Here is a 115,343-nt window from a genome sequence, read left to right on the forward strand (position 1 = left end):
GATGGCCGCACTGCAGGAATCGGTGTCGAAGGCCAGGGCGTCCCGGGGTGACGACGCCGGGCCTGCCGAAGTGCACGAGCTGCCGAAGCCGAAGAAGAAGGCGGCCGCGAAGAAGCAGCCGGCCAAGAAGACCGCGGCGAAGAAGACGACTGGACGCCGTCCGAGGAGTAGTGCCTGAGGTGCGGCAGGCGTAGGGATATCTCCCACCCGCCCGAGAGGCGTGGATGACGCGCCTGCCGCGGACCGGATCCTAGCGGGGATGGCTCCGGTGCCCCAGTGCTTTGTCCGGCCGGCAGTGCGGGCAGGGAGGAACCCCTTCAGCGAGCGTCCGCAGCGCGGCGTCCTGGTCGACGCCTCGGCTTCGTCTGCCCCCGTTCCAGCAGCCACCGGCGTGGACATACACCGAGGGCGACTCCTTGTTGAGGCCCGGTTCCAGGAGCCACTGCGGTGCCGGTGGCCGAGCCTGCTCGCCTCGCTGCCGCTCGGCCTGACGCCGCTCTTCCTCGGCGATCCCTCGGTCGGTGAGGTCCAGCTGCCGCGCGGTGTGCTGCTCGACGACGGGGGCGGGTAAAGCACAGCGCGTCCAGGCGCGACATGGGCCCCTGATCCGTCACCATCCCGCTTCTGTCCTCGCTGTTTGTGTCCGTGCTGTGTCTAGCTTGCCTAGAAAATCGAACAAGCGATCTAATCGGGGTATGTATCGCGTCGACTACCTCACCGACACCTGTGACTGAGCACGATAGGTGGCCCGGGTGGACAACTGCGATGCACAGTTCGGGCCCGGCTCATCGCGCTGGCGAAGTGGCCCCAGTGCACGCCGGCCCATCGGCAGGAGGCCGTCATGGCGCAGGCGCGGTGGCAGTCGTGATGCGCAGCGCACGACCTCCGGAGCGGTGCGTGCCCGCACACGAAGGTGGGTGGAAGGCTTGGGGCATGGCCTTGCGAACGTGGCGGGTGTTCCGACGTTCTTGGCGGCCGGGTCACGCACCCGCGTTGATGGTGATCCCTCTGGGGCTGATCGTCGCGGTCTGTGTGGTGGACGTGCTGGCTCCGCCGCACATTCACCTCGGGCCTCTGCTCGTGGCGGCACCGGCGATCACCGTGGCGTTCGCGGGCGCCCGCCTGACGGCGCTGATGGGAGCGCTCGCCGTAGCGGCGCAGGTGCTGATCGGTGTGCTGGGAGAGGGCCTGTCCTCCGCCAATATCCAGGCTCAGATCGCCGCTCTGGTCGTCGTCTCGGCCGTCTGTGTCGGCATCTGCGTGCTACGGGACCGGCGTGAGCGCCAGCTGCACCTGGTGCGGTCGGTCGCCGAGGCGGCGCAGAGCGTGCTGCTGCAGCCCTTGCCCGGCCGCGCCGGCCCGCTGCGGATCGCCGGCCTGTACATCCCCGCCGAGGAGGAAGCCGATCTGGGCGGGGACCTGTACGCGGCCGCGCGGACCGACCACGACAGCACCCGGCTCCTCATCGGCGACGTCCGCGGCAACGGCCTAGCCTCGATCAACAACACCGCCCTGCTGCTCGGTGCCTTCCGTGCGGCCGCCCATCGGCAGGCCACGCTGCCCCGCCTCGCCGTCCATCTGGACGCCGCGTTCCGCTGGGACAGTAGCCAGTGGCGGTCGCCGTCGGAGCAGGATACCGGCGAGGACTTCGCCACGGCGATCCTGCTTGACATCCCCGACCACGAGCCGGTCGTCCACCTGGTCAACTGCGGCCACCCACCGCCGCTGCTCCTGCGCGGCACTCACGTCACCGCCCTCACGCCGGAGGCGAGCCACCTTCCGATCGGACTCGGCGGCGCCTTCGGCATCAACGCCTACGACGTCCAGACGTTTCCGTTCGAGGTCGGCGACCTGCTCCTCCTCTACACGGACGGCGTCATGGAGGCACGCGACACCGACCACCTCTTCTATCCGCTCGCCGAACGGGCGCCCGCGTGGACCAAGGACGACCCCGGCGAACTCCTGCGCGCTCTCCACGACGACCTTCTGGCCCACGTCCAAGGCCACCTGAACGACGACGCGGCCGCAGTCGCGATCCGCCGCCTGGCCCTCTGATTTTCGGTCCTGCTCAACCCCTGGGGGTATGACTTTCGAAGGATGTCGGCCGCCGGGAATCTTTCGGGGGGCGGGCGTAGCGTGGAGTGACGGAGTCAGGGTGGTGCGCTGCGGCGAACGATCCTGATCACGCTCCTCCGAGGCCGCCGACGCCAGCACGCCGAGCTGTCTCGGGCGCGGTGAGACGGAGGGCCACACATGCCTCGATCGATGCGCGCGCTCGTAGCCCTGGAGGCCGGTGAACCCACCGATGTACTGCGGCTGGAATCCCGGCCTGTGCCGACGCCGAAAGCCGGTCAGGCATTGATTCGAGTGAAGGCGACTCCTGTTCACGCGAGTGATCTGCACGTGCTGCGCGGCCGCTACGGGTTCTCCCCCGAGTTCCCCGCTGTCGGGGGCTACATGGAATGTGTGGGTCACATCGAAACCCTGGGCCCGGACACCGAAGGACTGAAGGCCGGTGAGCGCGTGGTGGCCGCCGCGATCCCGGCTGTACCCGGGCCCCCCGTCGCCGGCACCTGGCAGGAATACCTCGTGGCCGACGCCCGAAGGCTCCTGCCGGTACCCGACCACCTGAACGACTCCACCGCCTGCCAACTCGCCGTCAACCCGCTGACCGCGCTGCTCCTCGTGACGCGCGAACTCGACGCGCAGGCCGGCGAATGGCTGCTGCAGACGGCCGCAGGCTCCACCGTCGGGCGGCTCGTCATCCAGCTGTGCCGGCATCTGGGTATCCGCACGATCAACGTCGTACGGCGACGCAGCGCCGTCGAGGAGATCACAGCACTCGGCGGTGACGAGGCCATCTGCACCGAGGACGAGGACCTGATGCAGCGTGTGGCCGAGATCGCCGGACCGGCCGGCGTGCGCAAGGCCGTCGACTGCGTTGCGGGCCCCGTCGGCGCCCAGGTGTCCCAGGCACTGGCTCCAGGAGGAGAGCTGGTGGTCTACGGCGCGCTCTCCACCCACCGGCAGACCGACCCCGCGGCACTGACGATCCCGCTGCAGGCCCGCTCGGTCATCTACGAAACCAAGACAGTCCGTGGCTTCTGGCTGAACCGCTGGTTCGGCACCGCCTCACCCGAGATCGCGCTGCACGCGCTGGCCCGAGTTCGCGATCTCGTCGCCGACGAGGTGCTGAGCATCCCCCAGGGGCGCCCCTTCCCGCTCGAACGCTTCGCCGAAGCCGTCGCGCTCGCCGAAGCACCTGCCCACGGCACCAAGCCCCTGTTCGTCTTCGAAGACGCCCGGGACGAGGACGACGGGTAGGAAGCGACCCCCGATGCCGCCACGGTGTTCCGGAGCCGCCGGATGAAGCTCCCGCCTTTGGCCGGCACATGCGCAAGTGTCGACTCATCACGAAAGGGTGCAAGCCGGCAGTGGGACTACACGCATCTCAAGGAAACCGCACAGAACATCGCGAACACAGCAGAACTCGTAGAACGCCTGCCGGGGATAATTCAGGCGCTGCCCTGCGGGCCAACTAGCGCACACATGGGCCAACTAGCGTGCTCAGTCACAACCCAGGAGCGCGTCCTGCGCTGCATCCGCCGGCACATCGCCGAGCACGGCGAGGCACCCACCTACGCCCAGATCGGCGAGGAAGTCGGCATGCGCAGCCGTGCCTTCGTCCACTACCAGGTCGCCGAGCTGGCGACGAAGGGCGCGATCGTGCGCGAGCCGGGCCGGTCCAGAGGAATCCGTCTCGCATGATCGATCCCGGCCGCTATCACCTGCTGCTCGAAGCCGGCGGCCGGCCGGTGCAGCACGGCTGGTGGGGAAGTGCGGAAGTTGCGCGGGACAAGTTCCGGCGCTGGGTCGGGGAGTACGGTTCTATGCCCGGTGCCCGCATCACTCTTACCGACGAGGAGAGCGTGGAGGTGCTGGCCGTGTGGCCCGACCCGCGGTACGTCCGGCTACTCGGCGGTGGGCTCTTGCTGGGCGTGCCGGACCGCCCTCTTCACAGCTTGTTCCACCTCGTACCGGTTGGCGCCGGTGGCCTCGGCGTGAGCGGTGATGGCCACCTGAGCCCTTTCGGCGGCCTTGCGCCACCGTCGCCACTGGGCGTCGTGCTCATCGTCGGTGAGGTCGGCGAGCTTTGATCGTTCTTCCTCGGCGGATCGTTCCAGCTTGATCAACTCATCGAGGCCCTCTGTCACGGACAGGGATCCTAAGCTGCCGGACCCGCGCACCGGGGTCCCGGACCTACCTCTGATCAGGTAGAGCCGAGGCCGGCCCAGGGGGCACGAAGCGTTGCTTCGTCGGCCAGTACCCGTGGCCTTGATCCACGATTGAACTTGACGCAACTGTTCCGATACCGACCGTAACTTTTTCCGATGGGCGGGTTGGCTTCGTTCACGAGAATGGACAGCAGAGGTTCACCACTTCGGGAGGCGCCACAGCAACACCGGGAATTCGAACACTGAGTGAGTCGCGTGCCGTAGTCACAGGCGGCGGCCGGCACTTGCTCGCGCTGCGTTGACTCCACGGAGGTGGCAGGTGCGATTGCCGCAACGGAGGAGAAATCCTGTTGGTTGGCTGCAAGCGAGCTGCGACGATGCGTCTGTTTCTCAGGCGGAGGACGTTTGTTCGTTTTCGTGTGTGCGGGATGTGGCGCCGAGTTGACCACCCCGCTGTCCCAGGTCTCACTTCCAGTCCACGCCCGTCAGAAGTACGGGAACGGGGCCCGGCTTCCGGTGCTCATGGAGTCCGGAACGTTTGCCGTGGACCCGGGCCCTTGGGGAGGGCCGTGGCGGATGTGGGACGAGATCGATCCGGGCGAGGCGGAGGCGCGCGGCATCTACGCGCCGGTCTACGCCCTGTCCGACAGCACGCCCGGGGCGAGTGTCATCGCGCCCGGTGATATCCGTGGAACCCGGCTGATTCCCGAGGAACGCGGCGGTGCCTGCTGCGGCCTGGACGGAGCCGACGGGCCCAACATGGCCTGCGAGGCATGCGACCTCCCCGTGGCGACCAGGGTCGACGACTGCTCGCTCTGGCAGGCAGTGCGGCTCAGCTCGGACGCCGTGCACCGCGTCCCCGTTGACGGTATCCACGCTGCGCCCCTCTCGTGGGCGGAGCTGGCAGATAGGGGGGAGAAAACGCCCCGTTCGAGCCGATTGCCGCGTGGGGAGGAAGGCCGGGGCCGAACCACTACTGGTCGTGGAGCCCGCAGTGGGAGGCGGCAGCCGGCCAGGCGCTCGCCCACCTGCTGGTTGCCTCCCAAGGGCAGCTGGTGAAGGTTCCGGGCGGTCTGACCGCGGACGTCTTTCAACGCGCGCTCGAGGCCCTGCTGCCGGCAGGCCCCCCCGGAGCGGCGCGCCGTCCTGGCTGGACCGGGACAGCCTTCCCCGGGCGCGGGCGTCGACATCCTCCTCGTACCGGTCCATCCCCAGACAGGTCAGACCTGGACCCCCGCCAGCCCGACTGCGTCGGCATACCTGGTGCCCCTGCCGCTCGGGGTGTGGCTGTGGCTGATCTCTCCCCAGCCGTACTTGCCGGTTCCCGCGTCAGGCCGCATACCCCAAGACGTACTCCGCGACGACCCGCTCCCGCTGCTCCCCAACTACCTGTTCCGGGCCGACCGGGGAACGTTCCAGCACACCTTGGTCCGGCTACCAGCCGTGCGCAGCCTATGGCTGCGCACGATCCTCGAGAACCTCACGGAGGGCACCTCGACCGACCTCTTCTAGCCGTCTGGCGATCGAACAGCGCCAGACTCTTGAGCCGCCCAAAGTGGTCGGTATCTGCTGTCCAATCTCGTGACATAGCCAGACGGTGCACGTTTTGGGCCGCTGAGGCGCTTGAAGGGGTGGAGGCGGTTGGCGCCTCTGGTGCCGGAGCGGGGAGGGGGCGGCTCCTGGAATGGAACAGGTACAGGGGAGGACTCGCGCAGCACGACGCTGCAGCGTGGATGTTCGAGACCGCGCGCTTTCTGAAAGAGCAAGCGGCCAACCGGCAGCAGGTCGTCGGCCTGTCCACCCGGGGCGGGTCCACCTGCTGGTCAGCAACGCCGGCTTCGCGGTGACCGGCAGGTTCGCCACCGTTCCGTTGAAGCAGAGCCTGGAGATGATGGGGTTGAACTGTGATGCCTTGGTCGCTCTCGCCCACGCGTTCTGACACGTGCCCGCCCCGGGGACACCCTGCTGAACGTGTCCTAGACCCTCGCTCCGGCAGCCCTCTCCCCGGGTGGGCGAGGGCTGCCGGCGGTACGGGGGAGTTGTCGTGTGTGGTCGACGCCCGTGCACCCGTGCGCCCCTGGATGCCTCTGTGGTGCGGCCGTGGCCGGGGCACGCTGGGCGGTCGTTGCCAGTGGGCTGGGCTACCGTCGAAAGGCCCTTGCGGGCGGCTCCGCTCTCGCCTGGCCGTCAGCTGCGGCCAGGCGAGAGCAGTCAGCACGCCCCCAGAAAATCTCGGCACGGGGGCGGGCTCTTCCGGATGGAAGGCCGACACCCAGTGGATGCCTTGTCTCCATTGACGCGGCTGAGCGCGCCGAATGCAAGGAAAACCGGGAACTTCCCCCCGGACGCGCCGTATTTGTGCGGTTCCTTTGCCCGCAGCGCACCGGGCGACGGCGCCTGCGATGTGGATCTCATTGTTCCGCGATTCCTTGATCACATTGTGTATCAACTGCTGTGGCTCACATGCTGGTTGGCCAGCAACCCGGATGGACGGCGGCCGGCACCCGCCGTCCCTTCCCGGGCACGTACGGGACTCCTTCCCGGATGAGGGGTCTCCCTGTACCGGCCGACACCCAAGGCTTGCCTACCCAAGGAGCGTGCATGCCGCTCAAGCAGATACTGATCATCACGGTGACCGTGACCGGACTCGTCCTCGCGTGGAGTGCGGTCATGGCCTGGCTGGGCCAGACGGTCGCCATCGCCTCCCTGGCACCTGTTCTCGGGCTGACCGTTGTCCAGATCGTCCGCGCGGTACGCGCCCACGCACCGGCCTCCGGTCACCGCGTGGCAGCCGTCCCTGAAGAAGAGGACGACGCCAACCGATGATGCCGCCCGACCCCTCCCAGCCACCTCCCGGACGGCCGGGCCGCAAACTCGGCCCGATCACCGAATCCGCCGGCAGTATCCACCGCGCATGGCTCGAGCCCATGCGCGAGGCGTACTTCGCCAGCGGCCGCACTTTAGGCGACCTCAGCGTCGAGGTGCCCCTGGCGAAGTCGAAGCTTTCCGAACTGCTCCGTGGAGCCAACCTCTACCCCCGCTGGGAGATCGTCTCCCGCCTCGCCACCCTGCTCGGCCTGCCCTACGTCCCACTGCACCGGCTGTGGAAGCAGGCCGCCCTCGAGGCCCACAAGAGCCGCGACTGGGTCGACCGCTCCACCGACAACACCACCGCGCTGACGACCACGCACGCCGCACCCCCGATCGACCACCGGGCATTCTGCGAAGACGTCGAGCAGGACTACCTCCTGTACGCCCAGGCCTTCATCCCCGACGACTGCCAGTGTGAAGCCGCCGTCACCGACACCTTCGACATCCTCTGGCTGTCCTGGAACGACGCCCTGGCCAGCGCCGACACCCGCCGCTTCGCCTGGGAGGTACTGCGCCGCACCGTCATGTCCCGCACCCCCCACATCGACGGCCGCCCCTGCTTCAGCCAGGCCGCCTTCGACACCGTCGAGCTCACCTATCTCACCGATGAGGAAGCACGAACCCGCCAGCTCACCGAGACCATCGCACTGTTCCAGGTGATGAGCCGGCTGCCCGTCAACCAGTTCGACGTGATGGCACTGCGCATCCTGTGGCGCATGCCCACCGAGCGCGTTTCCGAGCTGCTGGGCCTCGCACCGGCCCTGGTGCGCTCCAGCCAGCGCCATGCCGAGCACTTCCTGAAGAGCACCCTCTATCCGCTCGAGAACGACGAAGGGACAACTCCGTGACACGCTTCGACGACCTGCTCTCCAGGGCCTGCCTCGTCAGGGAACGCACCGTGCCCAAGGACGTCGTCCCCCTCTGCTCCTCGGGCGCCTCCAGCCCGGCCCGCCCCTACGCGTACCACACCGACGCCGACTCCAATGAAGCCGCCGAGGACCTCAAAGCCCTGTGCGAGACCGTCCTCACCCATACCCCGCCCACTACTCTCGCCGACTTCCTGACCGAACAAGTGCCCCAGCCACGCGGCGCCCTGGCCCTTGCCTGCATCCTGCAGCTCACCGACACCGACGACGGTGCACGCATGTGGTGGCAGTTCGCCGCCGGCGCAGGCCAGCCCGCCGCTGCCTACTGCCTCTACCTCCACCACCTCGCCCAGGGCGAGCAGGTCACCGCCCAGTGGTGGCACCAGCAGACCGACGACCTGGAACCACCGCCCGAGCCGCCCACCTGCCACAAGCATCACGAGCGCCGGCCGGCCACGGCGTGGCACCCCGCTGCCAACACCGTTACCAGCACATCCACCACGACCCTCCTGCGAGTCCTGCGGCACCTGGCCAAGCACACCGTGCGCCCCCGGACAGCCGCCGTCACCGAGCTCATGACCTACGTCACCACAGCTGTCACTGCAGGGTGGCTCCGCGAACCTGACTCCGACATCCCCCTGCCCGGCCCGGACTTCGCCGACCGCATCACCGCGCTCTTCAAAGCGGCCGAGAAAACGCCGGACATCTCCGACACCCTCCCAGCACGCTCCGCCGCCCGAGAACAAGCCCCCGACCCGGACCAGGCCACTCTCACCGTGTCTGCCGCGCGGCAGCACATCCAAGAGCCCGCACAACGATGATCGGCCGCCCCCGGTCGAACTACTGATCTCAACGGGCTGAGACTGCTTTGACGCCGGGGCACCGCTCACCGCAGCGCAACGGGCAAGCGGTGCCCTCGGAAGTTGACCGCCGAAGATCTGCCGGTGTCACTGTCCCTTGCATACAGGACCGCGCCATGCCCTCTGGTCCGTTGGCATCACGGTGCACCTGACACTCACTTTCGGGTGAGCTTCCGGAGTGCTGGGGTGGCGTGTGCTGGCGGTCCGCTGCCGCAGGCCGGTGTTCCCAAGGGGGCGGCTTGGCGAGTCACACCACCTGCCCGCCCAACGTGGTGCTTCTCCGTTGCACTGCGAGGCAGACCTCGGAGGTCGGTGGGGCGAACGGGCCCGGGGCCCCCGTCCCCGGGCATGGACGCTCAGAGTGACCTGAACTGGGGGTGACCCTTCCGCAGCCCGCCCTTGCCAGCGCAGTAGGCGTAGGACCAGCTGCCATTTTTGACGGAACGCCAAGGCCCCGTGTCCGAATAGCCGTTATTGCACTCGGCCACTGCCTGTACTTGCACGTAGCTGGATCCGCCCGAGCAGGCCACACCGTACGAGTTCTCGTCTTTCCAGTCGCCGCAAGTCGGCGTGGGTGCAGCCATCGCGGCTGGCGCCGCCGGGAGTCCACCGAGCACGAGCGCGGCGCCGACCCCGAAGCCCGCTAGTGCATGCCGAATTCTCATGGGTATGCCCTCACCCTCTTGATTCAGGGAGCACGGAGCGCCCTTTGGCGGGACGCACCGAAGTCCTGCTGGATTGCGGCCTCGTGAGGCCTGTGACATCGATGTTCAGGGGGCGATGGATTGTTCGGCTGGGCCTTGCTCGGTGCAAACAATGGCCGGTCGTGATCCTTTTCGCCGCGGTGGTGGTGCATAGCTTGGCCGCCGGGTTGTCAGGCCGGCTCGGGGGAGGGGCAGGGGCGGCCGCTCGTCTGGCTGTGCTCAGCACGGTCGGCGACGCCAAGAGCTTGCAGGACTCGTTGTGCAGGCGCAGGCTCTCGGCGGTCAAGGAGCTGATCGCCGAAAGCCCATGTCTTCGATGGCCCGGACTCCGGGGCGGCTACGTAGAACCGTGACGGCGGACCCACTGCCGTCGCGGGGCGCGCCCATGGTCGGTGGGCGAGGCCGTTACTCACTTTCGGGTGAGGGTCTCTGCTGTGGTGGGGTGGCGTGTGCTGGCGGTCCGCTGCCGCGGGCCGGTGTTCCCAAGAGCCCGGTACCCGACGAGTCGTCAAATTCGTGCATCAACGCCATAAATGGACGATGCAGGCGAGGGTCATGGAAATATGTTGAAACAGTAACGGTCTTCGCGTTTCTCTCAGAGTGGTGAAGGTGCGGGTTGCAGGGTGTGGGTGTGCGGCCGGCCGGCCGCACACCGGCACAACGCACCAGGCCGAACCGGGGGAACCTCCGTGGGCTCGGCCAGGGTGCGCACCTGAAGGGGGACCTTCGTGTCCGTTTCTTCTTCCGTCCGTCGTCTGACCGCCGCGGCTGCCGTGGCCGCCGCTGTCGTGGGAGCGGCGGCGCTGCCGGCGTCGGCCGCCGACCACCACCCGGGCCGCCACCACTCGGCGGTGTTCATCAGCGACGTGCAGTACGACTCCCCGGGCCGGGACGACCGGTCCAACCGCTCCCTGAACAAGGAGTGGGTGGAGATCACCAACGACAGCCGGCGGGCGGTGAACCTGGACGACTGGACCCTCGAGGACGAGGACGGCCACACCTACACCTTCGACCACTACCGCCTGGACGGCCGCGCAACCGTCCGCATCCACACCGGCAAGGGCCGCGACACCAAGACGGACCTGTACCAGGACCGCCGCCACTACGTGTGGGACAACCGCTCCGACACCGCGACCCTGCGCGACGACCGCGACCGGTTCGTGGACGAGGAGTCCTGGGGCCACCACCGTCGCGGCGGCGACGACCGGCATCACGGAGGCGACCGTCGCGGCTGACCCCCGCAGCCGGCGGTAGATGACGCCGACCGGTGACACGGCTTTGCAGGGTGGGCTGCCCCAGAGCGGGGCAGCCCACCCTGTCGTGTCCTGGGCCCTGACGGTGACCTGTGTGGGGTGCCGGGCCGGTCCGGACAGGGGTCCGGGCTCGGTGGGCGTGGGGTGGTGGTGAAGGCGGGGTGGGGGAGTTGTCGTAGCTGGTCCACGCGCGTAGCGATGGCGGCTGCGGCTGCGGTTTTCTCGTGTGTGCATCTCCAACCCCCCACACTCTTTGGAGACTTCATGCGCCGCGCCGCCTTCGGCCTGCCCGCAACCACCCTTGTGCTGCTCGGTGTCAGTGCCGCACCGGCCCTGGCCGAGCCGCCCGCACCACCGTCCACGACGACCGCCCGGCAGGAGCTGGCCGCTCTGACCGTCGCCGCGCCGCATTCGATGGAGGGCTACGCCCGCGACAAGTTCGACATCTGGTCCAGCCAGCCCGGCGGCTGCACCACCCGCCAGGCGGTCCTGGCCCGCGACGGCAAGGACGTCCAGGACAAGCCCGGCAGCTGCCAGCCGGCATCCGGCTCCTGGTACTCGATCTATGACGACACCACCGTCACCGACGTCACCAAGGCCACCATCGACCACATGGTCCCCCTTGCCGAAGCCTGGCGCTCCGGCGCCGACGACTGGAACGCCGACCAGCGCAAAGCGTTCGGCAACGACCTGAAGGACCCTCAGTTGCTGATCGCCTCGGAAGCGTCCAACACCTCCAAGTCCGACAGCGGGCCGGCGGAGTGGAAGCCGACCAACCACGCCTTCTGGTGCACGTATGCCAAGGACTACACGCACATCAAATCCGTCTGGAAGCTGACCACCACAGACGAGGAGAAGACGGCCCTGTCGTCCATGCTCGACACCTGCACCGGCTGACTTTCGCCGTATTCCAGCCTCCGTCGGCCGGACGTATCCGGTGCCGGCGGGTATGCAGGCGGGGGCGGTAGTGCTGGCTCTTGCCCCGCAGACAGTACGGTTCGGCGTCTCAGGTGCGTTGATGGATGTCGTGGCGCGGTGCAGCCGGGCCCGGGGCAGACCCGGGCCCGGCTATGCGCTCTGCGGCGGCCGTCGGCCCCGTATCGCGGGTCACGAGGCGGCGTGGTGGTGCCGGCGGGCCCCTGCCCAACTGCTGGCTACTCGTCGAATGACCCGAAGAGGCCGAGGCTCCCCCCGACTACAGGTTTCCCAGCCTGCCGGACCCACGGCGACATTGCTGCCATGACTCTTGCTCCGGCGCGGGGAGCACGACGCAATCAACGTGGGAAATCCCGTTCGATCGGCATGACCGAACGGGATTTCTTAGTTCCCATGCGCACCGCCAGTGCCGTGCCGTGTGCGAGCTGGGTAGTGACTGCTCAGACCAAGTGCGGCTCAGCCACCCACGCGACGCTCTGCGGCGTGAGCATTGTCCTCCTTCGCCTGGGCGCGAGTACCGGGGGTGACACAGACGAGGTCACTGGGTTGAGCCTCACGCCACACGAACCCCTGCTTGCACGTGGGGTCGTCCTCGCTGATCCGTCGCTCCGCGGCGTGAGCGTTGTCGTCCCTGACTTGGGCGCGAGTGCCAGGGGTGACGCAGACCAGGTCGTTGGGGGTGACCTCACGCCACACGAACCCCTGCTTGCACCTGAGCGACAGTGAAGGAAGTTCCGGAACCGCCCCCGACGCAGTTGACAGCCCGATGCTCCCTGTCACTGCAACTAGAACAGCTGACACGACGGTGATCCTGCGAGAACGCTCGCGGATATTTGCCATGCTCTTACACTCCCTCGTGAGATTGCCGGACTTTTTCTGTAATCAAAGTGCGCACCGACTTGAGAAAACCATAACAGGGCCAGAATTATCGAGGCTCGATATGAGAGCGTGGCCCGGCCACGGAACCGGAGTGCACACCGGGCGCAGGGCTTCCGATTGCCTGGTGCCCTGTTGAACGCAGCGCCCAGGCATCAAATTCTCGACATGCCTCCCACGCTCGGGACCTCGGCTTGAGCAGCGGCGTCCGTTCTGCGTGCCCATTGAGCGCAGCCGCCTTGCCGGTGTCTCCGCAGGTCAGAAGGTTTCTGACGGCCCATTGTGAAAAATCAAAGCCCGAGGGCGGCGCCTCGGTGAGGGGCCGCCCCTTCGCTCGTCCGTCTCAATCGAGGCGAGCAATCCGCGGAGAAGCCCTCAGTGAGGATGGCCGGCGTCTCCCGCGTCCGATCCCGCGTCCCCCGTGCCGTCAGGACAGCCACATCGGGGAGTCCTCACTGCGTCCGGGTTATCAGCCTCCCTTTGAAGCTGGCGGCCCTTCGCCGCCACAAAGTTGCTGATAACGCGAACTGCCTGAATACTCATTGGGGTCGTACTAATTCCGGCTTCCTTCAAAGCGTCAGTAACTTCCCCCCACAAGTTGTGATGCTGAATGAACCGTATGTGACTGTGGAAAGTTTCGACGGGGACGTCAACAAGACCCTCGGTGTAAACGCCCACAGTGAAGCCGTCTTCAGCCTGATCGGCCGGCGTTGCACGGATTATCACCCCGTTACGACCAGTAGTTACCGTCAGGTTTTTGATGCCCTTGTTTGCTACCCTTTTCTGCATCGAAAATCTCCAACCTTTCAAACTCATGCTGCGTTTATGGCAGGGCGCTCGGGGTGCCCAGTGGTTCCGTAGAGTGTCCACCTCTCTGCTGCACTCGCGAGGGACCAAGATTTTTTCTTCCCAGCCCTAGTACGCCACTGCGGACTTACACAGTACTAGTTCACCTGGGACAGCTTCACGCCACCCAAGACCCAACACACAGGTATAGGGGCCGTATTGGGCTCGAGTAGACGGCGCCAAGGCGGGAGATCCCGTGACAACAGCGGCAGTTGCTACTCCTTCACGGGAGAAGTAGCAAAGCTTTCGTGCTGTAGAATTTCTTACTCACGGAAACCTCCGCACCTAACACATAGATCAGGCTCTTATCGAAGGAGAGGAGGTGTTTCTCCGGTACCACTTTAGGGCTTCACTCCGGTGGCGACCACAGCTCCCATTACACCCCCTCTCAGCCTGATGAGCATCCGGAAGTACTCGCGACTTCAACTGATTTGGGTTCCACATCGGACACTGGGAGGACACGGTGATGTGGGTGTGGGAGCTGACCTACCAGGCGCTCCCGAGAGCCAAAGCCCAGAAGGGCGGTGCTGCTGGCCAGGAGACGGTACGAGGGCGCCGAGGCGGACAGGCTGGCCCCCACACGGCGCCCGTCCCCCGGATCAGACCGGGCGTGTGTTGTGGGGTCGACCAGGGCTTGCGATGCCGCCCGGTCCCTCGTGCCATTGGCGACCGCGATGGCGGCGGCTTGCTTCTGCGACGTAGGGGGCCGGCGCAGGTTGAGCATCTGGCAGGCGGCGGCGTAGTTGCCAGCGTGTGACGGGTTGCTATGCGTAACCGTCCCACTGCCCGGGGGTTGGGCCGCCCCCACGCCGGGGGTGGCCCTGCGGCACCGTCCCGGTCACGGGAGGATGATTACCTCGAAGGCCTCGCTGTCGATGATGCGGTCGGACTGCACCGCCCGTCCGAACTCGCCACCTGCTTCCTCGTTGTCGCCATCGTCTACATGAGCCCGGATGCAGGGCGCGTTGTAGGGCGCGTTGGGCTGGGTGGCCCGGTCGACGGTGACACCCGAGATGTCCCACACGCCACCGACCTGGCGGGGGGTGATGTCCACACACTGGTCCCCGTCGTTGCCGCCCTGCCAGGACGCGGCGAAGGGGTACTCGTCACAGGAATCGTTGGGGACACCGGTGGCGCCCCGCACGAAGGGGATAGGCCCACGGTCGCAGGTCTTCTCACGCCGCTTCTTGTTCTTCGGGTCCAGCGGGTCGACGAACCGGTTCAACGGGTGGTCGTGGTCGCCGTAGTGGCCCGTGAGGTTCTTCTGCGCCCACTCATAGGCGACGGCCGCCCCACGGTACACCGACTTGTGCAGGGTCACGTTCGCCAGGTGGCCCGGGACGATGCAGCCGGGCCAGCGGCCCGTCTCATCGTCACAGCGAACCTCGGTGCCGTTCCACTCCGGGCGGATGTGCCGGGGCGGCCCCGACCCGTTGAGGATGGCCCCCTCCACGCGGTAGGTGGGCTGGATCGTCGAGTGGAATCCCTTGCCAACGGACGAGCTGTAGCTCAGGGTGCCATCCTTGCCCTCGTGGAGGCGGCGGAAGCGTACGGCCGCTCCGTCCCAGGCCGCCGACCCGGGCGTGCACTGGCCACTGCAGGTCGAGCTCAGGGCCAGCGTCACGGGGGGCATGGTCGGCGTCATCTCGACGACCTCGGTGATGATGTCCTCCTGCCATGCCGCCTGGGGCAGGGAGTCCATGGACGCCGCCGCCGCGACGAAGACCGTGGCGTGATCGGCTACCTGCCCGTCCTTGCCGAGGGCCTCATAGATGACCCAGTGGCGTACGCAGTAGGCCTTGCGGGTGGACTGGATGGCCGCATCCCCGGTGCACAGCCCCAGCCCGGGGTTTGTTTTGGGATCGGCGGCCTGGGTGCGGCCCGGCGGTGCGGGGGCGTCGGCGGGGGCGGATTCGGTCCTGATGCACGTCCAGGCCGTGCCCTGGCGCTGGAGCGGGGTACCGGGTGCGGTGGCCACGCACGTTCCGTGACCGGGCGGGGCCGCGCTGGCGGGCGGCGCGGCGGTAGCGGGGGCTGCGCCTGCGGCGCACACGGATGCGGTGAAGACCAGTGCGGCTAACGCGGACAGGCCGCGTCTGAAGTATCTCAACGGGCGTTCCCTCACATCGAGTTGACATGGTCTGGCCTATAGGGGACATCGGCACGCTATCGCGCACCCGTTCGCGGTACAGTCACCCGGCCCCAGACCAGCCGACCACCACCGGCCGACCGGCCGGGAACCAGGGGGGAAACCCAACCATGCGCCGTACAAGACATGTTGGCCGCTTAGGCGGAGCGGTCACCGCCGCCGTACTCACCGCCATGGGCATCGCCGCCCAGCCCGCCGCCGCCGCCCCGGCCCAGCCCGCAGCGCCCGTCGCAGCCCCGGCCGCCGGGCAGACATGCACGCCGGCCGACCTCGGCAAGCGCCACCCGGTCATCAAGTCCACCGAAGTGTCCCCGGCCATCACCCACTTCAAAGGCTGGTACGTCACCCAGGGCTCAACCGGTACCCAGACCATTTCCACCAACGTCCAAGAAACCATTTCGGTCTCCGTGGGCGTCAACGGCAACGTTCAGGGCAGCTTCGCCGTCGAGGCCCTCGGCACCGTCGGCGCGAGCCTGGGCCTGAACGTCCAGGTCAACTACACCACCACCAGCAGCACCAACAAGTCCATCACCTGGGACTTTTATCAGCCCGGCTACTACGGGCTCTACGAGGGAACCAAGAAGGTCACCGGGACCTACGGCAGCCTCAACTGCAACCGCACCCAACAGGGCGACGGCAGCTGGGCGTTGAAGTGGACCGAGGGCCCCGACACCGGCAGCTACACCACCTACACCACCCTCGAAGAAGGCGCGGTCCGCTGCGAGGACAAGGTTCCCGCCAACAGCATCATGCGCAAGGCACAGGACCTCCTCGACTGCGGCTCCCCCGCCGCCACCGCGAAGCACCCGGCCGGACCCGTCCCCTCAGCCAAGGCCGACCAGGCCAAGCACGACGCCGACAACGCCGCAACAGCCGCCAAGGCCACCCAGCGCATGAAGGCCACCCAGGCCGCCAAGCCCGCCCCGCGCGCCGCCCTGAACTGCCAACCCGGCGCCTACAAGATCGACGTCCCAGGCAAGCCCCTGAACTGGAGCGCACCGCTCCTGGCCAACGACGGCATCCGCCTGCGCGAATCGAACTTCACCAGCGCCCACCTGGACAACTGGCGCCTGTGCAACGTGACAGAGAACAATGGAGTCCTCGAAGCGTCCCTGTGGAACTGGGGCAACGGCGGATGCGCGACCATCCCGACGAACATCGCCAACCAGGAGCAGGCCTACCTGACGACGGCCACCTGCGGGGAGGACGACCTCCAGCGGTTCTACATCTACCGCGACGTACCCGGCAGCACGAAGATCGGTCTGCAGAACAAGTACACCGGCTCCATGATGGGCCACGATCGGTACGCAGACGGGGAGTTGATCCGCCAGTACTCCAGCGGCCGGCAGGACGGAACGGGTACATACACCCTGACCGGAGTCTGACAGCCCCCACCCCGTGAACGCGGCCCCGCACGCGAACCCCCGGCCTCCCGGTTCCGTACGGGGCCTTCCGCGTCCCTGCCCCGAGCCCGGCCTCGGGGACCGGTGCCCGCGCCTGAACCTCCCCTGCTGCATGCGGCGAACCCCTGCCAGGGTGGTGCGCGCTTCAACCCGACGACAGCATCGACATCAACTCGTGCGTATACGAGACCTGTTGACCATGGCCAACGAGTTCTCGTCTCGGTTCGTCACCGACCCATCGGACAGGCCCTAGAAGTTCGATGAAGAGCTTGGGTTCTGGTCCTGCCGCGGCATCGGCAGGACCAGACTCGTCTTGCGGCGATGGGTGAGTGGGCCGGCGAGCTGCTCGTCCGACTCGGTGTGTGTGCGCGGGGCGCGGGTGAGGTAGGCGAGGGATTCCGCGGGGGTGAAGACGCCGACGCGGATGCGGTGGCGGCCGGTGGTCACGGCGGCGTCCTGGCGGCGTGTGGTGACCAGGATCCGCCCGGTAGGCCTGGCCGGCGGCCACAGGCCGTTGAGGGTGCGCCGGGTCGGTCACGTCGTCCAGGACCACCAGCCAGCGGCAGGGGCGCTGCCCGGCCTTGGGCTCGAGCCAGACCAGGTCGGCGGGGTCGGTGCCGAGTAGTTCGGCGGCGGCCTGCGTGGAGCCGGTGATGACGCTTCGGGTGGTGGTCGCGGTGATCCACACCAGCACGTCCAGGTTGCCGGCCTGCCAGGCGGTGCGGGCGTAGTGGGCGGCAAGCTGGGTCTTGCCGACCCCGCCCAGGCCTACTACCACGCCCGCGCGTGCAGGCTGCGTGACGACTACGGCTCCGCCGTCGCAGAGCGCCGCTGCGAGACGGAGGCGACTTCCGCGCGGTCCTGGAAACAGACGGCGGACGGAGGGATGGTTCCGACCTGGTGTGGTCACGACGCCGGCAGCCGGCTCGCGACGGCCGTGCCTACGACGGTGCCGTGGAAGGTGCCGTATCGAAAATCGACATGGTCCCCGCCGGCGGTGCCCGCTTCTGTGATGCCCTTCCAGGGCTTCCCATGCTCCACGACTCGCTCCTGTCCGACCTGCACGGCATCCCGACCATACTCACCGCCAACTCCCAACTATCGCCCACAGCCAAGCCGTTAGCCCCCTCCGTACGGCGGGTGGGACAACGGCACGGGACCGCCACCGGCACCCACCGGCCCGACTGTTTCCCGAGAAGGGAGAATCGGCGGGCCGGCATGCCGACCATCGGACTTACCGCCTGTTCGGGTGGAGTCGCTGGCGGTTGCCGGGCGGGTCGCCTGGGGGAGTCGGTACGAAGATCACGCACTGTTCGTGATCTTCGAGAGGACTCCCGCTCGTGCGATTCCTGCGTACCGCTGCCGCGGCTGCCGTGTTCGCTGCCCTCCTCGTTCCGGCGTCCGCGCACGCCGCCCCGGCCGCCGCCGCACCGGGCGACTCCGTCACCCTGCCCGTACGAGAGGCTCTGGCCCAGCTGCCGGTCCGCACCGAGGACCGCACCGGGTATGAGCGCACCAAGTTCAAGCACTGGATTGATGCCGACCGGGACGGCTGCAACACTCGCTCAGAGGTCCTCAAGGCCGAGGCGGTCGTCGCGCCCGAGCAGGGTGCGGGCTGCAAGCTGACCGGGGGTGAGTGGTACTCGCCCTACGACGACCGCTACATCGCCGGGCCCAGCGGCCTGGACATCGACCACCTGGTCCCGCTCGCCGAGGCCTGGGACTCCGGCGCCTCCGCTTGGACGGCGAAGGAACGCGAGGCCTACGCCAACGACCTCGGCGACGATCGCGCGCTGATCGCGGTCTCCGCTGCCTCGAACCGGTCCAAGGCGGACCAGGACCCCAGCACGTGGCTTCCGCCCGCGGCCGGCTACCGCTGCCAGTACGTCACCGACTGGGTGGCCGACAAGACGCGGTGGGGCCTGAGCATCGACGCCGGCGAGCAGGCCGCGCTCACCGAGGTGCTCACCGCCTGCCCGAACGTTCCCGTCACCGTCACCGCGGCCCGCTGACCCGGTGCGGTCTGCTGACATACGCGGTGCCGGGGCGTGCCGACGCGTGAGGCGCCCCGGCACGCGCTCGCGAGCCGGCACCGGCGGACGGGCTGCCCGGCTGTGCCGGTTCGGCACGAGGTGGTGCGTTTCGGCCGTTGTTGACGTGCGAGTAGCTTGTCGGCGGGGCGGACAGGTGCTGTCTCCGGAGGGCGTTTCGAGTAGATGTCACCCGTTCGTGTGTCACACCGGCGTGCACCTGCCAACCGGGGTTCAGTGACGTGCGCCACAGGGGGCGTACTGCGCCGAGCGTGCGCCCCGCAAGGGTCGGCATGAAAGGGCAGTTCATGGCCTATGCGCACCGACTAGTTGATCACTGAGCGCGTTCGCGGCTGTTCGCTGAGTGATTTTCGACGTCCGGAGCATGCGTGTTCGGCGTCTTTCGCCGATTGAGTGGTCCTCACCACCGGGCGGGGGCAACAACGTTGTCCCCGCCCTTCGCTCCCACCCCTCAGCGAAGAGGACCCATGAACGAAGACGTACGCGCGGAGGACGGCGGCCAAGTCGCCGACGCCGACGCGGTACTGCCTCTGCCACTGGAGTTCGAAGCTCTCTACGTGGCCACCCAGGAGGCGTTCCACGACTACGCCCTCTTCTACCTCGGCACCAACGACGCCGCCGAAGAGGCCGTCCACCGGGCCTTCCTGGAGATCCTCAACCACTGGAGCGCCCTGCTCGAGGAGAGCAACCTCCAGCAGCAGGCCTGGGCGATCCTGCGCCGGGTCGTCATATCGCAAGCTCTTGAGGGATTCCGCAGGAAGCTCGCCCTTCTGCGCAGCGACATCGGCCTGTTCAAGGCGATGTCCAGCCTGCCGCCGCGCCAGTTCGACGTCATCGTCCTGCGGCACGTCCTCAACCACGACACCAAGAAGATCAGCTGGTACATGGGGGTCACCCCCAGCACGGTCGACTACCACGGCCGCAAGGCCAAGGAGCGCCTGCAGCAGGCCGTCTCGTCGTACCTGAAGAAGGAAGGGGACCGAACGTGAGCAGCGTGGAAGACCGCCTCAAGGCAGCAGGCAAGGCGCTGCAGGAGACCCGGCGTCCTTTCGACGTCGGTGCCGGCCTGCGCCGCCTGGCCCGCGAGGCCGGATACACCGCCTCCGCCCGCCCCGCCCCCCGCCAGCGCACCCGCCGCAGCAGCACCGCCGACCGCGAGATGCCCCCCGGCCCCCGTGCCGGCCACCAGCTCGCGGTCATCGCCCGCTGGGTCCTCAAGCAGCCCCAGGCCGCTGACCACGTCCAGCGTTTAGCGCAGGAGATCGGAAACGAGGACACCGTCGCCCTGCACGAAGCATCAGCAGAGGACCTCGACGTCGACGGCGCCCAGGTCTTCGCCTGCATGCTCTACCTCGCCGGCCATCCCGAAAGCGCCTGCTTCTGGTGGCAGCTCGCCGCCGGCGCCGGTCACCGCATCGCCGCCTACTGCCTGTCCCTGCACCATCTGGAACTCGGCGAACTCAACGAAGCCCGGCAGTGGCGCAAGGAACTCCAGCAGAACATCGACGGACCCGACGACGCCTTCCTCAACATCGTCGAACACTTCGCCAAATACGTCCGCCGGCACTGCACCGCCACCCCCGTGCCCGGCCTGACCGAAGAAGTCGAACGCCTGGCCACCCGCCCCCGCGGCGACGTCCTGGTCCTGCCCGAACGCGAACTCGCCGACCGCCTCCAGGACTGCACCAACCAGCACTGACAACTTCCCCACAGGACACGAGAAGAGCCCACCGGATGGTCACAGGTTCCTAGGCCACCAACCACCGACAGGCTCTCCCGCAAAGCCCCACCAAGGGAGCTCCCACATGCAGCGTAGGCCCACGCCCCGCGCCACGGCCACCACAACCGGCCCGGGGCCGCACGAAAGCAGCATCGCCGCCCGGCTGCTCGCCCGTCTGCACCGCCACCGCCGCACCGCCGCCGCCCAGTTGCTGCGCGGCCTGTGCTACGGCGCCGGCACCGGCCTCACCGGCCTGGCGACCTGGTGGCTCCAACAGCACCTCTAGGCGCACCCACCCGGCCAGGCACAGCCCCGCACAGCCGCGCCAGCCAGCCCCACGATGCGGTCCCCTCACCCCGGCGGCGGCCCAGCCGTACCGCACCCGCGCGCTCATCAAGCCGCAACCACATCAGCCACCCACCCCAGGCCGCACGACGGCCGAACCCACCCCTCGGGGGAAAGCCATGTACTTCGATGACGAACTCAGCCAGAGCCGCTTCGCCCGCTGGCTCCTGCACCACAGCCGCCTCGCCGGCTACGACACCACCGCAGCCCAGACCCAGATGACGATCCTGCTGCTGACCGCTATCGCGCTGTCCGACGGCCTGGACGCCACCATGACCACACGCCTCGCACAAGCTCTCGGCGTCACGCCTCAGGACGTCACGATCGCCTATGTCGGCGAGATGCGGCAAGCCGTCCTCACCGCACTACGCAGCCACCCCGACCTCCGAGCGCTGGACACGCACCTGGACCAACTGGCCCGCAACCGTTGAACACAAGCACTGCCCGCACCGGAGCGCCGCCCGTACGCTGATCGCGTGACAGCCCGCCGCACCCTTGGCCAAGGGCCCCAGGCCCCGCATAGCATCCGCGCTGCCCAGGCCGACCTGCTCGACGCCCTCCCCGGCATCCGTCTCCCCAACCTGAACGAGCTGCGGGACCGCGGCGTACTCGGCGCCCACCCCGCGCCGGCCCCGGCTGGCCGGCGCACGCTCGGCGCTGGCCGCCCGGCCGGCGAGGAGCCATCCCACCCTCCCGCCTGACCCCTTCCGACAGGCAGACAACGCCCCGCGCACGATCCTGCCCCCGGAAGGGCTCCTGGGCCGGGCGCAGGAGGGGACACGTGCCGGGCATGAGGAGCCCGACGTCGCCGTGGTCGTGACGGCCGGCGCCGGGCGTACCGAGGCGTGGCTTGCCGGGCAGGCCGCCTACGACCAGCTGCGCGGGCTGAGGGCCGGTATCCGCCGGTGCGGTGGACGGTGCTGTGGGGCCTGACCGGGGTCGGGGGCTGGCCGCGGACCCGGCGGGCGCCCGGCGGGGACGTGGCGATGCTGCGCCAGGACCAGTTGTCCGTCGCCGAGGACGGCACCCCGTGGGTGCGGACCGATCCGGCACCGGACCTGCCGGACGACGACATCCGCTGGCATCGCGTCCCGCGCCGCGAGTACGACCGGCTGGCGGTCGATGGTTTCCCGGGGCTCGGCGGGGCGACGGCCGCCGCGCGTGAGGGCGGTGCGGTCGAGGAGGTGTGGTGGGCGGCCGGCGGGCTTGCCGTCGGGGTCGCCGGGACGCTGCTGGTGCGCGGCGTGGCGGCCAGGCGTGGTGCCGGGCCGCCACGGAACGAGCCTCGTCAGGAGCTCATCGATCTCTGAGCGGATCCGAGAACTCCACCCATCCGGTGCCCGCGACCTCGCCGACGTCACCCCCGCCCAACTCCGCGAACACTCGGATGCGCTGAGCGGGGCCAGCCACACCCACACCGTCTCCGGCCTGCGCGCCGTCTTCTCTGTCTTGCACGCCTATCGCCTAATCCCCTACGACCCGCCCCGTGCACTGCGCGTCGGCACTCCCGCCTTCACCACCCCTCTGTGGGCCGACGTCGCCCTGTTCCGCGAGGCCCTCACCTCCCCCGACCCGGCCCGGGCCGTGGTCACCGCCCTGCTCGCCTTCCACCTGCACGCGAACGACCAATGCCGGCGCTACTCGCTGAGCATGCCGGCATTCATGCGAGACCTCGATGTTCTGCGGGACAGGCGCGCGAGCAGCAGACCCGCACCGACGGCAACGTAAAGCACGACCAGAACCCCGAGTGCGAGGTCGAGCCAGTCATAGGACGTGCCCCTGAAGAGCGAGGCCCACGCCCGGGCACCCGCGACGGATCCTGCAACTACCAGCAGCACCGACGTCACGGCATACAACGCCTTTGCAGCCCTGGGCCGCCGCTCTTTGAGTAGGTCACCACCCACGCCGAGCGCGACTACCGCGGGGATGACAGCGTGCGGCTCCAAGCGCCCCGTCCCGATCGCGTCCACGATGTTGATCAGGACTCCGATCGAGCCGACGACCAGTGCACCGTGGGAGATACGGCGGCTCATCCATCCTCGCTTGCAGTCAGACTTCGGTGGCAATGGGCCAATCTCTCCTTCGAGACTGGCCCAGGCGTGGGACGTTACCGGGCTGGAGGTCAGGCCGGAGAACTGGCATCGGGCACGTACTCACGTCAGCTGTATTCGTACGAGCTCTGAACAGACATGCTTTGGCCGATGCGCCGTGCTGCACGGGGCACCCGGTCGGCTCAGTCCAGCTGGTCAAACAGCGACGGCTGAACCGCGGGTGCCGAACGAGGTCGGGGGAGTGGGCGGGCAGGGTCTGGGGGGAGGCAGTAGGGTGCCGTGCTGGCCGTCGGTCAGCGCGTGGCAGCACGCCTCTCGCAAGGTGGGCAGTTCGTGCCGTGCACCGAGCCTGCCGAGGAAGTCCTCGGCGCTCCAGTTGATGAGCGCGCCCTGGCGTGAGAGGTAGAGCGCGACGGTGGTGATGGCATGCGCGTCGCTGTAGTCGAGCAGCAGATATCCGGCGAGTTGGTAGATCTCTGCGCGGCTGATGTGTTCCGGGCGGATGGTTGCCTTGCAGTCGATGAGTGCGCCGTCGAGAATGAAGTCGGCGTCCGCTCCGCCGACCTGCAGGCTGCCGTCGAAAACCGGGCTGCAGGTCCGGGCGTTGACGGGCAGGAGCCGCAGGTTCTCGAAGGGTCCCAGACGGGCGGCGAGTTCCATCTGCTGCCGGATGTCGTCGACCACGTAGTCCGCGACGGCATCGATGAGATCGTCCAAGGTTGCCTGGGGAGCGCACACACCGAGGCTGTTCCCGCGCATCCAGCCGCAGTGACGAAAGATCGCCTCGAAGCTGGAGGCGACATGACACAGCCGGATGAGCCGGTCCTCCTCTGTTGCAGCGAGACACAGAGGCTGCCCCGCGTTGCTCTCGTACCGGGCCAGCTCGTCCAGCATGGCGTCGCCGGCCTTCTGCACGGCGCGGATCACCTCCCGGCGCTAACAGACCAGCCCCGCCGCGGAGGAGAGTTCCTGTGACGGGGCTGCACAACTTCCTACGCCGGCAATTTCAGTACGAACGGTGTCCCGCCCTCCGGGTCCTCGCTGAACATGTAGTACACGAATCCGCCCCTCCTGCCGACGTCGAGGATCAACTTCCCCGTCACGCCCTGACCCGGCTTGTAGTCGGTGTCGAGGTCATCGCCTTCACCGACCCCTTCGAGCGTGGTCGCGTCCTGGGCGGCGGACGACGAGTCGTCCCACATCAGGTTGCCGTACGTCTCGACACGAGCCGTCGACTTCCCGACGTTCTTGAACGTGAGCGTCACCTCGACGAACTGACCGTGCTCCGGCTTGCTCGACGTGCCGATCTCCGCGGGCGTCACGTACTTCGCGCTGACGAAGGTGACGCTCATCTTGCCCGTGGCCTTGTAGTTCTCCCCGTACTCGTCCGTCTCGCCGACCTCGTAGGTGCCCGTCTGACCGCCGCTCAGCACCGACTCTGTGGCGGACGGAGACGGGGACGGGGACGCTGACGGCGAAGCCTTGATGGTGGACCGCTCCTGCGTGTCGTCGACGACAGTCTTCGTCGGAGCGGCCTTGTCGTCGCTCCCTGACGAACAACCCGTCACCAGAGCGACGGACAGCAGTACTGCCGGCACAATGGCCCCGCGGATATAGGCGCGCATGCGGCACCCCCCTCATGACCAGTGGCCCTACCTGGCCACACGGAGACGCCAGCGTAAGGCACAGGCGCGGGACTTCTCCCCGACGGTCCGCTACAAGGACTACGCGCTCAGCCCGACCCACTTCCACTGGGAGTCGCAGAATTCCACCGCGCCCAGCTCACCGACCGGACAGCGCTACCAGAAGCACGCCCAGCAGGGCAGCCACGTCACGCTGTTCATGCGGGAGAGCAAGGACACCGCGCCCGGCAAGGCGATGCCATGGATCCTGCTCGGCCCGGCGACCTACGAACAGCACACCGGCAGCAAGCCGATGGCAATCACCTGGCGCCTGCACCACCCCCTCCCGGACAGGACACGAGCCGCGATGAGCAGCTCATCGAGGTCGGTGTCGCGGAAACAGCCGACGGCAGCTGGTCCGCTGATCGTTCAGCTCGCTGCTGCCATCATCGGCTGGCGCCCTCGGGCCACAGCACCCGCACCGGGACGCCGGTCCGCTCGGCGTACGCCACGACGTCCGCGGTGCCTCCGTATCCCCGCGCAGGTTTTCCGTCCCTACGGCGATCAGCTCGTCCGCCAGGCCGATGAGGATCTCCGATCCGGCCTGATGGGCTGCGCAGGTCGATTCGGTGATGCGGGTGTGGTGGACGTCGGCCGCTCGGGAGATAAGCCGGTCGTAGACGCACTGGTGCCAGTCGGGCAGGGCCTGACGGTATTCGGTGGCCGGGATGACGACCTCGAGGCGGCCACCGTGCTGCAGGACGGTTTCGGCGAACCAGGAGTCGGTGCCGTCGGCGATGCAGGAGACGTCGACGAGTCCGCCCGTGCCGTACGCCTCGACCTGGGCCGTCAGTAGAGCCCGCACCTGCTCCTCGACCTGCGTGCTCAGCCCGCGGTGCCCGGTGATGCCCCCTCTCATGTCGGTCGTCCTCCCTACAGGTAGACGCCGTGGAGGCGTTCGTCGAAGTCCCGCGCCACTTTGGGCGGTGAGCTGGTGGTGAGGCTGCGGCGCAGACCGCCGGCGCGTTCCACGACCCGGCCGGACCGGTAGTGCAGGCCGACCTCGAGCGCGCGGGCGGCGAGGGCGAACGCGGCCTCCACCATTCGGGCAGCCCGAGGCGTGCGCCGATCACCGAGGCCAGGCTCGGCAGGTCCGGGCCTAATGAGGCGTACATTCTCCCGAGGCAGCGTGATGGCGTACTCAACAACCACGCGAGGTGCGGGGCAGGGCTTTCCTCTGTGCGAGTGGGGCGCCGAACCGGTCACGGCGAAGGGGGGCTCTGGCGTGCGCTTCGTCAGCTTGTGCGTGACGGGGCTGCAGCCGAGGAAGCGCAGGGGCACATTGCACTGCCTCGGCTGCAGATTCGACCTTGTTACCAGCAGGCTGAGCAGCCCGGAGTCATTGACTCAGTGGTGCGGTCGCCTGGCGGCTCGTGATCAGGGGTTGCTAACGAAGCCACCGCATCCCGTGCGGTCCTCGCAGACCCGGAACCTGGTTATGCGTGAGCCGTTTCCGGACCAGGGTCCATAACGCCCGTCCGAGCCGTTGCCGTCCCACACCGTGTAGTGCCCGCCGTTCTGGGTGTAGACGTCGACGTAGACGCCGTTGCCGTCATACTCCCCGTCGTAGGCCCGGGCTTGAGTCGAGGTGGCTTCTCCCTTGTTGTTTCCGAAGCCGATTTCGACCGCACTCGCAGACGTGGTCGTCGCCACACCAACAAGTGCTGCTGTGCCCAGCATCGTTGCTGCCCTGAACAGTGCCTTCCGCTTCATACACGGCCTCCAGTGGCCTGATCACGTCCGAGTTGGTCCGTGATGTGGCGGACACCAAGGCGGCACAGCCGCGCCCACCCGGTGGTGTTCTGCGCGAGCAGGGTGATCCGCAGCGGCGGCTCGATCATGTGTGCGCCGCCGCGCACGGGCGTACGCGACCGTCCGACGGCCGGGTCAGGCGGGGTGAGGGGGGCGACGGCGACGTCCACACCGAAGACGGGTCGGATGCTGCGGCCGCGGCGGCGGTGGCGAAGCGGACCGTGCCCGCGACGGTGTCCCGGTCGGTCAGCGCGAGCGTCGTCATCCCGCGCTCGGCGGCGCGCTGGACCAGGGCACATCACCCCCGCCACCGCAGCCGTGTCCAAAAGATGCCCCAGTAACACATGAGTTCGACCACCGTTACGCGCCGCCGACTTCCCCCACAACCGCGAAACCCGCTCGACAGCCTCCGGCGACAACCCCATCGCCTTCATCAACTCAACGACCGAAATCCCACCATCCACGAAACCCCCCAACCCGACGTCCCGGCACCACAGACCCTGCCACCGACATCAACCCTGACCTGCCCGTTCCGGTCCGTGGCTCCGCCACCCGCCGACCCTCTCCCACACAGCTCCGACCGGACGAAACACCACGTGACAGGAACATCAACCACCGAAACGAAAAATCACAGCCGAACCAGGCGAATGAAAATCACAGTCGTTGATAGCGTCACCACAGCTCAACAAGTTCGTCCCCGCGCCGGCGGGGGTTGCTCCGGTGACCTCGACCGCGCCTCGGGCGCGCCGATGTCGTCCCCGCGCCCGCGGGGGTAGCTCCGGGAGGCTGCCTCAGAGCGGGGGCAGCCCCCGCTGTCGTGTCCTGGATGAACGGGCCTGCGGTGAGGTGAAGGGCTACGACACGGCCCTCTGTCCGCCCCAGAACTGCAGGACGCGTCGCTGAAGCCACGAGGCCGCGCCACTGACCTGCGAAGAGCACGGCTGTCCTTGTCGGGGCGCCGCGCCGTGGACGTTGGCGCACATGCCTCCGGTCGGGTGGCGCCAACGCGGACGGCATCCTATCTGTGATTGCATAGCGTAATAAATTATTACTGTGTGCATATGGAGGTCATCGAGGAGACCCGACTCGCCCTTGTCCTCAACGGCGGTGTGAGCCTCGCCGTCTGGATGGGGGGTGTCACCCATGAACTGGATCTGCTGCGGCGGGCATCCCGTAGCTTGCAGACCGGTGTGCCGGAGCGAGTGAAGCCGGAGGAACGGGCTGGCTTCGAACTGTGGCAACGAGTCATCCGTGAAGCCCACACGCATGTGGTCGTGGACGTCGTCGCAGGCACGTCCGCCGGTGGTTTGAATGGCTCGTTCCTCGCGACCGCCATCGGCAGAGGTACGGACCTGCCCGATCTGCGCGCCACCTGGCAAAGCGCTGCCGCGCTCACGGGTGACCGCTTGCTCAAGGCTCCGCCCTACAACAGCCTCCTCGACGGCCAGTACTTCCAGGATGAGGTCGGCAGGATCCTCGACTCCATGTGCGGCAGCGAGCGTGAGGCTGAACCGGTGACGCTCTTCGTAACCGCGACCGCGCTGGACGGCCTGCCGGAGTATCTGCAGGACAGCTTCGGAGGCCGGTTCCAGGTCGCCGACCACCGACGGCTCTACCGGTTTCAGCACAACCCCGACGCGATGGTCGTCCGCAAGACCGGCGTTGATGGCGATGTGTGGAAACCTCAGGCCGAGGGCCGCAGAGACTTCCTTGACGACACGGTCCTGCCCCGACTGCGTCTGGCCGCGCGTGCCTCGGCCGGTTTTCCTGTGGCTTTCGCGCCCGTGGACGAATCGCCGCTGCTCCTGCAGCGCGTGCAGCCCGCCCCGGAGATCCCCAGCCGGGGCCGGGACCGGGCAAGCTGGATCGTTGATGGCGGTGTACTGAACAACGCACCCTTCGGGCCCGTTCTGGAGGCAATCAGCGACCGGCAGGTAAACGGTCCCGTCCGACGGGTCGTGGTCTACATCGTGCCGTCCAGCGGAATCACCGACCCGCACGAGCAGAACCGGCCGCCCTGCAAGGCGGCCGAGTGGCCATCGGTGCTCGGCACCGCCGTCAGCTATCCGCGGGAGGCCGATTTCCGGAGCGGAGCCGCGGAGTTGCAGGAGCGGATGAACCGGGAGTCGTTCGACCGTCACTTGCACCTCTTCCGCTGCCAGATCGACGATGCGGAGCGGCAGGAGAGAGTCAAAGCACAGCGCCACGTGCGCCGCCTGCTCCGCCGGACGGCAGAGACGTGCGGTGAAGTCGAGCCGGGCACGAAAGACCAGGGCTGCGACCTAGTCGAACTGGCCTCGTCACTCTTCATTCACTACCGCAAGAGCCGCGTCCGAGGCGTGCTCTGGAAGGTACGGCAGTTGCGCGAGGAAGGGCGCGGCGTACTGTCTCTCGCTCGCATCCGCCTCGAGGACGTCGACGCACTCCTGAAGAGCCGCCCGGAGCTTCTGTGGGTCCCCGACACGGCCGATGCCCTGCACGCCTCTCCGGGCGATGAATGGACGTGGGGTGGCAGTGTCGCCGAGCGCCTGATCTGGACGCTGGTCAGCGACATCGAACGGCGACTCAGGGACCGCATCACCGGGCCACATGAAGAGGCAGGATGCAGCAGCCAGGATCCCGCAGCGCTGACCCACAGTCTGGGGCAGCTGAGTTCCTGTGTCGGGATCGTCCGTGCAGTCCAGGAGACCATCTACAGCCAAATCCGCAACGCATCCCAGGCCGGCGGCGACCCGGCGCAACGTCTTGACCCCGAGCAAGGCCCCACAGAAATGGTGAACAGGGTCTACAAGAGTCTCGGCGTCGCCGGAATCCTAGGTGAACAAGTACGGAGAGCCATCGAGGAGTACAACCGAGCAGTCTACGGCGTCGATGCGACGGACCGGCGCGCGCAAGAAAAGAGTGAACAGCGAGCCAAGCAGACGCTGAGCTTCTGCCTCGCCGCAGAAGTGGTCGCCGGAGCAGCCGCCTCATCGGAACAACTGGCCGCGTACACCCCGCTGTTCGAGTTTCTCCGGCTGGGACCGGATGAGTACAGTCCGCTCTTCCCCCACGACAAATTTGCCCCGCTGGGCGACCGAAAGCTCTACGGCATCCGCCTCAACCACTTCGGTGCATTCGTCAAACCCGAGTGGCGTGCCTCCGACTTCACCTGGGGGCGACTGGATGCCTGTCACCACTTGCTGCGCCTGTTCATCGCCGATCACCAGGAACGGAAGCGCACTGAAACGAAGATGCACGAAGCGATCCTGCTTGCCGAAAACTTCAGCAAGGGGGCCATGGAAAAGAATCTGAAGGAATTGGCGGAACCCGATGATTCAAGACTATTCAAGCGCTACCTTGCGTCTCCTGACGGGCGGTACACGTTCGGCAGGGTGGTCGAAGGGGCGCTGAGCATGCTCGCGAGCAAGGGCTCCCCCGAGCGCAGCGCCCCTGCTGAGGCCGGAAAAATCATGTTCTGGCGCAGCTTTGGCCGCCGGTTGAGATTTACCAGAGGGCAGCGGATTTCGTCACTGAATCAACTGCTCCTGTCGCGGCTGATCTTCTGGCCGGCGCGTTCTTGGTGGTGGCGACGCGTCAGGAAAAACCCCAAAAAGATCATGGGCATCACGTTGCAAACCACGATCCTGGCCGTAGTCACGTGTGTCTTGGTCCCATTCTTCATTGGCGAAGCAATCCGTCATGGCGTGCATGAAAGCTGGTCCTGGCAGGCCATTATGCTCGCAGCCCCCGCCATTTTGGCCGGTGTACTCGTTTCCGAATACGTTGGCACCGGTATCTACTATTTCTTGAAGTTCCGCATCCGGCGACGACGCGCGGAGCGGCGCGCCGCCGCCTGACGAAGGGGACCGTCTATTGATCAGAAACTCATTGGGTTCACTTGTCCAGTGACAGCAGCCAGTCCAGATTCCCCACGGACGGCCAGTTGAGACGTCACGCTGCGTAACTCGTACCTCGGCATCAGGGGGCCTCACCCGGCTGGGGGAGGGAAATCATTCCGGCCACTGATGCCACCCCGCCGCGGTCGATGCGACGTTCAGAGCATGACCAGTGTTGAACGGACGATGACGGCGCCCTGGAGCGCCTGGCGGCAGCGATGGCCGCGCTGGGCGGCCTGGGCAACGATGCTGTGGGCGGTGCTGTATGCCGGCTTCGGCCTGGCGTGCGCGCTGAGCGGGACTTCCTTGCTCCACCACGGCGGTGGCTCATGGGCCTTTGGGCTGGGGTGGGTGGTCATGGCGGTGGGCGTGCTGGTGACGCTGGTCAGCGGGGCGGTGGTGCGGTACGGGCTGCGGCCGGAGTTACGGGTGCTGCTCTGGGTGGCCTGCGGGCTTGCCGGGATCACCGCGTTCAGCCTGCTGATGGATGTGATCACGCTGATGGTCGGTCAGGGAGTGGACAGCCAGGCGTCCGCCGCGAACAAGGCCCTGGCGGCGGTCGGGGCAGTCCTGCTCGCGGCCACGGCCCGGTCCGACCGCCTGCCCGCCGGTACCGCCGTACGAGCGTCGGCCGCTGCGTCGCGGCTCATCCAACTCGCCCCCTGGGCAGGGACGCTGGCCTTTGTTCCGTACGCGGCGATGAAGCTGGTCTGGGCGTCCGGCGGGACGTTCGCGGGGATCACCGGTGAGGAGATGCTCGCGGTCTCGGAGCGGAACGGCGCCTCAGGGATCTTCCTCACCCTGGAGTCCTGGGGCCTGGACCCTACCGCGCTGCTGGCCGTGCTCGGCGTCTTCCTGCTCTGGGGCCTAATCCGCCCGTGGGGGCAGGTCTTCCCGCGCTGGACGCTTTTCCTGCGCGGCCGACGCGTGCCGCGCTGGCTCCCGCTCGCCCCGGCTCTGCTCGGCGCCGCCACGCTCGCCCCCTACGGCGTTGTGGGGGTCGGGTACTTGGCCCTGGCCACGTCCGGCGTAGTGACGATGCGGCGCGGCGACTTCCACTCCTCGGGCGACGCGCTGCTGGTCGGTTGGATCGGGATAGTCGCCTTCGCCGTTTACGGCATCGCCCTGACCATCGCGGCCCGCTCGTACTGGCTTCGGACTCGTCCCGCCTGCCGAATGATCCGAACAAGTGTCAGCGCAGAGTGACCGTCTGCGGCCAGTTAAATCCCTGCTAACTGGCCGCGCATGGGGGATTTCGACTGGCCACTAGCAGTCGAGGGTATAGCGGACGTGGGGGCCGCCGAAGTAGCCGCGGACGATGTGAGGCTGGTGTCAAAGCGGATCAGGACCCCAGCACCTGGCTTCCGCCCGCGGCCGGCTACCGCTGTCAGTACGTCACCGACTGGGTGGCCGACAAGCTGCGCTGGAGCCTGAGTATCGACACCGGCGAGCAGGCCGCGCTCGCCGAGGTGCTCGCCGCTTGCCCGAACGTTCCCGTCACCGTCACGTCGGCCCGCTGACCCGTCTCGTCCGCGGCGAGCATGCTGGATGACCTGCACTGTCCTCACTGCTCTAGGTGTCGATCCGGCCGCTCTTGATCCGTGGCCCGGCGGACCCACCCGGGGCTCTGGCTAACCGGCGCGCATCATGCCGCCGTCGCAGCGGTCCTGCTCGGCGTGCGGCGCCCTGGCCGTCGCCACCTGCGACGTCGGGTGGCCGGCTTCGGCCCGCGCTGGCACGATGGGTGCCGCGATTGCATGGTGGCCGCGTGCGTTGCTCCGGCGGCACGGTCTCTCCGGTGACGTGCTGATCCCGTCTCGCCGCGAGGCCGCAAGCGGTCCCGGCCATCCCCAGGGACAGTGGCGAAGTACTGTAGGTACGCCTCATGCACGCGCCTGGTACGCGATACGGACGGCAAGGGCACGGTGGTAGCCATCACCTTTGCACGGTCGGGGTGCAGCTACAGGCTGACCGCGTCGAGGAGGTGGGGGCCGTTGCCGAACGGTGGCCGGGGCCTTGCCGGGCTGCCACTCGTAGAAGCCGTCCGCGGGGAGCAGGCAGCGGCGCTTGACGAACGCGCGGCGGAAGGCCGGTTTCTCATGCACGGTCTCCACCCGGGCGTTGATCACCCGCGCGCCGATCTTCGGCTCCTTCGCCCAGGACGGCACCAGGCCCCAGCGCAGCGGCCGCAGCTCCCTCGAGGCGGCGTCCTCGCCGCGCGGGGTGCGGTGTCGTCCAGGTAGTGCGTCCACTTCGCGCGCAACAACGCGGCCTCGCCAGCCGCGGGAACAGGGCTGTCCCGGCGAAGGCGAGGGCTAGGTGGTGAGTCGCACTCGGCGTTGCCGGACTGCGTGTGGGAGGCGTGCTGAAGGACTCCCACCACCCGTGCCCTTCCCCCGTGCTGCTGCTCTGGCTGCTGCGCCCCGCAATCCCGCTGCGTGGCCGAGCACCCGAGCGGCACAGAACCGTCGGTCATGTCGGGCCGCATTGCGGCATGTTCAGGCGAAGTCGAAGGTCGCGACGACGGGGGCGTGGTCGGACTCGGGGTACTTGTCGTCTGTGGCGAAGGCGAGCGAGTCGTCGTGGAGGATCTCGTTGTGGATCTCTGAGCCGCGGTAGGAGGCCAGAAGGTTGCGAGTGACGAGCATGTGGTCGATCATCTGGCCACGGCCGTGATGAAAGAGGGTGTAACGGGCCTCGTTGGGGATGGTGTGCTCGATGGGAACCATCACCCTTGGAGCGAGGGCACCGTTGCCGGTGTCCTCGACGTTGCCGCAGATTGCCAGGACCGGGACTTCCTCGGGTTCAGCGTTGAAATCGCCGGCGACGATGATGCGCGCATCCGGGTCCTCGCCGAGGATCTGGTCGACGAGACGCCTGACTTCGAGAGCCTGGCTCATGCGCTTCATGGACGACAGGAAGCTGCCTTCGGCCCAGGCATCGGCGCTGCGCCAGATGCCCCTCTTGGGGTCGATCACCTGGCCGGGGATGTCGGTGGGGAGCTTGGACTTCAGGTGCACGATGATGACGTGCAGCAGGCGGCCGGGCTCGGCATGGTCGATGTCGATCTGCGCGTGCAGGATGGGCCGCTCGATACCAATAGGAACCGGCTGAGCGTCGGGAGGTGCGGCGGTGAGGCGCTGGTAGTGGGGCTCGGCCACGAGGTCGTTCTTCAGCTGCTGGTGCTTGATGACCGGCAGATGGGTGGCGATGACCAGGTTGCGCAGGTCGAAGACCGCGTCGTCGTCGGGTTTCGTGCTGACGAGGTTGGCGCCATCGAGGTTGGTCCCGGCGAGCAGCTCCTTGAGTGCCAGCAGGTCACGGGGCTGGCCGGCGCGTTCTTGGCCGTGGACTTCCTGGAAGCAGGCGATGTCTGCGCGCAGTCGCTTGATCTGCGGTTTCATCAGTGCGATGCGTTCAGCCAGTGTGGGATGCGCAGTTGGCGCGGTCTCGTCGAAATTTTCCAGGTTGAACGTGGCAATCCGGATCTGCGTCACAGCGCCCCCAGGGCTCGCCGTACAGGGGCACATAGCGTATGGAACCGTGCGCGTATTGTGACGGAGGTGGTGCGGTGTTTCCGTGAATCCGCCCGATGGGCGCCGTGCTGAGCCAGGGACCGCCTCCTGCACGTGGTTGGTACGCAGGATGTACGGCTGGGGTTGCGGAGCGGGACCGGGCATCGGCGGGGTGTTCCGTGCCCACACGAGCCATCCACGCCGCTGGGCAGGTTCGGGCAGCTCACACGGCCGAATGGAACGCATCCTTGCGGTTGAGGGATCGTTGGCCCGGCATGAAGAAGATCACGATGCTGACCGCGCTCCCTCTTGCGGCGCTGGCTCTCTCCGCACCGGCGGCACAGGCCGACGACGACTCCAACTTCGGCGCCGGCGCGAACGCGGTGACCGGCTGGACCTTCAGCGCGGCGTCCGTCTGCTTCCAGGAGTTGGCTGTCGTCCCCGTCGGCGGTGCCACCCTGGGCGACGCGGTCAACCACTGCGTCAACGGCAATGTGCTGAACCACTCGTCCTGAGCACATGAGGAACAGCCGGTGGCCGACGGGGCCCTGGAAGGGCTTGGTCGGCCGTCAGCGGGCCGGCGCGGTCCAGAGGCTGGAGCCAGCTTGTGCCAAGGCGCTGCGACACCTCACGGCAGCCGGATGCATACGGTGAAACTCACCTGACCTGCGCAGTGCGCACCCGTGGGAGTGGTCGGCTTTCCGTCCTCGGGCGCCGAGTGGGCACGCCCCGCTCACCGGCAGCGAAACGGCGGGTTAGCGGGGCCGGTCGAGGCACTTATCCCACGTCCGGCCCAGTGGACAGCCTGAAGCCCCGGCCTCGCTAGGGCCGGGGCTTCACGCATGAGTTCGCGGTGCCCGGTCCGTTCCCGGAAGGCGACCGCTGCCCGATGCCCGGCCTTCAGTTGGCGTGCTCGGGGTTCCGGACGCGGAGGTTGATGAAATCCTTGTAGGGGGACTGTCAGCGTGCCCTTGTGACGGTGACAGGGGTGTTTGGACAACGGCCAAGGACGTCGGCGAGCGTGTGGTGTTCACCCGAGTCGATACTCAGGCCCCAGCGGGTCTTGTCGGCGATCCAGTCGGTGGCGTACTGGCAGCGGTAGCCGACGGCCGGCGGCAGCCAGGTGGTGGGGTCCTGGTCGGCCTTGGACCGGTTGGAGGCCGCGGAGACCGCGATCAGTGCGCGGTCGTCTCCGAGGTCGTTGGCGTAGGCCTCGCGTTCCTTGGCGGTCCAGGTGGAGGCGCCGGAGTCCCAGGCTTCGGCGAGGGGGACGAGGTGGTCGATGTCGAGACCTGACGGTCCGGTGATGTAGCGGTCGTCGTAGGGGGAATACCACTCGCCGCCGCTCAGTTTGCAGCGGGCCCCTTGCTCGGGTGCGATCACAGCTTCGGCTTTCAGGACCTCGGCGGGTGTTGCAGCCGTCCGTGTCGGCGTCGATCCAGTGCCTGAATTTACTGCGCTCATACCCGGTGCGGTTCTCGTCGGCGACGGGAAGCCGGGCCAGCGCCTCGCGCACGGGGACGGTGATCGTCTGGCCCTGCTCGTGTGCGGTGGCGTCGGTCGGGGCGGCGTGGGCGGTGGTGGGCAGCAGGGCCGTGAAAGCGGCGGCGGCCGCGGCGGTGCGGGTCAAACGCACGGGCGGGGGTCCTCTCGAAGGAATCACCGGCTAGTCGGTGATCTTCGTAGCTGGTCCGCCTGACGACACGCCCGCAGGGGGGCTGAGGCTCCACTCGACCGGGCGGCAAGTCACATGATCCACCACTCATCGGTGGCATGATGACTGAGCGTCATACCGACCGACCGGATTCCGGCGACACTCAATGGTCACGTTGCGCGTCCGCTCGAGAAGCCACAGGAGATCACCGCTTCGAGGTCTTGAGCTCGGCCGTCGTGCGCGGGGAGACCGCCGCCCCTGTGCAGCCGGGGCCAGTCCCGGCTGCACAGGGGCGGGGTGTTCACCCGGATGCGGGGCGCGCGTCTGACGTGAGGTGTGCGCCGGAGTGTGCCGTGAACGTCTTGGTGATCCTGCACGCCCCCACTCCGGTCGGGTGAGGAGGCTTCTCGACCAGGGCGGTTGCTGGAAGGGCTACTGGTGTCCGATGAGTCGGGATGTCCCTGCGCCGCCCTCGCTCGCCGTCTGTGTCGGCGAAGGGGGCGGCTGGCTCAGCGGGCCTGTCGCTGGCGGCAGGAGCGAAGTTTAAGGACCAGCCCGCAGCTGCCACGTCTTTAGGTCCCCGTCCAGCGCGGCCGGTGACGATCTAGTCCTTTCACATTGAACAAGCACTGTCCAGTTTCCTTGTGCGCTCGGCGTTGCGTGCGCGCGGTCAGGAGCACGGTTATGCGAAAGAGCCCACGTCACGTCCGGGGGCGGTTCTTATCCGGCAGCACGGCGGCATCTCGGGTCGTCGTGTTGGTCCCCGCGCACAACGAGGCTGACCGTATCGGTGCGGCCCTCGCGGCTTTACGGGCGCAGAGCAGGCCGCCAGACCGGATCGTTGTGGTGGCCGACAATTGCACCGACGCCACTGCGGATGTCGCCCGGCAAGCCGGCGTGGAGGTGGTGGAATCCTTAAGAAACCGTCACAAGAAGGCCGGGGCTCTCAACCAGGCCCTCGACCAGGTCCTCGAGGGTCTTGCCGGCCACGATCTGGTGTTGGTCCAGGACGCCGACACCACCCTGGTCTCCTCGTTCCTCGCTGATGCCGTCGAGGCGATGGCGGAGGATGTGGGGGCGGTCGGCGCGATCTTCTACGGTGAGCCGGGCGGCGGACTCCTCGGCGTTCTGCAGCGGCTCGAATTCCAGCGCTACGCCCGTGAGATCGCCCGCCGCGATTATCGGGCCGATGTCCTGACCGGGACCGCGACCGTGTTCCGCGCCGCGACCTTGCGGCAGATCCGCCAGGCCCGGCTGGACGGCCTCATCGGAGGCGGCACCTCGTACTACTCGCTGGCTTCACTCACCGAGGACGACGAGATCACCAAGGCGGTGCGCACGCTGGGCTACCGCACCGTCTCACCGCCGGGCTGCCGGGTGGTCACCGAGGTGATGACCACCCTGCCGAAGCTGTGGCATCAGCGGATGCGCTGGCAGCGCGGCGCCCTGGAGAACCTCCGCGACTACGGCCTGACGAAGGTCACCGCCCCCTACATCGCCCGTCAGGCACTCATGGGGCTGTCCGTATTGGCGCTGGGTTTGTATCTGGTGTTCACCGTGTGGATGCTGGCCCGCGGCCGCCCCGAGTTCAAGCCGCTCTGGGCCGCGATCGGCCTGGTCTTCGTAGCGGAGAAGGTCGTCACCGCCCGCGGCGCGGGTTGGAAGTCTCAGCTTCTGGCGGGCACGCTCGCCGTCGAGTTGGTCTACGACCTGTTCCAGCACGCTGTCTACCTGCGCTCCCTGTGGGACATGGCTCGGCGCCGCGAGGAGCGCTGGTGCGCAACCTGACAGGCACAGGACCAGCCCGGCTCCCCACACCCTCAGGTACCAGTGCACATGCCGTGCCGCTGCCGACGTGCGGCAACAGGCGGAAATGAGACGGGAGATGCGTGTACGCAGGTGTTCCCCTGGCCAGCGCTCTGGGAGCCGGCGGCGCGTCCGCGCTCGCCTGCCGGCGTCGTACCGGCTTCGACACCCTCGCCACCGTGGTCGCGGCCACCACCCTGCTCATGGCCGGAGTCTCCGTGTACAAACTGCTGCCGCGACGCGGCCCGAGCGCATTCCTCACCTGCCCCCTGACCCCCACCGCACCGCAGTGGCTTACACGACGGGGACTGGAAGAACAGCACGCGGTGGAAACCCCGGCAGCCCTCTGAGCCGGCGTTCCTAGTCGGCGCATCGAGCACGCGATCAGTTGCCTGACGCCGCTTGCTCATCCCCTCATACTCCACGCGCCGACGACACAGCGCGTGGTCGCACAGAAATCCCCGAGGCATGACCGCCTGTGCCGGAGTACCGGCCCAGGCGCCGTGCCGTGCAGCAGGAGGAACAGCGATGACAACGAGAGCCCCCGCCGCAGCGGTCTTCCCCGACGGGACGATCATCACAGCGGCAGGAACCGGTGAAGCGGGATTCGTCGTGGACGGCGGCCCGGCTGTCGGCACCAAGCTCAACAGCCCCCGCGGCGTGGCGGTGGACAGGTCGGGGAACCTGTACATCGCCGACATCTCCAACCACCGGGTGCGCAAGGTGACTCCCGACGGGATCATCACCACGGTGGCGGGCAACGGCCAGGCCGGATTCGTCTCCGACGGCGGCCCCGCCGTCGCCACCCGCCTCAACAGCCCCCAGTCCGTGGCGGTGGACGGGGCCGGGAACCTGTTCATCGCCGACTACTCCAATCACCGTGTCCGCAAGGTGGCCCCGGACGGGATCATCACCACGGTGGCGGGCAACGGCCAGGCCGGGTTCGTCTCCGACGGCGGCCCCGCCGTCGCCACCCGCCTCAACTACCCCATGGGCGTGGCCGTGGACAGGTCGGGAAACCTGTACATCGCTGACCACTACAATCACCGGGTCCGCAAGGTGGCCCCGGACGGGATCATCACCACGGTGGCGGGCAACGGCCAGGCCGGGTTCGTCTCCGACGGCGGCCCCGCCGTCGCCACCAAGCTCCACTATCCCTGGGGAGTCGTGGTCGACGACGACGGCAACCTCTACATCGGCGACCGTCACAATCACCGGGTCCGCAGGGTGACACCTCACGGGATCATCACCACGGTGGCGGGCAACGGCATCGCCGGGTACGTCGCCGACGGAGCACCCGCCGTCGCCACGACGTTGAACTATCCCGCAGCGGTAGCCGTGGACGGGGCAGGCAACCTCTACATCGCAGACGGCCACAATCACCGGGTCCGCAGGGTGGCCGCCAACGGGATCGTCACCACGGTGGCCGGCAACGGCGTCGCCGGGTACGTCGCCGACGGCGGCCCGGCGGTAGGCCAGCAGCTCTACTACCCCTATGGCGTGGCCGTGGCCCCCTCCGGCGACCTCTACATCGCCGACAACTCCAACCACCGCGTGCGCAAGGTGTTCGCGGCGGCAGCCGTGACCCCGCCGGCGCCGCCCGTCGCCGACCTGTACGGCGAGGTGATCCTGCCAGTCATGGTTCCCCGCCGCCAGGAGTTCGACCTCGGCGCCCGGATCCACAACCGCGGCCCCGCCATCGCCAGCGGCGAGCAGATCACGGTCGTGCTCACCCTGGCCGACGGCCTGGAAAGCGCCCGGGAGAACAACGGGCGGCGCCTGACCCGCACCTTCCCCGGCACCGACCTGGCACCCGGCCAAGGCTCACTGGACGGCGTGTTCCGCGTCCGCGCCGTCGACAACGCTAAACCGGGCACCTACGAGTCCACGCTGGAGATCCAGTACGGCGGCGACCTCAACCTCAAGGACAACAGCTTCACCCTGCCGGTCACCGTCGTCGTCCCCGAACCGGTCGCCGACGAACGCGCCCTGACCGTCTACCAGGAGAACATCCCCGAGGCCGCCCCCGGCCAGCTGGTCCGTGTCCTGCTGCGCTACGTCTCACCCGTCGGCCAGCCGGTCAACCCCGGCATCATCACCCAGCGTTTCACCGCGCCCACCGGCTTCGTCTTCAGCGGCCGGCCCGCCTACACCTACCCCGACACCGTCCAGGGCGCCATCACCGGCGAACTCGACCACGAGACCTACGATGCAGGCCGCACCCTGGTCATCCGCGACAACCCGCACCTGAACACCACCGACACCGACGCCGGCACGCTCGTCTACAGCATCGGCCTGCGCGCCCAGCCCGACGCCAGCCCCGGCCTCGCGAGCGACGGCTCGGCCAGCATCGGCCGGCGCGCCCCCGTACAGATCCTCGCCAAGGTCACCGGCGCCGCGGCCGAGCACAGCCTCCGGATCGTCCAGAGCCGGCTCGACCAGTCACGGGTACGGCCCGGCCAGCAGTGGGCCTACCCCGTCGTCCTGACCCTCACCAATACCGGGAACACCCCGGTCGGGCCCGCGGACATCGTCTTCACTGCTCCCGAGGGCCTGTGGTTCACCGAGAACCGGGTCATGATGTCCAGCGAAGGAAACAGCGGCGAAACCGAACTGACCGGTCAACGCACCAACGGTAACCGGACCCTGACACTCCGGGGCGCCGCCCTCGACCTCGCCCCCGGCAAGTGGGCCGTCCTCTACCCCGAAATGGAAGTCGAATCCGGCGCCCCGACCGGCGCTGTACGCGTGGGCATCCGGATCGGCACCCCGCCCTTCGCCACCGGCAACGCCACCGTCACCATCGAGGCATAACCCCCCGAGCACCCCCGAATCTGCGCACGCGACACCCGACCGGAAAGGTCAGCGGGCCTCTGCTGACACAACCGATCCGGGCCCGCCACCGCCGATCACCTGAAAGCCTCCCGAGGCACCACCTCGGGAGGCCCACGGCTCACCCTCGACGGTTACCGCGACATCCTCGGCCGTGGGCCGGCGACAGAGACGCGCTCCCGATCCGCGCCGGGCTGACCTCGCTCACCGTGATCACATGCGGCTTTCCGAGGCGCCTTCTCAGAAAGCCGCCTGTGATCACGTGAAGGCATGGGGACCCGCCAGAGGCGGTTGTACCCCAACCAAGTCTTCGTCCGTCAGCCGGGGCCGGGTAAGACACCTCCAACACGCCAGCAGCTTGCCGCCTCCTGCCTGCGACCTGTGAGGACGTCCGTACGGCGCACAGCGACGGGACGGCTCAGCGGCTGCGATGAGCGGCCCACAGCCGGGCGCTGTGGCACAATCCGCGCGCCCAGTCCTCGCGCGCGGCGATCTCACCCCACTTCACCGCATTGGCCGCGGCGAAAGCATCCAGAGAGCGAGCGGGTGCCTGGTGCCAGGCCGGCGTACGCGCGGCCCACGCCTCCGCGCTGGCCGGGGTGTGCAGTTCACTGGCAAGAAGCCAGATGACGGCGATTGCCGCGTCGAGCCAGACAGCCCCGCGGCCCGCCCAGACCCAGTCCACCAGATACGACCGCTCACCGGTGATGAGAACGTTCGCCGGATTCAGGTCCGTGTGCACCAGCGTGTCGCCGGCGAACCGCTGAAGGTCCGCAGACTCCCCCACGTACTCGGCCCAGCGCCATTCGACGGGTTCGAGCGCGACCGGCGGAAGCGGCCGGTCAGCGAGTTCGGTCAGGGCCTGCGCAAGCAGGAGCAGGTCGGGGGAACCAGGGGCGTAACACGCCTGCCGCCCGGCGATGTACTCAAAGCCGAGCAGGCTCCACCCGCCGGCTTCCACACGCCAAAGCAGCCGGGGACCGATCGGCGCCACGTGGGCGCCCAGCTCGGCCTCCCACTGCTGCGCCCAAAACTGCGGATGCGCACGAGGAAGCCCCTTGACGAAGACCTCACCCCGCGCAGTACGCAGCCAAGCCGCTACCGCGTTGTTGTTCCCACTCACCACGGTCTGCGCGCCGAAGACTGGGCCGGTCCGGTCCTGGACCGCTGTCCGGACAGCGGTGGGAAGTTCTTCCCAGCGCAGGCGTCTGTTTTCCACAACCGGTAATTCCTTCGTCATGGCCGGTGCGGGGCCCCGGCCCCGCGAGGCAGGAGGAGGGACCTGAGATTCACGGTAGCCTCCAAGCGCTCATCCGGCGGATGACGTCTCAGGGCGCTGCGGTGTGGTGCGCTGCTGGGTAAACAACATCGACGCCGGGCGGGTGCGGGGGCCTACGTGACGGATCAGACACCGAACGTGACTGGGTTGCGTCGTGCCGTGCCATCTACGAGCCGCCCGCCCGCGCACGCGCGTCGGCAGGGCCTCCGCGCTGGCGCGCCGCGGGCGGCGGCGTCCGGCCCGGCGCTCTCGGACTACGACATAGCCGCTTATGTGAAGCGGCCGGCACCCCCGGCCGCCGAAGCGGGTGGTACGGGGTACCGGCCAACCGAAATCCTCCGCGAAGCGGAAAGGAATCCACCACCAGGATAGCCCGCCGCAGCGCGGGTAGCAGGCGCCGCGCTGCCGCTCTCTGACGCGCTGTCGGCGGGGCCGGGGCCAGCGCGGTGCACGGCGGGCGCAGCGCAGGCGGCAGGGCGCAGCAGAGCCCTCTTTCGGGGTAGGCGGGGCGGGGCGCGGCCCCGGCCGCCGCCTGCCGCTCGGCCGGGGCCGGGCGTCCGCTGCGCTCCCGCCCTTGTGAGTGGGCGTGTGGGTGGCATTGGGTGGGTGTCAGCGGGGTGGGGGTGCTGAGTGCCTGGTCCGGGGGTTTGTGTGGGGATGGGTTCGCTGTCATGGAGTGACCAAGCGACTGCTGTTTTCTGATCTGTGTGGGGTGGGTCGGCTGTTGTGGGGGTGGCTGTTCCTATGGGGTGTCGGGGGTTGTTTGGTGTGGGTCGGGTCGGCGGTCGCGGAGTGCTTGAAGGATGTTGGTCTGGTGTGGGTCGGTGGGGGGTGGGGTGTCGGGGGAGTGGTTGAGGTGGGGTGTGAGGCGGTTGTAGAGGTCGTCGTGGGTGAACATGGCGTCGAGGCCGGCCCAGGTGTCGTTGTCGAGGAGGGGGAACGGGAACTGCTGGGGCGTGATGAGTGCGGCCAGGAGCGGCAGGAGTTCCCATCCCTGGTCGAGGCGGGCGCGTAGCCAGGTGCGGAGGCTGGCGGGGTCGGTGTGGCGCCACATCCAGATCAGGGTGTCGTCCTGGTCGGTGAGGTCTGTGGAGGGTCCCCCGGCGGCTGGTGTGAGGTGTTCGGCCAGGCGGCCGATGAGGGCGTCGCGGGCCTGGGCGGCCCACGGTTCAGTGGCCGTGACGTGTTCGGAGGCGGTGCCCTCGGGGTTGGTGGCGCTATGGAGGGTTCGGGCGGCCAGGGCTGCTCCATCGGGTGTGGCTGCCATGGCGGCCACAACGGCGGGGCGCTGGTCGGGAGGCAGGTCGAGGAGGAGGCTCGGGGCCAAGGCGCGCACTCTGCTGTCGCGCCCAGCAGGCCCATGGCTTCCGGGTCGGCGGTCAGCTGGCCGTAGTTGTCGGCCATGGCCCGGAGCAGTGCGGCCGAGGGTACGGGGATGTTGTCGGCGCGTAGTTGGTCGATGCGCCGGACGATGCGGTGGGTGTCGTCTCTGAGCCGGAGCAGCAGCTGTGTGGCCTCATCGCCGTCAGTCCCTGCTGCGAGCTGGGCCAGAGCCTGCTCGAAGACGGCTTCTGGGAGGTCGTCGGCGGGGACGGTGAAGACGACGTACCGGTCGAAGTAGTCCTGGCTGCCGATCCCGCGTCGGCGCGCCGCGGCGCGGGGGTCGCCGCCGTTGCCGAGGGCCTGCCGGACTGCGGGGAACAGCAGGCCAAGCAGCCCGAGCACCCCGTCGAGGTTGTCCTGGGCAACGCCGGCCTGGCGCAGGCGTTCCTTCCATCGCTCGGCGTGTTCACCGGGTCTGGAGTCGCGGTGCAGCGCCGGGTCGATGCTGGCGCCGGTCAGTTCGGCGCGGTGCCTTCCCAGCATCCGGTAGACGCCTGGCTCGCTGGTCCGCAGAAAGGTGACGACCAGGAAGTCGACGATGTCGACCTCCCCGGCCAGTGAGCCGAGCGTCGCGCCGGCCTGTCCGAAGTAGCGTTTGATGGCCCGCGGGGTCCTCAGCCGGTCCTGGAGGTGGTGGAAATACGCCTCGGAGAAGCGCCGCTCCTGGTCCGGAGTCATGGTCATCCCGTGGGAGTCCAGCAGTGCGTTGAGGAGACGCGTGGTCATGGCGGCGATGTCGCGGTCACGGAAGGCTGGTAGGTCGAGCCGGACCTGGATGAGCTTTTCCAGGAATTCCTGGGCGCGCTGGTCGTTCGAGCCGACGAGGTCGGTTCGCCGCAGGACGTCCAGAAGAGTCTGCTCGTCGAAGCTGATGGCCGACCAGGCGGATGAGCTTTTACCTTGTTCTTTTTCTTCTGGCCTCGAACGGTGTCTCGAACGAGGTCACTCACCTGGGCATTCGCCGGACATGAGGGTGGCCTTCGTCTGATCCTGTGCTCCGTCACGAGGAGAACCAGTCGAAGGCCGTTGTCATGAGTGTGGTGTGCCCGGATGTCCGACGGGAAGCGTTCGCGGAAGCGTCACGCTTCCGAGCAGAGTTCTACGAGTGTCTGACCGCCCGGCGTGACGAACTGTTCGAACTGGCCGACGCGCTGTTGTGCATCGACGGGCCGGTCACCTCGCCGGTGGACCTGACGATGGTGCCCGAGCACCGGCGTGGGCACGGCGCGTTATACGGAGCTCTCAACCGGGGCCGGTTCGACGTCGAGAAGCTGCGGACCTTGCTCGCCGGGCTGCCGTTGCCCCGGTTCGAGGGTGGCCGCCTGGTGCTGGCGGTCGACGTGTCGCCGTGGCTGCGCTCGGACGCGCCGTGCTCGGCCGACCGGCTGTTCTGCCACGTCTACGGCCGGGCGAAGTCCGCCGCCCAGTTTATCCCGGGCTGGCCGTACTCCTTCGTCGCCGTCCTCGAACCGGGAGCCACCTCGTGGACGTCGATCCTGGACGTGGTCCGACTCGGACCCGAAGACGATGCGACCGCCGTCACCGCCACCCAACTCCGGGCGGTGGCCGAGCGGCTCATCTCAGCCGGCCAGTGGGCGCCCGGCGATCCGGACATCACGATCGTCATGGACGCTGGTTACGACGTCACCCGCCTGGCCTGGGTCCTGCGGGACCTGCCTGTCGGGCTGGTCGGGCGGATCCGCAGTGACCGGGTGATGCGGCTGCCGAAGCCCTCGCTCAAGGAGTACGCCCTGGCCTATCCCCAGGGTGGCCGGCCGCCGAAGCACGGCAAGGAGTTCCGCTTCGCCAACCCCGAGACCTGGCCCGAGGCGGCGATCGCCACGGTCACCGACACCACCAACTACGGCAAGGCCGAAGCCCAGGCCTGGGACCGGGTCCACCCGAGACTGACCCACCGTTCGGCCTGGCTGGAGCACGACGGTGAACTCCCCGTCGTCGAGGGCACCTTGGTCCGGTTGAAGGTCGAGCACCTCTCCAAAGAGCGGGAAGCACCGCCGGTCTGGCTGTGGTCTTCCAAGACCGGCGCCGCCCCGGCAGACGTGGATCTGTGGTGGCAGGTGTTCCTCAGGAGATTCGATCTTGAGCACACCTTCAGGTTCGGAAAGTAGATCCTCGGCTGGACCACCCCGAAGGTCCGTACTCCCCAGGCCGCGGACCGATGGACATGGCTCGTGGTCGTCGCCCACACCCAGCTCCGCCTCGCCCGGCCGCTGGCCGCCGACCTCCGCCGCCCCTGGGAGAAGCCGGCCAAGCCCGAACGCCTCACCCCGGCCCGGGTCCGCCGGGGGTTCAGGAACATCCGAGCCCACCTGCTCTGCCCGGCCCGTGTTCCCCAACCTCGCGGCGCTGGTCCCGGACGACCGCCCGGGACCAAGAACCGCCATCCCGCACCCCGCTACGACGTTGGTAAGACCGTCAAACGCCCCGAGACCCTCAAAGCCATCGGAAGACCCGGCCGATCTTGGTAGATAAGGAACAAGCTCAGGGAAGCTCGAGCCCCACGCAGAGTTGAACGCCCACAAGGTCAATCAGGCCGCCGTTCTGCTGACACTGGGCCTGACAGGCAGTGGATGTACACGGTCCGCTATACCGATGCTGTGATTTATCAAGAGCATCTCAGTGATCCACATAGGTGAACGGCTTCGCCGTGACAAGGTTTCAAGAAGAACCTGGGACCTGCGGGTTCGAGGCTCAGAAACAGGCACTTACCGATGAGGAGACGGTCGAGGTGCTGGCGACGTGGCCAGAGCGCCCGGAATGACGGACGTGAGGGCCCGGGGCCGGGCGCTGGAAGCCCGAGCCCTGCCCGGATCCCGGCGCGCTCGCTGCCCGGGCAAGAAGTCCTCGAGCACGAGACCTACGAGCTGAAGAAGCAGGTCAGCTGCAGAAGGCAGTCGTCTTGCGCGTGGTGGCCGACCAGGCGATCGGCGTTGTCGTCGCTCTTGGCCAACTGGATCCGGACACCGCCCTGCCCGTCCTACTCCTACTCCTCGCAGGAAGAGGGGTTGCCGAGCACGTCGTTGGCGCCGCAGTAGAGGCTCACGGGGATGCCCAGGATGGAGGAGTCCGAGGGATCGTCGACGGCATTTAGACCGGGGCCGTTGTGGGCTGCCGCGCTGGTCGCGCATCCGAGGGCCGATGTGGTGGCAAGGGCCAGGGCGGCGAGGACGGTACGTACACGCATAGCGCTCCTCTGTGTGAGAAGGATCAATCGCTCAGGAGATGTCCGCCTCGCCGCCTGCCGAACCGACCAGGGCTAAAGGATCACTGGGATGCATGCACACCATCCCCTCGCCGGGCACGCCGTGTACGGCGAGGCCATCCGCCGGCCGCGGCCGGGTCGGCTACTTCACCGCGGCGACCGGCGGCGCCGCCACCGTGGAAGGAGCGCTGATATCCGGCCAGGCGGCGGCTGGTCACAGCCTCGCACCGGGCTACGTGCGCAGGCAGATCCGGCGCAACCGGCTCGAACTGCGACGCGGTGGCCGATCCTGTCCGTGTGCGCAGACTGACCGATCAGGAGGGGCAGAAGCTGCAGCAGATCGTGCGCCGGGGCAGCACCAGCTCGGTGCGCTACCGGCGCGCGATGATGCTGCCGGCCCCGCGCCCCCCAGGACAGCCCTGGTGTCGGGAAGTTGCTCCGACAGAAAGCGCGAAATTGCGGAGTGGGGGTCTTTGAGATGGGAGGTGAGGCTCATGGGGGCATCTTGGAGGACAGCACTGACAACGCATCCGGGGCGAAACCTTCCTGCGGTAGCCGCATCAAGCCACGCTCGGCTCTCCGCGTCGGCAAGCCCGCCCTCCTCACCAGCAGGGACAGCTGCACCTGAGTGCTTAACAGTGCCATGAAGCAGTGAGATCAAGCCAATTACCTATGGCTGAAAGGCGGGTGGCGAAGGGCACGACAATTGATTGTCAGACCTCGCCGCTAGAGTTCCTGTTGTCCTGCGTCGGCCGTGCGGCTAGCCAATGTCGTGCACATGATCAAGCGACGGAGTGCTGCAGAAATACTCGCAAGTAAGGACGCTTTCTGTAGATATCCGTGCTCATTGATGGCTAAAAGTGGCTCATGCGCGATGGCATCGGCCTGCTTTTTCACTTCACAGGCGCTGGCAGTGCGGATCCGCAGTGGCCGAACTCTTGCGTCCCCGCCCTTGCCGCGAAGGCTGTTCGGATGACCGATCGACGCTTCGGCCGTTCGGCGCGACACCCGACAAGCCCGCCGGCGGCGACGGTCTCGAAGGCGTGAAATGCCGGAAATGTGCCACCGCCTCGGAGCCGACCTGAACTAGGCTCCTCCCTCAAACGGATCTTGCCCAGAGCAGGAATGACGCGAGTGTGACCGCCGCTTCGTAGGAGGTGGCGGTCTTCTCGTATCTGGTGGCGGTGCCGCGAAACCCTTTGAACCGGTTGAGGTAGCGCTCGATCATGTTGCGATGGCGGTAGATCTCCCGGTCGAATTCTGGCGGCCTCGGTTGCGCCGGTGCCGTCGCCGGTCCGTCTTCTCTGGGATGGTGTGCGCGATGCCGCATTTACGCAGGTAGGTGCGGAAGCTGCGGGAGCTGTAAGCCTTATCTGAAATGACCTGGTCGGGTCGGCAGCGTGGCCGACCCAGGCCGGTGCGGGGGACACGGATCCGTTCCAGAAGTGGCCGTGTGCAGACGCTGTCGTGTCGTTGTCCCGGTGTCACCAGGATCGCGAGTCGGCGACCCTTCCCGTCGCAGGCGAGGTGGATTTTGGTGGTCAGTCCACCTCGGGATCGACCGAGGGCGTGATCGTCCGGTTCCCGTGTTGGCGGCGTGCTGGTGGGCACGGACGATGGTGGAGTCGATCTGGGCCAGCCAGTCGATGTCGCCGGCCGCGTCGTCGTGGGCTTGGATCTGTTGCAGGGCTCGGGTGAACACGCCGTTCAGGGCGTAGCGGCGGAAGCGGGTATGCACCGTCTTCTACGGGCCGTAGCGTTCCGGCAGGTCTCTCCAGGAGATCCCAGTCCGGATCTTGTAAACTATCCCGTTGATGACCTGCCGGTCCTCCACGCGAGGCCGACCTGTCGCAGCCCGCGGTATGAGCGGAGCGTGTAACTCCCACTCGTGATCGGTAGTTCATGACGACGAATCACCCCGCCATGATCTGCCATTCGATGATCTTTGAAGACGGACCCTAGTCTCGGATCCCCAGGTCTTCCCTCATCAGGGTCCGCATCGCTACCAGCCGGGGCTCTGCCTGCTTTACCTCGACGAGTAGGCGCTCTGCACTCTCGCCGTCAGACGCGAGGCCGCGGTCAATGCGTTTGGCCGCCGCGTCGACCTCAGCGAGCACCTTGTTGAGTTCTCGCGAGGCGTCCATGATCCGCAAGGGGACGATCATTTGGGCTGCCGCGTAGCGGTCGCGGTACTCCCTGCGGGAATCCTCAAGACGGGTGCGGTCCTCCTCGGCATAGACGCCGTCACGAATGCGGTGCAGGGCGTCCTTGAGGAGCGTGTGGAATTGCTCGGAGGCACGGTTCATGGCCGTGTATGCCTCTCGCCGCTCCTCGAAGGACCTTCTCCGGTCGGCGATTTCGGCCTCGGCAGCGCGTTCGCGGGCGTTGAAGCGTTGCGGAAGTACCGAGCCGAGAAGCGCTCCTCCGAGGCCCGCCGCCGCAGTGATCGCGGTCGCTATCGCGTCTGACATGCCCGGACCCTATCGCCATCCGCACTGACGCGGCTCCGTCGAGCCGTTCGCGGCAGGGATGAGGGTGGCGGTGTGTCGGTCTAAAACTGCCGATCATCGTTGACACCTGGGTCTCTCATCACTAGGAGATCCACATGTCGAAGACACCCCCGCTCGATCGCGAGGCCAAGCGGCGCCTGGCCGTCATACGCCATGTCGAAGAGGTCACCGGCAACGTCGCCATGAGTTGCCGGTACTTCGGCATCAGTCGGCAGGCGTACTACATCTGGTACCGCCGCTACCAGGCCGAGGGTATCGAGGGGCTGCGCACTCGCTCGAAGGCGCCCAAGCACAGCCCGAACGCCACGCACGTGGAGGTCGTCGGGAAGATCATCTATCTCCGGCAGAACTACCACTTCGGGCCGGAGAAGATCGCGATGTACCTCAAGCGGTACCACGACGTCACCATCAGCAAGTCGGGCGTGTGGCGGATCCTCAACCGGCTGGACATGGGCCGTCTGCCGGCCTCCCAGCGCTACAAGCGCCACGACCGCCGGTGGAAGCGCTACGAAAAGCAGCTGCCCGGCCACCGCGTGCAGATCGACGTGAAGTTCATCGAACCGCTCGCCTCCATGCCTCAAGGCCGGCGCGGCGGCCGCAACAAGTACTACCAGTTCACGGCGATCGACGACTGCACCCGACTGAGGGTCCTGAAGATCTATCCGACGCTCAACCAGGCCACTGCCATCCAGTTCGTCGACTACGTCCTGCAGAGGCTGCCGTTCCAGGTCGAGGTGATCCAGACGGACAACGGAGCCGAGTTCCAGTCCGCCTTCCACTTCCACGTGCTCGACAAAGGCATCGGCCACGCTTACATAAAGCCCCGCACACCGCGGCTGAACGGGAAGGTCGAACGCTCTCACCGTATCGATGGCGAGGAGTTCTACCGGCTCCTGGAGGGCGTCATCATCGACGACGCCGAGGTCTTCAACGACAAGCTGCGCGAGTGGGAGGACTACTACAACTACCATCGCCCTCACGGCGGCCTCGGCGGCCAGACTCCTTACGAACGCCTCAAGCAGAAGACCGCGTCCCAGGCGTAAACGATCATCGTCGGTTGCACACCGACAGCGGTGTGTGCTACCCGGTATCTTCTTTGAAGACGGACCGCGCGGCGGGGCTGCACCGTCGCGCAGGACGTCCTGCCGCGTACTCTCGCCGGGGTTATCGACCACCTGGGTGCCGGCGGTCGGACCGGGACATCGACGGCACGGAGATCCGTGTGCGACGCCCGGCCACAGGCAGGGCGTTGCGCACAGACCGGCGGAAGCGTGGTGACACCACCTCACCGCAAGTTCAAGAAGAACGCTCCCGTCTGGTACGAGGAAGGCACGAACTGCAGCGCAGGGCACACTCCTCGCGCCGCATTCGCGTCGAGCACGGTATCGCACACATGAAGAACTGGTGGGCTCTTGCCCGCCACCCTGGCCGCCGTGAACACATGAGTGACATCGTCCAAGCCGTCGCCGGACTGCTCTCACAACAGGAGACCGCCACCCTCTTCCGCGGCCTTCAAGGGTGAACACCATCAACTCCGCCACGTTCGACGTGCCACGGCCAGGTCGTTAGCCCGGTCCCGTACCCATGCGTCTCCGGGAGGAGTCCGGGCCCGCGGTGCTTAGAGCTCGTAACACGATCTTCCTGAACGCTATAGGTGGCGCGTGACCGATGTGATGATTCGTCCGTTCGTGTTGGCGTGAGCAACAAGCCGTGGATGGTGGCCGACGAGTTGTGGGCCCGGATCGAACAGCTGCTGCCGGCCTGGCCGGAACGTTCGCCGGGTCCTCGGCCGATAGACGACCGGCGCTGCCTGGAGGGCATCTTGTTCGTGCTGTACACCGGCATCAGCTGGCAGCAACTACCTCTGGAGCTGGGTTTCGGGTCCGGTCAGACGTGCTGGCTGCGGCTCGGCCGCTGGCAGGAGGCCGGGGTGTTCGAAGCCCTCCACCGCATACTCCTGGCAGAGTTGAATGCGGCCGGACTGACTGACTGGACGCGCGCCTGCGTGGACGCCTCACACGTGCGCGCGAAAAGAGGGGCGAGGCCACCGGTCCGTCGCCGGTCGACCGCCGCAAAACGGGGAGTAAGCACCACCTGATCAGCGATGGCAGCGGCATCCCGTTCCACGTGATCACCACCGCGGCCAATGTCAACGACGTCACCCAGACCCTCGCCCTGGTCGACGGCGTCCCGCCCGTCGCGGGCCGGGTCGGACACCCGCGCAAACGGCCCGACGCCCTCCTCGGCGACAAGGGCTACGACAGCAACCCCAGCCGCCGGGAGCTCCGCAAACGCCGCATCCTCCCTGTCATCTCCCGAAAGGGCGCGCCCGACATCATCGGCCTTGGCAAGCTCCGCTACGTCGTCGAGCAGACCTTCGCCCAGCTCCACCAGTTCAAGCGCCTCGCCGTTCGCTGGGAACGGCGCCTCGACCTCCACAACGCCTTCGTCTCACTCGCCTGCGGACTCATCTGCTGGCGGCGCCTCAACGCCCAAAGGATCACGTTAGGGGCCAAGTCGAGTAAGCGGGAAGAACTCAGGTGCGCGGCGCCGGGGGGCAGCGCCACACTGAGGCGATGGATCATGTTGAGGTAGCCCGGGAACTGGTGCGGAAGCGCTTTCCCCAGGCCCGGGCCGCGTTCTTGGCCGGCAGCGTACTGACCGACCGCCGCACTGCCACGTCTGACTTGGACATCGTCATCCTGCTCACCGGGCCGCCGGCCCCATGCCGCGAAAGCCTCGTGCACCGGGGCTGGCCGGTGGAGCTGTTCGTGCAGACCGAACCCGACTGGCGCGCCTTCGTCGAGCGGGAGACGGCCGCCCGCCGCTCCCCGCTGCTGGCCATGTGCGCCGAGGGGATGCTGCTGGCCGATGTGGACGGCCTCGGAGCGGCGCTACAGCGTGAGGCGCGGGCGCGGCTGACCGCTGGCCCGCCTCAGGCCTCAGCGGTCGAGTTGGACGACCGGCGGTACGCGCTCACCGACGCGCTGGAAGACCTGCGCGGCTGCACCGACCCGGCAGAGCGCGTGTATCTGGTGGCTGACCTGCTGCAACGGGTCTCGGAACTGGCCCTTTTGGCTGGTGGGCACTGGCTGGGCGGCGGCAAGTGGCTGTCGCGGCGGCTTGCGACAGCCGACCCGGGTCTGCATGGCAGGTTGACCGCAGGGGCGGTCGCGGCGGTCTCGAACGATGCGGATGGGCCGGGGCGCTTTGCCGCCACGGTCGAGGAGGTCCTGGACCGGGTCGGCGGCCCGCTGTGGGCTGGGTACACCCGCGGATGACTACAGGTATCGCCTGAATGCCCGACGCACGAGCTCTTAGCCAGTCGGATCCGTCCAGGTGAGCGCATGATTCTCGCCCGGGATAGCGCGGGCCTGCCCCAAGCGAGGCCAGCTAGTCCCACGCGCACGCGGAGCGGAGCTTAGGCTCCGTCCAATGGAGACGTTCTGGATCACCGCAATGGCTGTTCTGTGGGGTGGGGGTGGGGGCCTGCTCATACCGCGTGCCGCGTACCGGCTTTCCGTGCCGCCCGATGAGCAGTGGCGGACAGCGTGTCCTGGTGGACACCCCCTCGCCGGGGTCGCCAGTGGCTGGCTGGGGCGGGCCCGGTGCACCGATGGCGACTCCTACGGTCCCAGCGCTCCTCTCGTCGCCGCCGTCTCAGCCGTGGTCTGCGCTGTACTGGCGGCCGCGACCGGGGCCCGCCCTGAGCTGGTGGTGTGGCTTTCGCTCGCCCCGGTCGGCGTATTGCTTGCCGCCGTCGACGTCGCGTCGCACCGGCTGCCCTGCCACTTGCCGCGGCGGCGCTCGTGCTGCTCGGCGTCACAGCGTTGCTGTCCGGCGCCGGCGGCAACTGGACGTCTGCGCTGCTCAGTTCCCTCATTCTGGGGGTCTGCTACTTCGTGCTGTTTCTGATCAGCAAGGGCTTCGGGTTCGGTGATGTGAAGCTTGCTTTCGTCCTAGGTGCTGTCCTGGGCTGGTACGGCTGGGTGATCGTCTTGGTCGGGACGTTCGCCGGGTACTTGCTCGGCGCGCTGTACGGCATTGGTTTGATGCTCTTGGGCCGGGCCGACCGTATGAGCAGTATCCCTTTCGGCCCGTTCCTGCTCGCCGGGACGCTGGTCGGCGTGCTTCTGGGCTCCCACGTCCCCTGAGTCCCGGGCTACCTGTGTCAGTCGGACGCTGGATCGCTCGTCCAGGGTCACGATGTGCTGCTTGTTCGGGCACTTCCTCGACGGGATCGAGGCTGTCGAAGGTGACATCCGACAGTCATGGGGACGATCGATCGCTGTCGCGCCGAACCAATGGGGCCGGGCCGGCGTTGACGGTTCCGGCCTTCGGTCTGTACCCGGCCTCCCCACTCTGAGGGAAGTGTCGGGCTCGCGGTGGTCAACCCCACCGAGAACCCCTCTCAAATGAGTGAGAGTCACAAAAGTAGGTGTGACTTTAGGTCCTCTGGGGTGTGGAGATTGCTACTCTGGTGGTGAGTTCATAGGTCGGGGAGGGTGAGTGAGGCAGCCAGCAGACGAAGGGGTCGCGATGAACGTGACCGAGGCACGCAACGCTCTCTACACTCTGGTGAAGCGCGCCGAGGAAGACGGGCGCACGACCCTGATCTACAAGGGGCAGAAGCGGCAGGATCGCGTGCTGCTGGCGCCGCTTGACCTGCTTCCGGCGGCACGGAAGGCCGAGGCGCTTCCGTCTCATGTGCTGAGTGCGGCGCAGAGGGACTTCGGTGACCTCATCACGCGTGCGGCTCAGGGCCAACCGCAGGTGCTCCTGCGGAACACCACACCGGTCGCGGTGCTGCTACCCGCCGACGTCGTCTCCGTTACCCACTCATCCGATCCGACCGCGGCCACGGGCGCGGCGCCCGCGGGAGCTGTGGTGAACAGTCAAAGCAATCCGGGCCGCGACAGTGCGCCGCGCAGGCTCGCCACGCTGGGCGACGCCATCGGCGCCGTGCTCACCTCCGGCCAGGCGACCCGCCCTTTGTTCGGGCTGTCCGGGCTGGATGCGGCGACGGGCGGCTTGCCGTCCGGCCGGCTGACGCTGGTGGCGGCCGCCCCGAACGTGGGCGGGAGCCTGCTGGGGCTGGCCGCCGCACGACAGACCGCGCTCGTCGACGGTCACAAAGTCCTGTACGCGGCGTCCGGTCCGAACCGGGCCGACATCATGCGCCGGATCCTCGCCGCGGAGACCGGCGGTGACTACCCGCGCCTGAAGCAGGGCCGCCTCACCGCGCACGAGCAGCAGCTCGCCCAGCAGTTGGTCCAGGCACCCTTGCTGATCGACGACGGCAGTGACCTGACCGCCCAGGCTATCGCGGAGACCGCCCCGCACGTCCAGGATTTGGCCCTGGTGGTCGTGGACCGGCTCCAGGCCGCCCCCAGCGCCCGTCTCCCGCTGTCCGGCGACCGTCTGCCGGACGCCTCCCAGGTACTGGCTTCCCTCGCCCGCACGCTGCACGTCCCGGTCCTGGCCATCATCGACACCGACGATCCCGCGCTCCTCGGTCTCCTCGACGCCGACGTCCTGGTCACACTCGCACCGACGGAAGCCCCTTCCAAGATCCAGGTGACCGTCGCGGAGCGCGACTTCGGCGCGATCGGCTCGGCGTACTTGCGGCCCGACCTGCTGCACGCCCGCTTCCTCGACGCCGGAGCTGCCCCCCTCGACCACGCCGACAACCGGGCGCCCTCACCGGCCACCAGCGGCACGGCCGCTCTGGAACTGGCCGAAGCCGCTCTGCCCTACACCTCCGGCGGACACCAGGGGATTCCCGCCGCCCTCACCCACGAGCTGGCGGCATGGCGTGCCGCAGTCGCGTGCGGCGACCAGGAAGCCCTGAAAGGGATCCTGCCGTCGTTGCTCCAGGCCGCCGCGACGGTCTCGCGGATGCCGGACACCGCCGAAGGACACCGTCTGGCCGCCGCGCTGCGGGCCTACAGCACACCCCCGTCCGCCGACTCCACCGCAAGCGCCGGGCAGGCCGCTGCTGCCGGTGCCACAGTCCACGCCCCGGCAGACCGTGGACACGCCGAGGAGGACACGGCGGAGGACGAGGAAGACAGCCAGGACGGCCTGGCGCCGGGGGATGAGGAGGACGAGCCCGAAAACCACGTCTTTCCCGCCCTGAGGATCCTCAAGGACGCGGTCAACCGCTCGAAGATGCACCCGATCCCGGTCATCCGCACCGAAGAACGTGACAGCGGCCCGTGGCCTTTGATCAGCGAGGACATGGACGGCGAACCCCGCTGGGTCCACCCCGACGTCACCCTGACCCGCGTCGCCCACACCAAGGCGAACGGCAATCGCGTCCGGCGCGACCAGCTCGACGTGCCGGCCTCGTTCGGGGAGGGCGTGATGTGTTTGATCGACCGCAACGGCAGCTACCCCTCCGCCTGTTCGGCCGTCCCACTCGCACCTAACAAACTCCTGCACACCGGCCCGCTCGATGGCTTCGACAAGACGAAGGCCGGGATCTATCTCATCGACATCCCTCAGTGGAACCGCACCGACATGCCGCACCCTCTGGGGCGGATCACCGAGCGGCCCGACGACCAAGGCCGCGTATGGGTCACCACCCCCCACCTCAAGCAGCTCGAGAAGCTTGTCCGCGAAGGCCACCTCGCGGCCGGCACGACCATCCACGACTCCTGGACCGGGAAGGCCAACGAGAGCCTCCTCAAACCCTTCTACGAGGCCACCCGGAAGGCACGCACCGAACTCGTCCAAGTCGGCGGCGACGCCTACAAGACATACAAGACGCGGCTGTCCATCGCATTGCGCCTGCTGTGGCCCAAGCGCCCAGAACAGCGCTCCCCATTCTGGCGGCCCGACTGGCGCATGAGCATGGTCGCTGAGGCCTCCGTCCGTCACTGGAGCGTGGCCTTCAGGGCCGTCCAGGAAGGCCACACACTCCTCGCGCTGCGCAATGTCGACGCGGCCGTCTTCTGGACGCCTGACGGCACGCCGCCCACGACGTACCGGATCGGAACCGGCTTCGGCGAAGTAAAGGCCAAGTTCATCCAGCCCGGCGAGATCATCCCCGAAGGTGACGACTGATGGCCGGCCCCACAGGCCGCGGAGGCTCCCTGGGCGCCGCCCTCAACGACCTCCTCCGCTCCCAGGTCACCCCCCGCCACCGGCTGTCCTCGTACACCGCCAAACACTGGCACGCACAGCTCTCCCAGCTGACCGGAACCCGCCGCGGCTACCAGGTCCTGCAGGACGCCGGCCTCGGCGTGACGACACAGACCCTGATCAACTGGCTGTCCGACCCTGACTACAACGTCCGCCGCAGCTACCGCGACATCATCCACACCGCCTACGAAAACGCCGCCATCGTCCCCGCTGAGCCGATCCCCGACCACGTCAAGGACGGCCAGTTCGAGATCAGCGGCCTCGTCAAGACGGGCGACGACGAACGCGAGCGCGGCAACCGGCGTGCCGCACCGCTGCGCATCGACGGCAGCAGGGGCAACTGGGCCGCACTCGCGGAACTCTGGCTGGCCGACGAACTCACCGACGACGACTTCGAGGACCACTTCATCGACGACGTCATCGTGGCCGACATCGGCGAAGGCACCGACGGATGGGAGTTCCCCGGCGCCTCGTACTCCGTCGAACTCAGGTAAACGCTCCCAATACTTGCGATGTGACACCCGCTTCTGACAGGACAACAGGGGTCGGACGGCCCCCACGCGTGCGCCCTGGCCGGGGCCCTCCACGGCCCTTCATCAAGCCGGTGACCGGTCGCATACGCATCGACCAACGCTGACAAACTCCCCAATGCTGCTCAACGGCGCGTTCGCCGCCTTCGGCCTGCCCGCAACCAGGCCTCCGGCAGCTTCGTAGCCGGCCAGGGTCATGGTCTTGCCGCGGCGCCGGCGCCAGGTCTCCAGACGGACTTGATGTGGGTGTAGTCCTTGGCGTAGGTGCACCAGAAGGCGTGGGCGTCCTGCGAACCGGCGGAGGCCTCCTCGACCGCGTGCTTCCACCGTGCCTCCCACTCCACCGGGTCGCCCCCGCATGCCCGCGCATACGCCAGGGCGACCGGCAGGGTCGGTAACTGCTCTCCCGCTGCCGCCTGCGACAGCGTGGTGACCGAGTACCCTGCTCGGTCCGCCAGCACTCGATAGGTGATCCCGCCTGCCTCGGTGCGCAGCTTGCGTAACTCGAACGCGAACTGCTGCACCGGGCCCGCGCCCGGGTCCACCGGTGCCTCACGGCGTCCCGGCACGCCCACACCCCCTGCAGCTTCCTCCGCGGCAAGCCGGCGGCCAACCTACGCGCCCGAGCCGTGCCCGCGGAACATCGCGTCCGGCCATTGTTCGGCTGCCGGAACACCCCTGCCGAACAATGCGTCAGCCGCTGGACTCGACCTGTCCACGGGATCGCCCTACGACGGGGGTGGGCGGCGATCGCGAATCGTCGTCGTTCACCTCGGATACGTCGCTTCCCCGCAAGGCGGATGAAGGACTGTCCACCTCAACGGAGAACCACACAAAGAGCCTCTAATGAAAGGACATCACGCGCAGTGTGACATCCGCGGTCCGCCAGAAGGCGGTCGCGGTCCTCGCGCGCCGTTCGACGGCTGCCGTCACCCGGCCATCTGACCACCGGCGAGGGTCGTGCCCCGCGTGAGCCGGACAGCCGCCCAGGCCGTCCGGGACAGTCGAGAAGGCGCCGGTGCAGGGGGTGCCCGGTGTCCGGGACACCCATGGAACCGTAGGTGCCTTGCGGCCGACCGGGCTGGTGGTCACCATCGGGCTGCAACGCCGCAGCGACATCCCCGCCGCATCCTCAAGGGAGGCCACGAGATGAGGTATCACTGTCCGCCCCGCCCCGACGACGTTTCCGACCCCCGGTCGTTCGTGGACCGCATGCGTGCGCTCAAAGCGTGGTCCGGGCTGACGTACCGGGAGATCGCGGCTCGCGCGCACCAGAACGGCGACACATTGCCGCCCAGCACGCTCGCGACGGTGCTGGGCCGCGCCACCTTGCCCCGGGAGGACGTGGTCCGTGCGTTCGTGCGGGTCTGTGGGGGCAAGGACGAGGCGGACGCCTGGTTACGGGCGCGGAGCGGGATCGCCCGGGCTGCGTGGACGCCCGCCGGTCTGGGTGGGGTGCCCGGCCCGGGTGGGGTGCCCGGGCCGGCTCCCGACGACGGGGAGGGCACCGACGGGCCTCACCAGCTGGCCGACGCCGCCATCGCGGCGGTGTTCGCCGCCGGTTGCTTGACCTCCTGGTGGTGCGGCAAACGGCTCGGCAGCAGGGCAGCACGGCGACGCCACGGCCAGGGCACGCACTGAGCGGGCCACCGCGAACCGTTCGTCGATCGCTGTGACGGGTATGGGCCGGCGGTCGACCGGGCTCAAGCTCACCACGGACAATCCGTGCCGGTCCGGGCACCGCGTAGCCGTGAGGTCTCCTGTACCGCGGGCGCGGAACGGAGGCACCGGACGTGCGGGATTCACCGCCGGTGGGCGTCCTCGGACCGGGGCAGGGGTCGCGTCACCACTCCGAGCACGTCGCCCAGCGGGAAGAAGCCCAGCTGGCGTGAGTCCACGCTGGCTGCGGTGTTGTCGCCGAGGAGCACCACGCGGCCCGACGGCACCCGCCCCCCGTGGCCCTCCGCGAGCGGGGGGACCGACCCGGACGGCACAGGCTCCCCCGGCACCGCCGCCACCCTCTTCACGATCAGCGGGCTGTGCCGGTCCTCCCGCCAGATCGCCGGTGACCGGGGTCGCAGCACCACCACGACCTGTCCCCTGCGCACCGTACGGGTACGGCGTACCAGCAGCCGGTCCCCGTCGTGGTGCGTCGGGGTCATGCTCGTCCCCCGAACGGTGACGACGAGCAGACGGCGGGCGGCGGCAGCCCCGCAGGCCGCGAGTACGGCCAGCATCAGCGCCGGCACTCGGACGTCCCGCCCGCCGGTCACGGTGACACCTCCCTCAGCGCTGCCTCCCCGGACGGCCCGGCGGCGTCGGGCAGGTAGCCCGTGGCCTGGAGGGCGAAGAGCCGCGCGTACTCGCCTCCGACCGCCAGCAGCCGCGCGTGGTCGCCGCGCTCGACGATGCGCCCACCGGAGAGGACGACGATGACGTCGGCATTGCGGAGCGATCCCATCCGGTGGGAGATCAGGACGCTGGTCCGGCCCCGGCGGTGCCGCGCGATCGCGGCGTGGATCTCGTACTCGGCCTCGGCGTCCAGTCGCGCCGAGGGTTCGTCGAGGATCATCAGGTCCCGCGTGCCCCTCAGGAAGGCCCGCGCCAGAGCCAGACGCTGGCTCTGCCCGCCGGACAGCAGCACACCCGACTCGGGGTCGTCCTTGTCCTCTTCCATGAAGAACGTCCTGGTGAGCGGTGTCTGATAGCCCTTCGGCAGCTCCTTGAGGGTGTCGTGCGCCCCGGCCCGTCGCGCGGCCGACACGATCTGCTCCTCGTCGTCGATCGCGCCCAGGTCGCCCAACGCGATGTTCTCGGCCGCCGTCAGGTCGTACTGCACGAAGTCCTGGAACACCGCGGTGATCCGGTCGCGCAGCTCCGCCGGATCGACCTCGCGCAGGTCGACACCGTCCCACAGGATGGTGCCCCGGGTCGGATCGTAGAAGCGGCACAGCAGTTTCACCAGTGTCGTCTTGCCCGACCCGTTGAGTCCTACCAGGGCCAGCGAACTGCCGTGGGGAATGGTCAGGTTGACGCCCCTGAGGACCCACGGGTGCCGCTCCGAGTACCGGAACCACACGTCGCGCAGCTCGATGCCCCGGCGCAGGGCGGGCAGCGGCCGGGGGTCCGGCGCGAGCACCAGGTCCGGCGGGGCCTCGATCACGTACCGGTAGTGGCTGAAGATCAGCAGTGACTCGCCGGCTCGGGCCGCCTCGTGCGCCAGCGCGGCGAACGCGGACTGGGTCCCGGCGATGGCGCCGAGGAGGAGCATGACGTCACCCGCCGACAACTCGCCCCGGTACGTCGCGCGTACCGCCCACAGCAGACTCCCGCCCGTCATCAGCGAGGCGAGCAGCCCGAGGCCCGACTGCACAGCGACCTCGCGACGGTCCACGGCCCGGCGGGCCGAGTTGGCCGTCCGCCGCTCGGCGAGCATCCGGTCCCGCAGGAAGCCGCCGATGGCGAAGAGGCGCACCTCCTTCGCAGCCTCGGCGTCCGCGAGGAGACCGCCGTAGAACCACTCCCGCCGCTCCGTCGCCCCGACCCGCCAGGCCACGCCCGCCCGCCGACGCGAGAGGGCGATCTCCGCACAGAGCGTCGGGACCCCGGCGGCGGCCACCAGGATCGTCAGCACCGGGTTCAGCACCAGCAGGGAACCCAGGAAGCCGGTGACCGTGATCGCGGACCGTGCCACGCCGAGTGCCGCGTCCATCACCTGTGCGGGGACGCGGCCGCCGCCCTGCCGGGCCAGTTGCAGCCGGTCCAGGAAGGCCGGGTCCTCGAAGCGGCTCAGGCCGGGGAAGCCCGCCGTCTTCGTGAAGAGCCGGGCGTCGGCGCGGAGTGCGGTACGCCGGTCCACCTCCGCGGACAGGTAGCGGCACACGTGCGGCAGCAGGGCGGCGACGGCACCGACGACCGTGAGGCCGAGCGCCGGGGCGAGCAGCGCGGCCATTCCCGCGTCCGGCCCCAGGTTATCCAGCACCGACTTGGTCAGCCAGGCCGCGGCGACCGTCAGCAGACCGGCGGCCAGACTCAGCACGCCGTACAGCACGCACGCGACCGGAGCGGCCCCGACCGCCAGGGTGGCGGCCAGCAGCAGCCCGTTCCGGCGCGCGGAGATGGACGGATTCATCGCGGGGCCGCCTCCCGCGCCAGGTCCACCACGTGGCCGGAGACGACGGTACGGTCCCGGTCCGAGCTAACGTGCAGTGTCGCGGGGAACGCGTCCACGCGCAGGGCCGCGCACACCGGCCCACCCCTCGGCTCCACCACGACCCGGGCCACCGGGCTCAGCTCCCGGACGAAGCGCTCGCACTCCTCCGGTTCGCCGACGACGACGGCGAGCATCCGGTCCCGGCCGCCGGGCTCGGCGGCCGCGTACGCGACGAGTTCGGGCAGCTTCGCCCGGCACGGCGCGCAGTTCGGGGCGAGGAAGGCGATCAGTGCCCCGTCCGGCAGCGAGGATCGGCCGACCAGTGCGCCGTCCACCGCCACGGCGGTGAAGTCGGGCAGTTCCTCTCCGGGGCGCAGCGGCGTCATCCCCCCGCCCGGTGCCGTCGCGGGCCCGGCCGGGCCGTACTCCCGCAGCTTTTTGATCACTCCGATGGTGAGCAGCAGGTCCAGTACGCACAGGATGCCGACGAGCACCACTGCCGCGGTCAGAGCAGCCATCCAGCACCTCACAGTCACTCGGTCACGGAAGGGGCGACGGGCCGGAACAGACTCACCAGGTCCTCCGCCACGGTGACCAGGCCGCCGGCAACCGCGCCCGCGCACCACGCCACCGCGACCATCCCGGGATCCGTTCCACCGGCCGGGCCGCTCACCACCGTCGCCACTACGCCAGCCCCAGCGACGGCAGCCAGCAGCCCGTTCCGTACGACATGAGCCCGGCCCAGCGGTGCGGCCGAGCGGCCGAAGCACCGGCAGCGCACGGTGGTTCCCCTGCCCACCGATCGGGCGATGCCCACGGTGAACACCGTGAGCAGCGCGGTGGCCGCCGGCAAACCCGCCAGTGTCGCCGAGGCGAACGGCAGGATCAGCGCGAGGCAGACGGCGCACTCTGCCGCGACCACCGCGAGGGCCGCAGCCCGCACGACCGACCCGGACACCGCTGCGAGGGGCCGCAGCGAGTCGGCGAAGGCGGAGAATGCCCCGGCCCTGCCGACCTTGCCGGCCACGGCGATGAGGAACACGGCGGTCAGCAGCCCGCGCACGCCGTAAGCGAAGTAGCTCATTGCCGCCTCTCAGAGGACCCGGGACCCGCCGACCGGAGCCCCGTCGCGCACAGGAGGGAGGGCACACCGAGCGGTACGCCCTCCCCGGTCACCGGGGTCCCGCCGTCAGCAGGGGTTGACCGACTCCTCGCCGACCCAGTGGCAGTTCCTGCCCCTGTCGTCGCAGCACCAGTCCTGCCAGTAGCCCCCAGCGTTGCAACGCACCATGCACCTCTGCGCGTCCGCGTCGGCGGAAGGGAGGAACCGTTCCAGGAGGGAGGTGCCGAGGTTTCCGAGCCTGTTGAGCATGATCACTCCTCGTTTCGACAGCCCCTCGTGTCCCGACGGGAGACATCCGGCAGGGAGTCGAGGGGGTCCGGACCCGACCCGGTGAACGGGCGGGGTGAACGGTGACGAGTCTGGGGAGGAGCGAGCACTGGCTTCAACGCCGGGACGGCGATCCGACACGTTCCGAACGGGTACCGAACGCCGGGCCCCGTGGGAGCATTGCTCGGGACGCATTCGCAGGTTCGATCCGTGCGCCGGCAGCCGGTCCCCCGGCAGGGGAGGACCCGGCCGTCCTGTCACGGCAGGTGGCGATGGCGCGCCATCGCCTCAGCCCCGTCAAAGCACCGCTCCACGACGTTGCGACGACCGGCCGGGCAAGCGAATCTACCTGGCTGTCACTTCCCGTCGATGCCCTTCTCCCCGATGTGGAAGATCTTGTGGCTGCCACGGGTCATGTCGACGATCAGCTGGTCGTGCTGGACTTGCACCCTCACCTGGAGCAAGTTCCTCCGTCCCCGGCGGACGCGAAGCGGGCGGTGTCAGAGCCGGACAGGATGATCCGCTACGGGCTGCGGTCCAGTTGCTCGAAGTTGTGGACGATGAGCGGCTCATCGGCCATCCGCAGCGACGAGAACAGCGGGCTGCCCGGGCGGAACGTGCCGTGCGCGGCAATGTGCAGCGGGCCGGTGTGACGGTGACGGGAACGTTCGGGCAGGCGGTGAGCACCTCGGTGAGCGCGGCCTGCTCGCCGGTGTCGATGCTCAGGCCCCACCGCGTCTTGTCGGCCACCCAGTCGGTGACGTACTGGCAGCGGTAGCCTGGCCTCAACTGGCTGGAGGCCATGCACCACCCCGAAAACCCCGCCTCCGGCCGCGTCCTGGCCAAGGCCGGGTTCACCCACATCGGCACGGCCGACCGGGACACCGAGACCGGAACCGTCCCCTACGAGCTGTACGCGCTGGAGAGCGGGGCCTGACATGAAGCTCAACGACCTCAGCCCGCTCTTGGCCCGCCGCCAAGACGGCGGCCTCAGTTTCGAGCGCTTCCGCGCCGACCCGGCACTGGCCGCCCTGCAATGGCCGGACGACGTACTGAGGGACTTCCTCTTCGAGCACGGCGACAACGGCCACTTCGTGGACGACTACGGAGACGTCGATCTGTGCGCCATCACCTGGAAGCTGGAGACGATTCCGGCCGCGGCCTTCCCCACCATGCCGACCGGCGAGAGCGACGCCGGCTGCATCGAGAGTTACGCCGCCGACCCGGTGTACTGGGTCAAGGTGCGGCCCCCGGAAGTCGGCCGGCACTGGGAAGACCACGGGACGTGGATGCGCCCGCCGCTCCTCATCGACCGGCGCCTCCTGAACCCGGCGGACAGCGGACTGCAGGTCCTGGAGGGCCGCACCCGCGTCGGAGTGCTACGCGGCCGCCTCCGCGAGCAGTTGCGCGTCGCCCCGCACCACCAGGCGTGGGTCGGACGTCCGTGAGAACCTGCCGCGTCTCGCTGCGTACGCTGCGAGCACCGAGGTGTTTTCGGTAAATCCGGGCGTGTCCAGTGTTCGGTAGCGGTTGGCCGGGCGGAGGGCTGTTTGGACAGAGCCCGTTCCACAGGGGGGACGCGTGGTAGTTCGCCTCCGAACAGGGGGTGCTGAGGCGTACACCTGCCATCCGAGAGCGGATACCTGCGCGATAGGGCCTTCACTGTCCAGTGCGTGGGCGAAGGCGATTGCGGTGAGGTCTCCTGCCATGCGTGGATGGCAGGCTGGGACGTTCAGGCGATGACGCGGTTACGGCGGCCCAGCAGCGCCAGGACTATGACGGCCGCGAGGGTCATCCACGTTTTACCGAGGATTTGGCCTGGCAGGTAGTTGAGGGAGCCGAAGGCAAGGTGGAGGAACAGGAGGCTATCGGCGAGAAGCCCCACGGCGTTTGAGGCGAGTATCGCGATGAGTAGTCCTCGCTGGCGCAGGGGTTCGTAGACGACGAAGTCCATGGTTTCAGCGACGGCGAAGGCGACCGCTGAGGCAGTGGCGAGATTGGGGTCGGCGAGGAGGTAGGAAAGGACGGTGCCGATGGCTATGGCGGCGAGGATGGCGCCACGGCCGGTCGCCTCGCGTGCAAGGTCGCGCAGGACGAGCGCCAGGCCGACGGCGTAGACGCCGGCGGGCGCGACGTAACCGAGGCCGACGGGTACCGCGCCGAAGTGAGTGACGGCCAAGTTGGCGGCCGGGATGGTGGCGATGTAGGCCAGGAGTGTGGCGATACCAGCAGGAGCGGGGGCCTTCACGATCTACTTTCTGTCTCGGTGGTGGGGTGCTGCGCTCGGCTCCAGCGGCGGACGGGCGGTGAGACGAACGTGCAGACAGTACAGCGCACGACACTGACATCCTTAAGGTGTCGGTCCGCGCTGCGGTGTTGGCGGTAAGTACCTGCCAGGGGGTCAAGGCCCTGGCAGGGCAGGCGACCGCTCTGAGGGACTCGGGTGGGTCTTTGGATAGCGAGGGCGCCGGTCAGCGTCGCGGGCGCCGGCCCGTTATTCGGGTCACGCGGCGCGTGCGAGTCGCCGGTGGGGCGACGTCTCCCGCGGGCTGGGGGTGCCGTTCCCTTGCTGCGGCAGGCGCGCGACGTAGGGCGATGGCATCCCTCTCCGGCTCGGGGCGTGTGCCGGGGTTCAGTCGGTGTAGGTCAGACTGGCGATGGCGTCGTGGCTGTGAATGCTTTCCAGATTCTTCGCCCGGATCATGTGGTTTAGCCCCTTTTCGCGGCATGTGAGGCTTATGTCGCGGATGATGTCTTCGACGAAGACGGGGTGGTCGTAGGCCTGCATGGTCACGACGCGTTCGTCGGGGCGTTTGATGAGGGGGATGACGGGGGCGGAGCCGCTGGTGCGGAGCAGGGCGATCACCTCGTGGACGGGCAGCGGGTAGGGCGTGTCACTCGTGCCGGTGACCTCGAGGGTGATCTCGCTGCGCTGGTTGTGGGCGCCGTAGTCGGAGATGGCTTTGGAACAGGGGCACAGGCTGGTGACGTGGGTGGTCACCGCCGTGGCCACCGTGCAGCTACCTTCGTCGATGCGCCCGGTGACGGTGACATCGTGGATCTGCCAGGATTCCTGCCCGCTGGCGGGGGCGGTGACCTGGGTGGCGATCGGCAGGCTGAGGGTGAGGGTGAGGGCCGGGGTGTCCAGCAGGGTGAGCCCGCGCTTGAGGACGGCGGGCAATTCCTGCGGGGTGAGGGTGGCTGCTTCCTCGTGCACAAGCGCGATCATGCGGCTCATGTGGGTGCCGCGCCGCTGTGCCTGCAGGGCGACGGTGACGGCGATGTCGGCAATGCCCTGCTGGTGGGTGTGGCCGTCGTCGAAGGTGACGGGGTAGCGCAGGCCGCTGATGCCGACCTCGTCGATGGCGATGCCTCGGCTATCGGGCTCGTTTTGGATGTCGTGCATGCCGTTACTCGCCTCGGTAGGTGCAACCGGAGGTGCAGGTTTCGCGCACGGTGATCGCGGACAATTCGGAAAGTTCGTTGATCATCCGGTCCCAGATCCAGCGAGCCAGGTTCTCGCTGGTGGGATTTTCGAGGCCTTCAATGTCGTTCAGGTAGTAATGGTCCAGTTGAGCATCAATGGGCTTAAAAGCCTGTTTGATGTCTCCGAAGTCCATTACCCAGCCCGCCTCTGTATCTACGGGTGCTTCGACGTGGACGGTGACCTTGTAGGAGTGACCGTGCAGGCGGGCGCACTTGTGGCCCTCGGGCACGTGCGGCAGGCGGTGGGCTGCTTCGAAGGTGAACTCGCGGAAGATTTCCATTACTGAATTCCCAGATACTTGTGCGTCTGGAGGGAGAGCGTCCAGCGCGGGTTCTTCATGCAGTACTCGACGACGGCGCGGGTGTGGGCCTCGCGGCCGGCGTCATCCAGCGGCTGCAGGCGGAAGTGGCGAAAGTCGAGGTGTTCGAACTGGGCGGGGTCGCCGCCGGCCTGCGGGTAGACCAGTTTGAGCTCGTCGCCGCTGGTGAGGACCAGGGTGGAGCCGATCTTCGGGCTCACGCACAGCCAGTCGATACCGCGGGGAGCGGGCCGGGTGCCGTTGGTTTCCACCGCGATCTCGAAGCCGCGGCCGTGCAGGGCATCGATGGCGTCCTCGTCCAGCTGCAGCAGGGGTTCTCCGCCGGTGCACACCACGAACCGGTGCGCGCGGTCGGCGGAGGGCCAGGCGGCCTCGACGGCGTCGGCCAACTCCTCGGCGGTGCGAAAGCGGCCGCCGCCTTCGCCGTCGGTGCCCACGAAATCGGTGTCGCAGAACTGGCAGATCGCGCGGGCGCGATCTTGTTCGCGGCCGGTCCACAGGTTGCAGCGGGAAAACCGGCAAAACACCGCCGGGCGGCCGGCGTGGCCGCCTTCGCCCTGCAGCGTGTAGAAGATTTCCTTGATCAGGTAGGTCATGCTCAGGCGCTCTGGTACTGGACGGGGTCGCTGACGCCGGCTTCGGCGAAGCCCTTCAGGCGCAGCAGGCAGGTGTCGCACTTGCCGCAGGCCCGCCCCTGCTCGTCGGGGTCGTAGCAGGAGGAGGTCAGGGAGTAGTCCACGCCCAGGCGCAGGCCTTCGCGGACGATGTCGGCCTTCGACAGCGCGATCAGGGGGGAGTGCAGCGTGATCTTGGAGGTGCCCTCAACGCCGGCCTTGGTCGCCAGGTTGGCCATGGCGGCGAACGCCTCCATGTACTCGGGGCGGCAGTCGGGGTAGCCGCTGTAGTCCACGGCCGTGACCCCGGTGAAGATGTCGCTGGCGCCGACGGTCTCGGCAAACGCGAGCGCGAAGGACAAGAAGATCGTGTTGCGGGCCGGCACGTAGGTGATCGGCACCCCCGCATCCTCCACGTCCGCGAGCGACTCGTGCTTGGGTACCTCGATGTCGGCCGTCAAAGCAGAGCCGCCGAAGACCCGCAGATCGATGTCGGCGATGACGTGGCGGGCCACGCCCTGGGCCTTGGCGACCCGCTTGGCCGCCTCCAACTCGATGGAGTGCCGCTGCCCGTAGCGGAAGCTAAGTGCGTAGGGAGTGAATCCCTGGTCCTTGGCGATGGCCAGAACCGTGGTCGAGTCCAGGCCGCCGCTCAGCAACACGATCGCGGGACGGTCCATGCTGTCACTCCCTTATCTGAAGTCCAGTTGCCTCCGTTGAGGCAGTGGCAGCCTACCGTCTTAACTACCGGCTACAGTAACCACAACAAGATACGAGTTACGGAAGCCAGAGGTCGAACCGCAGTGAACGAGTTGCCCATCGTGGTCACGTGCACGGACCGGAAGGCCTCACCCCCCGAGGCCGCTCTGCAGGCCCGCGCTCTGCCCGCGACGGACCTGCCGGAGCGGGCCGCGGAGTGGGCCCGCCGCCTTCACACTGCGCCAGGGCCGCGCCTCGCGCTGGAGGACCTGTATCAGGGGGACCAGTGGCGGCGCGCCCAAGCCCTCACAAAAGCCGCATATCGGGCTGGTTTTATTCCCCGCCTCTATGTGGCCTCGGCCGGTCTGGGCCTGCGACCAGTCTTCAGCCTCGCACCCTCCTACGCGGCGACTTTCCTGCCCCGACACGCAGATTCCGTGGCTTCCTCCAGCGCGCATGCCACCGACTGGTGGGATCATCTGCAACGCATGGACGAGGTCCACCCGTTGCCCCGGATCGCAGCCACCGCCGGCCGGGCACTGGTGGTGCTGTCCGAGACCTACGCAGCGGCCATGCACCGCGACCTTGCCGCGATGGCGACCACGGGAGCCGAGGTGATGCTGATCGGGGGCGCCTGCGATCTGGACGGCATCGTGCGCGTGCCGGCCAACGCCGCCCTGCGGCACGCCCTGGGCGGCACCCGCACCAGCTTGAACGTCCGCATGGCAGCCTCCTGGCTCGAGCACTGCACGCCCGGCCACCTCATCACCCCCAGCGCACAGGCGCGGTGGAAAGCCTGGGCCGACCAGGTTGCGCGCCCCGAACGCTACGAGCGCCAGTCGATGACGGACGAAGCGGTGATCGACTTCATCGAACAGTCGAAGGGCAGCCACCCCGGCTACTCCCGCACCCGCCTGCTGCGCCTGCTGCGCGACCAGGGAATGGCCTGTGAACAAAAGCGCTTTGCGGACCTGTACACAGCGACGATTGGCCCTCGATGACCTCTCTTGTGCTTAAGCGCCGGGCCCTGCGGATCGAGCAGCACCCCACGATCCCCCTGTACGTGTTCACCCTGGCGGCAGAAGAGGTAAGCCAAGTCGCCGACGTGGCACGCATCTCGAGGGACGAGGCCGGCAAACTGATCGGCTACCAACGCCCCGAGAAGAAGCAGCACGTGAAGCAGATCCTCGAGTACCTCGACGGCGAGGAGGTCCTGTTTCCCAACGGGCTCATCATGGCGCTGCCCTCGAGGGTACGGTTCAAGTCCAGTCCAGGCCCGGGCAGCAGCGACGGGCTGTGCACCTCGGGCACGCTGGAGATCCCCCTGCCCGACGCCCCCGACGCCCCGCGGCCGGCCTGGATCGTCGACGGCCAGCAGCGCAGCCTCGCCCTGGCCCGCACTCGCAACGCCCGCCTGGCCGTGACCATCGCTGGCTTCGTCGCCGAAGACCTAGAAACCCAGCGCGACCAGTTTCTGCGCGTGAACACGGTCTCCCCGCTGCCCACCAACCTGGTCACCGAACTTCTCCCGGAAGTCGGCACCCTGCTACCGACCAAGCTCTCCGCCCGCAAACTCCCCGCCGTCCTGGTCGAAGCCCTCAACCACGACAGGGACTCACCCTTTCGAGGCCTGGTGCGCCGCCCGTCCACCACGGCCGAGCAGAAGACGGACGCCGTCGTCACGGACAACAGCCTCACCACGGCCATCCAGGAATCCCTCAACTCCCCGTCAGGCGCCTTCTTTCCCTACAAGAACCTGTCCAACGGCACGGTCGACACGGCCACCATCCGCCAGATCCTCGTCGTCTACTGGACCGCGGTGCGCGACACCTTCCCCGACGCATGGGGGCTGCCGGCGACCAGGAGCCGGCTGATGCACGGCGTCGGCATCCGCTCCATGGGACGCCTGATGGACCGCGTCATGATGGCCATCGATCCCGCCTCACCCCATGCCGTGGAGTTGGCGCGGGCGGAACTCGCCCTGATCGCCCCCCACTGCCGCTGGACCCAAGGACGCTGGCCCGACCTGAACACCCCCTGGAACGAACTCCAAAACAACCCCCGCCACATCAGTACCCTGTCCAACTACCTCCTCCGTATCTATGTGCAGGAAAAGGCAAAAGCCGCGTGAAATTCTATTTCCCTGACAGCCAGGACCTGGTGAGCCCCACCTACGACTTCATCAACGACGAGTACTCACCCTACCGAGTCCGTCAGCGCGATGATGTCTACGCTCACCAGGCCGTGACGCCGATCCCGTATGACGGGATCCTCGTCAGCAAGGCGGTTGTCGACGGATCCATGAAGGGCGCAGGAAAATACTCCGCCCCGCAACGCGAGCGCCTCTACCGCCTGGGCGTGCGGAACTTCTTCCGCCTCCCCGACACCTGCTCCACCATCGGTGACTGCGGCGCCTTCAACTACATCGACGAAGAACGTCCCCCGTATGAGGTCGAGGAAGTCCTCGATTTCTACGGCCGCTGCGGATTCGACGCAGGCATCAGCATCGACCACATCATCTTCGGCTACATTCCCAAAGAATCCGACACGGAACCCGAAGCAGCGTGGGTGGAACGCCAGCAGATCTCCCTCGAACTCGCCGAAGACTTCCTCGCCGCCACCAAAAAGCACGGTGCCCGCTTCGAACCCGTCGGCGCCGCCCAGGGATGGGGACCTGACAGCTACGCCCACTCCGTCGCGCAACTGCAGAAAATGGGATACCGGCGTATCGCCCTCGGCGGCATGGTTCCCCTCAAGTCCCATGAGATCCTGGCCTGCCTCCGCGCCATCGACGAAGTGCGCAACCCCGACGCCGGACTCCATCTGCTCGGCATCAACCGCGTCGACAGTATGGAGCAGTTCGCCCGCCACGGCGTGACCAGCTTCGACAGCACCAGTGCCTTCCGTCAGGCTTTCATGGACGACCGCAACAACTACCACACCGCCACCGACTCCTACACTGCCATCCGCGTCCCCCAAGTCGACGGCAACCCCGCACTCAAGCGTCTCATCCTCTCCGGCCACGTCTCCCAAGCCGAAGCCATCATCGCCGAACGAGACTGCCTACGCGCCCTCCGTGCATTCGACCAAGAAGAAACATCACTCTCCGACGTCAAGAGTGCACTCGCCACCTACGAAGCCCTCGTACTCGGCCCGAAAAAGAAAAGCTACCTCGAGCACTACGAACGCACCCTCAGTGATGCACCCTGGCGCACCTGCCCCTGCGCCCTGTGCAAAAAGCACGGCATCGAAATCGCCATATTCCGCGGCAGTGAACGCAACAAACGCCGAGGATTCCACAATCTCACCGTACTCGAGGCGAAGATGAGACAACTCACCTTCGGATAAACTTTCCACACCACCTCTAGCTTTTCCGTAGAACCCCTGTCAGGAGATATGAATGGCCGACCGATATGAGCTGAGGCTTCCCGCCCTCGAAGTACGCCAAGGCAACCGAAAAATCTACTGCTTTGCCATTGACGGGAAGAAGCTCCACAGCTTCGCCGCCGTCTCCCGCGTACGTCGCGACGACGCAAGCACCCTCCAGGGCTACCAGCGCCCCGAGGTCCTCAGCCATATCCGGGGCATCCGCCGCTACCTCGAATCCGAGGACGCCATGCTCCCCAACGCCCTCGTCCTGGCCTTCGACGACACCGTCCGCTTCGAAACCGGAGTTCGCCTCAACGCCGGCGTGGACTACTCCGTCCCCGGCGTACTCGTCATCCCCGTCGACGAATCCCTCACCGAACAGAACAAGCCCGCCCTCATCGTGGACGGCCAGCAGCGCAGCGCCGCCATCCGCGACGCAGACCTCGTCGAATTCCCCGTCGCCGCCGTCGGGTTCATCGCCGACAACCAAGAAGACCAGCGATCCCAGTTCATCCTGGTCAACTCCACCAAGCCGCTGCCCAAGGGCCTCATCCACGAACTGCTGCCCGAAACCAGCGGACACCTTCCCCCCGCCTACGCCCGCCGCCGCCTGCCAGCCCAGTTGATGACTCGCCTCAACACCGACGGCGAAGGCCCCTTCTACGGCCGGGTAGCCAGCCCCACCTCACCCGACGGCAACATCAAGGACACCAGCCTGCTGCGCATGCTGGAGCACAGCCTCTTCGAAGGCGCCCTTTACCAGTACCGCAACCCCGAAGACGGCTCCGGGGACGTCGGACGCATGCTGCTGCACCTCAGGTCCTTTTGGACCATCGTGAAGGAGACCTTCAGTGACGCCTGGAAGCTCCCGCCCCGCCAATCCCGTCTCACCCACGGCGTCGGCATCCAGGCCATGGGCTTCGTCATGGACGCCCTCACCGACGGTATGCCCGCCGAAGACGTCGACTGCGATCAGGTCCGCAACGCCGTCCTCGGCCTGATGCCGGTGACCGCCTGGACCTCCGGCATGTGGCGTTTCACCGATGGCGAGCAGCGTCGCTGGAACGGCCTGCAGAACACCCCCAACGACATCCGCCTGCTCACCGACCTCTTGGTCCGCACCGTACGGGGCTGACCACCTGATCGTGTTCACCGTGCCCACGGGCACGGTGAATTACGGCAGCTGCTCGGCTGTCAGCTTCCGCACGGGGCGGTGGGTTTCGCTGCAGCCCGACGGCCGCTTTGGGCGACGCGAGGAAGCCGCCCTCGAGTAGTTGGAGGTGACAACGCATCTCCGTCGAGGGGCGGTAACCCTGGTGGCGTGGACCGAGGAGAAGGGCCGTTAGCGCAGGATGACGTTGCCGGTGGATTACCCCACCTTTGACCACCTTCTGGCTCGCAGCATCGCGTTGATCAGCGGCGCGCATTCGTCCACGCCCCATTGGCTGGTTGCCGGTGTGCAGCCTGGCGTGGTGGCATGACCGAGGCAGGCATGGCGACCCCCAGGGCTGAGTACGGTCTCCCGCGCGCTCTTTGACGAGTTCATGACTCTGGATTCATAGAGTCCGAGGAACCGTTGAAGTGTCCGGGTCAATGCGGGGCCTTCAACGACTGCAGCACGCTGCCGAGCAAGCAGTCATCAACTGCTCCCACGGCTGAGCGCGGTCATCGGTATGGGGCTGGTCTGGCCGATCGGCGTCCTGCCTCAGTCAAACGGGTCAGCCCCCGGCCCTCATACCCCAGCAGGCACTGGCGGCTGTGCTTCACATTCGCCCTCGCCACGAAGCCGGCCCCCGGGTCGCAGAGCGGTCTGGCCGCTCTTCTGCCAGTCTCCGGCGCCACTTCTCCGTCCGCTCCCTCGCTCACCCGTAACGCGGCGGCAGAGAGGCCCCTTCTTGCCCCGCTTGAGTCGTACCCCAGTGCGCACCGCCTCCCCTCGGGCCTAGCCGGCGCACCCTCTTTCGCGTAGAGCATTGACCGGACCAACTGCATGCATTATGAACGTTCACGATCATTGTTATCGCGAGCTCACCCGCGGTGCTCGAGAAGGGGAACTCAACTCGGGCAGCAGTGAGCTGGCACAAGTCGTCCTGGGGAGGGCGACGGTGGGAGGGCAGGCGCCAGCTTCCAGCGGGTCGTCAGGGACGTCGCACCTGGTGATCGCCGCAGAGCGGGTACCCGCACCGGCGATTGTCAGTGGTGCGGTTTACCCTTCAACCGGCTGGATGTGAGCGCCTTGTGAAGGAAGTGCAATGGCGGGGCTTAGGGTGGGGGATTTTGTCCACTTTGTCGGTTCTTCGCAGGGTGGGCGAGGCGCAGCAGTTGAGGGGGAAAGTGTCCAGGTCGATCTCTTTGAGTCGATAGCGGAACCCGTTCCGCAGACGCAGTGCGTCGCCGCGTGGTGGCGTACGCCGGTGCGCCTGCCGGCCGCTGATGCTGGACAGCCTCGCCCCCTGGGGAGGGATGTCACATGACGGATCAGGCTGTCCTGTGCCCCCGGTGCAGTGCCCCCATGGCCATGCGAGGCGCATCCCGAGGACCCCGTGCGGGCGAGTTTTTCTGGGGTTGTTCACGCTTCCCGGAATGTCGCGGGTCGCGCAATGCCGACGGCACGGTGACGGGGGCGGCGACCACCCGTTCCGACAGAGTAAGGGGGCGTCGCTCGGCGGCCAGTAGCGGTGGCTCCCGGCACACATCGTTGAAGCGTGGCGACTTGCTCGTCTCGAGCGCCAACACGCTAGGCCCCGCAAAGTTGGTGGGGCGAGTCGGTGACGACCTGATTCTGGAGTACTTCGATACCCCCGGGCAGGAACCCGCCGAGCGCTATCGTGAAACCGTTCCTCGGGCGAGCCTGAGCCGGCTTTCTCTGACCCCGGAGCTCAGGGTCTTCTGGATCAGCGCTGGCAGGTGGCGTTCAGGCCGCATCATGGATGTGACAGCGCAACGCGACATTCATGTGCGCGGTCATGAGTGGGAGGGGCATGTCGCTGAAGAGCACTTGTATGTCCGCTGGGACAGGCCACTGACCGATCCCGTCGGATTTGCCGGTGCCGGACTGCTGGAGTCCCCCCTCCTGGCAGACAAGCGGCGCCCTTTCCTGCAGAGCATCCTTACACAGCGCTCAGCGGCTCATGGGATGCGTGGAGCATTGTCCAGCAGCATTGAGTTGCACAAGCACCAGATCGAAACGGCGTGGCGCGTTCTGCAGGACCCGGTGCAGCGGTACCTCTTGGCGGACGAGGTCGGACTCGGCAAGACGATCGAGGCCGGACTGGTCATCCGTGAACTGATCCTGGACAACCCGGATTTGTCGGTGCAACTGATCCTGCCGCCGTTCCTTATTGAACAGTGGCGCCGGGAACTGGAGGTCAAGTTCCGTATCACGGACTTCCCGGATGCCGGGATCAGATTCAGCCGCGACGACGACCCCGGCACCTGGGAACCCGCCGATCTGATCGTGGTCGACGAGGCGCACAACTTGGCGCGCCTCGCAGGCAGCGAACAGGAACAACTGTCTGCCCGCTACACACGGCTCGCCGAGATCGCCGAAGCGAGCCCGCGCCTTCTGCTGCTCTCGGCGACACCCGCGCTCAACAACGAGCAGGCATTCCTTGCCATGCTGAAACTGCTCGACCCCGCGCTGTACCGCCACACGACGGCCGCAGATCTGCGAGAGCGCATGCAGGCACGGGCCGGTCTCGGCCGCCTGTTTCTGGGACTGCGGCCCGGCCTGCCCGGCGTCCTGCTGAAGAACCGCCTTGCCGAACTGAACGCTGCTTTCCCTGAGGACGCAGAGGTCTCCGGCCTCATTCCCCAGGCGGCGTTGGCAATCAGCGAACAGAACCAAGACGCCCTTGGCGACGTCATCCGCTCCTTGCGGACCCACGTCTCCGACCTGTACCGGGTTCATCGCCGTATGCTGCGCACCCGCCGCACCACTGCTCTGGAAGGGGCATACCGGCTGACCGGGCGTCAGCGCCCCATCTCCATCCCTCTGGAGGCAGACATCCTCACTGAGGTGACCCGTCTCCTGGAGAACTGGCGGCAGGAGGCATGGGCGGCCTGTGAAACCGACGATGGAGCTCGGAGACAAGCCGCGTCCGCCCTGGCGAGGGCGGTCTCCCTCTCCCTGGACCCCGATGCGCTGCGCGAATGGGCTCGAGACCGCGCGGCGGCAACACGAGGAGAGCAGGACGCTCTCGACCAGATCGACAGCGACCTTCGCTTCATCGACCGCAAAGGCAGCATCACGCGCCCCCTGGCAGACGCGCTGACCTACCTTTTCGCCGCATCAGAGCGTTTGGTCGTCTTCTGCCCGACACCGCGCATGGCCACCGAATTGGCCTGCGAACTGCAAGAGCTGCTGCCTGGCCGCGTCCTCGAGCATGTGAAGGGTTCCCCGCTCGACCTGGCCGAGCAGGCGGTGCGCAGTTTCGAGCAGGCCCAAACCGCATGCGTTCTCGTTGCCGACGCCTCCGCCGAGGAAGGCCGCAACTTCCAGTTCGCCGACCTGCTGGTCCACGTGAGTCTGCCGGCCACGGCCAACCGCCTCGAACAGCGCATCGGCAGGTGCGACCGCTGGGACGCCCACCGTGACGGGCACACCTGGCGCTCGTACCAGGTAGTGCAGGAAGACGACACCCAGTCGTTCACAGCGGCGTGGGCGCAGATCTTGACCGACGGCTTCGGCATCTTCGACAAGTCCGTCGCCAGCCTGCAGCACGCGGTCGATGCTGCCACCGAGACCGCATGGGACCTGTTGTTCACCCAGGGCACCGAGGCCACCGGAAAAGCGGTCACCGCAGTACAGGAGATCCTTCAGGACGAGATCGAGCGCGTACGCGAACAAGACGCCCTGGACAGTCTCGAAGCGCCAGCCGATGAACGGTCTGTCTATGGCCGGATGGCGGCCTTCGAAGACCAGGCGGCCGACTTCGCTGCACTAGGCGATGCCCTGCTCTCCTCCCGAGGAGGACCCGGGAACCTCCGGTTCGAACCCGTCGGCGACCCCGTCCACATGATTGGAAGCTACGAACTTGTCAGGCGACCGGCCCAGGGGCAGACCCAGATTCCGTTGATCCCCACAGGACGGCTCCAGCGCGACTTTCTGCCACTGGCACGGCAGCAGGGGACCTTCCGCCGTGCGGTCGCCGTCGACACAGAAGGACTCCGACTGTACCGGTACGGAGACCGGTTCATCGATGCAGTCTCCGACTTCCTCTGGAACGACGACCGTGGGCGGGCTTTCGGGATGTGGCGGTGGCTCCCGCAGTGGCCCCGCACCGAGCGCCTCGCCTATCGCTTCGACTACGCCGTCGAAGTCAATCCCCTTAAGGCATGCGGGGCCGACGGGCCTGACCCGTTGACACGCATCCTTGCCGGCTTCTTGCTCGACCAGCCCTCGCTCAAGCGCCGTGCAGACGGGATGTTCCCTCCGCTCATCGTGACCGTGTGGCTCGACGAGGATGGCACGCCTCTGACCGACGAGCGCCACCTTGAAGCCGTGCGGGCCCCCTATGCCAAGGCCACTGCAGGCATGCCGGGTGGCGACTATGCCCTCAACCGCAAGCGGATCGAACGTGCTTATGAACTGGTCCCGGCCGACAGGTGGGCCCACGCCTGGCGCACTGCCGAAAGCAGCGCCCAGCAACTGGCTCTCGGCGAGGACACCGTGGTGAAAGTCCGGACCGCGGCGATGACGATGGCCAAGGCCGATCTGGCGACGCGACTGAGACAACTGCAACTGCGAGCCGCCCGCGCATCGGGCAGTGAACGCGACTTGCTGGAGCAAGAGGTGCGAACCGAGTTGACGGTCGGCCATGCCCTGGCCCAGGCCATTGAATCTCCCTCCCTGCGTCTGGACAGCACCGGTGTGGTCGTGGTCTCGGGCCGCGGTTTTGAACAGGACGGATGGGCATGACCACCCAGTTCGACCTCATCCAGCGCGTCCTGTTGGGGTACCCGGAGCAGACGCAGAACCTCAGCGGTCCGCATCGCCGCCTCGCGGACGCCTGGACGTCCGACCTGCCAGGGCCCGAGATCAGCGGTGACGTTGCTGCCCTGCTGGGTCAGGTACTGCGCCACCACGCGGCGGTCACCGGCCGACGCAACCACATCCTGGAAATCCCGCTCGACCAGCGGGCCATAGACCGCACCGCACTGTGCCGGGCCGGCCTGCACACCGAACGGTTCGGAGCCACCCATCACCACGTCCGCCTCGGCGATGTCTGGGCTCCCCACTGGCTCCACGGAGACCCCCATTGGGTCGACCTCGCCTGCGCAAGCCCTGGCCCGTTCACCTCCGCAGACGGCACACAGACCCCCACCTATGCCCGCCCGACGCACCCCGTACCGGTCGATCCTGCGGTGCAGGCCATAGCCCCCGGCATTGACTACTACCGCTCGCCCAGCCAGGCCAGCGCCCTACGTACTGCCGCACTGGCAGATCCGGCGGCCACCCTCCATGTGGTCCTGCCCACCGGAACGGGTAAGACGATCGTCGGACTGGCTCCCGGCCTGCTGCGCTCCCGGGGCACCACCGTCGTCGTGCTGCCCACCATCGCCCTGGCCCTGGATCAGGAACGCCAACTGCACCAGCGCTTTCCCGCGTCCAAACTCGCCCCGGAACTGGCCTACTACAGCGACCGCGACGAGCAGGAACGCGCAGCCATCAAGCAACGCCTGCGTGAGGGCACTCAGCGGATCCTTCTCGCCTCCCCAGAGGCTCTCACGGGAGAACTCGCCTTCCTGCTCAGGCCCCTGGCGGCCGAAGGACGGCTGACTCACTTCGTCATTGACGAGGCACACCTGGTCCGTACGTGGGGGCTCAGCTTCCGCCCGAAGTTCCAGATCGTTGCCTCATTGGTGGGGGAGTTGCGGGAGGTCGCAGCCGCTGGCGGAAACACCCCGCCGCGCGTCGTGCTTCTCACCGCCACGCTCTCCGCCGCCAGTCTTCTGCTCAACGACCAACTCTTCGCGGGCAGCGCCGACTCACTCTTCGTCGGCTCAGCCTACCTGCGCACAGAACTGCGTTACCTGCTCGGGACGCGGGCATCACCGGCCGATCGCATCGACCGTGTCATCGAAGCGATGCACCATCTCCCCCGGCCGGCGATCGTTTACACCGCGAAGAAGGGAACCGCAGAGACGATCGCGGCGCGTCTTAAGGAAGCCGGCTTCGCCCGTACCGCCGTTTTCCACGGAGACATCGGACCTGCCGAGCGCCTGGGTATTCTGCAGGGATGGTCCGGTGACGGCGGTCCCACCACGTCCGACATCGTCGTCGGCACCAGCGCCTTCGGCCTGGGCGTCGACCAGAGCGACGTACGGACCGTCGTCCATGCGTGTGTCCCCGCATCCGTCGACCGCTATTACCAGGAGGTCGGCCGTGCCGGACGGGACGGACACGCCGCACTCTCGGTCTGGCTGCCCGCCGACGGCGACGTCACCGAAGGACAGCAGATCGAGAAAACAACCGTGATCGGGGACGACAAGGCATGGAAGCGTTGGGATGCCATGCGGACCGCCGGTAGACACACCCACCAGGCCGACGGAAGTTTCACCCTCGACACGGGCGTCGTCCCCGAGCACAACGACCGCCCCTCCGACGCGAACCAACTGTGGAACCGCAACACTCTCGTCTTCATGGAGCGTGCCGGATTGATCACCGTCGAGAGGCTGGACCCGCCTGTCCTCGAACGCGGACCGGACGAATCCGAGACCGCCTGGCAGGCGCGGCGCAGCAAGCAATGGGCCCACTTCGTGCGCCAGGTCAAGGTCCGGCTGGGCCCCAGCGTCGCCAACCTGGACCAGCAGACCTTCGAAGCCGCTGCTCAACGGCAACGCAGACAGATCAAGGACACAGAATCGGCCTCCACAGCACGCATCCGGCGCCTCCTGGCCAAAGACGAATGCTGGGGCCGCGTACTGAGTGAGGAGTACTCCTACACTGCCGTCGGCTCCATGCATGCGACGCAGAACGTCGCAGCGGCATGCTCCGGGTGCCCGGCAGACCGGCACCTGCATGAGCCCCGCCACCGGGCCGCACGGCCGCTCGTCGCAGAAGCGCGTATGCCCGACCTGGGAAGACAGCCCAGTTCCGCGCTGGAAAGACTCGGTGCCGGCCACCGCAGCATCGTCGTCACCTACGCAGACGACCGACTACGACGCTCTTTGAGCACGCTCATCCAGGCCTGCGTCACCAACGGTGTGCGTGGGATCGCCGCCCCCGCACCTCTGCTAGCCCTGCCGGCGATCAGGTCAGCTGCACGGTTCGCCGACGAAGGCATCGTTGCTGTGGACCCGCTGCGCACGAGGAAAGCCCCCGTATGCCTGGCGCTCCCCAGTCTGCTCATCGCGGACCCTGAGGGCACCCCTCCCATGTCCTGGCTCGCACCGACACGAGGTCCACTACGCGTGGTAGTAGTACCAGAGCACATGAACGATCCCGAGTACCCGGATGAAGCCATCAAAAACATCCGGAGCCCGCACTGGAACATCGATGACTTCCTCAGGAGACTGTGATGGCTGTCCTGAACCCGCCCCGAAGCCTTCCCGGGCTAGGCCGTGCCATCGTCAACTTCCTCATCGACTCCAGGCGGGCATGGACCGAGGAACAACTGGTCGAGGCATTCAAGCCGCCCGGCCTCAATGAGGCCGCGACCGCCGACGAGGGAGTCACCCACACCCTCTACGTACTCAGGGCCATAGAACTGCTCACCCTTGACGCCGGGACGGTCACCGTTGCCGGTGCCGCCGCCCGCAGCGGCTCTGCTCTGACACCGGTCGGGTTCCGCCGTGCCCTCCAGGAACACGTCTTCGACCTGGCCAGGGACGGCGACCCGTGGCAGGTGGGTCCGGGAGACGTCTATACAGGCGGAGCCCGTGACCTGACGCGGGCGCTTTCCTGGTTCCTCGCCCAGGACGCCCTCGGACGGCCTCTGTCCTGGACCGGCAATGTCCAGCCACTCCAGGCGGCGCAGTTCCCCGACCCCGACAACGAAACTTGGGCGCTGACGAACGACACGCGATGGAGCGCCTTCGCACGCTGGGCCCGCGCCCTCGGGATGGCCTCGCCGCCTCTGGTGCAGTCCAAGTCGGGGCTCGTTCCCCTGCCTGTCGTCGCGATCGAGGACGCGCTGGAGGGCATCCCTGCCGGACGGATGCCGATCGGCGAGTTCCTGCAGACCCTGGCGGCCCGGATTCCCGTCCTGCACGGCGGCCTGATCCGCGCTTCGCTCACACAACTCCTGCCCGGCGGGGACCCCGACCCGGGGATCCGCAACGACTGCGCGGACAGTTCCATCGGCCAGGCACTGCGTGTCCTCGAAGACCGCGGCCGTCTCGCTTTCTCCACGCTTCCCGATGCCGACGGCGTCCGCCTTTCACGGTTCGACACCACGCGGCAGACTCACGTCACCCTCCTCCAAGGAGGAACGAAATGACCTGGCGGGGAGACCTGCCGGCTGCGTGCTGGAAGGCGAGCGAGGCGCTGCGGATCATCCCGGTGGAAGCCGAGAGCACCTCCAACGGGGTGTTCCTGGCCACGCACACCTCGATCCCGCTCATCCAGCGTGATCACGTGGCCAGCGCCACCGGCGGCAGCCCCTCCACCGAGCACGACCTGCTGCGTGCCGTTCGTGAGCAGCCTGCCGACCAGCCCATCATTCCGATCCTCGGAAAGCCCGGCACCGGGAAGTCCCACCTGGTCCGATGGCTCCGCATCAACCTGGAGACGACGGACGCAACGCGCCTGATCTTCGTCCCCAAACACCGGATGTCGCTGCGCGGGATCCTGGACCTCATCCTCGAACTCGCCACCGGCGAGCGTGCCGACGAACTGCGCGCCAAAGTGGCGACCGCTGTCGACGCCGCCTCCGACGAAAGGGAAGCAAGGCTGCGCCTGCGCGCCGCACTGGCCGTCCTGGTCGAGACCCGGGGGGCACACCAGGACGGCGGCACGACCGAGGACGACGAACTCCGTGCCTATCTCGCCTCCCCCGAGGGCCTGCCTGCACTGCTACTCGATCCCGTCTTCCGCGACCGACTCCTTTCGGACGACGGCCCCATCGGGCGCCTGGTCCGGGAGAAACTCTCGGGTAAAGGCACAGAGGACAAGGAAGAAGCATTCGGCTTCAGCCCGCAGGACCTCAACCTGTCGGTTGACGACATCAACCACGCCGGTGCCGACGCTCAGACCGTTGCCGGTGCACTGACCAGCGAGGCAGACCTGCGGGATCTCGCAGCCAAGATGCTCAACGAGCAACTCGGGCCAGCCGTCAGCGAAGTCTTCGGCATCGGCGGGGACGACCTGAAGCAACTCTTGGTGGAGTTGCGCCTGGACCTGCACCGACAAGGACTGGAACTCCTCCTCCTGATCGAGGACTTCTCTATCTTCCAGGGAATCCAGGGCGGTCTCATCGACGCCATCACGCTGATCCCCACCGAAAACCTCGAACTGTGCCCCATGCGCGTCGTCATGGCCGTCACCACGGGATACTTCATCAATCACATCCCGGAAACGGTATATTCGCGCACCTACAAGGTCTATGAACTGGAAACCCCCCAGACAGGCGCGGCAGCCTTCGAACCAGCGGAGTTTGCCGCCCACTACCTCAACGCGGTACGGGCCGGATCCGCACTTATCGACCAGCATCACAACGAACGCGCCCCCGCCCCCAAACCCTGCCTTCAGTGCCCCGTCCGGGAAAAATGTCACCAGGCGTTCGGGCACGTCGACGACATGGGACTCTTCCCCTTCAACAGAAGAGCCCTTGACCTCGCCATCCGCAGCAGCTCCCAGGACAAGGGGTTCATCGCCCGAGACGTCCTGACCCGCGTCCTGCGCCCCGTACTCCAACGTGACCACAGCGAAATCGACGAAGGCCGCTTCCCTGGCGCAGGCTTCGAAAACGACTTCAGGTCAGGCGCGCTGCACATCCTCGACAACATCGAGGACCAAGTACGACTGCACACCCCCGGCGACCCCGACATGTCCGAGCGCCGCATCCGTATGGTCCGCTTCTGGGGGGCAGGTAACGGGCCCCAGAACCTCGACCCGACGATCCATGACGCCTTCGGCATCCCTCCCCTGGAAGCATTCGGCAACGCGCCAGAACCCGCCCCCCCGACTACACACCAGAGGAAGAAACACCCTCCCAGGAACAACGAGGAGCAGCCCCCTCAATCACCCACGCCTCCTCCTGCGGCACCAGAGGCCAATCCGCGTCTGGTCCAGGCCGTCGACCGCTGGCGCGCCTCCGGCGACCTCACTCAGGGCGACCACAACGACCTGCGCAACATCGTGCATGCCGCCATCACCGGATACCTCGAGTTCGAGAACGGCTTCGGCACCGAATCCGGCTGGACCGGCGGCAGGAAGGAACACGCGCCGTCCTTCAACGCCTCGAGTTCGATCGTCCTGGACGACAACAAACTCGACAAGGCGCTCATCCCCGTCGATCGCACCGATGATGAAGACGTCCGGGTACTGCGCGCGCTCGCCTGGGCGAGCGCCAAGGGCGCGTGGGACGCTGTACCGAACGGTGAGGTACTCCAGCGCCTGTGCATGACGAAGGCGCAGACATGGGCCGCACGAGTGACTGCATACCTCGACCTGCAAGACCGTAACGACGATCCCGAACTGGCCCGTATCGCCCATGCTCTGCTGACCGTCAGCAAAGCCTTCGGTATTGCCGACGCTTTCAAGCCTGACGGGCACAGCAGGGTCAGAGCACTGTTCGCCCCCAGGCCCGAGGCCGCAGGGGTCCAACTGCGGCCGCGACTGCGCAAATGGCAGGACGCCTTCAACGGCTCGTCCCAGCAGCCCGGCCGGGAGTGGCTCCAGGACAGACTGCTCCGTCTGGCCTCCTACAGCCAGGGAAGCGGCAAGCCGCTTGCCGTCGATCTTCCCCGCCTCCTGCACGCCGTGCGCGACGATGCTGCCGACGCCGCATGGCCAGCGCAGGCCCCCGACGTCCTGATCCAGGCCGTGCACGGCATAGCCACCCGGGCAGCAGAACTGGACCAACTGCTTGAAGAGGCCTCCAGCCTCCTGCCCGACACAGGTGAACTCGGAAGCAGCATCGCCGAGGTCGCCAAACCCCTCAACAGCCTCATCGCCCACCGGGCAGCCCTCGGCCAGTTGCCGCCATCGATCAACGCAGACGGCCTCGCCACCACGGCCCGAGCAGTCAAATCCGGCGACCAGAAGAGGGTCGAAGCCATCCGCGAAGCCCTTCAGTCCTGGCACACCCTCCCGGCGGACGAACGCCTGCGCCTGATGACTTCGGATTGGGACAGCTCAGCAAAACGGATCGAAACCTGGCTCTGCATGGCTGGCAACGCCGTGGAAGCACTGGAGAAGAAGCTCACTGCCGGACCCGTCTCCGAGGTGCAGCGCGAGCACGACGATGCCCTGTGGCGCCTCTCCGCTGGACTGAACGCCCTGAGTGACGAGATCACCCACGTGACCGGACCTGGAGACAACGCATGACACTCCTGGAAAGGATCCAACACCTGCGCACCGCTGCCGCGGCAGCAGACGACGCCCATGCGATCAAGCAGCGCACCGGCGCACTCGTCACCGCAGCCGAGACGGTCGAATCCCTCCTCAAAGACGTCCGTCAGGTGGCCGGCGGCATGGCTGAACTCCGTGCAGTCGGTATCTCTCCGAGCAGAGACCTGCCCGATGCGGCAACGGACAAGGTCACCAGCCTGCTGAGGGAGACTGCCGCGTCACTGGCGGCGCAGGATGTCGACGCACCGCTCGACGGCGTGAAGGCGCACATCAAGCAAGCGCGGGCCTTGATCGATGGGCTTCGTCAGGCTGTCGACGGCGCCTGGGCGAAGGAACTGAGCCGTGACACCCCGCCGATCAACGAAGATCTCGTGAATGCACTCGCCAAGAGCGGCCTGGACATCGAGCAGTTGCGTGCCGAGATCGAGAACGCACACGGCATCCTCAACGTCTTGCGCAATCGTGCAGTGCCCCAGGTGGGCGACGTTGCGAAACTGGCGTCAGCACGCGAAAGCCTGCGGTCCTGCGGGGAAAGGATCAGCCGACTTGTCGACCCCACCCTCGCTAGAGTGATCATGGAAGCACAGGAGGCAACGGGCATGCCTCTGAGCTCCATCACGCCCGAGGTCCTCACCCAACTGGCACGGCTGGGGATCCTCGACAGATTCTGGGTGAGGCTGCGGTGAATTCTGACATTCAGAGCAAAATCCTCGACGTGCTCGAGGCCCATGAGGACCCCCTTCTGTCCTGGGGCGTCGTCGACGGCGGCTTTACCTATGACGAACTGCACACCCTCGTCCTCCAAGTCCTGCTGGACAACGGACAGATCGATACCGCCGAAGAGGCAATCGATGAACTCAACGAACAGGGTCTGATCACCGAATACACAGCAGCCTCGCCCCCGAGATGGCGGACACGCAATGGCGAGGCACTGCGCCTCCTTGCACGCCTGCGCCAGACCTTCCTCTCAGGCAGCCCCGAACAAGCCTGGCGCCAGGGCCCCTCGCTGATCTCCGACTTCCGCTACGCCCGCCGGCCGCGTGCGTATCCCAGGCGTGATCAGCCCTGGAACACCGTCCTCGAAGGCCTGCACGGCATCGACGACGTCAGCCACGACGTCATCGCCACGATGACGTCGAACAGCACCGCGCACGTCCAGCTCAGCGGATTCCAGGTCCGCGCCAGCCGGCACATCATGACCGCCCTGCAGTCCGGCATCACCACAGCCACAGTCGTAGGTGCAGGCACCGGCAGCGGAAAGACCCTCTCCTTCTACCTGCCGGCATTCGCTCACCTGGCAGCGCTCCGAGACCCCACCGCCTGGACACGCGCGCTCGCCGTCTACCCGCGCAACGAACTTCTCAAGGACCAACTCAACACCGCCTTCGCCCACGCCCGCCGCCTGGACCAGATCTGGACCAAGACCAACGGGCGGCCCATGACCATCGGAGTCCTCAACAAGGACACCCCGCACTCCACGAGAAGCCTGTCCGCCCCGTACTCATGGACCAAGCGCGCCCAGGGCTACGAATGCCCGCACTTCACCTGCCCCGGCGACGGCCATAAGGTGTGCGCCGGAACGCTGTACTGGTCAGAGCGAGACGTCAGCGGCAAGAAAGAGCGCCTCACCTGCAGCGCATGCTCGCTCCAGTTCGACGAATCCGTACTCGTACTGACACGCCAGCGCATGAGCGAACAGCCCCCGGACGTGCTGTTCACCACCACGGAATCACTCAACCGGGGACTGTCCGACCTCTCCATGCGGCACCTGTTCGGCGTCGGAGCGACCAAGCAGCCACACCTGATGCTGCTGGACGAAATCCACACCTACAGCGGGACCGCAGGAGCCCAGGCGGCGCTGGTTCTGCGGCGCTGGCACCACTCCCTGCGCAGCCCGGTCACATTCGTCGGCCTCTCAGCGACGCTGTCGAACCCCGTGCGCCACATGGCCGACCTCACCGGCGTCGAGGACGGACTGGTCACCAGCGTCGAGCCGAGCGCGGATGAGATGGAGTACGAAGGCGCCGAGTACATGATCGCGGTGCGAAGCGACCCCACCAGCGGCGCGTCCGTCCTGTCCACGACGATCCAGACCGCGATGCTGCTGCCGCGGTTCCTCGACGAGCCTGCATCCCGCATCTCAAAGGGCATGCTCGGGACGAAGGCGTTCGTCTTCACCGACGACCTCGACGTCACCAACCGGCTCTACTCCTACCTCCTGGACGCGGAAGGGCAACGCCACGAGAAAGGCCGCACCGAGCAGTTCAAGGCGCCTCTCGCGTCCATGCGACGCCCCGGGAAGGCAGGCCTCGAGGAGCAGAGGCGAGCAGGGCAGGTATGGGACCTGCCGATAAAACTGGGCCACAACATCAACGGTGACGGGCTCAAGGTGAGCCGCACCACATCACAGGACTCAGGCGTCAACGCAGAGTCCCAACTGGTGGTCGCGACGGCCTCACTCGAGGTCGGCTTCGACGACCCGGACGTCGGAGCCGTATTGCAGCACAAGGCTCCCCGCGGAGTAGCCGCATTCCTGCAGAGGAAGGGACGGGCCGGGCGAAACCGTGGCATGCGCCCCTACACCGTCGTCGTCCTGTCCGACTACGGCCGCGACCGGGTCACCTACGAAGCCTGGGACGCACTGTTCGACCCGATCCTGCCCGAACTCGTGCTTCCCATCCGCAATCGCGCAGTGCTCCGCATGCAAGCCACCCTGGCCATGCTCGACTGGCTCGCCGAACAACTCCACACACAGCATCCCGACGCAAACCTGTGGCGTGACCTGAAGAGCCCTGCCGACCCCAAGTACCGCAAGACGCAACGCGTGCAGCAGGCCGCTGCCCAGGTCCTTCAGGAACTCCTGCGCGACCCCGGTCGGCAGCGTAGCCTGCGCGTGTGGATCCAGAGTGCGCTGCAGGTACCTGAGAACCTCGCCGCAGAGATCCTGTGGCACCCGCCCCGCCCGCTCATGCTCGCAGCCGTACCCACACTCGCCCGCCGGATCAGCAACAACTGGTCAGTCGCCGCCGCCCATCAGTACGAGACCGGCAAGGACACGATGGGCGGCAATCCGCTGCCCGATTACTTCCCCGAGAACCTCTTCAGCGAACTCGCCCTCCCCGAGGGACAGGTGATTGTCCCACCTCAAAACCCCTGGGAGAAGAATCCCGAGCCGCAGGCGATGGGCATGGCCCAGATGCTCCGCGAGTACGCCCCAGGCCGCGTGTCCCGGCGGTTCGCAACCCGCAACCTGGACAAACGGCACTGGATCTCGATCCCCTACGACACGAGCGAAACCGTACTGGACCTCGCTCCCATTCTGCCCACGGCCCGTCGCCAGGAGGCAGCCACCGTCGACATGCACGGGCAACCCGTGCGCCTTCCCGTCGTCAGGCCCGACCAGGTGGAACTGAAAGACACACCGCCAGACATCAAAGACTCCTCCAACGCCACCATGGTCTGGCGGACACAACTCATCGAGCACGGCACCGGTCTCGTCGCCCGCATACCCCGCTCCGACACCATCGGCGCACTCATTCAGGAGGCACGCTTCTTTCTGCATGCGCAGAACGCCCACGTCGAAGCCCGCCGCGTAGCGGTCGAGTCCGAAGCTAACATCGTCATTGAGAGGCGAGGGGAAGCCCGGGTACGCACCCAGTTCGCACTGGGCGACGAAGCAGTCGGACTCGGAGCCACCTACGATGTGGACGGCCTGCGCCTCACCATCACCCTGCCGGCAACCATCATCGCAACGGCAAGCGTGGAACCGGCTCTGCGCAGCGCATGGTTCCAATACCTTGTCACCCAGGACGCGGAACTTCTGCAACAAGTCAACCGGTTCCAACTCGGATGGCTGCACCAGGCCCTCGAATGCATGCTGCTCATGTCAGCCGTCACAGACGGCACGTCACTGCCCCAGGCCTACCAGACAGTCCGCGCCACCTTTGCCGAGCGGCTGACCGACACCCTCAACGCCATGTTCCGCAGCACCGGAGTGGACGACACCGAAAACGCCGCCGTCAGCCGGATGGCGGAGCGTCTGCAAGCACTGCTCGCCGACGAGAACGTCGTGACCCGTCTCGACCATCTGACCGCACAGGTATGGAACCCGCCGGCTGACAAGTACCAGGCATGGCTGCGCCAGCGTGCCCTCGCCACACTGGGACAAGCAGCCCTCTGGGCAGCTCGCGAGATCTGCCCCGAACACGATCCCGAAGGCATTCTGGTCGACGTCGAACCCGGCTACGGCCCCACCGGCACTCTACGAGACAACCAGGTCTGGCTCACCGAGAGTTCGATCGGCGGCGGTGGCTTCATCGAAGCACTTGCCACCCGCGTGCGCCCCGACCCCCGACGATTCCTGCGTCTGATGATGAGGGCGATCCAGCCCTCCACCAGTGAACTCGTCGATGCCCACATGCGCCGGATCGTCCACTACACCACCGACCGCGGCGACTGGCGCAGCCTCGTCGCTGACTTCCGTGGATCCCAGACGCAGGCCGAGCGCGTCACCAACCTCACCCGCATCCGGGCGCAACTGCGCCACGCAGGTATATATGGTGCGGAGCAGGCTGTCATCTCAAGCCTCGCCAACCGCCTGCTCAGGCCCGGCTCGACCGCCGACACCGACCAGGCGCTTCGTGTGCTTACCGACGAGTGGGAAGCGCAGGAACAGCGTCTGGGAATGGAGATCGCACCACGCACGTGGGCCTACCTGATGCGAGACAGGCGCGACTTGGACACGGGGTTGAACCTCTCGGTGAACTCCTCAGACCGTCAGCGCATCGACGCTATCCAGAGCACCCTGTGGCCACGAGGGTGGGCCATCCGCTCGGACACCCTGCAGTCGTGGAACCCCTACGCCGAAAGCCTGCCTGCCGCGCCCGAGCTGATGAGGGGGGTGCTCACCGGCAATGTCCATACGATCGACGTCACTGCAGCCGACGCCGACAACCTGGTCCGCTCTCGCCTTGCCGAACAGGGTTCAGCCCAGGTGACTGCAGCTCCCGAACAGGCGTCGAAGCTGGCACAGATGCTTGTCGACCTGTCGATCCGCGCCACTGAGACCGAGTTCCTCCAGGTTTATCCACGAGTGGTCGAGATCGACCACAGCCCGGACGGCAGCGTCGTGGTCTCGCTCGAAATCGCCGAGGTATCCGCATGAGAAGGATCATGACCGCTGGAGCTGGAGAGACTCGCCGGCTGAACGACCTGCTACAGAACCTCCTGGTCACCGAACTTCTGGCGCCGTCCGATCGACTGTGGGTCCTGTCGCCCTGGATCTCCGACATCGTCGTCATCGACAACGCCTCCGGACAGTTCAAAAGCCTACTGCCCGGCCTTCCTTCGCGGGCTATCAGGCTGACCGAGGTCCTCATCGAACTCTCCCGACGCGGAACAGACATCCAGGTGATCATCCGCGACGACCCGCGAAACGCGCAGACCCGGCAGCGTTTGACCGAACTCGCACGCGTCGGCCCACGGCCGCAACTACTGGTCCGCAACCACCTGCACGACAAAGGCATCCTTACGGACCGCTTCCACATCCACGGGTCCATGAACTTCACCTTCTTCGGCAAGACCCAGAACGAAGAGGGCGTCACTGTCATCTCCGACCCGGACCAGATCGCCCGCGCCTGGGTGGAGTATCAGAACAGGTACCAATTGCCATGAGTGTTGATTTCACACCATTCTTCGCCGCCGGCAACGAGATCCACCCCAATAAGGTGCCCGCAGGCTTCCAGGCGATCCTCGAGAAGCACATCAACGCCATCCAGCAGCGCAGAATCGGATTCCTCCCACGCAGCTTTCAAGGTCGACTGTGGTGGTACGGATTCGCACACACTGCGCGCCAGCGCCGTGAAGTACTGGAGCTTCTCGATAGCTGGGTGGGGCCGACCTTCAGCGACCTGCCCCGCCACCGCGGAGCCCTCGAAAAGGCTGATCCTTTCGACGCTGCGCTGGCAGCAATGCCCCTCGAAGTGCTGCGCTTCGAAGTCCTGCCGCGATCCAAGCCTGACTCGACGCGCTCGCGAAACGAAGTCCGCAACGCTCTGCTGACCCTCGGGGACCTCCTCCGCCAGCGGCCGGCCTCAGAATTTGACGCCGACCGCACCACCGTCGAGGTACTAGACGACCTTGGCCACGCCATCGCGGCCCAGGACCGCAGCGTTGCCCTGGCTTGCCTTCGTGAACTCGAAGCGATGGCAGACCTCGACCAAACCAACCTGGCATTTCTCCGACTGCGTCTGCACGCAGGACTTCAGGATTGGAACGCTGTCCTTTCCGACAGCGACATCGACCAACTCCTGGCCATGCACCGCCCCGCACGCATCACTCACTTCATTCAGCAAGCGGTCTACGCCACATGGTTCGCCGCACACGACACCGCCGGAAGCGAACAGCAACTACTCGACGCTGTCACCGAACTTCCCCCTGCATTCCACGCTCTGTACTCCGGCACGCCGGCAACCAGCCGAGCCCAAGCCGTCGTCGAGTTCCTCATAGCGGTACAGGCGGGTGCGCAGGAGACACAGAACCGACTCCTCGACGAAGCCGGAGCTATCGAACCCGGCCTGCCCGAGCACCTCCGCGCCATCCTGCACCTGCAGACCCCCGCCGGAGCGATACAGCCAGCCGCACCCCAGCCCCACACCCACACAGCCGAATCACCACTCGAACGCGCAACCCGGCTCATGGCCTTCGGCGACACCCAGTCAGCCCTCGACCTCGCCCTCACCATCGAACCCGGGATCCAAGCCGTATACCTCCTCCTCACCTGCTCCCGAGAACTGCACTCCGCTCATCGAGCAGACCTGGTCGCCTCGTACATCGCCACACACGACCTGCGCCCCCTGATCGACAGCTCAGCACCCCGCCTGCGCGACCACCTTGCCTGGCTGGACGAGTTCACACAGAGCAAGTCCCACGGCGGATGGCGAACCTGGTTCGACGACCTCTCCCATCAGCACGCAACGCCTGCCGACCCCGAAACTACCGACCAGTGGACCCCGCTGAGCGCCGACGCCCTCACGGCTCTCCTTCGGCAGGCCCCGGACGAAGTACTCGGCAGACTCGGCGAATTCGGCGGCCAGTTCATGGCGGCACACCGCGACATCTTCATCGATGATGGTGCCGCCGACCTCAGCGAACGGGTCCTCGCAGGCCTGGCGATGGGAGAGAAGAACTCGGCTGGCGTACGCGTACAGACCCTGGCACTGCTGGACTACCTCCTGGCAGCCAACCCCAGCCCCCAACTGTTCGCCTCGGCGCTCGACTGGACCACCCTCATCGTCAAAGCGAACATCTCAGCCATCACCGCTACCTGGGCGATCGACGTCCTGCAGACAATCACCGCTACCCCGGCCGCAGCGACAAATCCTGCAGCAGTCACGTTCTTCTACTCCGTCATCGACACCGCAAGGCCCTTCAAGTCGGCACTCAACCTCACCGACCTGGAAGCCATCAAGATCGTCGCCGGCGAGCTCGCGCAGAGCTTCCCCGACGACCTGGCGGCCGGCCACACCGACGATGCAGACCCCGCCGCCCCCTACCGCTACCTCCAAGGCGCCAAGGTCGTCCTCTACTCCCTGACCGAATCGGCCACCGCCCGAGCAGCCCAAGTACTCCGCAGCCTGGTACCGGGCATCGACATCGAAACGAGCGCCGAACACGACGGAAGCAGCACACTTGCCGCACAGGCCGCCCACGCAGACATCTTCGTGGTCGTCACAGCCTCGGCAAAACATGCCGCTACCGACTTCATCACCGCTAAACGAGGCACTCGTCCCATCATCTACGTCAACTCCCGAGGCTCATCAGCCATCCTGCGCGAACTCGCAGAGGGCTGACCAACTTCTGAGCGAGCCCCAGTACGGGTGAGATCCGCGTCCCGCAGGAGCTCCGCCCAGAGGACAAGAAGAACCCAGCTATGCGGACGATGACCTGCCGATCAGGTGAGCGATCCCCTGCCTGTCGCCCGCCTCATCAACCGGGACGGCTTCCCGTACGACTCTCCCGCCGCACAGCCTCGTGGACGGCAAAGCCTGTCACCAGCGCTGATTCCTGGGCTTGATCCGCTTTGACGGACATCTGAGATCACGTGTTCTGCCCCGGAAGGATGTCCGTCATGGAGAGCATGGGGAAGAAGAAGCCTCGGCCTCGCCGTTCGTTCATGCCGGAGTTCAAGGCCGAGATCGTCGAGTTGTGCCGGCGCGGTGACCGCTCGGTCGGTCAGGTCGCCAAGGACTTCGACCTGACCGAGACCGCGGTGCGATTGTGGGTCAGCCAGGCCGAGGTCGACGCGGGCGAGCGCGACGGGCTGACCAGCAGCGAACGCGGGGAGCTGGCTGCGCTGCGGCGGGAGAACTGCCGGCTGCGGGAGGACGTGGAGATCCTCAAGCGGGACAGCTTTCTTCGCGAAGGAGACCCGGTGACGGTGCACCCGGTCATCATCGAGGCGGAGAAGCGGGACGGTCACAACGTCAAACGCGCGTGTGAACTGCTGAAGGTCTCCTGAGCCGCCTTCTATGCCCGCTGCAGTGGCAGCCGCGGTCCGCGGGCGGTCCGCAATGCCGAGCTGGCCGAGAAGATCGCCGAAGTACTGACAGCCACGATCCGAATGAAAGATCACAGGCCGGGAGAGAGGACGCCGGCGCCAGGCGGACGGCAGAGAGTCCGCAACCAGTTCGGTCCGCAGGTGGTCGGCGGTGGACCAGCCGACCACGCGGCGGGAGGCGATGTCGATGACGGTGGCCAGATACAGCCAGGCCTCCTCGGTCGGATGTAGGTGATGTCACCGCACCAGCGGGTGTCGAGCCCGCCGGGGTCGGGAGCGAAGTCGCGGACGACGAGGTCGGGTCGGGACGCCGCCCGCGGGTGATCGTCGTCAGCCGCCGTCGCCTGCGATGACGGCCCTGCAGCCCGGCATAGCGCATCAGCCGGGCAACACGGCGCCGCCCGATCGAGACGCTGGTTGATCCAGGTCCGGGCGGCTTCGGGTTCGGCGTGGCGCCATGCCCAGATGAGGGTGATCTCCAGCTCGGTGAGTTCGTCGACGGGTCGGCTTGCGGAGGGAGCGAGGTGCCGTGCGATCTCGTGGCTGATCAGCGAGCGGGCCTCACTGATCCACTCGGGGGTGGCTGCTGCCTGTGTGTGGTCCGGGCTGTCAGAGCCGTCGCGGCTGGTGACGCGTTGGAGGGTTCGAGCAGAGAGGATGGCTTCGTCAGGCACTGGGTCGGCAGAAGTCCTGCTCAATCCACTGCCGCTCCCTGCTACGACCAGCGCATCCTGATCGCGGACAACTGCTCCTCTTGCTCCGGCAAGCTCAAGTCACTCCTCCAAGGCCACCTTGCTGTCTAAGTACTGCGCGGCAGAGCGCAGCCTGCTCACATCGTCTTCGAAGTGGCCGATGCCAAGATTGCACGGGTGGCATAGGAGCCCCCGTACCTTCCCGGTCTCATGGGAGTGGTCGACGCACGGGACGAGCAAATCGGGATCAAACAGCCTTGCGCAGATCGCGCACGCAAGGTCCTGGGCGACGAGCAGTGCTTCGAAGTCCTCGAGTTCCATGGAGTAGTTCACCCGGAGCCAACGTCGGCGTTCCTTCTCTGCAAAGCACCGCCGACAGACCCGAGCCTCCCCGTTGAAGTACCAGCCGACTTCATCGAACAGGTGGCCGTTCACGCACTTCGGGGTGTCTTCCCACCCCTTCCTGGGCTTCCATGCGTGCTCGGCTGGGTCCTTGCCTTGTCGGGCCGCCCTGGATTCGGACGGGCAGACCCTGCAGACGAGGTGCCCATGGGCGGTGCGGTACGTATTCTCCTCCGTGCGCTTGTGCCCGTTCGCGCACCGCTCCAGGTGGTCCTCCCGCTTTCTCTTCCCCTGATACCGACCCGCCTCGCCCAACGGTGTCCGCCCAGGACGAGGCATTGAAGCGGCCAGGTGCTCAGGAGCCAAGCATTTCTTGTTCCCACACGTCTGCCGGACGTGCTGCCCTTTCGACAGAGTCCTTCCCGTCGACTGCTCGTACACCCAGCGGTGCAACGCGATCTGCCGGCTCTTACCTTCACGCCAAGCTAGACGGTCGGATGTCTGTGGCCGACCCTCCTTGTTGACCGTTCCGTTCCACTCCAGGCACTCCCCAGCCCTGGCGCACTTCGCCCGCACCCAGGGCAGAGTGATTTCCTCGACCTCCTCGCGCCTGTACTCGGCCGCCCCATACTTTCTCGACCGCTTGTAGCAGGGCTGACACATGCGATCTCGGAGAGGCTTGTACGGACGCGAGCACTCCTTACACGTCCGCTCGGACTGCACGGGGATATGACTCTGACGCTGCATGCCGGGACGGTAGCTGACACCACTGACAACCAGTCGGGCCTCATCCTGGAGCACCTTCTCGCACCGCGATCCACCCTGGTCTCAGAGAGGGCCTGTAAATCGTTCGGCTCTGGCCGTAGTACTCACGATCTTGTGCTGGGGGAGTTCGTGGGGCTTCAGCGGTCTGGTGTGTCAGTGGTGGCCGATAGCCTTGCAAGGGTAGTTGCCGGAAGGAGCCACACTTGACCGGGTTCAAGATCAATCAGCGTGGGATCGACGAGATGATGCGCCAGATTCAGAAAGGCGTGGAACGCTCGGCGCGGCGCCATCCGATCCAGATCCCGATCGGCACGGATCCCGTCACCGGCTCCACCCAAGGCGACATCGAGCACGACCCGTACTTGCCTAAGGCTCTGCTGTGGCTCCACGAGCGGGCAGTCGAGCAGCGAGGGCACTTCCAGGACATGGCGATGTTCACCGAACGCGAGCACCTCTCGCAGGAAGAAGCCAGGGACCTCGCGCTCCGGCTCGAGCAGCACGGCTTCGTCCAGATCTCCCGCAGCCTCGGCGGTGACGACACTGTGGTGCACCTGACGGACGAGGGCCGGGTAGAGGTGCGGCGGCTCAAGCAACTCGGCTGTGACCGCGTCCGCCGTGCTGACTACGCGACCAACGCCCTGCTGCGATGGCTGCACGACCAGGACGCGTCCATCGAGCCCGGAAAGTTCGCGGATGCCCCCACTGCCTACTTCGCCGGCACTCCGCTCACGGCCGGGGAGATCTCCAGCGCTGTTGCCGAACTCGTCAGCTATGACCTTGCGGAGAGCCCCGCCCGCCGTAACGACTACGACCCGTACCTGCTGCAGATCACCGACGGAGGTAACGCCTGCATCCGCAGCGGCCGCGCAGTAAGGAACTACATGGACGCCCAGAATACCGCCGGGACCACCAACAACTACCACGGCAGCACCGTCGTGCACGGCGATGTCAGCGGCGGCGTCGTCCTGACTGGCGACCACAATACCGTCAACGCGGGCAACGGCATCGACGCCCAAGCTCTCGCCGGCCTCGTGCAGGGCCTGCGCGACGTGGCCCCGCAGCTCGGCCTCGACCCGGTCGACGCCGAGGACTTCGAGGCCGAGGTTGTGGCCCTCGAACGCGACGGCGGTGACCCCGAGCGGGGCGGTCGCGTCTGGCGCAGGATCATGCGCCTGGCTGGCCCCGCGCTCACCACGGCCGTTGCCTCTGGCGTCGGCCAGCAGCTCGTTGAACTCGGCGCCAGCCTCTACAACTGACCTACCCGCCATGATCGATGGCCGATGCGACCGGTGCCTGCATGCTGCCGCAGCTACGCTCCCGCCCTGCCGTCCCCCACCCCCAAGATCACGGTCTATCTGGTAGCGGTCGTGACGGGAACCGATCAGTGACTACTGGCGGAAACGCCAGCCCCTCAGCCGGTGAGAACGGGATGCCCCCTTCTCGGCTTGGTTGGGGCGTGGCGCGGTGACAGCGTGGGCCAGGACGACGATGGCCTGTCGGCCAAAGCCGCCCACGTCTCGGTCAGGCGGACCTGATCGGCGCTCCGAGGCTCATCACATCCACCCCATGGCGATGTTGGAGAGCTGTTCGATTCGCTCCGGTGACAGTGTCGCGGCCCTGCTGCGCTGGTTCCCGATTCATGCCCCGAGCCGGAGCTGCTCCTCCTCCTGGTCCTCGCCGACGATCCCCTGCTATGACTGCACATCAGCCCGCATGCGGGGCCCCGAGCGCCCTGCCATCGCGGAACACTGCGCAGGTTCATCGGGTACTGCGCAGTTGTTGCAGTGGCCGGCCGGTGGAGTTGCGGCACGTACCGGCGAGGTGCCCGAATCCAGTCTTAATCCATGACTCACTTGAAGCAGAAGCCAAGAAGGGTATCCGTTCTGCGGGTCTGCCGCACGATCAGGTGACATCTGAACTGGCTTGCCCTGTGGGGCGGGTGGGAAGGATGTCGCTGTGCCCAAGCCCTATCCGGAAGAGTTCCGCCAGGACGTCGTGCGAGTCGCGAGGAACCGCGGCCCGGGTGTCACGGTCGAGCAGGTGGCCACCGACTTCGGGGTCCACCCGATGACGTTGTGGAAGTGGATGCGCCGGGCGGACATCGATGACGGGACCAAGCCCGGGGTGACCAGCCAGGAGAGCGCGGAACTGCGGGAAGCACGTCGGCGGATCAAGCTGCTGGAGCAGGAGAACGAGGTCCTGCGCCGGGCCGCGGCCTATCTGTCGCAGGCGCATCTGCCGGGAAAAGGATCTACCCGCTCGTGAAAGAGCTGGCCGCGGACGGGGTGCCCGTCACGGTGACGTGCCGGGTGCCCAAGCTCGCCAGACAGCCCTACTACCACTGGCTCGACAAGCCGGTGGCCGACGCCGTACTGGAGGAGTCGTATCGCGCGAACGCACTGTTCGACGCCCACCGCGACGACCCGGAATTCGGCTACCGCTTCCTGGCCGATGAAGCGCGTGGTGCCGGGGCTCGGATGGCGGACCGGACCGCGTGGCGAATCTGCCGGGACAACCGCTGGTGGAGCGTGTTCGGCAAGAAGCGCGGCAGGGGCAAGAAGGCCGGCCCGCCGGTGCACGACGATCTCGTGAGCCGCAACTTCACCGCGACCGGCCCGAACCGGCTGTGGCTCGCCGACATCACCGAACACGCCATCGGCGAAGGCAAGCTGTACCTCTGCGCGATCAAGGATGTGTTCAGCAACAGGATCGTGGGCTACTCCATCGACGCTCGGAGGAAGTCCCGCCTGGCCGTGGCTGCCCTCGACAACGCCGTGGCCCGACGTGAACACGTCGAGGGGTGCATCCTGCACAGCGATCGCGGCTCGCAGTTCCGCTCCCGGAAGTTCGTCCAGGCCCTCGACCGGCACCGCATGGTCGGATCGATAGGGAAGGTCGGGGCAGCCGGCGACAACGCGGCCATGGAGTCCTTCTTCAGGCTGCTGCAGAAGAACGTTCTCGACCGCCGGAGCTGGGCCACCCGTGAGGAGCTGCGGATCGCGATCGTGTCCTGGATCGAGCGGACCTATCACCGGCGCCGCCGACAAGCCGCACTCGGCCGGCTGACACCCGTCGAATTCGAGACCGGCATGACCACACCGGCCCTCCAGGCCGCGTGACCGAACCTGTCACCCGAACCTGCACCAGCCCCCCCGACCACCCTCCCGGCATAGCTCTGAAGGATGCTTGAGCAAAGTAGCTGTACTGGCTTGCTCAGGTAACCGGGTCTTGGCTCCGAAGCTCGAAAGAGCCGTCTTCGGCTGAAGACCGGCTAGAAGGCCTTGCCCGCTGCCGTGCCCAAGCCGTTCAGTAGCTCGTTGATGAGCTGCGTGGTCTCCGTCTCCAGGGAGCAGTCGAGTGCCCGATTGACCTGCTGGACGCGGGAGATGGCGATGAGTAGCCCCTGCCGGTTCCCGGCTGCATACTCGATCCTGAACCAGTCCCGATACAGCAGCTCCGCCGTGTCGTCGACCTCGAGACCGGTCGCGACGGCATGGCGGGCCGCGCTGAGGTCGTGGTGCGGGCCCGCGGGCGTGCGGTAAGTGGCGACCGTGTGCGCTACGTCGATGATGCGCGTGACCATTTCCTGCTGGTAGGGCTCAGCCCAGGGCTGGGCCTTGCCTCCGAACGGCCGGCCGCGCACCAAAGTGAGCGCCTTCTCCAGATCGGCCAGACCGGAGGGGCCTAAGGGGAGAGCTCGCTCGACGAGCTGCAGGAAGCGGGTCCAGTCACAGCGCACCTCGGGCGCGAGCAGGTACGGGTCCTCACCGGACCTGCGGCGGGGCACGTAGGGGTTGCCGGCGGGGTCGTTCCCCAGAGAGCGACGCAGGCCTTGCAAGCGGGCGTTGAGGGTGCTCGCCGACCAGGGGTTGATGGGATCCATGTCGGCGCACAGCATGTCCGCACTCCGGCCGGGCCGGAAGAACATCAGCGCGGCGAGTTGTGCCATCCGCGGGCCGTGGCCGGTGCTGTCCACGCCGGTCACCTCGACCGGGCCCAGCACCCTGATCTCCGGCGCGTGGAGGTCGTGCGCGTCGTCTTCCTTCGCCCCGGGCAGCTGGCGTTTCTCGGGCGAGGCCTCGTGGTTGTGGGCCTCCGTGTCTTGTTCACCGGTGGTGGGCGCTGCGGCGGTGGGAAGCGCTGGAGCTGGGGGTGGGGGGACTGCTTCAGCGTGGGGGCTGGGGCCGTCGCCGGCCGGAGTTGTGGTCGTGGCGGTGGGCAGAGGGCGAAGTCCGGACGGGCTGGTGCTAGCGGCCAGCAGGGCGGGGAACACGCCGTTGCCGGCGTCCGGTGGTGTCGCCGGTGAGACGTTCGGGGCAGTGGTGGTTGCGGGCGCGATGGGTTCCTGCGGCGCCGGTTGCCCGGGCTGCTGCAGGTGGCTGGGTTCGTCCGGTACGTCCTGCCAGGGTCCCTCGGCCGGATGGGAGGGCTGCCCGGACACCTTCAGGGCGGTTGTGATCTGCTGGTAGGCGGCGTGCTCCAGGCGCTGCACTGTGATATCGGTGCTGGCGTAGTCGAGGGTCTGCGGATCGCTGAGGGAGGCGTTGAGGGTCTCCGCTTCGGGGAAGTGCGCGGCCGCCGTACTCGCGGGGGCGATCAAAGTGACGGGTATCGTGCCGGCCTTGTCGATGACATCGGCGATCTGCCAGGCGGTGTCCGCGTCCAGAGAGGACGCGCACAGCAGCAGATACGGCTGATGCTCGGTTTCGGGCATCTGGTGCGCTTCCAGTAGCCGTTCGCTCAGATCGCGCAGGGCGTGCGTGGCGTGGCGCATGTGGGCGATCCGCGCGGTGGGCAGCAGCTGCGGCAGGTCCTCGCCGAACCCTACGGTGACGATCTCGACTTCGCTTGCCCATGGGCTCATTGCGAGTTCCAGAGCGAGCGAGGTGCACACCTCGGTGATGTGGACCGGGTTGCCGTCCAGCAGCAGTGCGGGCAGTTGCGCGAGGTTGAGGAGCAGGAGGTCGCCCGCCTCGGTGCTGCCGATCGTGACCAGACCCGGGTATGGTGCCGGCACCTCGCGGGCGTCCTCTTCGTTCAGAAGGACGGCGTCGGAGGGCAGGGCCCACCATCCGCCCTGTCCGGAGACGAAGGGTGCCGCAGGGTCTTGGGCGAGGTCCTCGGGTAACACCTCCACCGCGCGGGCACCGATCCGGGCAGCCCGCAGCGGCGGCAGGGTCGCGTACTTCTCCTGAGCCGCCTGGTGGGCCAACGTCCTCAGTGCCACGTCCAGGCGGGCAGCACCGGCCGGCTCGGCGGCCGCCGCCAGCTGGGCCTCGGCCGTGGACGTCTCGGACGCGATGGCGATCTTCTCGCCGGGCTTGCGGCGGCGGCGCTGCAGCGTCCGGCGCAGGGCAAGAGCGCCGGTGACGGCGGCTGCCAGCAGTGCGCCGGCACCGAGAACGGTGCGCAGGTTCAGCGAGCTGCCGGCCGGAGCGGGCGCCGGGGTCTCGGACGCCGTGGCGGTAGGGGAGGAGTGGGCAGCGGAGCCGGACGGTTCAGCTGACGCTGACGGAGAGGCGGCGGAGGGCGACGCGCTGTGGGGCTCCGGGGCCGCGGAGGCCGGTGCCGACGGAGACTGATCCGGGCTGGGCTGCTCGGCAGGGCGGCCGGCCGGTGCGCTGGGGGCCGACGATGCTGGTGCGGGCGCGGTGGTCTGGCCGGATGCGGGTGCCTGCTCCTCCCCCCTGCCCTTGCCCGGCTTCTGCGCACCGTCGCGCTTCTGTGGGGGTGGGGGAGGGGCCTGGTGACTGCCCGGCTCATTGCCCTGGTCGCGGTCCTGGGGTGGCCGGTCGGGCTGGGTGGCGGGCACGGTGATCTGCTGCCCCGCGTAGATGACGTTCGGATCGGTGATCGCGGGCAGGCCGTGCGGCTGTTCCTTGCCTCGGCTGGCCTGGAACAGGTGCGGCCATTCGTCGCCGTCGCCGAGCTCTTTCTCCGCGATCTTCGACAGGTAGTCGCCGGAGTGGACCGTGACGACGTGCTCGCTCGTCTCGTCGGCAGCCGGGGCGCTGTCACCCAGCTGCGTACGGATGCCTCCCAAGCCCGTTGACGTGTCGGGCATGGCCAGCTGCCAGCCGGGCTGCAGGAAGCTGTTCGCACGGAACACGGTGCCGTCGGCCATGGTGTGGCCCTCGTTCAGTGCAGCGATCTCCCGCCATCGCTCACCGTCCCCCAGCTCCCGTTCAGCGATGCCCCACAGGCTCTCCGCGGGCCGCGTCTCACGCACCGTGTACGACGTGCGCGACGCCGGGGTGCTCGACGAGGTCGTGGAGGCCGGCTCGGTCGTGGCGGCTTGCGGGACGCGCGTCTGGCCGGGGATGTGGGCCGCCGTAGTGGCCGGGGCGGCCTGGGCGTCGGAGGCCAGGGCCGAACTCGTGGGCAGCAGTACCAGGATGCTGCCGATCAGCAGGGCCGCGGCACGCTGGGAGGCGCCCATCCCTCGGGGGGCGCGCCAGCTGCGACCCCTCACCTGCGCGATCAGCTCGCCTGCGGTGCAGAACGTGAACTGCGCCCAGCCGATCCAGCCCACCGCAACGAGGAGCAGCAGGAACGCCCCACCGGTGTCCTGCCGGTCCAGCAGGTGCGTGAGGTCGTCGTGGGTGGCAGCCCAGATGACCGGGGTGACCCAGGCCAGCAGCAGCGGCAGCCCGGCGACCGTGGCGGCGAGGACCAGCAGACTCACGACTGCTTTGAGGAGCCGGCCCATGGTGCGTCCGGCCGCTGCGGCGGGGGAGGGGGTGGTGCTCATCAGATTCCTTCGGGTGCGGTGACGCCATGCAGGAGGGTGGCCTTGCCATGGCCGGTCACCGACAGCGAGCCGATTCCAACCACCGACAGAAACTTTGTGTCGTATGTACTCGTGACGACGACAGTGAGGGTCTTGCCGTCCCCGGACACCGTGACCGTGCCGGTCGCACCGGCGGAGCGCAGGTAGGACTGGGCTGCGGCGGACGCGGCCTGCGGATCCACGACGATCGCCCTCCCACTGATCGCATGGGCGGGGTCGATGGCCTGCCCGCCTGCCCGCGCGGCTTCGCCGGCGATGTAGTCGGCGCGTTCCGTGGCCCGCATCTTGCTGCCGCCGTCGCCGGCGACGCCGATGATCCCGATCAGGGCGATGACGCACACGGCGACGAACACGGTGACGCCTCCCCGGTCGTCCAGCCCTCTGAAGCGCAGGCACATGTGTCGAAAGATCATCAGTCACCCCGTCGCTGCCGGTACTGGTCCACTACCGAGGTGGCGGTCGATGTGAGCGTCTTGGCTCCGGGCACGCCCGGCAGCAGCAGGTCGGAGAGGTTGACCGTGCAGGTCACGGTGGCGGTGACCGTACCGATCTGCCCCACCGGCACGCTGAGACCACCGGTGTTGATGCTGACGTGGGTGGACGCGCACTTGATGCCCTGGTCGTTCAGGGACTGGGCGGCCGCCGCCTGGGCGGCGCTCTGCGCGGCCGCCGCTGTGCGGTGGATGGATGCCTCCCTCGCCGCGTCCTCAGCCGCTGAGTCGATCTTCGCGCCGGAGGTGACGATCCGGCCGCCGGCGATCGCCAGACACAAAAACGTGATCAATGCCGGGAAGATGATGGCCGCCTCGATCGCGGCGCTGCCCTCATCGCTGCCCAGCCTGGGAGCCCAACGGGCCATGGATCGCACGTGAATCACTCCCCGGGGACGGTCCAGCGCTCAACGGGGCCGGACGCCGACTGCGTGACCTGCAGACCCGGCACCCCCGGGATCATCGACAGAGCCGTGCCGGACACCTGGACCCGCACACGCTGCCCGTCGCTGCCGACGGAGACGCTGTAGCCGCTCAGGCTGTCGCCGGCGGTGCGCCCCAGCACGTTCCGTGCCTGGGCCGCACCGTCGGCCGGGCTCGACGGGTAGGCGCGGGCGGCGGTGAGGCCCTCGCGGGCAGCGGTCAGAGCGATCTGCCGGGCGTAGTACCACATGGAGGCCTGGATGACGGCGACCGTGGCGAGCAGCACGAAGGGGAAGATGATCGCCATCTGGATGCTGGTGTCCCCGCGGTCGTCGCTCCATCGTCGCCCCTGCCACCAGTTGGTCAGCCGCGCGGGAGGCTTCATCACAGACCGTTGAGCTGGCCGTTGTACTTGGAAATCACGACGGCGATGGTCCCCGCGATCAGGAGAGCACCGGTGACGGCGGCCACCCAGATGATGACGGTCGTGGTGGAGATGTCGCCACGGTCCGGGCGGCGGACGGCCTCCTGAAGGCCTTCCTGCACGCGGGTGGTCAGCCGCAGGACTGCGCCGTTGGCGCGCGCCCAGGAACGCGCTCCCCGGCGCCCACGCCCCGGTGCGCGGGGTGTGGTGCGCCGGCCGGTGCGCGGGTGCGTGGTCGCGTGGAGCACAGCACGGCGGGTACGGGCTGCGGTGTGCTTCATGTTCCTTTGCCTCTCTGGAGCGTTGAACGAGTCGGAGTGGGTCTTCAGACGGTCAGCATGCGAATCACGGCGGGGAAGGCCATCAGCAGCATCACCAAGACAGCCAAGAGGGCTCCTGGCGCGGTCATCTTTTCGCTGGCCGCGTTCGCCTCGGCGGCCTGGTCGGCCAGCAGTTCGGCATTGAGTGCCGCGGTGCGGGCCCGCAGCGCCTTGTAGACGGCGGCGCCGTCGGTAGCCGAGCCACGCATGATGTCGGCGACGTCGTCCAGGACGGGCAGGTCGTACTCGTGGGAGAGTTCCGTGAGCGCCTGGTACGGCGGGATTTTCTCCAGCCGGGCCCGGCGCAGCGCGCCCTGCAGGTACAGGAAGGGCCAGCCCTCGCCGACCTCGGCGGCCTTCTCCAACGCTTCGGCGGGGCCGGCGTCGGCGGCCCGCTTCAGCGCGACCAGGTCGAGGTAGGCGGACAGAGCGTGCGCGAACTCCTCCCGCGCCCGCTTGGCCTGGTCCCGCACGGCGAGATCCGGGGTGATGAACAGCAGGGCGGCGACGATGAGTCCGACGCCGGCGGGCACATAGAACGGCAGGCCCACGCCCGCGATGATCCACGGAATCGTCGCGATCACCGGGCAGAGCAGTCCCAGCGCGGCGAGCGCGGTCTTCTTGAGCATGAACTGGCCCGGTCCCTGCCCGAGCAGGGCCAGGTTCGTGGTGGGGACCCGCACGCCCGGCAGGAGCTCGAGGCGGGCCAGCAGCCACCGGCCCCAGACCTCCTCGCGGTCCAGTTCCGGTTCGGGCCTGGTCAGCGTGGCCGGGGCGCTGCGTTTGAGAGCCGGCCCCAACGCGGGCTGAGGCGGCAGGAGTTCCCGGATCAGCAGAGCGACGCCGGCGCCGACCGTACCGCCGGTCACAACGACAGGGAGCAGGTTCATGAGGCGGCTCCCTCCGGTTCCCGGGCTGCGATTGGCGGCTCCGGCTTTGGCGCGGGTGCGGGCAGCCGGACCGTGCTGGTCGGGTCGGTGATCAGGAATCGCGGGATGCGGCGGAAGCTTCCCAGCTGCCGCATCAGGGCGAGCACGCCGACGAACCCGGCCGTCAGGAAGGCGAGTACGAGCTGTCCGAGAAGGGTGGAGTACGGCTTCGTGTAGGACGGCACGAAGAACCCGGCCACCACGACGCCCACAGTGATGATGGTCATCCACCGCACGGTCGTGCGCGGCTTGGCCCGGTCCGCCTCGATGGCACGCTTCCTGGCGACCTCCTCGCGTACGGTGCCCGACAGATCCTCCAGCGCCTGAGCCAGGCCGGGCCCGCGGTCGTTGACGGACAAGATGAGCGCGGCGACCACCTTGTCGGCGGTGACGTCGTCGAGTTCCTCGGCGAACGTGCGCAGGGCTCCGTCCGGCCGCCACCCCAGGCGCAGCCGGTCGGACAGGTTGATGATCTGTGGGGCGAGTTCGTCTGGCGCGCCCTGACGGCTGGTGATCATCGCCTGTTCCAGGCCCATGCCCAGCCGCAACAGGCCGGCGAGCCGCTGCGTCCACTCGCTCAGCGCCTCCAGTTGGCCGATGCGGTCCTGCGCCATCTGCGCCGGAGCGATCAGCCAGGGCACGCCGATGACGGCCGCACCCAGGAGCGCCCCGCCGACAAAGTTCCCCGAGACCAGCCACACAGCGACGAAGACCACGACGGCCGCCACGGCGAGGGTCCGTCTCCGCAGCCGGGCGTCCTCGCTCTGGTTCTTCCCACTGCGCAGGGCGGCCTGCCAGCGCTGGCGCAGCGGGGCCCGGCGGGGCGCCGTGGTGCCCACGGCACCGGTCACGACACCGATCAGTCCGCCGGTCACGGCCATGCCGCACAGCAGTGCGAACAGCAGCGTCATCGGCTCACCCCCACCTTCAGCGCCAGCGGCGCCGACCAGGCCCCGTACGACTCCTGCAGCAGAGACGAGTCGAAACCGACACGGCGCAGGTCATCGATGCAGCCCGGGTCCATCCTCGGCACCGCCCGCAGCTCCCCCCACTCACGGCCGGGGGAGAAGACCTCATTGGTGGCAGGCCGGCCGTTCTCTCCGATCCCGGTCAGTTCCAGGACGTGGGAGACGTAGCGGTGGCGGCGGCCGCCGATCTGTGTCTCGTCCGTCATGTCGACGTACACGATGAAGTCCAGGCCGTTGGCGGTCTGCCGGTAGGCAAGCTGCTCGGAGAGGTTCTCCTGGGCGAGCGCGTACAGCTCGGCGATCCGGTCGAAGATGATGTCCGGGCGCCGCGCGTGGATGGTGCACAGGTTGCCGCCGGAGCCGTTCGTCAACGCCTGCATCATGGCGACGACTTCGGGGCCGCGGACCTCGCCCACTACGATCCGCTCCAGCGACATCCGCAGCGCGGGATGCATCAGGTCCAAAAGGGTGACCTCACCGGCGCTGCGGCCGGTGACGTCCTTCTCCCCGTTGGATTCGCGGCCCACCAGCGACACCACCTGCTTGTGGTAGCCGTTGGTGTGGGCGAACAGCTCGTCCTCGGTCTGGATGGTCGCGAACCGGCACTCGGGGTCGAACTCCTTGAGCATCGCCCGCATCAGCGTGGTCTTCCCGGCCTTCTGCTTCCCCGCGATCATGATGTTCTTCTCCGCGCGCACGGCGGCGCCGAGGAACTCGCGCAGGATCGGGTCGATGGTCCCGAGCCGGACCAGGTCGTCGAGATTCGCGTGGGAGACCCGGTGACGGCGGATGACCGCATAGGTCATGGGCCCGAGCCCGGTGATGGCCTGCAGACGGGAGCCGTCCTTCAGGGACAGGGCGAGGGTGGGATTCGCGGTGGAGATGGTGCGCTCGCTGTGCCCGGAGCCTCGGGCCAATTCCCGTAACAGGTCCAGCAGTTCCTCTTCGGAGTCCGCGATCGGTCCCACCCGGCGGCGTTCACCATCGCCATAGTCGAGCCACACCTCCCGAGGCCCCTGGATGATGATGTCCTCGACCCGGTCATCATCCAGGTACGGCTGCAACCTGCCGGCCCTGAACAGCAGGTCGTACACAGCGCGCCGCAGCGCCTCATCTTCCTGCGGCGTCATCGCCTGGGCGTCCGACCACAGCGCAACCGCCTCGGCGATCCAGTTCAGACAGCGCTGCTCCTCACTGGCCCGGTCCATATCCGGCTTGGTCTTCAGCAGCTCCTCGCGCTGCTTTGCGACCTGGGACGCAATCTCCCGGGCCACCCGGTAGTCGATAGTGATCTGAGGAGCCTCCGTGCCAAGCACCCCGGTACTCGAGGCAGCACCAGTTGGTACTGGGGTGCCGTGGATCTGGCGTACTCGCTCCTGGGGCAGGGGTGCCACCGTGGGGTCGGGGTGCAGGGGCCTAGCCTGCATGGGTTACTTCCCCGCCTGCAGCGCGCTGGCCGCGTGGTGCGAGGCGGGCCCGGCGCACGGCGGCCCGCTGTACAAGCAGCGTGCTGCTCGTGCGAGCGGCCTTCATCAGCGGCGACCGGGTGAAGTGGCGGGGCTGTTCGGCGCCGTCAGACAGCACGCGAGCATCCTTCGGCGCGTACGGCAGCGTGGCAATCACCGGTACCTGCAAAACGCGCTGCACCTCGCCTGCCGGGTACGGGCCCTCGTTCACCATCAATACGCTGACGTCACCCACGCGCTCTTCCAGAGCGCGCACCCGGCCCTCAGCTGCTTGCAGACAACGCAGGGTGTTGCGCACGACCACGAAGGTGGCGTCAGCCTGCTCGGCCAGGATCCCGGAAGGCCCGTATGCCCCTCGCCGACCGAGGTCGATGAGGACATCGTGGCCGCTCTCGGCCTCGATCCCGCGGAACATCTGCGCGAGGATCTTCCAGACCTGGCCGAGGCTTGCCGACTGCGCGGGGTCGGTGAGGCCGGGCAGCAGCAGCCGGTCACGCGGAGAGTCCTGTTTGCCGCCCTCGCCGCTCAGATCAATCAGCTGCCGCCAGAAAGCCTCGCTGAACTCGCCTTTGCGGGCGGCAACCGAGAGGTTGCGCAGCCCATACCGGTCGCCGAGCGTTCCCTGCAGCAGACCGTGCAGCGCGGCACCGCCGTCCGGGTCGCACTCGGCCAGAATCATGCGCCGACTCTCCTCCAGCGGCCATGACAGGAGCAGGGCCAGCGCGCTCGTGGTCACTCCGGGCGCGCCGCTGCAGCCGGCGAGCGCGATGACAGCCATCAGTTACCGCCCGGAGCCGCGAGGACCAGACGCAGGGTGCCGGCCGCCTCCCACGCGGCGGCGGTGGGACCGTCGGTGGCGGACGTCGCGACGTCGACGACCACGATGCCCGTACCGGGCGCGGCGCCGGAAGCCTTCACGACCCGGCCAGCGATGGTCTGCGGCGCAGCGTCGGACGTCTTGCCGCTGTCAGTCGTTCCCTGAGCCGGGACGTGCACCAGCTCTACCTTCTGGCCCGGTACCAGAGCGGTGGCCGGGATCTGCTTAGGCTCCAGGCCGATCGGCACCAACTGCTCGCCGCTCTTCACCACGTTGTCCTTCGTCACCTGCGAGGGAGCGAGCAGAGAGCCGGGCTTGAGTTCCACGGCGGCCCGCTTGCCCACCACCGACGTGAGGTCGTCGGCGAGAACTGCCTTGACGGTCGGGTCCAGGGCCACGGACGCCTTGCCCAGGTCGTCCTCGGTGAGGACCTGACCGACCTGGACGTCGCGGAGCACGGTCACCACGTCCGTGCGGTTGCCGACCTGGAGCAGCAGGACGGCCACTCCTGCGCCACCGGCGGCGATCAGCGCCAACGACAAGGCGATGACGCCCGGCCGTCGCCTGCGCGCCGACACCCGGGGTGGCGTCACAGGCCCGGCCACGCTCTCCCGTTGGCGGCCTCCGTTCGGGGATGCATCTAAGCGTTCTTGGGTCTTGCTCAACTTTCTGTCCTTCCGGCGGCGTTACCTGACGACCTGGACTTCGCCGATCGCCACCTGCATCTGGGACTGCTGCGTCTGGGTGAGCTGGCCGCTTTGCCCGCCTCCGCCGGCGGTGACCTCCCAGTTGATCGCCCACGTCGACGTCGCAGTCAGCCGGTATGTGCCTCCCGAGGCGACAGCTGACGTCTTGGCGTACACGTGGCCGCAGGTCGGGGACTCCGTCATGCCAGCAGAGGCTTGGTAGACCGTGCCCGGGCCCTGGCAGGTGACCGTGGCGCCGTCGCCCATCTGCCAGACGATCTGGGAGACCTTGGCCGTGGCCGTCACGGTGACCCCGCCGGCGGAGGCCGACGCGGACTGTGGTCCGTACGTTGTCGGGCTCTGGTTAACCCACATCCACATCGGCACGCCCACCGTGTACTTGCCAGCGAGCCGGGGACTGGCGATGTCCGGACCCAGCAGCCTCATCTTCTTGACGGCCTCTCGAGCCAGAACCTCCGGATCAACGGCCGGACCACCGTTGGGCGGTTGCGCGAACCACTGGCTGGTCTGGGCGGGGTTGTCGGGGCAGTACGCGTCGTACACGGCGCCGTCCGCTGGATCGTGCCCCTCCCACCGAGGATCGCCCGGCGGTGGTTGCGGATCGGCTTTCTGGAAATAGCAGTTGCGGCCGTTGACCCAGTCGCCGTAGCTGTCCAGGTGACAGGGCACCGAATTGTGGCCCACCCGGTCGTCGTAGCACTCGGGTTTGGTACCGCCTCCGCGTGAATCAGAGTCGCCGCTGCCACTGTGACCGGGGTTGGTTTCGGTGTCGTCAGCCACGACTCGGCATACGCCCCGTGTATCGCACACCACCTTGCCGTCACCGGCAAAAGCCGCGCCTTGCCCTAACGCGAGAGCGATGAGCGTCGCTACCGCGGCAGTCAGCCCGCTGCGCCGTGTCAGCACTTGCTCTCCTTGTCCGCTCTCTCGTCGGTCACCTGCCACTGCTCTGTCTGCTGTTGCAAGTTGGCAGTGATGGGGTAGCGCTTGACCTGGTTCGGCGCTGCGGCGCTCTTGCCGGTTTTTTTGTAGAAGGGCTCCCACGTGTTCAGGTCGAAGCACAGGCGCAGCGTTGCCTGTTTGGGGGACTTGTCGAGGTGCAGTACAACGTCGATCCCACGTGCCGTGATCTTCGGTTCGCCTCTGAAGACGATGCCGTTCTGCATGTTCACGAAGACCGCGTCCTTCACGTCCCGCAGCTCCTTGCCGGTGGCGTACTTCGCAACCTGTGTTCCTGCGAGAGAGGCTTTGGCATACGCCTTGATCTGCTCGGAATTCAGGTTCTGGTAGGCGGCGACGACAGCCATGCGGGCCTGTGCCTCGTCACTTGACTCCGTCGTGGTGGGTTTGGCGCTGCTGCGGGTAGGCGACGGGGCGGCTTTGAGTCCATCGTCTGACGAACAGCCGCCCGCCATAGTGATCGCAGCAAGAGCAACCAGAGCCGATGCTGTGCGCCGATTCCGGCTGCGAAGAGTGGTGAGCATGGGCCAGTGGTGTTCTTGTGTCACTTTGACTCCCCGTACGAAGTCGCTGCTGATGACCGCAGTCCTGGTCTAGGGCGCTGTGGTCTGTGCGCAGCATGGCCGAGCTGCGGTGATGCGTTTCCGTAGCCGCAAGGTTACGCATACGGCGATCAACTTCCCAGTTCTATATGTGAGTTCACTCGAACAACTCAGTGTGTATCCGGTCACTTTCGGAACCAGATGTCGATTTGTAGTTCTGTGTCTTCGCTCGTCGCGTCCGCACACCCGGCCTCCGTTCCTGGCTGTGGCTCGATCTTCCGGGCGGCGCCGATACCGGTCCTAGCCGAACTACTCAGCGCGTCCTGTCCTTGGTGAAGAGCACTTCTGCCTGCAGACCGAAGGCCACCTCAGCTCCCATGTCCTCGCGCCGCTACAGCTCGGTCCAAGGCCTCGAATCGCCGCCGGTCAGAGGCACCCAGACATCACTGGCGGGCCCCCGGTCTTCGAGATCGTCCAGGACTGCCGCGCCCATCGGCACCTGCCGGGCCAGCGTGCCCACGAGCGGGTGCTCCGCCACCATGGCCTGCAGGTCACTGATTCGGTTGCCCAGGACGTATCGGGAGCCCCCGGTCAACACGAACAACACCCGGGGAAACACGGGATACCAGCGCAGCCACACCGCCCCGCCAGTGGCGGGCTGCCGCGAGCGTGGCCGGCCGACGAGCTGAGGCTCGTACAACCACAGCCGTGCGTACTCGATCAGCTTGGAGGCAAGCCGCTCGCCGCCCATGGTCGCCCGGTCGACCTCGACGAACGCCCGCAGCTTGGTGCGCTCCTCGTCACCGATGAGGGTGTAGTGCATCACCGCGTCCGTAATGATCCGCTCGCCGTCACTGAGCGGGTGGGAGACCTCCGGTGTCCAGTCCAGGTGACCGTGCTCGTCGCCGCGCCGCCGGGCGTCGGTGACGAACGCGAGATGGGTGCGGACCACGGTCAGGGTGTGCGGCGTCTTCAGCGAGGCGGCCGTGGCCGAGCTGATCGGGTACGCGGGACGTCCGCGCATGGTGGGGAAGTCCCGGATCAGCCGGGCGCCATCGCTCGTCAGGTACCAGGCGCGGGACCGGTTGGACTGCGGCAGCACGGTGTAGTCCACCAGGCCGTCGCGGCGCAGCTTGTTGAGTGGCGCGGAGACGGTCTGCCGCGCTGCGCCGGGTCGCAGCAGTTCCTGGAGCTGATGCGTGGTCGCCATCCGGTGCTGCCCGAGCACGGCCAGGAGCTGATGCGGCAGCGGCTCGACCGGGCTGGGAGTACGGCCGGACGGCATGGTCTCGAAGGAGGTGGTCACTTGTATCCCTTCTTCTGCAGATGGCCGGCGGAGGAGGAGTGGTGGGCGAGGAAGTCACTGACGCGGATGATCTGGCTTTCGGCCTGGTCGGTGAGCTGGCCCAGCGGGGCGGCGCCTGCCGTGGCCCGAGCGACACGCTCCAGTGCCCCGGCCTGGCCCGGGCGGGCGTAGTCCGCGAACACTTCATCCAGGTGAGGGCCGGTGATCCGGACAGGACCGACACGGCGGCCCTTGACGGTCAGCGACATGTAGTGATCGAACCGGTCCAGCGAGGCCACGACGTCCGGGCCAGGACGATCACCCCACTCCGCTGTGATCGGGGCGATGGCGGACTGCGACCCCGTGGTCGACGCCAGGGTGGATGCGTTCTGCACCAGCGACAGCCGCACCGGGGTGGGAAGGCGAGCCAGTAGCTGGGTCATGCCGTGGACGTGGACCTTGTACTTACGGAAGTCCTCGAACATCGCGGCGATGGTCTCCGGTGCCGCGCCCGTGAGGGTGATCAGCTCGTCGAAGTACGGGCGGAACGGAACCCGCCGCTCTTCCGCGGTGTCCCTCCTCGAGCGCACGGCCCGCAGCAGGTCCCGGGCCAGCAGCGCGGTGATCAGCCGGTCGGTGGGTCCGTTCCCGCCCGGGCACACCCACACGATCATCCGCGAGTCCATCGCGGCCCGGATGTTGTAGACACCGGCTGGCTGCCCGAGGAACGCCCGGGTGACTGGGTTGGCAGCGAGGCGGGCGATCGGGTTGAGGACGACGGCGAACGCGTCGGTGGGCAGCGTCGGGAACACCGTTTGCCACCACGATCGTGTCTCCTCGTCCAGGCGTGTCTCGACCGCGGTGAGCGCCGTCATACGGAAGACCGGGTTGGTCAGCAGAGACCGCACATGAAAGACCGTGGCCTGGTCTTCTGGCCGGCCGGCCTGGCAGGCAGCCTCGTTGACGGCCACCAGCACCGCCAGGGCGGCGGTGAAGATGGTCAGCGCGCGGGGAGCGGTGGCGTCGTCCCAGCCGAGCACGGACGCGTAGGCGTCGGCAGTCGCCTCGACGACCTCGTGCGCGACCTGGCCCTGGTGCATGCCGATCGGGTTCCAGCAACTAAGCTGCGGCGCAGGCCCACTGGCGTTGAGGTCAATCAGCGCGATCCGCGTCATCAGGTGGTCGTGGGCGAGGAACGGCAGGGCGCGCGGCCACGAGTCGCGGTGCGGGTCGACGAACATCAGCCCGCCGCCGGCGTGGGCCCAGCCGATCGCCTGGGCGAGGGCGCGTTCCGTCTTGCCGCCGCCCGCCTTGCCCACCCCGACCTCGAACAGCGTTTCCTTGGCGTAGGTGGCGACCAGGCGCCGGCGGCCGTCCGGGCTGCGGTAGATCCCCTGCAGCAGCAGCTCGGGATCCCCAGACTTGAACGTCGGGAGGTCTCCAGCGAGCAGAGGCAGGAGGCAGTGCGCCGTGGGCGGCTTCAGCAGGCCGGCCAGCTCTTCCAGCCGGACCCAGTTCGGTCGGGGTGGCTGGCAGTGTCCAAGTGTCCAACGGCGCTCGAAGCCGCGTCGGCTGGGCCACCGGTCCGCGCCGAACCGCCAGGGGCCCACCTTCCAGCCCCGCATCGCCCAGCGCGATCCGCCACCGAAGACATCCAGCGCGGCCTGGAGCTGAGCGAGCCGGGCCTGGGCGCGGCCCTCGGTGTTTGACGCGCACATCACCAGCAACTGCACCCGCACCAGGTGATCGTCCTCAGCGAGCTTGCCCAACGCCTCCTGCGGGTCCACCCGGCGCGGCACGGGCGGCATGACCAGCCGGCGCCCACCTCCGCCCTGCTTGCCGGCTACCAGTTGCTGCAGCTGCCCGATCAGCGAGTCCTCGATGCCAGTGGCGTCCTGCCGCACCCACCGGGCGGACCGCTGGGCCTCCCGCCGCTCCGCGCGACGCGCGTTGCCCATCAGCTGCAGACGGCGCGCCCGCAGTGTCCACTTGGGGGCACGCTGGATGTCGAGCCGCATCTCGGCGAGGTCCCCCAGCTCGGCACGGAGGTCCGAGACGGCGTCGATCAGCGGCTGCAACGGGTCCGGGCTCAGCGGGACCTCACGCAGAGGCGCGGTCGGCTTGCCGCGCAGGATGAACTCCGCCCGCACTACATGGTCACGGGGCTTGTCGACGAGGGGACGGGCCCGGTTCACAGTGACAGCCGGACCGAATGGCGTGATCGACAGCAGGCGTTCGCCGCCGGCCGGGCCTTCGACGCGATAGCGCAGCGGGCTGGAGCCGTCGGCACGCAGCCTGATCTGCACCGCCTTCGACCGACGCGGCGCCCACCACGGCATGCTCGTCGACGCCCGGGCGAGCTGCACACCCCGGCGGAAAATCTCCTCCAGACCAGGGTCGAAGTGCCGCGACGGTACGAGCTCCAACGCCATCCGCTCGGCCGAGGCTTTTCGCGCCAGATGGCGCACCACAGCCTCGCCCATGGCCCAGACCGAGATGGCGGCCAAGGCCACCACCCACCAGTAAGCGATCACCCAGCCGACGGTGTGAACGATGCCCAAGACGAGGCCGAGCACCTGGCCGGAAGCCGATACGGAAGCCTGGCCCGTCAGGTACGAGCCTGCGGAGTCCATGTGGACGTCCCCTTCTGTGTGGTAGCGCGGGTGAAGTGCCAGTCGGTGATGCGGCCGTCGGTGAAGGTGCCGCCGCGGTCGGTGCCGACCCACACCAGGTGCACAACTGCCTTGTCCGGGCTGCCGTCGCGGCGGGCGATCGCGGCCTGGATCCGGAAACGGGTGGTGGCGAACGCTGGCGCGAGGCCATGCCGGGAAGCAGGGAAGACGACGGGCCACCTCGCGCGGGCTATTCCGGTAGCGTCGGCGCGCAGGAGTCCGCGTCCCGCTGCCAGCAATGCGCGTGCGTCGCGGGAGGGAAGGTCTGGGGGCCAGGCGGCCTCCAACGCTTTTTGGATGGCCGCATCGCCGGCCGTGCCTTCGCCGTGCGGCGGCAGTGCTGACTGACTGGCCGCCGGTGTCGACGCAGCGGACCTCGAGGCAGGCGTGCTGGCGGTCGGCTCGTCAGTGGTAGGCGTAGAGGCCTGAGGCGACGGATCCGTGGTTGCGTGAGCAGCCGAGGACTCCGTCGGGACCGGCGGCTCCTGAGCGTGCGGCATGCCGAGGAGGGCGACGCCGGCTAGAGCGAACGCGACGGTGCTCATCACCAGCAGACGCGGTGAGCGCGGGAGAGTGGTCACAGCAGCCGCGCTCCCCCCGCATAGCCCGACATGGCGTTGACCGGATCCAGCCGGACGGCCGTGCCTGGGCGGGCGGCGTCGATCATCTGACCGCTGCCCGCATAGACACCTACGTGATAGATCGTGGAATCACGTCCGGGAGCGTAGGCGTAGAAGACGAGGTCGCCGGGTTTGAGGGCGCCGGTGCCGAGGCTGAAGGGGATGCGCTGGCCGACGCCGGCTTGCGCGGCCGCCGTGCGCGGCAGGCTGACGCCTGCCTTTGCGTACACGTAGGTGGTCAGCCCCGAGCAGTCGTATCCCTTGATCGTCGCGCCGCTTTTGCCGCTGGGGGAGCAGCAGATGCCGTACGACGGGCCCTGGGCGTTGCCACCGCCCCACGAGTAGGGCACGCCACGCTGGGAGAGCGCCGCCGCGATGACGGTACGAACCTTGCCCGAGACCTTCTTCAGGTCCGGGTCCTTGGCGGCCGCCGTGTACTGGTCTATCCAGCCCAACACGTTGGCGACGTACTCGTTCGAGTGGTTGTACTGCAGGATCGCGGCCTTGAGCTGGGCGCGCTTGGTCAGATCGCGTCCGTTGCCGCATAGGTAGATCGCGGCGCCGAGCGCGGCGTCGTCGGCGTTGTGTGGGTCGGCGACCTTGTCGCCGTTGCCGTCCTCGCCGATCGATTCCCACGTGGAGGGCAGGAACTGAAAGGGGCCGACCGCACGCTCACCACGAGAGGTGCCGTCCCACTTGCCGCCGTCGGTGTCGGGGACGACGGTGGTATTACCACCCTGACCGGAGCCGTTGAGGAGCACCCCGTAGATCTTCGGGCGGATGTCGCCGTTGACGGTGATGTTCCGGCCGATCGCGTGGTTGGACTCGACCTTCGCGATTCCGGCGAGGATCGGCCAGCGCATTCCCTCGCACTTCGGCACATACTTCCCGACCTGCTGCACGGCCTTCTTGTAGGCGGCCAGCATGCGCGGCGGGATGTCTGCAGCACTGCTGCCCTCGGCGATCCCGCCGTCGTCCAGGACACCCGTCTTCAGCGCGACGTACGCGCTGATCGCGTTCCCAACCGGCGCGGCACAGCACACGGCGGCGAACATCAGCAGCGCCACCATGCATCCCCACCGCCGGATGTGGCGTCCCGGCGGCTTCACTCGTCCTCACCGTCTTCGACCCGCCACTGGGCCCGCATGTCACGCAGCGCTTCGGCCTGCCGCATCGACTCCTGTACCCGGGCATGGTTGCTGGTGCCTGTGGAACCGTCCGCGTGACCGCCGCGGGCACTGCGGCCACCGGAGAGCCGCGCGCTGAGGTGTTCAGGAAGCAAGGACCATCGCGCCACCTGCTCCTCGGTGAATCCTGCTGCCGGCGGGCCGCCAGGCGTCGATGCTGCTGCCGCGGATGGCGTTGCGTCTTGGTGCGGCGGTTCGTTGGATGGCTGCGGCTGTAGTGGGGAGCCCGGGCGGATGACTGCGGCCGGGGACACGGTCGTGGACAGGCGGCGGCTGGCGAAGGGGCCTGGCCCCCCGCGGTCGTCGGCGCGTGCCTCACTGATGACGCGGGCAATGTGCCGCCCTGTATCCGACCAGGCCCGGCCGTCCTCGCGGACGGTATTGCCCCATACCTGCACCTGCTGGCGGACATCTTGGGAGTAGCGCGAACTCCCCGACCGCGCGCGGCGCACATTGGCCGGCAGACCGACGGTCGCCCCGTACGCGGCCCGGCCGCCGCGGTGCAAGATGCGGTACCCGCGGAAGCGGACCAGCCGGTTGTGGGCCCGTGTGGACAGCAGCGTGCGGTCGGTGTTCTGGTCATGCAGCACCTGGCCGGTGTTGCGGTCGACGATGTGCCCCTCCGCGTTGCGGTACCGGTCGGGCGGCCCTGAGGGCTGGCCCGGCCCTGTGCCACCTGAACCGCCGTCCCCGCGACCCGACGGCCCACCCGAGCCTGGGTCTCCGTCCGCAATGGGCTTGCGCCACTTGGCCAGCTGTTCCACATCCGGCCGCCGTCCGATCAGCAGCCCGAGTGCGCCCTTGACGCCGAGCCGTGCGCCCAGCCCGCCCACTGCCGCAGCCGCGGTCAACGGGGCCAGACCACGCCCGGCTTCGGCGGTGGCCTCCGCGAGGATCCCACCGGTGTTCACCGGCATGCCCGCGCCGTCGAACAGGGAGGTGAGCGCGCCCATCAACCGTTGACGGGTGCCGAGCCTGCCCAACCTGCCACCACCCCCGCCGGGGAAGACCCGCAAACTGCCGCCATATCCGCCCAGCGCCGCAGGGGAGTTCATGGCGAGCGCGGCGCCGAACTCGGAGGTGTCGCCAGGCATGTGAGTGCCGCCGACCTTCACGTGCCGCATCCGCATCGCCATGCGCCGACCAACGGAGGCGATGCCGGTCAGCAGTCTGCGGTGCCCGGCCGCGCCGGCGATGGCGAGAACGTCGATGAGCAGGATCCGCTCCACCATCAAGTCGGGACCATTGGTGATGGTCGCATCGACAGCGATACCGAAGAACGGGATGAACGCGCAGACCCCGACGACGGCCAGCACCGCGATGCCCCACAGGGACAGCCACTTCCACACGCTCTGGCGTGCGGGGCCGGGCAGCATGCCGGCGACGAAGGTGACGCCGCCCGCAGCTGCGGCCGCCACACAGACGCCCTGGGTGCCCAGCAGCACGATGGCGCTGGAGAGCAGCATGCCGCAGACGAACAGC

General features: G+C 67.7%; 90 protein-coding genes and 14 pseudogenes (1 of these 104 running past the window's edge). 52 read left to right on the top strand and 52 right to left on the bottom strand.

Annotated features, from left to right (window positions below):
* Positions 1–250 precede the first annotated feature (250 nt).
* Positions 251–403 carry a DUF6233 domain-containing protein gene (locus JK361_RS41600; protein ID WP_307787370.1) on the bottom strand — a complete coding sequence of 51 codons (153 nt, stop codon included), beginning with the start codon at positions 401–403 and terminating at the stop codon, positions 251–253.
* Between JK361_RS41600 and JK361_RS32835 the strand changes: the two genes are divergently transcribed.
* The 11 genes and pseudogenes from JK361_RS32835 to JK361_RS32885 all read left to right on the top strand — a co-directional run bounded on the left by JK361_RS32835 (position 392) and on the right by JK361_RS32885 (position 11,686).
* Positions 392–571, top strand: coding sequence for a hypothetical protein (locus JK361_RS32835; protein WP_201825355.1), 180 nt, complete (start codon positions 392–394; stop codon positions 569–571). The genes JK361_RS41600 and JK361_RS32835 overlap by 12 nt on opposite strands.
* A 425-nt stretch (positions 572–996) precedes the next feature.
* Positions 997–2,055, top strand: a complete 1,059-nt coding sequence (locus tag JK361_RS32840) for a PP2C family protein-serine/threonine phosphatase (protein WP_236053935.1) — start codon at positions 997–999, stop codon at positions 2,053–2,055.
* Between the two features lie 198 nt (positions 2,056–2,253).
* Positions 2,254–3,324, top strand: coding sequence for a zinc-dependent alcohol dehydrogenase family protein (locus JK361_RS32845; protein WP_236053936.1), 1,071 nt, complete (start codon positions 2,254–2,256; stop codon positions 3,322–3,324).
* Positions 3,325–3,549: 225 nt separating this feature from the next.
* The gene (locus tag JK361_RS32850; RefSeq protein WP_201825359.1) at positions 3,550–3,768 is read left to right on the top strand and encodes a LexA family protein; all 219 of its coding nucleotides are present in this window, start codon (positions 3,550–3,552) and stop codon (positions 3,766–3,768) included.
* On the top strand, positions 3,765–4,157 hold the full coding sequence (locus JK361_RS32855) for a hypothetical protein (protein WP_201825361.1): 393 nt from the start codon (positions 3,765–3,767) through the stop codon (positions 4,155–4,157). Before JK361_RS32850 ends, JK361_RS32855 begins: the two co-directional genes overlap by 4 nt.
* A 483-nt stretch (positions 4,158–4,640) precedes the next feature.
* A pseudogene (locus JK361_RS32860) lies at positions 4,641–5,747 on the top strand (hypothetical protein).
* Between the two features lie 1,089 nt (positions 5,748–6,836).
* Complete coding sequence (locus JK361_RS32865; protein WP_201825363.1) at positions 6,837–7,061, top strand: hypothetical protein; 225 nt, start codon at positions 6,837–6,839, stop codon at positions 7,059–7,061.
* A gap of 101 nt (positions 7,062–7,162) precedes the next feature.
* Positions 7,163–7,954, top strand: coding sequence for a sigma-70 family RNA polymerase sigma factor (locus JK361_RS32870; RefSeq protein WP_236053937.1), 792 nt, complete (start codon positions 7,163–7,165; stop codon positions 7,952–7,954).
* Positions 7,951–8,793 carry a hypothetical protein gene (locus tag JK361_RS32875; RefSeq protein ID WP_201825367.1) on the top strand — a complete coding sequence of 281 codons (843 nt, stop codon included), beginning with the start codon at positions 7,951–7,953 and terminating at the stop codon, positions 8,791–8,793. Before JK361_RS32870 ends, JK361_RS32875 begins: the two co-directional genes overlap by 4 nt.
* 1,471 nt (positions 8,794–10,264) lie before the next feature.
* Positions 10,265–10,771 (top strand): lamin tail domain-containing protein, encoded by a 507-nt coding sequence (locus JK361_RS32880; protein WP_201825369.1) that lies wholly within the window; start codon positions 10,265–10,267, stop codon positions 10,769–10,771.
* 282 nt (positions 10,772–11,053) lie between these two features.
* Positions 11,054–11,686: an HNH endonuclease family protein gene (locus JK361_RS32885; RefSeq protein ID WP_201825371.1), complete on the top strand. Its 633-nt coding sequence runs from the start codon at positions 11,054–11,056 to the stop codon at positions 11,684–11,686.
* Between the two features lie 1,290 nt (positions 11,687–12,976).
* On the opposite strand, the gene JK361_RS32890 is transcribed toward JK361_RS32885, so the two are convergent.
* Positions 12,977–13,417: a hypothetical protein gene (locus tag JK361_RS32890; RefSeq protein ID WP_236053938.1), complete on the bottom strand. Its 441-nt coding sequence runs from the start codon at positions 13,415–13,417 to the stop codon at positions 12,977–12,979.
* An 868-nt stretch (positions 13,418–14,285) separates the two neighbouring features.
* On the bottom strand, positions 14,286–15,425 hold the full coding sequence (locus JK361_RS32895; protein ID WP_307787371.1) for a NucA/NucB deoxyribonuclease domain-containing protein: 1,140 nt from the start codon (positions 15,423–15,425) through the stop codon (positions 14,286–14,288).
* 281 nt (positions 15,426–15,706) lie between these two features.
* Here JK361_RS32895 and JK361_RS32900 point away from each other — a divergent pair, with 281 nt between their 5' ends.
* Positions 15,707–16,981, top strand: a complete 1,275-nt coding sequence (locus JK361_RS32900) for a hypothetical protein (protein ID WP_201825375.1) — start codon at positions 15,707–15,709, stop codon at positions 16,979–16,981.
* Positions 16,982–17,248: 267 nt separating this feature from the next.
* Here JK361_RS32900 and JK361_RS32905 read toward each other — a convergent pair whose 3' ends face one another.
* Together JK361_RS32905 and JK361_RS42235 are read right to left on the bottom strand one after the other, a co-directional pair.
* Positions 17,249–17,446 (bottom strand): hypothetical protein, encoded by a 198-nt coding sequence (locus JK361_RS32905; protein ID WP_201825377.1) that lies wholly within the window; start codon positions 17,444–17,446, stop codon positions 17,249–17,251.
* Between the two features lie 459 nt (positions 17,447–17,905).
* Positions 17,906–18,040, bottom strand: a complete 135-nt coding sequence (locus JK361_RS42235) for a hypothetical protein (protein WP_268983216.1) — start codon at positions 18,038–18,040, stop codon at positions 17,906–17,908.
* 299 nt (positions 18,041–18,339) lie between these two features.
* On the opposite strand from JK361_RS42235, the gene JK361_RS32910 reads away from it, so the two are divergent.
* The 6 genes from JK361_RS32910 (at position 18,340) to JK361_RS32935 (ending at position 22,425) form a co-directional block, all read left to right on the top strand.
* Entirely contained in the window at positions 18,340–19,011 is a 672-nt protein-coding gene (locus tag JK361_RS32910; protein WP_201825379.1) for an HNH endonuclease family protein, read from the top strand.
* A gap of 506 nt (positions 19,012–19,517) precedes the next feature.
* On the top strand, positions 19,518–20,039 hold the full coding sequence (locus JK361_RS32915) for an RNA polymerase sigma factor (protein ID WP_201825381.1): 522 nt from the start codon (positions 19,518–19,520) through the stop codon (positions 20,037–20,039).
* On the top strand, positions 20,036–20,749 hold the full coding sequence (locus JK361_RS32920; RefSeq protein WP_307787372.1) for a hypothetical protein: 714 nt from the start codon (positions 20,036–20,038) through the stop codon (positions 20,747–20,749). The genes JK361_RS32915 and JK361_RS32920 overlap by 4 nt, the downstream gene beginning before the upstream one ends.
* A gap of 106 nt (positions 20,750–20,855) precedes the next feature.
* Complete coding sequence (locus JK361_RS32925; protein WP_201825383.1) at positions 20,856–21,056, top strand: hypothetical protein; 201 nt, start codon at positions 20,856–20,858, stop codon at positions 21,054–21,056.
* Between the two features lie 178 nt (positions 21,057–21,234).
* A complete protein-coding gene (locus JK361_RS32930) occupies positions 21,235–21,546 on the top strand; it encodes a hypothetical protein (protein ID WP_201825385.1) in 312 nt (103 codons plus the stop codon).
* Between the two features lie 474 nt (positions 21,547–22,020).
* Complete coding sequence (locus tag JK361_RS32935) at positions 22,021–22,425, top strand: hypothetical protein (protein ID WP_307787373.1); 405 nt, start codon at positions 22,021–22,023, stop codon at positions 22,423–22,425.
* 327 nt (positions 22,426–22,752) lie between these two features.
* On the opposite strand, the gene JK361_RS32940 is transcribed toward JK361_RS32935, so the two are convergent.
* The 3 genes from JK361_RS32940 to JK361_RS32950 form a co-directional block, all read right to left on the bottom strand.
* Positions 22,753–23,148, bottom strand: coding sequence for a hypothetical protein (locus tag JK361_RS32940; protein WP_201825387.1), 396 nt, complete (start codon positions 23,146–23,148; stop codon positions 22,753–22,755).
* A gap of 213 nt (positions 23,149–23,361) precedes the next feature.
* Complete coding sequence (locus JK361_RS32945) at positions 23,362–24,093, bottom strand: hypothetical protein (RefSeq protein WP_201825389.1); 732 nt, start codon at positions 24,091–24,093, stop codon at positions 23,362–23,364.
* A 65-nt stretch (positions 24,094–24,158) separates the two neighbouring features.
* Positions 24,159–24,791, bottom strand: a complete 633-nt coding sequence (locus JK361_RS32950; protein ID WP_201825390.1) for a DUF4352 domain-containing protein — start codon at positions 24,789–24,791, stop codon at positions 24,159–24,161.
* Between the two features lie 67 nt (positions 24,792–24,858).
* On the opposite strand from JK361_RS32950, the pseudogene JK361_RS32955 reads away from it, so the two are divergent.
* Positions 24,859–25,137, top strand: a pseudogene (locus JK361_RS32955) (DUF3427 domain-containing protein); the annotation flags it as partial.
* 97 nt (positions 25,138–25,234) lie between these two features.
* Here the strand turns inward: JK361_RS32955 and JK361_RS41605 are convergent.
* From JK361_RS41605 to JK361_RS42710, 5 genes and pseudogenes are all read right to left on the bottom strand, one after another.
* Positions 25,235–25,707, bottom strand: a pseudogene (locus JK361_RS41605) (hypothetical protein).
* Between the two features lie 14 nt (positions 25,708–25,721).
* The gene (locus JK361_RS32960) at positions 25,722–25,892 is read right to left on the bottom strand and encodes a hypothetical protein (RefSeq protein ID WP_307787374.1); all 171 of its coding nucleotides are present in this window, start codon (positions 25,890–25,892) and stop codon (positions 25,722–25,724) included.
* A 333-nt stretch (positions 25,893–26,225) separates the two neighbouring features.
* The gene (locus JK361_RS32965) at positions 26,226–26,561 is read right to left on the bottom strand and encodes a hypothetical protein (RefSeq protein WP_201825392.1); all 336 of its coding nucleotides are present in this window, start codon (positions 26,559–26,561) and stop codon (positions 26,226–26,228) included.
* 56 nt (positions 26,562–26,617) lie between these two features.
* Positions 26,618–26,865 (bottom strand): annotated as a pseudogene (locus JK361_RS41610) (PHP domain-containing protein); the annotation flags it as partial.
* A gap of 61 nt (positions 26,866–26,926) precedes the next feature.
* Positions 26,927–27,034 (bottom strand): annotated as a pseudogene (locus tag JK361_RS42710) (hypothetical protein); the annotation flags it as partial.
* 627 nt (positions 27,035–27,661) lie between these two features.
* Between JK361_RS42710 and JK361_RS32970 the strand changes: the two are divergent.
* Together JK361_RS32970 and JK361_RS41615 are read left to right on the top strand one after the other, a co-directional pair.
* The gene (locus JK361_RS32970; protein WP_201825394.1) at positions 27,662–30,439 is read left to right on the top strand and encodes a patatin-like protein; all 2,778 of its coding nucleotides are present in this window, start codon (positions 27,662–27,664) and stop codon (positions 30,437–30,439) included.
* Between the two features lie 204 nt (positions 30,440–30,643).
* Positions 30,644–31,684 (top strand): hypothetical protein, encoded by a 1,041-nt coding sequence (locus tag JK361_RS41615; protein WP_236053939.1) that lies wholly within the window; start codon positions 30,644–30,646, stop codon positions 31,682–31,684.
* 776 nt (positions 31,685–32,460) lie between these two features.
* On the opposite strand, the pseudogene JK361_RS32980 reads toward JK361_RS41615, so the two are convergent.
* Together JK361_RS32980 and JK361_RS32985 are read right to left on the bottom strand one after the other, a co-directional pair.
* Positions 32,461–32,706: pseudogene (locus JK361_RS32980) on the bottom strand (SOS response-associated peptidase family protein); the annotation flags it as partial.
* Between the two features lie 270 nt (positions 32,707–32,976).
* Complete coding sequence (locus tag JK361_RS32985) at positions 32,977–33,975, bottom strand: endonuclease/exonuclease/phosphatase family protein (protein ID WP_201825396.1); 999 nt, start codon at positions 33,973–33,975, stop codon at positions 32,977–32,979.
* A 293-nt stretch (positions 33,976–34,268) separates the two neighbouring features.
* On the opposite strand from JK361_RS32985, the gene JK361_RS32990 reads away from it, so the two are divergent.
* Positions 34,269–34,508, top strand: a complete 240-nt coding sequence (locus JK361_RS32990) for a hypothetical protein (protein ID WP_201825398.1) — start codon at positions 34,269–34,271, stop codon at positions 34,506–34,508.
* Positions 34,509–34,953: 445 nt separating this feature from the next.
* Here the strand turns inward: JK361_RS32990 and JK361_RS32995 are convergent.
* Positions 34,954–35,629 (bottom strand): annotated as a pseudogene (locus JK361_RS32995) (HNH endonuclease family protein).
* A gap of 702 nt (positions 35,630–36,331) precedes the next feature.
* Between JK361_RS32995 and JK361_RS33000 the strand changes: the two are divergent.
* The 3 genes from JK361_RS33000 to JK361_RS33010 all read left to right on the top strand — a co-directional run bounded on the left by JK361_RS33000 (position 36,332) and on the right by JK361_RS33010 (position 40,267).
* Positions 36,332–37,435, top strand: coding sequence for a glycosyltransferase family 2 protein (locus JK361_RS33000; protein ID WP_201825400.1), 1,104 nt, complete (start codon positions 36,332–36,334; stop codon positions 37,433–37,435).
* Between the two features lie 101 nt (positions 37,436–37,536).
* Positions 37,537–37,803, top strand: coding sequence for a hypothetical protein (locus JK361_RS33005; protein WP_201825551.1), 267 nt, complete (start codon positions 37,537–37,539; stop codon positions 37,801–37,803).
* A 178-nt stretch (positions 37,804–37,981) separates the two neighbouring features.
* Positions 37,982–40,267 carry an NHL repeat-containing protein gene (locus JK361_RS33010; RefSeq protein WP_236053940.1) on the top strand — a complete coding sequence of 762 codons (2,286 nt, stop codon included), beginning with the start codon at positions 37,982–37,984 and terminating at the stop codon, positions 40,265–40,267.
* A 436-nt stretch (positions 40,268–40,703) separates the two neighbouring features.
* Here the strand turns inward: JK361_RS33010 and JK361_RS33015 are convergent, their stop codons facing one another.
* The 3 genes from JK361_RS33015 to JK361_RS33025 form a co-directional block, all read right to left on the bottom strand.
* Complete coding sequence (locus JK361_RS33015) at positions 40,704–41,525, bottom strand: phosphotransferase (RefSeq protein WP_201825402.1); 822 nt, start codon at positions 41,523–41,525, stop codon at positions 40,704–40,706.
* 781 nt (positions 41,526–42,306) lie between these two features.
* On the bottom strand, positions 42,307–42,618 hold the full coding sequence (locus JK361_RS33020) for a hypothetical protein (protein WP_201825404.1): 312 nt from the start codon (positions 42,616–42,618) through the stop codon (positions 42,307–42,309).
* Positions 42,619–42,623: 5 nt separating this feature from the next.
* Complete coding sequence (locus JK361_RS33025; RefSeq protein WP_372448767.1) at positions 42,624–43,820, bottom strand: P-loop NTPase fold protein; 1,197 nt, start codon at positions 43,818–43,820, stop codon at positions 42,624–42,626.
* A gap of 158 nt (positions 43,821–43,978) precedes the next feature.
* On the opposite strand from JK361_RS33025, the pseudogene JK361_RS33030 reads away from it, so the two are divergent.
* A pseudogene (locus tag JK361_RS33030) lies at positions 43,979–45,436 on the top strand (NF041680 family putative transposase).
* Between the two features lie 515 nt (positions 45,437–45,951).
* Here the strand turns inward: JK361_RS33030 and JK361_RS33035 are convergent.
* Entirely contained in the window at positions 45,952–46,152 is a 201-nt protein-coding gene (locus JK361_RS33035; RefSeq protein WP_201825408.1) for a hypothetical protein, read from the bottom strand.
* 297 nt (positions 46,153–46,449) lie between these two features.
* Between JK361_RS33035 and JK361_RS41625 the strand changes: the two are divergent.
* Positions 46,450–46,569: pseudogene (locus JK361_RS41625) on the top strand (IS630 family transposase); the annotation flags it as partial.
* Positions 46,570–47,269: 700 nt separating this feature from the next.
* Here the strand turns inward: JK361_RS41625 and JK361_RS33040 are convergent.
* A pseudogene (locus JK361_RS33040) lies at positions 47,270–48,105 on the bottom strand (IS5 family transposase).
* A gap of 23 nt (positions 48,106–48,128) precedes the next feature.
* The gene (locus tag JK361_RS33045; protein ID WP_201825410.1) at positions 48,129–48,641 is read right to left on the bottom strand and encodes a hypothetical protein; all 513 of its coding nucleotides are present in this window, start codon (positions 48,639–48,641) and stop codon (positions 48,129–48,131) included.
* Between the two features lie 134 nt (positions 48,642–48,775).
* Between JK361_RS33045 and JK361_RS33050 the strand changes: the two genes are divergently transcribed.
* From JK361_RS33050 to JK361_RS33075, 6 genes and pseudogenes are all read left to right on the top strand, one after another.
* On the top strand, positions 48,776–49,723 hold the full coding sequence (locus JK361_RS33050) for an IS481 family transposase (protein ID WP_201825412.1): 948 nt from the start codon (positions 48,776–48,778) through the stop codon (positions 49,721–49,723).
* Between the two features lie 671 nt (positions 49,724–50,394).
* Positions 50,395–51,173: pseudogene (locus tag JK361_RS33055) on the top strand (IS5 family transposase); the annotation flags it as partial.
* An 83-nt stretch (positions 51,174–51,256) separates the two neighbouring features.
* The gene (locus tag JK361_RS33060) at positions 51,257–51,961 is read left to right on the top strand and encodes a nucleotidyltransferase domain-containing protein (protein ID WP_201825414.1); all 705 of its coding nucleotides are present in this window, start codon (positions 51,257–51,259) and stop codon (positions 51,959–51,961) included.
* A gap of 528 nt (positions 51,962–52,489) precedes the next feature.
* Complete coding sequence (locus tag JK361_RS42715; RefSeq protein ID WP_372448765.1) at positions 52,490–52,834, top strand: prepilin peptidase; 345 nt, start codon at positions 52,490–52,492, stop codon at positions 52,832–52,834.
* A 385-nt stretch (positions 52,835–53,219) separates the two neighbouring features.
* Complete coding sequence (locus JK361_RS33070; RefSeq protein ID WP_201825416.1) at positions 53,220–55,748, top strand: type II toxin-antitoxin system prevent-host-death family antitoxin; 2,529 nt, start codon at positions 53,220–53,222, stop codon at positions 55,746–55,748.
* Positions 55,748–56,320, top strand: a complete 573-nt coding sequence (locus JK361_RS33075; protein WP_201825417.1) for a hypothetical protein — start codon at positions 55,748–55,750, stop codon at positions 56,318–56,320. Before JK361_RS33070 ends, JK361_RS33075 begins: the two co-directional genes overlap by 1 nt.
* Positions 56,321–56,652: 332 nt before the next feature.
* Here JK361_RS33075 and JK361_RS33080 read toward each other — a convergent pair.
* Positions 56,653–56,925, bottom strand: a pseudogene (locus JK361_RS33080) (helix-turn-helix domain-containing protein); the annotation flags it as partial.
* 643 nt (positions 56,926–57,568) lie between these two features.
* Here JK361_RS33080 and JK361_RS33085 point away from each other — a divergent pair.
* Positions 57,569–57,997, top strand: coding sequence for a helix-turn-helix domain-containing protein (locus JK361_RS33085; protein WP_201825419.1), 429 nt, complete (start codon positions 57,569–57,571; stop codon positions 57,995–57,997).
* Positions 57,998–58,158: 161 nt separating this feature from the next.
* Here JK361_RS33085 and JK361_RS33090 read toward each other — a convergent pair whose 3' ends face one another.
* The 5 genes from JK361_RS33090 to JK361_RS33110 form a co-directional block, all read right to left on the bottom strand.
* Complete coding sequence (locus JK361_RS33090; RefSeq protein WP_307787375.1) at positions 58,159–58,629, bottom strand: S26 family signal peptidase; 471 nt, start codon at positions 58,627–58,629, stop codon at positions 58,159–58,161.
* A complete protein-coding gene (locus JK361_RS33095; protein WP_236053941.1) occupies positions 58,626–60,488 on the bottom strand; it encodes an ABC transporter ATP-binding protein in 1,863 nt (620 codons plus the stop codon). The genes JK361_RS33090 and JK361_RS33095 overlap by 4 nt, the downstream gene beginning before the upstream one ends.
* On the bottom strand, positions 60,485–61,027 hold the full coding sequence (locus tag JK361_RS33100) for a TlpA family protein disulfide reductase (RefSeq protein ID WP_201825421.1): 543 nt from the start codon (positions 61,025–61,027) through the stop codon (positions 60,485–60,487). Before JK361_RS33100 ends, JK361_RS33095 begins: the two co-directional genes overlap by 4 nt.
* 14 nt (positions 61,028–61,041) lie before the next feature.
* Positions 61,042–61,593 (bottom strand): MauE/DoxX family redox-associated membrane protein, encoded by a 552-nt coding sequence (locus tag JK361_RS33105; protein ID WP_201825423.1) that lies wholly within the window; start codon positions 61,591–61,593, stop codon positions 61,042–61,044.
* A gap of 105 nt (positions 61,594–61,698) precedes the next feature.
* Complete coding sequence (locus tag JK361_RS33110; RefSeq protein WP_184963198.1) at positions 61,699–61,881, bottom strand: hypothetical protein; 183 nt, start codon at positions 61,879–61,881, stop codon at positions 61,699–61,701.
* Between the two features lie 640 nt (positions 61,882–62,521).
* On the opposite strand from JK361_RS33110, the gene JK361_RS33115 reads away from it, so the two are divergent.
* From JK361_RS33115 to JK361_RS33125, 3 genes and pseudogenes are all read left to right on the top strand, one after another.
* The gene (locus JK361_RS33115; RefSeq protein ID WP_201825425.1) at positions 62,522–62,677 is read left to right on the top strand and encodes a hypothetical protein; all 156 of its coding nucleotides are present in this window, start codon (positions 62,522–62,524) and stop codon (positions 62,675–62,677) included.
* A gap of 3 nt (positions 62,678–62,680) precedes the next feature.
* Positions 62,681–62,836, top strand: a pseudogene (locus JK361_RS33120) (GNAT family N-acetyltransferase); the annotation flags it as partial.
* Between the two features lies 1 nt (position 62,837).
* Positions 62,838–63,347 (top strand): hypothetical protein, encoded by a 510-nt coding sequence (locus tag JK361_RS33125; RefSeq protein WP_201825427.1) that lies wholly within the window; start codon positions 62,838–62,840, stop codon positions 63,345–63,347.
* A gap of 284 nt (positions 63,348–63,631) precedes the next feature.
* On the opposite strand, the gene JK361_RS33130 is transcribed toward JK361_RS33125, so the two are convergent.
* The 5 genes from JK361_RS33130 to queC form a co-directional block, all read right to left on the bottom strand.
* A complete protein-coding gene (locus JK361_RS33130) occupies positions 63,632–64,147 on the bottom strand; it encodes a VUT family protein (RefSeq protein WP_201825429.1) in 516 nt (171 codons plus the stop codon).
* Positions 64,148–64,531: 384 nt separating this feature from the next.
* Positions 64,532–65,305, bottom strand: a complete 774-nt coding sequence (locus tag JK361_RS33135; RefSeq protein WP_201825431.1) for a GTP cyclohydrolase I FolE2 — start codon at positions 65,303–65,305, stop codon at positions 64,532–64,534.
* A gap of 4 nt (positions 65,306–65,309) precedes the next feature.
* Positions 65,310–65,666: a 6-carboxytetrahydropterin synthase QueD gene (queD, locus tag JK361_RS33140; RefSeq protein WP_201825433.1), complete on the bottom strand. Its 357-nt coding sequence runs from the start codon at positions 65,664–65,666 to the stop codon at positions 65,310–65,312.
* Positions 65,666–66,301: a 7-carboxy-7-deazaguanine synthase gene (queE, locus tag JK361_RS33145; protein WP_201825435.1), complete on the bottom strand. Its 636-nt coding sequence runs from the start codon at positions 66,299–66,301 to the stop codon at positions 65,666–65,668. The genes queD and queE overlap by 1 nt, the downstream gene beginning before the upstream one ends.
* Before the next feature lie 2 nt (positions 66,302–66,303).
* Entirely contained in the window at positions 66,304–66,999 is a 696-nt protein-coding gene (gene queC, locus JK361_RS33150; RefSeq protein ID WP_201825437.1) for a 7-cyano-7-deazaguanine synthase QueC, read from the bottom strand.
* Between the two features lie 456 nt (positions 67,000–67,455).
* Here queC and JK361_RS41630 point away from each other — a divergent pair, with 456 nt between their 5' ends.
* From JK361_RS41630 to JK361_RS33220, 13 genes are all read left to right on the top strand, one after another.
* Entirely contained in the window at positions 67,456–68,019 is a 564-nt protein-coding gene (locus JK361_RS41630; protein WP_236053943.1) for a hypothetical protein, read from the top strand.
* On the top strand, positions 68,016–69,149 hold the full coding sequence (dbpB, locus tag JK361_RS33160) for a DGQHR domain-containing protein DpdB (RefSeq protein ID WP_201825441.1): 1,134 nt from the start codon (positions 68,016–68,018) through the stop codon (positions 69,147–69,149). Before JK361_RS41630 ends, dbpB (JK361_RS33160) begins: the two co-directional genes overlap by 4 nt.
* Positions 69,146–70,366, top strand: coding sequence for a tRNA-guanine transglycosylase DpdA (gene dpdA / locus JK361_RS33165; protein ID WP_201825443.1), 1,221 nt, complete (start codon positions 69,146–69,148; stop codon positions 70,364–70,366). Before dbpB (JK361_RS33160) ends, dpdA begins: the two co-directional genes overlap by 4 nt.
* Before the next feature lie 52 nt (positions 70,367–70,418).
* Positions 70,419–71,522 carry a DGQHR domain-containing protein DpdB gene (gene dbpB, locus JK361_RS33170; RefSeq protein ID WP_201825445.1) on the top strand — a complete coding sequence of 368 codons (1,104 nt, stop codon included), beginning with the start codon at positions 70,419–70,421 and terminating at the stop codon, positions 71,520–71,522.
* A 1,578-nt stretch (positions 71,523–73,100) separates the two neighbouring features.
* The gene (gene dpdE, locus JK361_RS33180; protein ID WP_201825554.1) at positions 73,101–76,307 is read left to right on the top strand and encodes a protein DpdE; all 3,207 of its coding nucleotides are present in this window, start codon (positions 73,101–73,103) and stop codon (positions 76,305–76,307) included.
* Positions 76,304–78,910 carry a protein DpdF gene (dpdF, locus tag JK361_RS33185; protein ID WP_201825447.1) on the top strand — a complete coding sequence of 869 codons (2,607 nt, stop codon included), beginning with the start codon at positions 76,304–76,306 and terminating at the stop codon, positions 78,908–78,910. Before dpdE ends, dpdF begins: the two co-directional genes overlap by 4 nt.
* Positions 78,910–79,830, top strand: coding sequence for a protein DpdG (gene dpdG, locus JK361_RS33190; protein WP_201825449.1), 921 nt, complete (start codon positions 78,910–78,912; stop codon positions 79,828–79,830). Before dpdF ends, dpdG begins: the two co-directional genes overlap by 1 nt.
* Positions 79,827–82,880: a protein DpdH gene (gene dpdH / locus JK361_RS33195; protein WP_201825451.1), complete on the top strand. Its 3,054-nt coding sequence runs from the start codon at positions 79,827–79,829 to the stop codon at positions 82,878–82,880. Before dpdG ends, dpdH begins: the two co-directional genes overlap by 4 nt.
* A complete protein-coding gene (locus JK361_RS33200; RefSeq protein ID WP_201825453.1) occupies positions 82,877–83,590 on the top strand; it encodes a hypothetical protein in 714 nt (237 codons plus the stop codon). The genes dpdH and JK361_RS33200 overlap by 4 nt, the downstream gene beginning before the upstream one ends.
* Positions 83,587–88,068, top strand: a complete 4,482-nt coding sequence (gene dpdJ, locus JK361_RS33205) for a protein DpdJ (RefSeq protein WP_201825455.1) — start codon at positions 83,587–83,589, stop codon at positions 88,066–88,068. Before JK361_RS33200 ends, dpdJ begins: the two co-directional genes overlap by 4 nt.
* Before the next feature lie 8 nt (positions 88,069–88,076).
* A complete protein-coding gene (dpdK, locus tag JK361_RS33210; RefSeq protein ID WP_201825457.1) occupies positions 88,077–88,577 on the top strand; it encodes a phospholipase D-like domain-containing protein DpdK in 501 nt (166 codons plus the stop codon).
* Positions 88,574–90,754 carry a protein DpdD gene (gene dpdD, locus JK361_RS33215; RefSeq protein ID WP_201825459.1) on the top strand — a complete coding sequence of 727 codons (2,181 nt, stop codon included), beginning with the start codon at positions 88,574–88,576 and terminating at the stop codon, positions 90,752–90,754. Before dpdK ends, dpdD begins: the two co-directional genes overlap by 4 nt.
* Positions 90,755–91,032: 278 nt before the next feature.
* Entirely contained in the window at positions 91,033–91,422 is a 390-nt protein-coding gene (locus JK361_RS33220) for a transposase (protein ID WP_201825461.1), read from the top strand.
* Positions 91,423–91,503: 81 nt separating this feature from the next.
* Here the strand turns inward: JK361_RS33220 and JK361_RS41635 are convergent.
* Positions 91,504–91,867, bottom strand: a pseudogene (locus tag JK361_RS41635) (DDE-type integrase/transposase/recombinase); the annotation flags it as partial.
* Between the two features lie 367 nt (positions 91,868–92,234).
* On the bottom strand, positions 92,235–93,242 hold the full coding sequence (locus JK361_RS33230; RefSeq protein WP_201825463.1) for an endonuclease VII domain-containing protein: 1,008 nt from the start codon (positions 93,240–93,242) through the stop codon (positions 92,235–92,237).
* A 221-nt stretch (positions 93,243–93,463) separates the two neighbouring features.
* On the opposite strand from JK361_RS33230, the gene JK361_RS33235 reads away from it, so the two are divergent.
* Together JK361_RS33235 and JK361_RS33240 are read left to right on the top strand one after the other, a co-directional pair.
* Positions 93,464–94,516 carry a hypothetical protein gene (locus JK361_RS33235; RefSeq protein ID WP_201825465.1) on the top strand — a complete coding sequence of 351 codons (1,053 nt, stop codon included), beginning with the start codon at positions 93,464–93,466 and terminating at the stop codon, positions 94,514–94,516.
* A gap of 700 nt (positions 94,517–95,216) precedes the next feature.
* Positions 95,217–96,379 (top strand): IS3 family transposase gene (locus tag JK361_RS33240; protein WP_201825466.1). Its coding sequence is split into 2 segments (ribosomal slippage): positions 95,217–95,501 and positions 95,504–96,379, totalling 1,161 coding nucleotides; the frame shifts between segments, so codons are not numbered across the junction.
* 152 nt (positions 96,380–96,531) lie between these two features.
* On the opposite strand, the gene JK361_RS33245 is transcribed toward JK361_RS33240, so the two are convergent.
* From JK361_RS33245 to JK361_RS33325, 17 genes are all read right to left on the bottom strand, one after another.
* Complete coding sequence (locus JK361_RS33245) at positions 96,532–100,011, bottom strand: LysM peptidoglycan-binding domain-containing protein (protein WP_201825468.1); 3,480 nt, start codon at positions 100,009–100,011, stop codon at positions 96,532–96,534.
* Positions 100,011–100,448 (bottom strand): pilus assembly protein TadG-related protein, encoded by a 438-nt coding sequence (locus tag JK361_RS33250; RefSeq protein ID WP_201825470.1) that lies wholly within the window; start codon positions 100,446–100,448, stop codon positions 100,011–100,013. The genes JK361_RS33245 and JK361_RS33250 overlap by 1 nt, the downstream gene beginning before the upstream one ends.
* 14 nt (positions 100,449–100,462) lie before the next feature.
* Positions 100,463–100,909, bottom strand: a complete 447-nt coding sequence (locus JK361_RS33255; protein ID WP_201825472.1) for a TadE family protein — start codon at positions 100,907–100,909, stop codon at positions 100,463–100,465.
* 14 nt (positions 100,910–100,923) lie between these two features.
* Positions 100,924–101,349 (bottom strand): TadE/TadG family type IV pilus assembly protein, encoded by a 426-nt coding sequence (locus JK361_RS33260; RefSeq protein ID WP_201825473.1) that lies wholly within the window; start codon positions 101,347–101,349, stop codon positions 100,924–100,926.
* Positions 101,349–101,669: a hypothetical protein gene (locus JK361_RS42460; RefSeq protein ID WP_307787376.1), complete on the bottom strand. Its 321-nt coding sequence runs from the start codon at positions 101,667–101,669 to the stop codon at positions 101,349–101,351. Before JK361_RS42460 ends, JK361_RS33260 begins: the two co-directional genes overlap by 1 nt.
* A 44-nt stretch (positions 101,670–101,713) precedes the next feature.
* Positions 101,714–102,598: a type II secretion system F family protein gene (locus JK361_RS33270; protein ID WP_201825475.1), complete on the bottom strand. Its 885-nt coding sequence runs from the start codon at positions 102,596–102,598 to the stop codon at positions 101,714–101,716.
* Positions 102,595–103,548, bottom strand: coding sequence for a type II secretion system F family protein (locus tag JK361_RS33275; protein ID WP_201825477.1), 954 nt, complete (start codon positions 103,546–103,548; stop codon positions 102,595–102,597). The genes JK361_RS33270 and JK361_RS33275 overlap by 4 nt, the downstream gene beginning before the upstream one ends.
* Positions 103,545–105,032: a TadA family conjugal transfer-associated ATPase gene (locus JK361_RS33280; protein WP_201825479.1), complete on the bottom strand. Its 1,488-nt coding sequence runs from the start codon at positions 105,030–105,032 to the stop codon at positions 103,545–103,547. Before JK361_RS33280 ends, JK361_RS33275 begins: the two co-directional genes overlap by 4 nt.
* On the bottom strand, positions 105,022–105,849 hold the full coding sequence (locus JK361_RS33285; RefSeq protein WP_201825482.1) for a CpaE/TadZ family protein: 828 nt from the start codon (positions 105,847–105,849) through the stop codon (positions 105,022–105,024). Before JK361_RS33285 ends, JK361_RS33280 begins: the two co-directional genes overlap by 11 nt.
* A complete protein-coding gene (locus tag JK361_RS33290) occupies positions 105,849–106,493 on the bottom strand; it encodes an SAF domain-containing protein (RefSeq protein ID WP_201825484.1) in 645 nt (214 codons plus the stop codon). Before JK361_RS33290 ends, JK361_RS33285 begins: the two co-directional genes overlap by 1 nt.
* Positions 106,494–106,574: 81 nt before the next feature.
* Positions 106,575–107,501 (bottom strand): ATP/GTP-binding protein, encoded by a 927-nt coding sequence (locus JK361_RS41640; protein WP_307787377.1) that lies wholly within the window; start codon positions 107,499–107,501, stop codon positions 106,575–106,577.
* Complete coding sequence (locus JK361_RS33300) at positions 107,495–108,079, bottom strand: hypothetical protein (RefSeq protein ID WP_201825486.1); 585 nt, start codon at positions 108,077–108,079, stop codon at positions 107,495–107,497. The genes JK361_RS41640 and JK361_RS33300 overlap by 7 nt, the downstream gene beginning before the upstream one ends.
* A 409-nt stretch (positions 108,080–108,488) precedes the next feature.
* Positions 108,489–109,403 (bottom strand): replication-relaxation family protein, encoded by a 915-nt coding sequence (locus JK361_RS33305; RefSeq protein WP_307787378.1) that lies wholly within the window; start codon positions 109,401–109,403, stop codon positions 108,489–108,491.
* Positions 109,400–112,015 (bottom strand): ATP/GTP-binding protein, encoded by a 2,616-nt coding sequence (locus tag JK361_RS33310; protein WP_201825487.1) that lies wholly within the window; start codon positions 112,013–112,015, stop codon positions 109,400–109,402. Before JK361_RS33310 ends, JK361_RS33305 begins: the two co-directional genes overlap by 4 nt.
* On the bottom strand, positions 111,991–112,635 hold the full coding sequence (locus tag JK361_RS33315) for a hypothetical protein (protein ID WP_201825489.1): 645 nt from the start codon (positions 112,633–112,635) through the stop codon (positions 111,991–111,993). The genes JK361_RS33310 and JK361_RS33315 overlap by 25 nt, the downstream gene beginning before the upstream one ends.
* Positions 112,632–113,744 carry a C40 family peptidase gene (locus JK361_RS33320; protein ID WP_201825491.1) on the bottom strand — a complete coding sequence of 371 codons (1,113 nt, stop codon included), beginning with the start codon at positions 113,742–113,744 and terminating at the stop codon, positions 112,632–112,634. The genes JK361_RS33315 and JK361_RS33320 overlap by 4 nt, the downstream gene beginning before the upstream one ends.
* 35 nt (positions 113,745–113,779) lie before the next feature.
* On the bottom strand, positions 113,780–115,343 hold the 3' portion of the coding sequence (locus tag JK361_RS33325; protein ID WP_201825493.1) for a hypothetical protein. It continues 1,220 nt past the right edge of the window; only the last 1,564 of its 2,784 coding nucleotides appear in the window; its start codon lies beyond the right edge, outside the window; it ends in the stop codon at positions 113,780–113,782.

This window comes from Streptomyces musisoli (assembly GCF_016741855.1).
GTDB classification, from domain to species: domain Bacteria; phylum Actinomycetota; class Actinomycetes; order Streptomycetales; family Streptomycetaceae; genus Streptomyces; species Streptomyces musisoli.

Coding starts and splice junctions, on each gene's coding strand:
- JK361_RS32840 (WP_236053935.1), top strand. CDS start 997: ATGGTGATCCCTCTGGGGCTGATCGTCGCGGTCTGTGTGGTGGACGTG.
- JK361_RS32845 (WP_236053936.1), top strand. CDS start 2,254: ATGCCTCGATCGATGCGCGCGCTCGTAGCCCTGGAGGCCGGTGAACCC.
- JK361_RS32850 (WP_201825359.1), top strand. CDS start 3,550: ATGGGCCAACTAGCGTGCTCAGTCACAACCCAGGAGCGCGTCCTGCGC.
- JK361_RS32855 (WP_201825361.1), top strand. CDS start 3,765: ATGATCGATCCCGGCCGCTATCACCTGCTGCTCGAAGCCGGCGGCCGG.
- JK361_RS32865 (WP_201825363.1), top strand. CDS start 6,837: ATGCCGCTCAAGCAGATACTGATCATCACGGTGACCGTGACCGGACTC.
- JK361_RS32870 (WP_236053937.1), top strand. CDS start 7,163: ATGCGCGAGGCGTACTTCGCCAGCGGCCGCACTTTAGGCGACCTCAGC.
- JK361_RS32885 (WP_201825371.1), top strand. CDS start 11,054: ATGCGCCGCGCCGCCTTCGGCCTGCCCGCAACCACCCTTGTGCTGCTC.
- JK361_RS32890 (WP_236053938.1), bottom strand. CDS start 13,417: ATGAGTTTGAAAGGTTGGAGATTTTCGATGCAGAAAAGGGTAGCAAAC.
- JK361_RS32900 (WP_201825375.1), top strand. CDS start 15,707: ATGCGCCGTACAAGACATGTTGGCCGCTTAGGCGGAGCGGTCACCGCC.
- JK361_RS32915 (WP_201825381.1), top strand. CDS start 19,518: ATGAACGAAGACGTACGCGCGGAGGACGGCGGCCAAGTCGCCGACGCC.
- JK361_RS32925 (WP_201825383.1), top strand. CDS start 20,856: ATGCAGCGTAGGCCCACGCCCCGCGCCACGGCCACCACAACCGGCCCG.
- JK361_RS32930 (WP_201825385.1), top strand. CDS start 21,235: ATGTACTTCGATGACGAACTCAGCCAGAGCCGCTTCGCCCGCTGGCTC.
- JK361_RS32940 (WP_201825387.1), bottom strand. CDS start 23,148: ATGAGCCGCCGTATCTCCCACGGTGCACTGGTCGTCGGCTCGATCGGA.
- JK361_RS32950 (WP_201825390.1), bottom strand. CDS start 24,791: ATGCGCGCCTATATCCGCGGGGCCATTGTGCCGGCAGTACTGCTGTCC.
- JK361_RS32960 (WP_307787374.1), bottom strand. CDS start 25,892: ATGGTGGAGGCCGCGTTCGCCCTCGCCGCCCGCGCGCTCGAGGTCGGC.
- JK361_RS32965 (WP_201825392.1), bottom strand. CDS start 26,561: ATGAAGCGGAAGGCACTGTTCAGGGCAGCAACGATGCTGGGCACAGCA.
- JK361_RS32970 (WP_201825394.1), top strand. CDS start 27,662: ATGGAGGTCATCGAGGAGACCCGACTCGCCCTTGTCCTCAACGGCGGT.
- JK361_RS41615 (WP_236053939.1), top strand. CDS start 30,644: ATGACCAGTGTTGAACGGACGATGACGGCGCCCTGGAGCGCCTGGCGG.
- JK361_RS32990 (WP_201825398.1), top strand. CDS start 34,269: ATGAAGAAGATCACGATGCTGACCGCGCTCCCTCTTGCGGCGCTGGCT.
- JK361_RS33000 (WP_201825400.1), top strand. CDS start 36,332: ATGCGAAAGAGCCCACGTCACGTCCGGGGGCGGTTCTTATCCGGCAGC.
- JK361_RS33010 (WP_236053940.1), top strand. CDS start 37,982: ATGACAACGAGAGCCCCCGCCGCAGCGGTCTTCCCCGACGGGACGATC.
- JK361_RS33015 (WP_201825402.1), bottom strand. CDS start 41,525: ATGACGAAGGAATTACCGGTTGTGGAAAACAGACGCCTGCGCTGGGAA.
- JK361_RS33020 (WP_201825404.1), bottom strand. CDS start 42,618: ATGTGGCGCCACACCGACCCCGCCAGCCTCCGCACCTGGCTACGCGCC.
- JK361_RS33035 (WP_201825408.1), bottom strand. CDS start 46,152: ATGCGTGTACGTACCGTCCTCGCCGCCCTGGCCCTTGCCACCACATCG.
- JK361_RS33045 (WP_201825410.1), bottom strand. CDS start 48,641: ATGTCAGACGCGATAGCGACCGCGATCACTGCGGCGGCGGGCCTCGGA.
- JK361_RS33050 (WP_201825412.1), top strand. CDS start 48,776: ATGTCGAAGACACCCCCGCTCGATCGCGAGGCCAAGCGGCGCCTGGCC.
- JK361_RS33060 (WP_201825414.1), top strand. CDS start 51,257: ATGGATCATGTTGAGGTAGCCCGGGAACTGGTGCGGAAGCGCTTTCCC.
- JK361_RS33070 (WP_201825416.1), top strand. CDS start 53,220: ATGAACGTGACCGAGGCACGCAACGCTCTCTACACTCTGGTGAAGCGC.
- JK361_RS33075 (WP_201825417.1), top strand. CDS start 55,748: ATGGCCGGCCCCACAGGCCGCGGAGGCTCCCTGGGCGCCGCCCTCAAC.
- JK361_RS33085 (WP_201825419.1), top strand. CDS start 57,569: ATGCGTGCGCTCAAAGCGTGGTCCGGGCTGACGTACCGGGAGATCGCG.
- JK361_RS33095 (WP_236053941.1), bottom strand. CDS start 60,488: ATGAATCCGTCCATCTCCGCGCGCCGGAACGGGCTGCTGCTGGCCGCC.
- JK361_RS33100 (WP_201825421.1), bottom strand. CDS start 61,027: ATGGCTGCTCTGACCGCGGCAGTGGTGCTCGTCGGCATCCTGTGCGTA.
- JK361_RS33105 (WP_201825423.1), bottom strand. CDS start 61,593: ATGAGCTACTTCGCTTACGGCGTGCGCGGGCTGCTGACCGCCGTGTTC.
- JK361_RS33110 (WP_184963198.1), bottom strand. CDS start 61,881: ATGCTCAACAGGCTCGGAAACCTCGGCACCTCCCTCCTGGAACGGTTC.
- JK361_RS33125 (WP_201825427.1), top strand. CDS start 62,838: ATGAAGCTCAACGACCTCAGCCCGCTCTTGGCCCGCCGCCAAGACGGC.
- JK361_RS33135 (WP_201825431.1), bottom strand. CDS start 65,305: ATGCACGACATCCAAAACGAGCCCGATAGCCGAGGCATCGCCATCGAC.
- queD (WP_201825433.1), bottom strand. CDS start 65,666: ATGGAAATCTTCCGCGAGTTCACCTTCGAAGCAGCCCACCGCCTGCCG.
- queE (WP_201825435.1), bottom strand. CDS start 66,301: ATGACCTACCTGATCAAGGAAATCTTCTACACGCTGCAGGGCGAAGGC.
- queC (WP_201825437.1), bottom strand. CDS start 66,999: ATGGACCGTCCCGCGATCGTGTTGCTGAGCGGCGGCCTGGACTCGACC.
- dbpB (WP_201825441.1), top strand. CDS start 68,016: ATGACCTCTCTTGTGCTTAAGCGCCGGGCCCTGCGGATCGAGCAGCAC.
- dbpB (WP_201825445.1), top strand. CDS start 70,419: ATGGCCGACCGATATGAGCTGAGGCTTCCCGCCCTCGAAGTACGCCAA.
- dpdF (WP_201825447.1), top strand. CDS start 76,304: ATGACCACCCAGTTCGACCTCATCCAGCGCGTCCTGTTGGGGTACCCG.
- dpdG (WP_201825449.1), top strand. CDS start 78,910: ATGGCTGTCCTGAACCCGCCCCGAAGCCTTCCCGGGCTAGGCCGTGCC.
- dpdH (WP_201825451.1), top strand. CDS start 79,827: ATGACCTGGCGGGGAGACCTGCCGGCTGCGTGCTGGAAGGCGAGCGAG.
- JK361_RS33200 (WP_201825453.1), top strand. CDS start 82,877: ATGACACTCCTGGAAAGGATCCAACACCTGCGCACCGCTGCCGCGGCA.
- dpdK (WP_201825457.1), top strand. CDS start 88,077: ATGACCGCTGGAGCTGGAGAGACTCGCCGGCTGAACGACCTGCTACAG.
- dpdD (WP_201825459.1), top strand. CDS start 88,574: ATGAGTGTTGATTTCACACCATTCTTCGCCGCCGGCAACGAGATCCAC.
- JK361_RS33220 (WP_201825461.1), top strand. CDS start 91,033: ATGGAGAGCATGGGGAAGAAGAAGCCTCGGCCTCGCCGTTCGTTCATG.
- JK361_RS33230 (WP_201825463.1), bottom strand. CDS start 93,242: ATGCAGCGTCAGAGTCATATCCCCGTGCAGTCCGAGCGGACGTGTAAG.
- JK361_RS33245 (WP_201825468.1), bottom strand. CDS start 100,011: ATGAGCACCACCCCCTCCCCCGCCGCAGCGGCCGGACGCACCATGGGC.
- JK361_RS33250 (WP_201825470.1), bottom strand. CDS start 100,448: ATGTGCCTGCGCTTCAGAGGGCTGGACGACCGGGGAGGCGTCACCGTG.
- JK361_RS33255 (WP_201825472.1), bottom strand. CDS start 100,909: ATGGCCCGTTGGGCTCCCAGGCTGGGCAGCGATGAGGGCAGCGCCGCG.
- JK361_RS33260 (WP_201825473.1), bottom strand. CDS start 101,349: ATGAAGCCTCCCGCGCGGCTGACCAACTGGTGGCAGGGGCGACGATGG.
- JK361_RS42460 (WP_307787376.1), bottom strand. CDS start 101,669: ATGAAGCACACCGCAGCCCGTACCCGCCGTGCTGTGCTCCACGCGACC.
- JK361_RS33270 (WP_201825475.1), bottom strand. CDS start 102,598: ATGAACCTGCTCCCTGTCGTTGTGACCGGCGGTACGGTCGGCGCCGGC.
- JK361_RS33275 (WP_201825477.1), bottom strand. CDS start 103,548: ATGACGCTGCTGTTCGCACTGCTGTGCGGCATGGCCGTGACCGGCGGA.
- JK361_RS33280 (WP_201825479.1), bottom strand. CDS start 105,032: ATGCAGGCTAGGCCCCTGCACCCCGACCCCACGGTGGCACCCCTGCCC.
- JK361_RS33285 (WP_201825482.1), bottom strand. CDS start 105,849: ATGGCTGTCATCGCGCTCGCCGGCTGCAGCGGCGCGCCCGGAGTGACC.
- JK361_RS33300 (WP_201825486.1), bottom strand. CDS start 108,079: ATGCTCACCACTCTTCGCAGCCGGAATCGGCGCACAGCATCGGCTCTG.
- JK361_RS33310 (WP_201825487.1), bottom strand. CDS start 112,015: ATGGACTCCGCAGGCTCGTACCTGACGGGCCAGGCTTCCGTATCGGCT.
- JK361_RS33320 (WP_201825491.1), bottom strand. CDS start 113,744: ATGGTGGCGCTGCTGATGTTCGCCGCCGTGTGCTGTGCCGCGCCGGTT.